Source organism: Thermoclostridium stercorarium subsp. stercorarium DSM 8532 (assembly GCF_000331995.1).
In the GTDB taxonomy this organism is placed as follows: domain Bacteria; phylum Bacillota; class Clostridia; order DSM-8532; family DSM-8532; genus Thermoclostridium; species Thermoclostridium stercorarium.
Genome location: NC_020134.1, coordinates 2,593,348 through 2,708,690, shown reverse-complemented (window position 1 = coordinate 2,708,690; position 115,343 = coordinate 2,593,348). Strand labels below are relative to the sequence as shown.

The following is a 115,343-nucleotide window of genomic DNA, read 5'->3' as shown; positions in this document are numbered from 1 at the left end:
TTATTACTGTCATAGAAACTGTTATTGTATATATTCTGACCGTTGTGTTTTCAGCAACTGTTCACGATGGGGAATTAACGCAGCAGGGCCGTGATATGCGGAAACACACAGGGTATCTCGGAATACTTGTGCTTGGAAGTGCCTTTATCCTTGGCATATCCGGAATTGGTGTGGCATGGTTCCGCATCGACAGGATAATTGCAGGGTTGGGTCTCCTTATGCTCACGAGGCATTTAGGTCCGGGTTTTGGAGCATGTGCGGGATGCATGGCAGGGCTTGCATTGTCGGATTCCAATGATTCTTTCATATCCCTTGCAGGAGCGTATTCGATAGCCGGCATGGCGACGGGGATGTTTCGCGGTTCGAAGTTTACGGCTGGAAGTACGTTTATTCTGCTGCAGTTTATTTTTTTAATTTTGTATCCTGATTTGCCCCTGTATTTTGCCGAGGCGGTGATCCCGGCAGTACTGTTCATGATTGTTCCTGATTTAAGGGTGGGAAAGGTTTTGTCGATAAAAAGCCGGATTGACGAGCCCGAAGGCGAATCTGAAATAACCGGAAGGATACGCCGTTACGCGGCGGAAAAAATATGCAGCATGTCAAAAGCTTTTTACAGGCTTGCCCATACCATGGAACGTCAGTTGCAGGATTATTCGTTCGACGGGGACGACTTTTGCGGTTCCATAATAGATCAACTCACCCAAAAGATATGCAGTTCGTGCAACAAAGCAAGCGTATGCTGGGAAATGAAACTGTATTATACCTACAGGGTAATGTGCGATCTTATAGATTCAATCCAGTCGGAAGGTACCGGTACCGTCGGTGAGGCCGAAAAGGAACTGGCGTTTTTTTGCGTAAAAAGCGGGCCGGTTATTGACGCCCTTTCAAGAATGATTGAAATAAAGCGCGTGGACAGGCTTTGGCAGAAAATATTATATGAAAGCCGCAGTATTATACCCGAACAAATATACTGTGTTTCGGAAATACTTACCGGCATTTCGGCTGAAGTGGTAAACAAAATTAAGTTTTTCAGCGAAGAGGAAAAAAACATCGAGGGGTTGCTTAGAAAAAGTGATTTTCCCGTAATGAAGGCAGAAGTGAAAAGGGATGAAAACGGCAGGTTCCATGCCGAAATCTGGTTTGACCGCTGCAAAGGTCATAAGCTGTGCCGGAAACTGATTGAAGACACGGTGACAAAAGTTTTGGGCGTTAATATGGTGATGGATGAAGGCGACTGTAAAAACTGCGGCAGGGAACTGTGCATTGTATCTTTAAGGGAGAAGGAAGCCCTGGGAGTAATAACCGGAATATCAAGGCTGAAAAAAAGCAAGGCAAATGTTTCGGGGGATTCTTTTTCTTTTCTGAAAACCGACAACGGAAAGTACGTTGTGGCGTTAAGCGACGGGATGGGCAGCGGAAGGGAGGCAAACAAACTCAGTGAAACGGCAATAGGACTGTTTGAACAGCTTTTGAACTGCGGCGTTTCAATACGGCTGTCGCTAAATCTTGTGAACATGCTGATATCTGCCAGGAATTCCGAAAAATATGCGACTATGGATGTGGCATCGATAGATTTATACACCGGAGAAACCGAATTTTTTAAAATGGGCGCCGTGCCCAGCCTGGTGGTAAGCGGAAACAGCATGGACTACATACGGATTGACAACCTTCCCGCGGGGTTTCACCGGGAAGGCTCAGTTCAGTGCGAGAGGAGAAAAATCACCGACGGGGAGTTTATTATAATGATGACCGACGGCGTTTACGAAAAGCTCAGCGAAGGTTTTGGAGAAAAATTCCTGGACAGGGTGATTAGCACGAAAAATATGTTAAATCCACAGGAAATGGCCGACAGTTTGCTAAAAAAAGCCTGCGGGGATGACGAGAACATAGATGACGATATGACCGTACTTGTGGCAAAGGTATGGCGTAAAACGGGATGAAAAGAACCTTACCGGAAACGGTAAGGTTCTATCCCACCGCCCTGATTTTTTTTTCTGCAAGAAACATTTCCCCAACTTTGTATACATCACCGGCTCCCATTGTAAGAACCAGATCGCCGGCGGAAGAATCGTGAATAAGGGAATCAACTATGTCTTCAAAAGAAGAAATATAAACCGCATTGTTCAAATGTTCGTTGATTCTTCTGACAAGCTCGGATGAATGAATAATTCCATTGTCTTTCTCCCTTGCGGCGTAAATATCTGTAACATAAACCTTATCGGCAAGGGTGAAGGCTTTCGAAAATTCGTCTATCAGTTCTTTTGTCCGCGTATAGGTGTGGGGCTGGAACACGCATAAAACCTTACCCCTGGTACAGCTTCGCGCGGATTTCAGGGTGGCTATGACTTCGGTGGGGTGATGGGCATAATCATCCACAACCTTTATTCCGTCGATGGTACCTTTAAGTTCAAAGCGACGGCGCGTTCCTTTGAATTTCCTCAGGCTGTTTTGTACAATGTCCAGCGGGATATTCAGCGCATTGCACGCGGCAATACAGGCCAGACTGTTGCTTACGTTGTGCAGGCCTGGAATGCTCAGTTTCATCCGCATTATGCTTTTCTTTCCGCAGACCACGCGAAAAGACGGAAAACCGTTTTCGTCGAAAGTAATGTTTCTGGCTGTCCAGTAAGCTTTCGGAGAGGTCAGCCCGTAAGTTATGGTTCTGCATTTAAGCTGTCCCAATATCCGAAGAACATGTTCATTGTCTGCGTTCCCTATAACAAAACCGTCAGACGGCACACTGCCTGCAAATTTCGAAAAGGAATTAACTATCTGGTTGATGTCATGAAAATAGTCCAAATGATCGGGTTCGATATTCAGAATGACTGCCATATAAGGATTTAATTTCAGAAAACTGTCCTTATACTCACAGGCCTCGGTAACAAAGAATTCGGATGAACCCACCCTTGTGGTGCCGCCAATGACATCAAAAACTCCCCCTATATGAACGGTGGGGTCTTTTTCGGCTTCCATCAGGCAATAGGAAATCATAGAAGTGGTTGTTGTCTTTCCGTGGGTTCCCGATACGGCAATGCTTTTTTTGTAACTGCGCATGATTTCGCCCAGTAACGTAGCTCTGTCAATAACGGGAATGCCTTTTTTTCTGGCGGCTTCAAGCTCAGGGTGATCGGTGGGCATTGCCGCTGTGTAAACGACAAGATCCTGGTTTGTAATATTGGAAGGTTCCTGTTTTAAAAATACAGGAACGTTTTTAAGTTTTAATCTTTCAACAATAGGTGAATTTTTTACATCCGAACCGGTAACATGAATACCCATGCTTAATAGGATTTCGCTAAGACCGCTCATGCTTATACCGCCTATACCAACCATATGGACGGTTTTGCCGGATAAACTCGTCAAAAGCTCGCTCATAGTAACACCTCAAATATTTATCGGAGGGGATGTTTTCCCAAAAAATTCATATATATAATTATAACCGCTTCAGGTCTCTGTTACACTACAACGAAAAACAGAAACCAACGTCATTATACTATATATACAGATTATTCACAACATAACAATGTTTCACTTTGTCTGTCCCCTTTAATAAAAAACAGCCGGTGGCCAATCCAGCGTTTACCTGATCCATATACATTATATGCAAATCAGTTAATATTTTTACACAAAGCATATTCATAAGGAATATGGTAAATAAAAGAAAAAATTTTTAATAAAATTCTGAAAAAAAGAAGGATTTATTTAATTTGTGGCGAATAATACCTATAACGGGAAATTACATAATTTGTGTGCAATTTCCCAACCACAACACTTGGATACGGAAGGTGGTACGGAAATGGAAATTACTGATATCCGCATCAGGAAAATTGATACGGACGGAAAAATGAAGGCTGTCGTGTCGGTGACATTCGATAATGAGTTTGTGGTTCACGATATTAAAATTATCGAAAGCCAGAATGGAATGTTCATCGCGATGCCCAGCAGAAAAACACCGAGCGGAGAATTCAGAGATATTGCGCATCCCATTCATTCTGAAGCACGCGCAAAAATTCAGTCAGCGATACTTGAAAAATATCAGACAATGCTGGTTGAGGAAGAAGTTGCGAATAAAGCCGCAAAAAGCAGTTCAGAGGCAGAAGACAAAACTGAATAAAACAGGCATAAAGATTTGAACGGTTGTTTTTATAAGTTTCAGTATTTTCGGTTGTGAAAAATTTCGACGCGTCCGCACCTGCCGGAAGAAGGCGGTGCGTTTTTCTTTTCTTAGTGCAATCATTTCATTATTGATCCCGACGGAGCAAAAAATACCGGTACTTTTGTCTATTTTGTATGTTGAAAAAATACAATAAACGTGAGAGAATGAATATGGCCTGATGTACTTTGGGTTCTGCTGTTTTATTATTAATATAGTTATAAATATTGGTTATTTCAAGTTTAGGTCACCGGGGAAGGAGTAAAATCCATATGGAATCGGTTTATGCTGTTATACTGGCTGCAGGAGCAGGAACGCGGATGAAGTCCGCAAAAGCCAAAGTTATTCACGAACTGTGCGGGAAACCAATGGTTAACTGGGTAATAGACGCCGTTAAAGCTTCAGGAATAGAAAACATCATTGTTGTTACAGGGCATCAGGAAGAACAGGTAAGGGCATGTATAGGAGGAAACGTGGAATTTGTCTCGCAGAAAGAACAGCTGGGCACAGGGCATGCGGTTCTTCAGGCAAAGCCTTTGCTTGACGGTAAGAAAGGCACATGTCTGGTCCTGTGCGGTGACACTCCGCTGATTACGCCGGATACCATAAAAGAGCTGATTCATGAGCATACTGAAAATAGAAATGACATGACGGTTTTAACGGCTTTTCCTGAAAAACCGGAAGGCTACGGCAGGATACTTAGAGACGCGTCCGGGCAGGTGGCGGGAATTGTTGAGCACCGCGATGCCACGCCGGAACAGCTGAAAATCAGGGAGATTAATACAGGTATATACTGTTTTAACATTCAGTCTCTTTTAACATCCCTGGGGAAATTGTCAAATCAAAATAATCAGCACGAATACTATCTAACTGATACATTATCAATCATTCTTGCAAACGGCGGAAAGGTCGGTACAAGTTCGGTAAACTGCAGCGATGAAGTCATGGGGATTAACGATCGTGTTCAGCTGGCATGGGCTCAGAAAATTTTGAACAGGCGAATCATTGAGGAGCACATGCGAAACGGTGTTACCTTTCTTGATCCCGACAGCTGTATTATCGGATGTGACGTTGAAATAGGCATGGATACGGTTGTATATCCCACAACAATCCTTGAAGGCAGCACGAAAATAGGTCAGAACTGTGTGATTGGGCCCAATTCGAAAATCACCGATACCGTTATCGGAAATAATGTTACCGTATTGAGTTCTGTTACAGTTGAAAGCACAATCGGGGATAACACCAAGGTCGGGCCTTTTGCTTATCTCAGGCCCGGAAGCAAGATAGGGAAGAATGTAAGAATTGGCGATTTTGTAGAGATAAAGAAGTCTGTTATAGGCGACGATACAAAGATTTCGCATCTGACTTATGTGGGCGATGCGGAAGTAGGCAGGAACGTAAACATTGGCTGTGGCGTTGTTTTTGTCAATTATGACGGCGAGAAGAAGAATAAGACCATCGTGGGTGACAACTGTTTCATCGGATGTAACGTAAACCTTGTTGCGCCTGTGGAAATAAAGCCTGATGCATATATAGCCGCAGGATCAACAATAACCGAGGAAGTCCCCGAATACGCCCTTGCAATTGCCAGATGCCGTCAGACAGTCAAAGAGAACTGGGTAATAAAAAAAGGAAGGTTAAGAGGGAGAAAACCTGAGGAAAAAGCTGAAAAGTAATTTTACGGAGGTTGTTATATAATGAACATACACGGTAAGGACATAAAAATCTTTGCGGGTAATTCAAACCGGGAACTTGCCGAGGAAATTGCGGCGAAGATAGGTTTGCCTCTTGGTGCTTCGAACGTTGGCCGCTTCAGTGACGGGGAAATAGCGATAAGCATTAACGAAGTGGTTAGAGGTTCAGATGTTTTCATTATCCAGTCAACGTGCACACCGGTAAATGATAATCTGGTTGAACTGTTGATTCTTATAGACGCTCTGCGGCGTGCTTCGGCGGGCAGGATTACTGCGGTTATGCCCTATTTCGGTTATGCGCGGCAGGACAGAAAGGCAAAGGCAAGAGATCCCATTTCAGCCAAACTTGTGGCAAATCTGATAACCACCGCAGGAGCCGACAGGGTTCTGACAATGGATTTGCACGCCAGTCAGCTTCAGGGATTTTTCGACATTCCCGTCGATCATCTTTTGGGTGCGCCGATACTTGCCAAGTATATGCAGGAAAAGTTCGGAAACGCCGATGATATAGTTGTTGTTTCTCCCGATGTCGGCAGTGTTTCACGCTCAAGAAAATTTGCCGAGAAACTTGACGCTCCGCTGGCGATTATAGATAAACGCCGTCCGAAGGCAAATGTCTGCGAAATCATGAATATTATAGGGGATGTGCGCGGCAAGAGGGCGATACTGGTGGATGACATAATTGATACCGCCGGTACGATAGTCAGCGCTGCAAATGCTCTGGCCGATATAGGGGCAAAAGAAATATATGCCTGCTGTACTCATGGGGTATTGTCGGGACCTGCGATAGAGCGTATCAAGAATTCGCCGATAAAAGAACTTGTTGCTTTGAATACGATACCCATTCCGAAGGAAAAGCGGATAGACAAAATTACCGTTCTTTCGGTGGCAGATGTTTTTGCCGAGGCTATAGAAAGGATTTACGGAGATATTTCCATATCATCGCTGTTTACCCAGCAGTAAGCAGGGCTATAATAATTTAATGAGGCAGGAATGCAAGTTTTTTCTCATACAGAAACTCATACAGAAGTCAACGGGTTGATTGTGTCCCGTTGATTTTTTTATCGTATTACAAAATCGTAAAGCTATGGTATACTCAAATAGTAAAAAGGAGGATGCCGGATGTTCGTTTTTGCCGGACTCGGAAACCCGGGAAAACAATATGATTGGACAAGGCATAATGTTGGATTTGAATGCATTGATTACCTTTCAGTGCTTTATAATATACCTGTTGCAAAGGCGAAATTCAAAGCCCTGGTTGGGGAAGGTTTTATTGAAGGCGAAAAGGTGATGCTTGTAAAGCCTCAGACTTATATGAACAACAGCGGAGAATCGCTGAGGGAAATTGTGGATTACTTTAATCTGAGTCTTGACAGGCTTGTTGTAATATATGATGATATTGATCTTGATTTGGGCACGATACGAATCCGTTCAAGGGGAAGCGCAGGTACCCATAACGGTATGCGCTCAATTCTGTATCATCTGGAATCCGAAGATTTTCCGAGAATAAGGATAGGTATCGGCAAGCCCGGCCCGCAGCAGGATTTGGTTTCTTATGTTCTGGGTAAATTAAATGACGATGAGCGGGAAATAATGACCGAGGTTATAAAAAGGGTGGCCTTATCGGTCCGGGAAATAATTGTCAGCGGAGTTGATATGGCCATGAGTAAATTCAACGGAAAAATAAACAGGGTTTGAGGTTGTAACTGATGAACAGTATCAGGTTTGATAACTGGGAAAAGTTTCGGAACATAATCTCCGATATTTCCAACGGTTACAGTATTTCACTCAACGGCCTGACCGAGACCCAACGGCATCACTTTATTTATTCGGTTATAGCGAAGGCCGGCAGAAAGGCTTTGTATATTGCCGCCAATGATTTGCAGGCGCGTAATGCCCTGGAGAGTTTCAGCGGTATGGCGGCGGGCAAAGTGCTGTATTTCCCGTTCAGGGAAAAAATGCTGTATGATGTGGAAGCCAAAAGCTATGATCAGGCGTACCAGAGAATTGAAATTCTCGATTGCCTTCTGAGGCAGGACTTTGATATTGCTGTGCTTTCCTGTGAGTCGCTCATCGACATTTTTATGCCCCCTGAAGAGTTTGCGGCTTGCAGATTGTCCTTTAAAACCGGTGATACGGTGGATTTGGAAAAACTTATTTCCGATCTTGCGAGGCTGGGGTATGAACGGGAAAACGAAGTGGAAGGTTCAGGACAGTTCGCGGTCAGAGGCGGTATAATTGACATATTTCCGATACAGATGCGGGAACCGGTAAGAATTGAGCTTTTTGATATTGAAATTGATTCCATACGTGTTTTCGATCCAGAAAGTCAGAGATCGGTTCAGGGCATTGACAGGGTTGAAATACTTCCCGCTAAGGAGTTCATTTTATCGAAAGAACAGGCTTTGAAAGCAGCCGGCAGAATACGGCGTGAACTTCGAGAGGTGGTCTCCCGGACTGATGACAAGGATCTTGTTAATTCTCTTAATAAGAATTTTGAAAACTATATAGAAAAGCTGGAAAATGCCGAATATTTCGCCGGTATTGACAAGTTCATTCCTTATTTTTACGACGAAAATCATAGCCTGCTTGATTATGTCGGCAGGGATTCATTATTGTTCGTTGAAGATGTGGCCAGGTTGAGGCAGAGATTAAAGAATGTGGTTGAAGAATATCACAACCAGTGTGAGGTTCTTTTGGACAAAGGCATGCTTTTGCCCGGTTCCTTTTTAATGTATTCCGATCCCGAAGATTTGCCCGGGCGGTTTGCCCGGTTTCAAACCGTTTACCTGAACAGCTTGGATGAAGGTGAAACCCTTACAGAAGTCAAAAAGCAATATTCGCTTTACGGAAACAATACCGTGTCCTATGCAGGCCGTATAGATGAACTTAAAAAGGACATAAAGGCATGGCTTGAAAAGGGATACCAGATAACGATACAGGCCATGTCGGACCAGAGAAAGGAAGGTCTGAAAAATTTCCTTGAAGAAAACGGCATCAGGGTCTATTCGGAATATCCAAAGGACGACACGCCATGCGTCGTTATAAAAACCGGGCAGCTTAAAAACGGTTTTGTGTATCCTGAAATAAAATGGGCTGTGCTGTGTGAAAGCGACATTGTTGCGGGCAAGAAAAAAAGGGCTGCTCATCAGCACAAAACCGGGAAAAAAATAGACGTGTTCACCGATCTTACGGTGGGGGATTATGTTGTACATCAGGTTCACGGAATAGGAGTTTACAAGGGAATAGAAAGCCTTACCGTTGAAGGGGTTAAAAGCGAATATCTGAAAATTGAATACCGTGACGGGGGATTTCTGTACATTCCCATAACCCAGCTGGATCTGATTCAGAAATACATCGGTACCGAAGGAAAAGCGCCTAAAATAAATAAACTGGGCGGGGCCGAATGGACAAGGCAAAAGAAAAAAGTCAAGGAAGCGCTGAAAGAGCTTGCGGAGGAACTGATACGCCTGGAGGCCGAGCGGGCGTCAATGGAAGGGTATGCCTTTTCGCCCGATACCGTCTGGCAGAAACAGTTTGAAGAGGCTTTTGAGTGGGAAGAAACCGAAGATCAGCTGAGATGCACCGAAGAAATAAAGTCTGATATGGAATCCAAAAAGCCGATGGATCGCCTGCTTTGCGGGGATGTGGGTTATGGAAAGACCGAAGTGGCGCTGCGGGCCGTCTTTAAAGCGGCAATGGACGGAAAACAGTCGGCATTTCTGGTTCCTACAACGGTTTTGGCTGCCCAGCATTATGAGAATTTCAAAAAACGGTTTGCCCAGTTCCCGATAACGGTGGAAATGCTGAGTCGTTTCCGGACCGAAAGCGAGCAGAAAAGGATTATCAGGGACTTAAAAGCCGGAAAAATAGACGTTATAATAGGCACCCATAAACTGTTCAACAAAGAGGTGCGCTTTAAGGACCTGGGACTTTTGGTGATTGACGAGGAACACAGATTTGGCGTTGAACAGAAAGAGAAAATAAAAAGGATGTATCCGAGGGTGGATATCCTTACCCTGTCCGCTACACCAATACCAAGAACATTGCATATGTCGCTTACCGGAATAAGGGATATAAGCATAATAGAACAGCCGCCGGAGCACCGTTATCCTGTTCAGACCTATGTTCTTGAATATAACGAAGATGTGATCGCAGACGCCATAAGAAGGGAAATCGCAAGAGACGGACAGGTATTTTATCTTTATAACAGGGTGAAGGGCATTCAGGCAAAGGCTGTGAGCCTGCAGGAGATGCTCGGCGGGCAGGTACGCGTGGGGTATGCCCACGGGCAGATGAATGAAAGACAACTGGAAAAAATAATAACTTCTTTTATAAACCGGGAGTTTGACGTATTGGTCTGCACTACTATCATTGAATCGGGAATAGATATGCCGAATGTTAATACAATAATAGTGGAAGATGCCGACAGGCTTGGCCTTGCCCAACTTTATCAGCTCAGGGGCAGGGTGGGGCGTTCAAACCGTCTGGCCTACGCATATTTGACGTACAAAAGGGACAAAGTGCTGAACGAAACCGCGGAAAAAAGGCTCAAAGCCATCCGCGAATTCACCGAGTTCGGATCGGGATTTAAAATAGCCATGCGGGATTTGCAGATAAGGGGTGCCGGAAACCTTCTGGGGCCCGAGCAGCACGGGCATATGGAAGCAGTGGGCTATGACACTTATGTAAGGCTTCTGGAAGAGACAATAAAGGAACTGAAGGGCGAAGCAGTTCCTCAAGAGGATATTGAGGTAAACGTCGACCTTAAGATTAGCGCATATCTGGATTCGCAGTATATACCCGACGAGCAGGCAAGGCTGGATATGTATAAAACCATATCTGCAGTGGAAAACGAAGAAGAGGCCATAGATGTCTATGACGAACTCCTTGACAGGTTCGGCGATGTTCCCGAAGAGGCCTCAAACCTTATTAAGATTGTTTTGATAAGAAAACTCGCTGCAAAATGCGGTTTTAACGTTATCAAGCAAAAGGACGATACGGTACTGATGTATTTTAAGGAGCAAAACGCGCTTCCGCTGCCTCTTTTGTCAAGGCTTGTGCATGAAGAAAAAGGAAGGATTATGTTCTCGGCGGGAAAGAACCCCTATCTTTCGTACAAAGTGAAGGGACTGAGCCCTTCGGAGATGCTCGACAATATTAAGATTCTGTTACAGAGGGTTCAAAAATTGCAGTCAGGGTAATAATTGATTATAATTAAAGTGTCCGGCGGAGCTGCGTTTGTTGTCGTCAATTTTATATTCACGCCTCACAAAAAAGGGGATCAATAATGAAAAAGGCATTGATTATTATACTGATTGTTGTTGTTTTTGCAGCGGGTGTTCTTTATTTTATACTGGATTCACGAAGTTATGTAGCCAAAGTCGGCGGGCAGAAAATAATGAATTACGAGTATGTTTTTTTTCTCAACACGCAAAAGCGGGTTACCGAGTCCGAAGCCGGTGTGAATGATGAAGAGGAGAAAAAGGAGCTTTGGACGAACACCGTTGACGGTGAGGATCCCGTCGCAATCGTAATGAACCAGGCTTTGGAGATTGCAAAGGAATTCAAGGTACAGCTGATAAAGGCAAAAGAAGCAAACTTTAAATTATCCGACGCCGAACGAAAGGAAATCAATCAAAATTTAAACAACTGGCTGAAAAATGAAGAAAACAGAGATTATGTAAAAAATAAGCTGGGAATCAGTATTCGCCAGTTTAAGGATGTAATGGTAAAGTCGCAGCTTGTGAGCAGGTTTGCTTATGATTACATGCAGAAACACAGCGATGCCGTAACCGTTACCGATGAAGAGGCTGAACAATACTACAACGAAAACAGAAAAAATCTTGACGATGTAACGGTGACGTATATTTTTGTCTCTGCTGATGAAAATATGGATAGTGGACAGAAAGCCGAAAAACGGAAGCTTGCGGAAGAAATTCTGGAAAAAATCAGACAGGGAACCGATATGGCTTCGCTTGTTAAGGAATATTCCGAGGATCCCGGCGTAAATGAAAGTGACGGAACATATACCTTTAAATATTCTTCCGAATCCCATCCCCAGGAAGTAAAAGACTGGGCGTTCGGCGCCAGAATCGGGGATTTGGGTATTGTTCAGACCGAAACGGGATATTATGTCATAAGGCTTGAAAACAGAAGCGATTTTGAGGATAAAAAGGAACTTGCCAGAAGTGAGCTAAAAGCCAAAAAGCTTAATGAGTATTATCAGAACCAGGTAAAGGATTGGCTGAATGATCCTTACTTTAATCTGATTAAAAATGAAAAAACACTGAACAGCGTGACCAGGAAAGTTTTTGAAAAATGAACCGTATATTCTAACATGTCTTTCAATTCGTGCCTCCTTTTGGATTAAACCTTTTATATTTGGTATGTTTGCATAAAAACTACAGGAACTATTCATAATATGAGTGTAAGATTCTTAAATTGAAAGGAGGCACAGACCTTGAAGGCGACAGGCATCGTGAGAAGAATCGATGATTTAGGACGTGTGGTAATTCCCAAGGAAATCAGACGGACATTAAGAATACGTGAAGGCGATCCATTGGAAATATTTACCGATCGTGAAGGAGAAGTTATCCTGAAGAAATACTCACCTATCGGAGAGTTAGGTGATTTTGCGTCGGATTATGCTGAGTCCCTGCATAATACAAGCGGACATATAATTTGCGTTGCCGACAGGGATTCAATAATTGCCGTATCAGGTGCGCCAAAAAAGGAATTCCTTGAAAAGCAGTTAAGCAGTGAGCTGGAGAAAATAATAGAATCCAAAACCATATTTGTTGCGCCTTCTGCCGACTCAGCCAGGGTTCCGATTTTAAGCGATGACCCGTCTGACAAATATACATCCCAGGTTATTGCCCCTATAATTTCGGAAGGTGATCCTATCGGAGCGGTAATTATTTTATCAACCGATCCCAATGCGAAAATGGGAGATGTGGAAACCAAACTTGCACAGTCAGCTGCAAGTTTTCTGGGGAAGCATATGGAACAGTGAAAAGAGAGCCATTAAGGCTCTCTTTCCGCTCTGAAAACTTTACCACAGAAGTATTCCCAATTCTTTCAGTTTCATAATTGCCTCTATGAAAAAGAAATCACCGTAAATGATACTTTTATGTATTCCGCCGCTGTATGCCTCCGAGCCGTTCTGCAAAATGGAATCGGTCGCATCGGACCAGCTGCAGTGTTCTTTTTCCAGCGCTCTCAGAATTTTCAGCGCTGAGCTAAAATATGTCTTTTTTTCATATTCCGGAACGTGTTTTGAAATTTCAATCATTCCGCTGGCTGCAATGGCTCCTGCGGTAGTATCTATATATACAGGGCTTTCGGGACTTCTGAAATCTATTGCCGGTATGTAATTATTATCCTGAATGCATGAAATGAAATAATGAGCCACACGTTTTGCAATATCGAGATAAAGGTTTTTTCGGGTATGTATATAGGACAGCGCGAATCCATAAATTGCCCAGCTCTGCCCTCTTGACCATGACGAACCTACACCATAACCCTGTCCCCCGTAAGTCCTTATAACTTCCCCCGTATCAATGTCATATTCGATAATATGGACTACAGAACCGTCGGGACGAACAACGTTTTCGGCTGTCTTGTCTGCATGGGCTTCCGCTATGCGGCGGTAACGGCTGTATCCCGTTTCTTCCGAAGCCCAGTACAGGAGGGGAAGGTTCATCATTGTGTCTATTATCGACCATCCTTCCCGATCTTTGCCGTTCCAGGCGGTTATAAACCTGCCGTTTATGTTAAACCTGGACGCAAGATGGTTTGCGGCGATAAGTCCCCTGATCCTGGACTGGGGATTACCTGTGATTCTATAGTTTGCGACGCTTGATATATGCCACATGAAACCTACGTCATGATGCAGCCCTTCAAAACTTCCGTCAAGACCGAAAAGAACCTTATCGAGACGCAGTTCTGCCTTTTCGGCTTTTTCCCTGTATTTTTCGTCCTTTGTCCCCATGTACATAAGCCACATTATGCCCGGCCAGAAACCGTTCGTCCACCATGCGGGGTCTTCTTCAAATTTGTCATCAAACCTGCCGCCGATCGTGGTATAAGGTATTTTGTCCCCGACATTGTCAACAACCTTGCTCATTTTGGAACATATTTTTTTCCATACGGACTCAAGCCATTCCCTGTCCTGTGCGGAAATTTCAATCATACCGTTCACTCCCTGGTTAACTTTTTTTATAACAATTATTGTACCATGATGGATATATTGTGCAACGCCCGGTGCTGTTAAAACGGCGGCATATACTCATGTTTCCGAATTGCCCGAAAAGCCGTTTTGGCTGCTAACGTTCCTGATGCGAAGTTTCGCCCGGTCCGGAAATCGTGATAAATCGCGAAAACAGAACGGACGGGTTTCCCCGTCCGTCTCTGTTTTTGATTTATTGGCGGATTATTTAATTTCTACAGGTATCGGGCCGAATTTGCCGATTTTTGCGCCGGCCATGTCCTCAATGCCGTCGTCATTGTGCAGCGGATCATAGGTAATCGTAACATTTCCGCTCAATTCCGGAACATGATTTCCTACTGTTATTCGTATCTGATTATTGTTTTGAATGGAGTTATTCCATCCGCGCAGCCGGTACTCGGTTCCGTTGACATTAAGGACGTATGCGCAGTTGCAGCTTAGTTTGCTAATTTGCACATCTTCGTCAAATGTCAGAATAATTTCATGTTCTTCTGAATCATAAACTGCTTTTACGTTTGATGTATCTATTACAGGTATATACTGAATCTCGCCCTTGAAGGCAATTGGCCCTGAAACATCGTCAAACGCCAGGTCTTTTGTACCTGTTTCGGGGTTATACACCACTTCGAAATTCAGATTTTCTGTCTCAACAGGAGTAAAGGTGTAGTATAACCTCATATCGTGTATGCTGTAGGTTGGTCCGGCGGATATTATATCTACCGGAACTCCGTTGTTGGTAACGGCAATATGCTCGGTGGGAATGCCCTTTTCAAGAAGATTGATCAGAGGACTGATTTCAACCATCATTATTCCGGCTGCGACATTCACGTAAACATTTGTTATGGACATATCGGCCGATGTTACCGTAAGTTTGAAATCCTTTGCAGCATTGCCGCTTGCATCCTTCAGCCGGTCGGCTTGAGCGGTGTACCAAACCGTTAAATCATCCGGATTTGCTATTTCGCTTACTGTAAGTTCGATCCATGACTCAACATAGTAATGTCCTGCATCGGGAACATTATAAAGAGCTACGCCGGTTACCTTTCCGTTTGGGTTGCCATTCTTGTCAGTGAGGCTGAACGCGTCTGCGTCGGGTGCGCTCTTCAAATCAAGTTTTTCATAGATGCAGTAAATGTAAATTTTCGTCATTGCGTCATTGATAAAGGCTACGCTAAAACTCGGCGGCGTTTCATCCAGCGCTGTTACCGTTTCCATGTCAAAACGGATGGTGGTTACCTTCTCTGACAGGTAATCCCCGTCCCTGACGACAAAGTTGACGTTTACTGCCCTGCCTGAATTCGGTCTGATATTTGTTTTAACTGAATACTCTTTTTGCGGGTCTTCTACTTTTACATAATCAGCCAGGCTTACATATACTGTGCTGGTGTCTTCCCTGGTACTGTCTATGGTTTCTGTTGCGTGCCCGTGAAGCACACCTGTTACCGAAGACTTCCAGTTGTTTGCGTTCACATTGTCTACGGTAATATAAACGTCTGCTTTTTTGTTAAGCCTGAACTTGATGACAATCTGTCCGTCTTCCACTGTAGCCATAGGGTAACCCGAAACAAAATACGGATCAATAAACCCGATTGTTACGTTTTCAATTCCCTGCTTCCTTACAACCAGCTCGAAATCTTTTGTTACCGAATTGCTTCCGTCGGAGATGGTTGCTGTCAGGATCACAATCACGTCATCCTGATCCGGGCCGGGGCGGGTTACTTTTCCGTCGTCGGTTAAGTATGCAGGATTTGAAGATTTCCAGCTGACTGTTATGCCGGGGTATTCGTCCATTGAACTGATCAGGTTCAGATCGGATACAATGGACTGATGGTTTTCATTATTGCCCCTGATTCTGTCAAAGGTAAGCTGTTCCTTGACAACATTCAAATCAAAAACGGCTTTCCATTTTGCATAAAGCGTTACATCATTTTCAATTACTGTATTGTCAAAATCAAACGGGTCTCCCGTTCCTTCCGCATTTTCGTACCAGCCCAGGAATTCATATCCCGAACTTACCGGATCTTTGGGTTTATTCGCTTTGCTTCCGTATTCAACAATCTGAGGCTCAATTTCTTTTTCACCGTGTCCGTTCAGGTTAAAATAAACCTTGAATTTTGCAGAATCGACGGTTACTCCCAGCGCAATGTCAAGGGAGATATTGTCGGGGTTTGTCAGTGTATCAGGTAATACCGCTTTACCCTTTGCAACAAACTCCTGCCTGGTCTTCTTTGCAGGATCATAAATGAAGCTTTCCCGATTCCAGCTAATTTTCACGAAGGATTGCAGATACTCCTGCTGATTCTGGTAAACAGCAACCTGCACGGTTTGGGGCAGTTCGCGCATGATATCGTCACTGCTCGCACCGTTGGGTAATACTACGGGAGACAAATTATCCGAATAAACGGCCTTGAGAATTCCGGAGGGTTTTTCATAAACATAGACTTTAAAAGTTGCAGTCTTACCATTTAACGTGACAGTAATTGTCTGTTCCCCGGGGCTGTTCGGATCATAGCCTGAAATATTGGCCAAGGTGATATTTTCAGCTTCTGCTTCTGAATTATCGGAATAATGGACTTTTACTGCAAGACCGGTGATATCCAGCTCTTCACCGAGATAATAATCAACCTTGTTTGGTTGCCTGTAGATGGTTATTTTTTCGACGGTGGGCTCAACCGTCAGTAGCAGCTGTGCTTTAAGGTTGTTGGGATTTCTGATTCCCGATACCAGAGTTAATGTTCCGGAAAAACTGAAGGTGCCGCATTTTTCAGTTGAAACCGTTGACGCCTCCCACGTGACCGCAAGCAGGGCCGTGTTTCCGTTTGACAGGTTTACGGCTACCTTTTGTGGCAGAGTATAGGGTTGATTATGGTATACCGTTTCGGTTACCGTAGGTACCGATACAATGTACGGGTATGTTTCGGATGAGGAGGAATCGTCACTTGAAGAATCATCGTCCCTTGATGAACTGCTTCCGCTGCCCGCTGAGGAGGAGGGCTTTGACGGAACGGGAGTGGGAGTCGCGGATTTACCTGAAATACTTGCATCGGCCGCCCCTTCACCGGATATATTAACCGGTGAAATGTTCATTGTTGTCTGCTTGCCTGCTTCCTTGCTTATATTTGCGTTCTTGACAACACTGCCTTCGGTGCCTGTTATTGTGGCGCCGGCGTTCAGATTCATATTTTCCACAGTAGCGCGCGTAAGAAGAATTTCCAAACCAGGGAATGAACTGGTTATGGAGCTGAAGTTTCCGATGAATTCAACAGGGCTGCCTCCCAGATAATCTGCGGGAATGATCACTTCTTTAATATTTCCGTCAGCCAAATCCTGTGCAACAAGGATTGCTCCTGACTGCAGCACAACAGCGTTTACATTGGATTTACCCGATACAACGATTCTTACTGCGCCTGCGTCATCCCTGCGGACGACAATTCCACCTTCGACGGTTATATTCGCAAAATAAAGGGAGTTTTTGCCGCCGCCGTTGACAATGAGATCGCCGTGTACGGTAACATTGTTCAGATATGCGTCTCCGTCGCCCACACTCCCGGCAATCTGCAGATTACCGTTAACGATGGTGTTTTTCAGTGAAACCCCGGGTCCTGCGATGATGACATTGTTCACAGTGTCAGTTCCGGTTTCGGGACCGTATTCATTGGCGAAATAATAAACTCTGGTGTCGGTGCGGATACGATCGAGGAGTACTATTGCCTCGCTTCTTGTAATCATGCCTGCAGGATTTATCATCCCGTTGCTTCCGGTTACGAAGCCTTCGTTAATTGCTGCTGCCACGGCGCTCTTTGCCCAGGATGAAACCGCTGCGGAATCCGTTGCCAGCGAAAGTGCTGACATATCAGCAGACTGATCAATTCCTTTTATTCTTGCCACAATGGTAATGGCTTGTTCCCTCGTAATGGGAGCTTCGGGTGAAAGTTCGGTTTCCGAAGTGCCTATTATGTACCCTGCCTCCAACGCAATGGCACAGTCGTTATAATACCACTTGTCAGGCGATATATCGGTGTAGTTTTCAATTGATTCGCCCGGCTGGGTATAATTCATGACACGGTTTACCATAGCCATAAATTCTGCACGGGTAACTGCACGGTCTGGGTAATATTTCCCGTTGCTGTCGCCTTTTAGCAATCCCAGACGAATCCACTCTTCAATTGTGCTCTTTGCCCAGTGACCGTTCAGCTCGCTCAGGGCGTTTGCACCGGCAGAACCATCCGTTCCGGACGGAACTGAATATGTACTGCTCTCATTCAGTTCCTCGCCCAGGGCATTAATACCCATGCCGAGAACAAGTACAATAATGAGTGCAAGAGAGATTAGCCGGTTGACATGTTGTCGCATATTAAATTCCTCCTTAAATAAAAATATTGAATTCCGCTCAAGTGGTGGTTATATGCGAGCGGAATAATTATGTAAACGTATTATGTAAACATATAGTTGGCTAAATTTTACTAAAGTCAATCCCTAAAAGTCAATGGATTAAACGAAAAAATAACGACTTTTTTCAGCGTTTTTAATATTTTTAAAATAAGAGGTTTAATACGGCCAATGATGCCGCATTCACGGGGTGATTTCCGAAAGATGTGTTTGCTCCGGCATTCAGCCTTTTCTGTGAAGGTGGTCTTGTACCATGTTTATCCTATTGCAAGTTGCAGGCCGTTCCTGTATAATAAGTATATCGTGCTAGACGGGGAGGTAGCGGTGCCCTGTACCTGCAACCCGCTATAGCAGGGTCGAATTCCTGCCCGAGGCATATAGCTGTGAAGACAGGGCCATGATTAAAGAGCAATGAAGATTGGGTCTTGCGCAATTCAGGGCTGTGAACCCCGTCAGGTCCGGAAGGAAGCAGCGGTAAGCAGTTTACTGGATGTGCCGCAAGGGTGCCTGATCCGAGCTTTTTATCGTGGTGCCGTTTGTAGTTGTATGTCGACGGCAGGTGCACGATTTATTTTTTTATGAGGAAATTTTTCACGTCGGTTTTAACGGTTTATTTTCGGCTCAAAGCATTTCAAAGAAGGTTTTCCGGTCGTGAATGCCGGTAACGGTGTGGTGTTGCTCAGAAAAAGCTCCCTTATGAATGAAAGCAGAACAAAGGCAGACGAATTAAGGAAATGAATAAGGATTTTTAAAGGGAAAGGCAATTGTTTTTATTGGCAATATTAAATTTGTGTGATATAATCATAAAGGTTTTTTCCGACCCCAGGATTTTTTTTGTAAATTATTGAATCTGCTTTGTTTCCTCTGGTATAGATGTATTAAAATACTTTCAAGGATAAAGACACAACACATTCCAATAAAACATACAATGTTGCGGAAATTAAGCAGATTGTTAAAAATATTAAATAAAACTTAGGAGGCCTACCCTAATGAAATCGAAAGTAGAAACTGTGGAAAAGAATGTTGTAAAACTTACAATTGAAGAAGACGCAGAACGTTTTAATGAGAGCCTTAAAAAAGCGTACCAGAAAACCAAGGGCAGATTTACAGTTCCCGGCTTTAGAAGGGGAAAAGCCCCGATGAGCCTGATTGAAAAATATTACGGAGAAAATGTATTTTTTGAAGAAGCCTTGAATATTATCTGTCCTGAAGCTTATGAAGCGGCGATCAAGGAACACGGGATAATCCCTGTGGACACGCCCGAACTGGATATTGAGCAAATAGGAAAGGATAAAAATCTTATATTTACCGCAAAGGTCACTGTTAAGCCTGAAGTAAAACTTGGGCAATATAAAGGTCTGGATGTGGAAAAAGAGCAGGTGAATATAACCGACGAAGATGTCCAGAAAGAACTTGAAAAAATCAGGGACAGGAATGCAAGGCTTGTTACCGTAGAGGACAGACCTGTTCAGCAAAATGATATTGTAAATATTGACTTTGAAGGGTTCATTGACGGCAAACCCTTTGACGGCGGTTCAGCCAAGGGATATACGCTGGTTATTGGTTCAAATACTTTCATCCCCGGTTTCGAGGAGCAGTTGGTCGGTGCTGCGCTGAATCAGGAAGTGGAGGTAAACGTTACATTCCCCGAAGATTATCACAATGAGAGCTTAAAGGGTAAACAGGCTGTTTTCAAGGTTCGCATCAACGAAATTAAATATAAGGAACTTCCGAACCTGGACGATGAGTTTGCTCAGGATATAAGTGAGTTTAATACTCTTGAGGAATATAAGGCCGATCTCAGGAAGAAGCTTGAGGAAAGGGCACAACAGGAGGCCGAACGTAAATATGAAAATGAGCTTGTAAAAAAAGCTGTGGAAAACGCAGAGGTTGACATACCGGAAGTCATGGTTGAACGCCAGATTAACAATATTCTGCAGAGGATGGACGTTGCTTTGGCTTACCAGGGGCTGAATTTAAAAACCTATATGGAAATTATGGGGATTGACGAGAAGAAAATGCGCGATGATTACAGGGAAAGAGCCCTGGAAGAGGTAAAAACCGAACTGGTGCTGGAGAAGATTGCCCAGACTGAAAATATACAGGCAACTGACGAGGAAGTTGAAAAGGAAATTGCCGAAATGGCCGAAAGGTATAAGCAGAACCCCGAGGATTTTAAGAAACATTTACAGAATGACGATATAGAATATATTAAAGAGACCATCGTCAGGAGAAAAACCATTGAGCTGCTGAAACAGTAGTCAGGCAATAACGGGCTGCTTCTGAGTTGAGAAACAGCAGCCTTTAGTTCATTGGGGTAATTTTGTTTATTTAGACAACAAAAGGGGAAATTTATATTATACTATTGTATGATAAATAATATTGAAGTATTGTTTAACAGACATCGGTGTTCGGGCATAAAAGTGAATAGAGAAAAGGGGGATGTAGTATGCCACTTATACCTTATGTAATAGAGCAGAGTAACAGGGGAGAACGTTCATATGATATATACTCCCGTTTGCTGGAAGATAGAATAATATTTTTAAGCGACGAGGTTAATGATGCGACTGCAAGCCTGATAGTAGCGCAGATGTTGTTTTTGGACGCCAAGGATCCGGACAAGGATATCCAGTTTTACATTAACAGTCCCGGTGGTTCGGTAACTGCAGGCCTGGCAATTTACGACACGATGCAGCATGTGAAGGCTGACGTGTCAACAATATGTGTTGGTATGGCGGCAAGCATGGGCGCTTTTCTGCTGGCTGCAGGAACAAAGGGCAAGCGTTTTGCGCTGCCTAACAGTACCATTATGATACACCAGCCTGCAGGCGGAGCCAAAGGTCCGGCTACAGATATCAAAATTCATGCGGAGTGGATACTGAAAATAAAGGATAACCTTAACCGCATATTGGCAGAAAAAACGGGGCAGCCTTTGGAAAAGATCCAGCGTGACGTAGAAAGAGACTATTTCATGTCTGCATGGGAGGCAAAAGAATACGGAATTGTGGACGAAGTTATGGTTCGCAAATAACGAGGTGAAGTTTGGTGTCACGATATGAGGAAAAAAAACAGCTTAAATGTTCTTTCTGCGGGAAGACACAGGATCAGGTAAAAAGGCTGGTTGCCGGACCCGGTGTGTACATCTGCGATGAATGCATAGAGCTTTGTTCAGAGATAATTGGCGAGGAATTTGAGGATAACGGTGTTGACGTACAGATAGAAGACATCCCGAAACCCGCTGAAATAAAAAGTATTCTTGACCAGTATGTTATCGGTCAGGAAAAAGCGAAAAAAATTCTGTCGGTTGCAGTTTATAACCACTACAAAAGGATAAACTCCGAAGTGTCGTCAAGTGATGTGGAGCTGCAGAAAAGCAATATTCTTATGATAGGCCCGACGGGTTCGGGTAAGACGCTGCTTGCACAGACGCTCGCAAAAATATTAAACGTGCCGTTTGCGATAGCCGATGCCACGACTTTAACCGAAGCAGGTTATGTCGGAGAAGACGTGGAGAATATACTTCTGAAGCTTATTCAGGCTGCAGACTATGACATAGAGCGTGCCGAAAAAGGAATAGTGTATATAGATGAAATAGACAAGATTGCCCGGAAGTCAGAAAATCCTTCAATTACCCGTGATGTAAGCGGCGAAGGTGTTCAGCAGGCTCTTCTGAAAATACTCGAGGGAACAATAGCTTCGGTTCCGCCACAGGGAGGAAGGAAACACCCGCATCAGGAATTCATACAGATAGACACCACCAATATTCTGTTTATTTGCGGAGGGGCATTTGACGGACTTGAAAAAATTATAGAAAGAAGAATAGGCAAAAGAACCATTGGATTTGGTGCAGCCCACGAAAGCGGTACCGAGCGCCTGAAGGAAGTAGGAGAGCTGTTCCAGCTGGTAACCCCGCAGGACCTGCTGAAATATGGAATGATACCGGAATTTGTTGGAAGAGTTCCTATTATCGCTTCCCTGCATTCGCTGGACCGTGAAGCACTGATAGATATTCTTACAAAGCCGCGTAATGCTTTGGTTAAGCAATACAAGAAACTGTTTGAGCTGGACGGCGTTGAGCTTGTTATAGAAGAAGATGCCCTTCACGCAATTGCCGACAAGGCCCTTGAAAGGAAGACCGGAGCAAGAGGGTTGCGCGCGATTATGGAGGAAATACTGATAGACGTTATGTTTGAAATCCCGTCAAAGAAAAATGTAGAAAAGTGCATAATTGACAGGGAAGTTATTCTTTCAGGGCGTGAGCCAACTCTTATTTACAATGAGGCCAAGAAGGCGTTAAACCCCCCAAAAAAAAAGAAACATAAGGAGAATATTGACTCTGCGTCATAAAAGTAAAGGGGTTAAAAAATCCGGCAATGCCGGATTTTTTTATTTTGCGGGTTTATTTTTTCTTGACAGGAGCACTTGCAGGTTCCGTCCGTTCAGGGCCGAAAAGCGCCTCAAACAAGGTTCAGTAATGGGCAAGATTGAAAAAAGCCGTGCAATATTGTATCATAGAACATGAGTTCGAATATCGTAAAATAAATATCAGATTCTTTTCTGATTCTGACGCAACCGGAAATTAATACTTAGAGTGGGGTGTACAAATGAAAAAGAACGAAAAGATTTACGGAAATGAAAGCATTGTGGCTCTTAAAGGTGCCGATCGCGTCAGACTTCGTCCAAGTGTCATTTTTGGTTCAGACGGGCTGGAAGGCTGCGAGCACGCTTTCTTTGAAATTTTGTCAAACTCCATTGATGAAGCCCGTGAAGGCTTTGGTGACGAAATAAAGGTTATCCGTCACCGCGACTGGTCTATTACGGTGGAGGACAAAGGCCGCGGTGTTCCTGTGGATTACAATCCTATAGAAAAACGCTATAACTGGGAACTGATATACTGTGAACTGTACGCAGGCGGAAAATACAACAACAACAGCGGCGAAAACTACGAGTTCAGCCTTGGCCTGAACGGCCTTGGCGCATGTGCGACCCAGTACAGTTCTGAGTATATGTTCGTTACGTCTTTCAGGGACGGATACAAATATTCCCTGGAATTCAGGAAAGGGGAAAATGTCGGTGGCTTAAAGAAGGAAAAGTTCGACTATGAACATACCGGTACTATAACCCACTGGAAACCCGATCTTGAAGTTTTCACCGATATAAAGATTCCCCTTGAATATTACAGGCAAACGTTAAAACGGCAGGCGGTGGTTAACCCCGGAATTAAATTCATATTGATTGATGAGGAATCGGGAAGCACCGAGGTGTTCTGCTATGAAAACGGTATTATGGATTATGTAAAGGAGATATCGGGCGATACGGGCTTTACCACCGTTCAGTTTTTTGAGACCACGGCAAAGGGCCGTGACAGGGAGGACAAGCCAGAGTATAAGGTGAAAATAAGCGTTGCTTTTGTGTTCAACAATGAAGTCAACGCGCTTGAGTATTATCACAATTCCAGTTATCTGGAGTACGGCGGTGCACCGGACAAAGCCGTTAAAAGCGCTTTTGTATATGAAATTGATAAATATCTGAAAAACAACAACAAATATAACAAAAATGAATCCAAAATAACCTTTCAGGATATTCAGGACAGCCTGATATTTGTCAGCAGTTCCTTTTCGACGATAACCAGTTACGAGAACCAGACGAAGAAGGCCATAACAAACAAGTTTATCCAGGAAGCAATGACCGAATTCCTGAAAGAACGGCTTGAGGTTTATCTTATCGAGAACAGGGAAGAAGCCGAGAGAATTGCGAACCAGGTACTGGCGAACAAACGAAGCCGTGAAACGGCGGAAAAGACACGAATAGACGTGCGGAAAAAGTTAAGCGGCAGGGTGGATTTCACAAACCGGGTGAAAAAGTTTGTTGACTGCAGGACAAAGGATGTCTCAAAGCGTGAGCTTTACATTGTTGAGGGTGATTCCGCCCTTGGATCGTGTAAGATGGCCCGTGATGCCGAATTTCAGGCAATAATGCCAGTTCGCGGCAAAATACTGAACTGCCTTAAAGCCGATTACGACGTTATTTTCAAAAGCGAAATAATTGTGGATCTGCTAAAGGTTTTAGGTTGCGGCGTTGAGATAAAAACAAGGCATAACAGAGAGTTAAGTACATTTAACATGGAGAATTTGAAATGGGACAAGATTATTATATGCACCGATGCCGATGTGGACGGGTACCAGATACGTACTTTAATTCTGGCAATGATATACCGGCTTACGCCTACGTTAATCCGTGAGGGAAAGGTTTACATTGCCGAAACACCGTTGTTTGAGATCCGCTGCAGAGATAAAATATGGTTTGCATATAATGAAAAGGAAAAAAATGATATTCTGAAAAATCTTAAAGGCGAGAAAGTCACAATTATGCGTTCAAAGGGTCTTGGCGAAAACGATCCGGATATGATGTGGCATACCACAATGAATCCCGAAACAAGAAGGCTGATAAAAGTTGTACCGGATGACCTGCAGCTTACCGAGGAGTTTTTCGACCTTCTGCTCGGCGACAATCTGCAGGGCAGAAAAGACTATATAAGCGAACATGGTCATGAATATCTGGACATGCTGGATGTAAGCTGATTTGCCCACAGCACCGGAAGAAAAAATTCATGCTTTCAATGAATTTTTCGGACATATGAGAAACGATAAAATTGCAAGCGAGGATAAGGTATGAAGTTCACCGAGCAAAAGATAGTTGAAACACTGAAATTAAACTATATGCCATATGCAATGAGCGTCATTGTTTCCCGTGCCATACCCGAAATAGACGGGTTGAAGCCCTCTCACAGAAAACTTTTATACACCATGTACAAAATGGGGCTTCTTAACGGCGACAAAACCAAATCCGCCAATGTGGTAGGCCAGACAATGAAACTGAATCCCCACGGAGACATGGCCATTTACGAAACAATGGTACGCCTCACAACGGGATACGGTGCTTTATTGCATCCCCTAATAGAATCAAAAGGTAACTTCGGCCGGGTCTATTCAAGGGACATGAAGTATGCGGCGCCGAGGTATACCGAGGTAAAACTTGCGCCTATAAGTGCGGAATTGTTCAGGGACATTGACAAGGACACGGTGGATTTTACAGATAACTACGATGGAACGATGAAAGAACCGGTATTGCTGCCCACCGTTTTCCCGAATATTCTTGTAAACCCGAATCAGGGTATTGCCGTTGGAATGGCCAGCAATATCTGCAGTTTTAATTTGAAAGAGGTATGTGAGGCTACAATTGCATATATAAAAAATGACAATGTGGATCTTCTTCAATATTTGAAGGCTCCGGATTTTCCCACCGGAGGGGAACTGATTTACAACGAGCGGGAACTCAGGAATATTTATGAAACCGGAAGGGGAAGTTTCAGAGTCCGGGCAAGATACAGGTTTGACAAAAAAAACAATTGTATAGAAATATATGAGATTCCGTACACCACTACGGCGGAAACCATTATTGATTCCATAACAGAGCTTGTCAAGAACGGAAAAATAAAAGACATAACGGACGTACGCGATGAAACCGATCTTAGCGGTTTGAAAATAACCATTGACATAAAGCGTTCGGCTGATCCTGACGCCTTGATGAATAAGCTGTTTAAACTTACACCCCTTGAGGACAGTTTCGGGTGCAATTTCAATATTCTTATTAACGGCAGGCCGCAGGTTTTGGGTATAAAGGGCATACTGGACAACTGGATTGAATTCCGGATGAACTGTATCCGGAGGCAGACGGCTTTCGACATAAAAAGGAAGTCCGAAAGACTGCACCTGCTGGAAGGGTTGTCCAGAATCCTTCTTGATATAGACAAAGCAATAAAGATAATCCGTGAAACGGAAAAAGAAGATCAGGTTGTGCCAAACCTGATGAAAGGGTTCGGCATAGATCAGACCCAGGCTGAATTTATTGCCGAGATTAAACTTAGAAACCTGAACAGGGAGTACATATTGAAGCAAACGGCGAACATTGAGGCCTTAAAAGCTGAAATTGCCGAGCTTAAGGATATATATGAAAAAGAATCAAGAATACTGGATATTATATGCAGACAACTGGAAGAGATATCCAAAAAATACGGACAGCCGCGCAGAACAGGGATAATTAGCGAACAGCAGGTTGAAGTGGTTACAGAGGAAGTGATGATTGAAGATTACAATGTCAGGCTGTTCCTTACCGAACAGGGGTACCTTAAGAAGATTCCGCTTACGTCGTTAAGGTCTTCGGGCGAGCAGAAACTTAAAGAGGATGACAGAATAATTCAGGAAATTGAAGCAAGAAACAAAAGCGATCTTATACTTTTTTCCAGCCAGTATGTGGCCTATAAAATCAAGGTCCACGAAATTAATGACTGCAAGACATCAATGCTTGGAGAATATCTTGGAAATGTCTTGGAACTGAACGAAGGTGAGAGAATACTTTATATGGTTGCCACCGAAGACTACTCGGGTTATATGCTGTTTTCCTTTGTGAATGGTAAATGCGCCAAAATTCCGTTATCCAGTTATGCCACCAAAACAAACCGTAAGAAGCTTATAAATGCCTACTCGAATGAATCGCCGCTGTGTGATATCCGTTTCCTCAGGGAGGACAGGGAACTGGTTGCTTTTTCTGATATTAACAAGGTGCTTATTTTCAATACCGCCAATATAAATCCAAAGGCCACAAGAGATTCCGGAGGAGTACAGGTGATGAAGTCCAAAAACGGAAGTATTATGGTGAAAATTAAGGAACTTGACGAAGTAAACTTTACCGACTTTGACTATTACCGGACCAAAAACATCCCTGCCGTCGGATGCTATCTTAAGGACGAGGACAGGGAGGAAAAGCAGGTTAAAATGTTTTAAGGAGGGGAATTGTATAATGGATGTAATTGATGCAATTCTTACAAGGCGCAGCATAAGAAAATTCACCGGACGGGTTATTTCCGACGATGAGTTGAATGTACTGCTGAAGGCCGGATTCCAGGCACCTTCGGCCCATAATCTCCAGCCATGGCATTTTGTTGTGGTTAAGGATAAGGAAAAACTTGAAAAAATGGCGGAAAAACATCCTTATGCCAAGATGCTCCCGCAGTCAGGATGCGGCATTATAGTATGCGGGGACATTAACAGGGAAACAAGAGAGGGGTTCCTGGTTGAGGATTGTTCGGCCGCAATACAGAATATTCTTCTTGCAGCGCACGGGATAGGTCTGGGTGCGGTATGGTGCGGCATTTATCCCGATGCCGACAGAACCAAGGTATTTTCAGAGATTTTAAGCCTTCCTGATAATATAATACCGGTGGGGCTTATAGCCGTGGGATACCCAAATGAGGAAAAATCACCCCAGGACCGTTTCGACAATACAAAAGTTCATTATGAGAAGTGGTGATTTCAAGAAAAAGGAAATGAAAAGATAAAATAAAAACAGCGGGGAGACCATTCCCCGCTGTATATTTTTTTCACAAAGCCGGCGATTTGTCTCAGCCGGCTGAATTCAACAAAGATTTCAGCTTGTTACTGAGCTTTTGGATTTCCTCAATTGACGCATTCAGTTCAAGTATGCGGTTATTCTCGTTTTCCATCGTTGCAAGAACTTCCTGGGTTGCCGCGGAGTTTTCTTCCGAAATGCTTGCGATGTTTTCTAGCTGCTGTTGTACCTTTTCAAGTTCAGACGTTATCAGGCTGTTTTTCTGGTAACCGACTTCAATCGCCCGATTTGTTTTATCCGCAGTGTCTTTTATTTCCCCGAAGTGCGAAGAGATACTGTCGACAAGTTTTTTGCCTTCCATTGTTGCGGTATCACCTTCATTGACCTTAACGAAGGCCTCGTCGGATTTAATAAATATTTCAGCCGTTATTTGATAAATATTTTTGGTCAGTGCCGCGCTTTCCTCGGCCAGTTTTCTTATTTCCTCGGCAACAACGGCGAATCCTTTGCCGTGTTCCCCGGCATGTGCGGCTTCAATGGCGGCGTTTAACGCAAGAAGATTTGTCTGATTTGAGACTTGGGATATAGATTCCAGGAATGAATTGATTTTTTCTATATTGGATTTTAAATCAGAAACCGTGTCAACCGCCGCGCCTATTGCATAGGCAATGATTTCCATTTGCTTGTGAAGTTCGTTAATTATTTGATAGCCTGCATTGACCCGTTCAATCATAAGGCCTGAATTTTCGGCTATGGTTTTGAAAGTGTCATTGGATTCATGCACGTTTTTTATGGTTTCATGCATTGAACCGTTTATCTGGTATATACTTGAAGCTTCCTGCTGGATTGCTTTCGCCATTTCCTGCATTGAAACGGTAATGGTTTTGCTTCCTTCACTTAAATCCCTGATGCTGTCGGTGAAGGTATTTATATTGGAATCAAGGATGTTTGTGCTCTCTTCTATGTTTTCCATCGTGTTTTTCAGATTATCCAGCAGTTCACCGGCCTTTTCGGTTTTCATGTTTGAATCGTTCAGGAGCTGACGTCCCCATTTGGCCAGAAAATAAAGCATAGCCACCGCTGCGTCATATATAATAATGCTTTTGGCGAAAACACTTAATCCATAACCCTGGCCTAAGAAATTTTCGGGTCTTAATATATAGGCAACAGTCATCAGAATATTCATTATTATACCGAAGTATATCAGAATGTTTTTGTTAAAATACATCGCCGCCATTGCCGATGCAGCCATTATTATGTAATGATGAGACAGTGAGAAGGGCTCAAAAATACACATAAAAATTGCTATTACGGCAAGCACGAGTGAAAAAATCAGCCCTTTAAGATATTTATTAATGGGCAGGAAATAGTTGATAATACAAACAACCATTACGATGAGCCCCTGAATGACGGTATCGGTTCCTTTTTCAAAACCAGCGTAAAAAATTTCGTGCAGCACGACCATAACCGCAACTATCAGTATAAAAGACAGGCTTGTTTTGTTAACCTTTTTGATATTGTAGTTTTCGTTCACAAAAATCCCCCCCCCGCTTGGAAGATAAAAAATCAGCAAGAAATAGATCGGTAAAAGTTATTCGTAAGTTAATCATAAAAATGCGATACATGTGCTTTACTGATCAATTTTGTTTTTGTTCATATTTACCCGCCCGACGGTATCATGAGCCACAATTAGCCCGTTTTTATGAAAAAATGCTTCTTCCATCAAAATTATTGACATGGAGTGGGAAAAAAGTTATAATTAACAACAATACTTTAGTTCGATAATGTGATATTAAGGTGAAGCAAATGAGACAATGGAATATTTACACTCCCGAAGGAATGCAGGACCTCCTTTTTGAAAGATGTCATTTTAAAAGAAGTCTGGAGAGCAATATAAGGCGGCTTTTTATGCAGAGCGGATATATGGAGATAGAAACTCCGACGGTCGAGTTTTACGATGTCTTTTCGGGAAATCTTATACCACAGGAAGATATGTTTAAGTTCACTGACCCTCAGGGACGCATTCTGGTGCTTCGGCCCGATATGACAATCCCGGTGGCAAGGGTTGTGGCTACAAAAATCAAGGATGATTTATGGCCTGTCAAAATTTTTTATATAGGTAATACCTTTTCATACAACGAAGTGGGCGGAGGAAAACAAAAGGAATACACGCAGGCGGGGGTTGAAATACTTGGCATAAGCAGCCCTGAAGCCGATGCAGAGCTTATATCCCTTGCAATTCAGGCATTACAGAAAGCAGGCCTGGAAAAGTTTCAGGTTGACATAGGCCAGGTTGATTTTTTCAGAGGTCTTATGGAACAATCGGGGTTATCGGAATTTGAAGCCGAGGAAATCAGGGAGCTGATAGATAAAAAGGACTATGTGGGCGTGGAACAGCTGGTAAACAGCCATGACATTGATCCAGAACTGAAAGAGCTGATACTGAATCTGCCGGGGTATTTCGGCTCAACAGACGTGATTGAAAAACTGGCCACGAAAAAGGTGAGCGGAAAGGCGCTAAGGGCGCTGGAATACCTCAAAAAGGTGCTGGAAATTCTTGAGGACTGGGGTTTTGGCGATTATGTTTCGATAGATTTGGGAATGGTTCAAAGGCTAAATTACTATACCGGAATTGTTTTCAGAGGGTTTACATATGGTGTCGGGTATCCGGTATTGAGCGGCGGAAGGTATGACAATCTTTTGAGGAGATTTGGAAAGGAATGCCCGGCTACAGGCTTTTCGCTGGGAATCAATATGATAATGACGGCGCTTGAGCGGCAAAACAAATTAGCCTGTCCGTTTTCCTGCGATTATTACATTATTTACGATAAGAATGCGAGGAAAAAGGCCTTTTCGGTATTGAATGCACTCAGGCAGAACGGTGAAACGGCGGAACTGGATATTGCGTCAATGGATATTGAGAAAGCCAGAATATACGCCAGAAACAAGGGAATAAGGAAAATAATCAGTATTGACAGGGACGGCAATACGGAAATTATTGAGGTGGGTTAGGACCCGACCTTTGTTTATTCAGTGGACTGTTTTTATTGTGTGATGATTAGAAGATATATTCCGAAAGAAGGGGTTTAATGAGATACCTTACAATGGCTCTTTCAAAGGGGCGTCTGACCGAACTGTCGGTGGAACTGCTGGAAAAGGCGGGCATTGACTGTTCCGAACTGAAACAGGAGAGCAGAAAATTAATATTTGCCGATGAAAAGAACAAAATACGTTTTTTTCTCGCAAAACCGGCTGATGTACCGACATATGTGGAGTACGGCGCCGCCGATATAGGCATTGTGGGAAAGGACACGCTACTTGAAGAGGGCAGAAATTTGTATGAGGTGCTTGATCTTAAGTTTGCGGCCTGCAAAATGTGTGTTGCCGGGCCGAAAGAACTGGAAGGAAAAATGGACAGCCTTACAATAACAAGGGTTGCAACGAAATATCCTGAAATTGCAATGGAATATTTTAGGCATAAGCGGAGAGAGTCGGTAGAAGTCATAAAACTCAACGGTTCTGTGGAGCTGGCTCCGCTGGTGGGACTTTCGGAGGTTATTGTGGACCTCGTTGAAACGGGCAAAACATTAAAAGAAAACGGGCTTGTGATTTTGGACACAATTGCCGATATAAGCGCCCGGCTTATAGTGAACCGTGTCAGCATGAAAATGGAAAGGGAGAGAATTAACAAACTTATAGGTAATCTCAGAAAAATAATTGAAAATAACGGGTAAAAAGGAGCAGAAAAGATGAAAGTTTATTCTTCCGCAGAATGTGATATTAATTTGTTGGTAAAAACATTAAGAACGCGGGAAGGCACCGCACGACCCGATGTGGCCGGGACGGTGGCCGACATAATAAATACGGTGAGGGAAAAGGGAGATAAAGCCCTTTTTGAGTTCACCGAAAGATTTGACGGAGTATCCGTGAAAAGCCTTGAAGTTGGAAGGGAACAAATAAAAAAAGCTTTCGAATCCCTTGAGCCGGAGCTTGCCGCCGCAATAGAAAAAGCATGTGAAAATATAACGGCATTTCATCAAAAACAAAGGGAAAATTCCTGGTTTGAAAGTTTTGACAACGGGATTTTCGTCGGGCAGAAAATAACGCCCCTTGAACGGGTCGGGGTATACGTTCCCGGAGGTACGGCTCCCCTTCCGTCATCGGTTCTTATGAACGTTATTCCGGCGAAAGTGGCAGGGGTAAGTGAGGTAATAATGTGTACTCCTCCCGGGAGGAACGGAATGCCCAGTCCCGTAATACTGGCGTGTGCGTATCTGACTGGCGTCGACAGGGTTTTCAGCGTCGGCGGCGCCCAAGCGGTGGCTGCAATGGCTTACGGGACCGAAACCATACCACGGGTGGACAAGATAACAGGGCCGGGGAACATTTACGTTGCCACTGCGAAAAAAATGGTATACGGTGTATGTGATATAGACATGATTGCAGGACCCAGTGAAATACTTGTAATAGCCGACGAATATGCGAATCCTGCGTATGTCGCGGCAGATTTACTGTCACAGGCAGAGCATGATGTACTGGCGTCGGCAATATTCATTACAAACAGCGAGAATCTAATACGAAATGTCATGACCGAAATGGACAGGCAGCTTCGGAAACTTTCCAGAAAGGAGATCATCACCAAATCCACTGAAAATTACGGTGCGGCCGTTCTTGTTGAATCAATCGAAGAAGCAGTTAAGCTTTCAAACCTTATCGCCCCCGAACACCTTGAGCTGATGGTGAAAGATCCCTTTTCGCTTTTGGGGAGTATAAAAAATGCAGGGGCGATTTTCCTTGGCGAATATGCGCCTGAACCCCTGGGCGATTATATGGCCGGGCCGAATCATATTCTGCCGACAAACGGTACGGCAAGGTTCTCGTCGCCCCTTTCGGTAAATGATTTTGTCAAAAAATCAAGTGTGATTTCGTATTCCGAAAAGGCGCTGAAAAGCATATACAAAGACATCATACGCTTTGCTGAAACCGAAGGGCTTGACGCCCATGCCAATTCGGTACGTATAAGGTTTGAGGGGGAGAATAAATGAGCATGTTCTGGAGCGATACCGCAAGGAATATATCACCCTACATACCCGGGGAACAGCCAAGGGACAGAAAATATATAAAACTTAATACAAATGAAAACCCATATCCGCCGTCTCCGAAAGTACTGGAGGCAATAACACGGGAAACCTGCGGCGATCTGAGGCTGTATCCCGATCCGGAGGCTTCTTCGGTAAAAAACGCTGTCTCGGATTATTACCGTATTCATCCCGACGAAGTTTTTGTCGGCAACGGTTCTGATGAAGTTTTAGCCTTGTGTTTTCCCGCCTTTTTTAATCGCGGGGACATGATCTCATTCCCAGAAATCACTTACAGCTTTTACCCTGTGTTTGCAAACCTGTTTGGGGTTTGTTATCAGGCGGTGCCTTTAAATGAAGATTTCACCGTTAATCTTGACGAATTTCCGGCGCACGCAAAGGGAATTCTGATTGCCAACCCAAATGCACCTACAGGGATAGCGGCCGGGCTCGATGAAATTGAGAATTTTCTTAAAAAAAACCGGGATAAGCTTATAATTATTGATGAAGCCTACGTGGATTTCGGCGCCGAATCGGCCGTGCCTCTTATAGAAGATTATGAGAATCTTCTGATAATCCAGACCTTTTCAAAATCAAGGGCGCTTGCAGGGCTTAGAATAGGGTTCGCATTGGGAAATGTCAATCTGATTGAGGCTTTGAACAGGGTTAAAAATTCCTTTAATTCATATACTGTTGACAGAATAGCGCAAGCGGCTGCGGTCGCCGCAATAAAGGACAAAGACTATTTTAATGAAATTTGCGGAAAAATAATCCGCACCAGGGAGACCACAGCGCATAAATTAGTTTCACTCGGGTTTAAGGTTCTTCCGTCCAGTGCAAATTTTTTGTTTGTATCCCATGATAAAATAAGCGGCGGTGAATTGTTTTTAAAACTTAAAGCCGACGGTATACTTGTCAGGCATTTCGATACCAAAGGCATTGAAAACTTTATCAGGATTTCAGTAGGAACAGACGAAGAAATGGATATACTGGTTGAACGGCTGGCCTGTTACATTAATGGGGGTTAGGATGCAGGCGGCGCGGGATTTTCAGTGACCGGCTATTTTTTTATCCGGAATTACTTGCGTCTGTTCGGCAGATGATTTATTGTAAAAATATAAGCTTGTTCCCTGAAAGGAGGAAACGGGGTGCAGAGAACGGCCGAAGTTTCCAGGAAAACCGCTGAGACCAAAGTGTCTGTAAAACTCAACATAGATGGTTCCGGAATATCAAAAGTTGACACGCAGATAGGATTTTTTGACCATATGCTGACTTTGTTCGCCAGGCATGCTTTAATTGACCTTGAAGTGATTTCAAGGGGCGATCTTAACGTTGATACTCACCATACTATAGAGGACACCGGAATTGTAATAGGCAGGGCAATTTCAGAAGCACTTGGCGATAAGGCATCGATATCCCGCTATGGTACGGCTTTTGTACCGATGGACGAAGCCCTTGCAATGGTATCGCTGGACCTGTCATCAAGGCCTTTTCTTCATTTTGAGGTGGAATTCTCCGGCGAAAAAGCGGGGGACATGGATACCGAAATGTTTGAGGAATTTTTCAGGGCGCTGGCGGTACATGGGGGTATTACGCTTCATATAAAGCTGATACACGGTAAAAACAATCATCATATTGCCGAAGCGATTTTCAAGGCTTTTGGACAGGCCTTCCGAAAAGCCTGTGAAAAAGATCAGAGAATAAAAGGGGTTCTTTCAACGAAAGGAATTCTGTAAAATTTTTCGGGAAAGGATGGGACTATGCTGCTGAAAAATACTGATTTCATTGATCTGCCTGTTTTTGCGAGGGGAAAGGTCAGGGATGTTTTTGAAGTTGACGATGAAACACTGCTAATGGTGGTCACCGACAGGATTTCGGCTTTTGACGTGGTTTTTAACGAACCGATACCCGACAAGGGAAAGGTACTGAACAAAATATCGGAGTTCTGGTTTGAATTTACAAAAGGCATAATAGGCAATCATGTGATTACAACCGACGTATCGAAATATCCGAAAGGCCTTGACAGGTTCAGGGATGAGCTGGAAGGCCGCTCAATGCTGGTAAGAAAGGTAAGGATGGAAAATGTGGAATGCATAGTGAGGGGGTATCTGGAAGGAAGCGGCCTGAAAGAGTACAGGGCCATAGGTTCTGTTTGCGGCATAAAGCTTCCGGAAGGACTGAAACAGGCAGACAGACTGCCTGAACCGATATTTACTCCGTCAACTAAATCAAAGGAAGGCCACGATGTAAATATAACTTTTGAAGACTTGGTGGACATGATAGGTTCGGAAAGGGCAAAAAGGCTTAAGGAGAAATCGCTGGAAATATACACGGCTGCTGCGGAATACGCTGAAAGCAGGGGAATTATTATTGCCGACACAAAATTTGAGTTCGGTTACCTTGACGGAGAACTGGTTATAGCCGATGAAATACTTACACCCGATTCTTCAAGGTTCTGGCCGCTTGACGACTACGAACCCGGCCGTCCGCAGAAGAGTTTTGACAAGCAGTTCTTAAGGGAATATCTTGAAGGCATAGGCTGGGATAAAGAACCTCCTGCTCCACCGCTTCCGGCGGAAATAATAGAAAAAACAAGGGAAAAATACATTGAGGCTTATGAACGTCTCACAGGAAACAAATTCTGCTGAAATGAGCCAAAATACACGGAAAGGTAACCGGAATCAAGCTTATATTTTAAGGAAATGACGCAATAGTTGTTACAAAATACGGTATCAGGTGGGTTAAAGGCATGATTGTTTATCCTGCAATAGACATAAAGAACGGGCGTTGCGTACGCCTGTTGCGGGGCAGGTTCGACAGTGTTACGGTATACGGCGACGATCCGGTGCAAATGGCCTCAAAGTGGGTATCTTTGGGAGCAAAATGGCTGCATGTCGTGGATCTTGACGGTGCCCGCGGCGAGGGGGAAAATAACCGGAAAATAATTCTAAAAATTGTTGAGAGAATCGGGATTCCGGTCCAGACAGGGGGCGGAATCCGGACAATGGAAGACATAGAACAGCTGATTAATGCCGGCGTCGCCCGTGTCGTACTGGGAACCGCCGCGGTTAAAAATCCCGGGCTTGTAAAGGAAGCCCTGGCAAAATATCCTAACAGGATTGCGGTGGGTATTGACGCAAAAGACGGGAATGTGGCCATAGAAGGATGGGAACGGTTAAGCGAGTATACGGCCGTGGATTTTGCAAAACAAATGGAACGCCTTGGCTGTCGTGTTATTGTGTATACCGATATTAATACCGACGGTACGCTGGCCGGACCAAACCTTAAAGCAATGAAGGAAATGATAAGCAGCGTCAGCATGGATGTAATCGCGTCGGGCGGAGTAAGTTCGTTACAGGACCTTAAAAATCTTAAAGAGATTGGTGCAGCAGGGGCGGTTGTCGGCAAAGCAATTTACACCGGCGCAATAGATCTCTCGGAAGCCTTGGAACTGCAGAAAGAAGCGTGAGAGCCGCATTTTCCGTTTTCGCCGGTTCATCGGTTAATCTTCTTCCAGGTATTACATGTTTAAAACACCGTTTTTTTGCATAAAATCAGTTGTGAAACGGCCAAACAAATGTTATAATAACTATCAGAAACGGTTCATGTTCCTGAAATGTCCGACCGACCTCTAATTTTGAACCGGCAAATATGAAAAGGGAGCCCGGAGTCTTTATTAGGAGCACAGGCCCCAATTAATTTGGGCAACGGTGAATAACCGCTGTCCGGCAGGGGAAGTGTGAATAATAAAGCAGGGCACCCACCTGGCGGAATGCTGGGTGTCAAAATATAGAGGAACGGCATTTTGGGGCATGGATGCGGTTACTACCCTTTACAGGGTAGTACCTCATGTCAGATATGCTGACCCCGGATTTGAAATCCGGGGTTTTTCTTTTTTTATCATATTGTCCGGTAAAGGCCATATAATTATTTTAGAACATGCCGTCGGGATGATTAAATTGGCTGATGTACTGAGAACAGGAAGATATGGCAGGAGTATTCCGTATTATTATTCATATACAAGGGTTAAGAGGAATAATAACGGAAGTTCGGTGCTCGCGAGAAAAATAATTATTCAGTCCTTAATATGCATACTCATTGTTTTTTCTTTGGCCTACCTTCAAAACAGCACTGAAAAACTGCCAAGGGACATAGTCTCCGCCGTACGGACTCTGCTGATAGAAAAACATGTGTCCACAGAAGATTTATATCAGACTTTGGCTGACGCATACAGGGAATGTGTTGACTACATAAAAGGATATAATTAATGAGACATTTGCTGATTTACCTTTCGGCAATTATAATTCATGAACTGTTTCACGTTTTTGCGGCAGGAGTTTTGTTCAGGGAAAAACTCAGCGTTACTTTTCTGCCTTCGGGGTTTTCTGCAGAATGGAGGAGTTTTCAGCCTGAACGCCGTGTTCAGTGCATTGTTTACGCTTTCGGACCGTTGGGAAACATTTTTGCTGCCGTTGTATCAAAAGCCCTTTTCAAATCGTCGGATGCCGATTTTGTTACTGCGAATTTACTGATAGGAGTTTTCAATTTAATACCCCTGTATCCTCTGGACGGGGGAAATATATTGTTGGTTCTCCTATACGGCAGGGTAGGTACCGACAGGACTTATGAGATTATGAAAATGGTCGGGCGAGGAATCAGGGGTTTGCTTCTGGCTGCGGGGATTTACATACTGATTTCAGGTAAAAATCCCAGCATGCTTTTAACAATCATATTTTTGCCGGGACTTGGAACGGTAAAAAGGTCGGTGAAGCGTTTGAATTTAAGTTCACTTATACGCAGGAAAGAGAGAATTCTCAAAAAAAGAGCCTATCAGATGCGGGATATTCTTGTGCTCAAAAATGTAAGCCTTGGAGAGGCGCTGCTGCTCCTGGATTATGATAAATACCATGTTATACATATAGCGGATGAAAACCTGAAAATCCTGTGCGAGGTTACCGAGCAGCAGCTCATGGACGCAATCCTGGCGCATAATGCGGGCAAGACTCTTGAAGAAGTTTTTATAGCGGGAAATCAGCCGGGAAACAGCCCCAGGTTCTGAAGTATTGTGCGTGTTGCTTCCACATTATTCATTGTATTTATATGTATTCCGTGCACACCGTTGTCAAGAAGATCCTTAAGCTGGTTTGTCGCATATTCTATACCCGCCTTCTGCATATCGGGAGTATTACCGTATTTGTCAAGCAGCAGCACAAGTTTTGCAGGCATTGACGCCCCGCACATGGATGCTATTCTTTTTATCTGGTCGGCCCGAAATATCGGCATGATACCCGGCAATACGGGACATGTTATGCCGGCTGCAAGCAATTTATCCATAAAATCGTAAAAAATTCTGTTATCAAAGAAAAGCTGGGTTATTAGAAAGTCAACGCCTTCATTCACCTTCTGTTTAAGATAATATATATCCTGCCTGATTCTTGGTGAATCCACATGCCCTTCGGGATAACAGGCGGCGCCTATGCAGAAATTTGCCCGTTTTCTTATATGTCTTATCAGCTCAGATGCATATGAAAAGACATTTTTCGAAAAATCAAAATCGGGCATGTCTTTTGGAGGATCGCCGCGTAATGCCAGAATGTTATCTATTTTTTCATTTTTCAGTTTATTAATCATGTCGTCTATTTCTTCAATGGAATGACCGACGCATGTAAAATGGGCAAGGCTTTCTATACCGTATTCGTTTTTTATTTTTGATGCTATTTCAACGGTACGGCTTTTTTAGAACCTCCCGCTCCATAGGTTACACTGATAAAATCAGGCTTAAGCTGTGCAAAATCGCCAAGTTTGTTCAGAATGGTTTCAATCGGCGTATCAAGTTTCGGGGGAAAGATTTCAAATGAAACGGTCTGCTTCTTTCTTTCAAAAAATTCTGTAATCTTCATTGTAACGGCCCCTTTGAATTGTTTTTCAAACAAGCTTCTGGCTTATACCTTTTTTATTTTTATACGGATATTTTATCTGATATAATACAATATGAATTAAATTCAGTCAAGTTCAGTTATTTTGAATTTAAATTCTTTTAAATTACATATTGGTAATTATACAGTTGCATAAATTTGTAAAAGGTGTATTTATTGCAAAAGGCCTAATAATTATGATAGAATTCATTTAAGACGGACAGGAGGTTAAAAGATGGATGTTTTTATAGAAAAAATAGTGCAAAAGCGTAAGGGTGCAAAGGATTATCTGATTATCATAGGGGTAATCATTGCGACGATTATACTTATGCTGCTGGTAATGGCCTTTATACCCGGAATGAGCCTGTTTTTTCTGGCAGCTCTCGGTTATATCGCATACCTTATTATTACGACAAGGAATATTGAATACGAATATGCGGTTACAAACGGTGATCTGGATATTGACAAAATAATCGCCCAAAGAAAGAGAAAAAGGATATTCAGTGCCAACTGCAAGGATTTTGAGATAGTTGCAAAGGTAAAAAGCCCTCACTTCTCCAATCATTATAAAAATTACAAAAATCAGCTGGATTGTACCAGTTCAATCGATAACGAGAATGTATATTTCATAGCGCTGAATTACAATAACGAACAGACCGTTGTGTATTTTGAACCAAATGAAAAAATGCTGAACAATTTTAAAACATATATACCTCGAAAAGTTTTCATTGACTGAATCTGCCCTTTGGCGGCGGCATGTCTCTTTTTGGGGCTTATATCCGGGGGGTCGTAATGAAGAAGGATATTTTCATATTTATAGTGATACTTATTGTCGTAACTGGTTTAGCAGCCGGCGCGGCGACGTTTTATAACAAATATTTCAAACCTAACGAAGTTTTTGTAAGTTGTTATGACACTGCTGATACCGTACTTGTGATTGAAGGGGATGTAATTTCCGAGAATAACCCTCCTGTGGTAAGGGACGGGCAGATACTTCTTCCTTTTGACACAATAAAAAAATATATAGATCCATATATCTGGTGGGATGAGGCGCTTCAGAAAGTTACCGTAACCACCAGTGACAAAGTTATAAAAATGGAGACCGATAAACTTGACGCTTATATCAACAATGAACCTATAGAACTGAAATTTCCCGCAACGCAGATTGACGGCGTCGTGTATCTCCCCATTGAGTTTTTAGCATCCTTTTACAAAATAAATGTAAGGTATAGCAGCAGTTCAAACGTGGTAATAATCGATCGGCAGGACGTTATACACAGGATAGGTTATCCCGTAAGTACCGGCGCCGTTGTTAGAAAGGGGAGAAATGTAAGGTATCCCATTATAAAGAAATTTGAAGGCATGAATTTGAATTCGGAAGATTCAAAAATATATATTTTCGAGGAATATGACAAGTGGTATAAGGTCAGGACTGCGGAAGGGTATATAGGTTATATCAGAAAAGAGGATATTGTTATAAAGTCTTATGAAATAGGCATAATGCCGGAGAAGATCCGAGAAAGGCCGAAACTTCCGGAAGGTAAGATAAGTCTTGTATGGGATCAGATGTACAGCCCCACTAAGGCATATCTTGAAAGGAAAAGGGAAGAAGGAATAGATGTCATGTCTCCAACCTGGTTCCAGGTTGCAAACAGGGACGGGGAACTTATTAACAGGGCCGATCCCCAGTACGTGGAATGGGCACACCGTAACGGATACCAGGTCTGGGCGCTGGTGGCCAACGACTTTTCCAATATTGATGATACCAGTGAAATACTGAACAACGGATTAAAAAGGGAATATGTCATAAAACAAATCCTTGCGTTTGCGGCTTTATATGAATTGGACGGAATAAATATCGATTTTGAGAATATCTATAAAAGTGACAAAGACGCCTTTACGCAGTTTGTCCGTGAGCTTACCCCCCTTTTGAGGGAACAGGGGCTGGTTGTGTCTGTTGACGTTACAGTTCCCGGAGGAAGCGATACATGGTCACTGTGTTACGACAGAAAAGCGCTGGCCGAAACGGTGGATTATGTGTGCCTTATGACCTATGATCAGACATGGGCCGGAAGCAGGGTTGCGGGGTCTACGGCCCAGATAGGCTGGGTTGAGGAAAATGTGAAAAAAACATTGAAAGAGGTCCCGGCTGAAAAGCTATTGCTTGGTATTCCGCTGTATACGCGGCTGTGGGAGGAAACCGCCGATGAGAACGGCAAGATTACCGCGAAAACGGGAAAGGCTTTGTCAATAAACGCCGCAGAACTGTTAATCCGGGAAAACAATGCGGTGCCGGTGTGGGATTCGGAAAGTGGCCAGTATGTCGTTACATTTGAAAAGGACAACAAGACATATAAAATGTGGCTGGAAAATGAATATTCGGTGAACCTGAAATCTTCACTGGTCCATAAATACAATCTCGCAGGAACCGCCACATGGAGCCATAATTTTGCAAATGACAGCGTATGGGCAGTATATGACCGGAATTTGAAAAAAACCAGCCATTATGAAGAATGGAAAAGTAATTTTGCTTCTCTCGCTGAGACGGGAAAAGTTGAATTATCAGCGGCTCAGTAAAAGTTTTGTTTGTTGCGGGGAAACGACTTAATGTGCTATAATAGGAGTCAATCCTGTTAAGTTTAACTTAAGTATTAAGCCGGAGAATAAAATGGAACAGTTAAAAAGCGGATGGGATTTGTTTCTTTTGCCAAGAACATGGCATAAGCGGCTGAATGATTCGCTGGTGTCTCTTTTGCCCGGGATTTTGTTGGTGGGTTTTTTTGATGTATTGGTATACCGCACAAGATCCATATTTTTGGATTTCATAATAGGCAGCCCTGCGGCTAAAGCGGGAAAGGCGCTGTTATTTATACTTACGGTGGCAGCGGTGGGGTTCCTTGACGTTTTATGCGCAGCATGGCCGATTGCGGACTTATGCAGATTTATTGCCAGAAAAAACAATAAATTTATAATACCGGGCTTCAACATTATTTTGATGAAGTCCTATGCCTATTCACATTTATTGTTTTATCCCGTTCTGCTTATATACAATCCCACCGGGCTTCAGATGGAAAAATTATTGGATCGGAATATAAATCCGGCAACCCGGATTATTATAATTGTACTGTATGTATGGTCTTTACTGCAGATTGCGGTACAGCCGGCTATTCTGCTCCGGACCGTCGGCATAAAAAGCAAACTGGATTTTTCAGAAAAACTTCTTGTTGCCGTTGTAATGTTTATCTGGTTAAACCTTGAAGGACAGGCAATTATGTTTATAATTGAGCTGGCATATAAATTGTTTGCTTCACTGTATGGAATGCCTTAAAAGACTGAAAATGTTACTTCGAATTCTTTGATTCCATTAAGTTCATAAAGCGGATAAGGGAATTTTGCGGTAAACAGTGGATTACCAGATTTCGCACGGCATTTAATATTGCAATTTATAAAACACATGATGTTTTAAAAAAGGTTTGAAAAAACTTTTGATTCGGGGTATAATATTAAGCGAAGACCGATGTGTCCCGATGGTCCAATGGATAGGATAGTAGATTCCGGTTCTACTGGTGTGGGTTCGATTCCTACTCGGGACACCATGTTGAGACACAGGCTGGGTTATCCCGCCTGTGTTTTAATTTATCCAGTTTATTCCGGAGCTGATTTCAGTGCAAATTTTTTGCGGTGTGGATATGATAGAAATAAAACGCATTAGGAATGCCATAGAAAGGCATGGAATGTCTTTTGTTGAGAAGGTATTTACCCCTGAGGAGATAAGCTACTGTGAAAAAAGGCAAAGTCAGAAATTTCAGAGCTACGCCGTAAGATTTTCTGCCAAAGAGGCGGTTTCGAAAGCATTAGGGACGGGCTTTTCAAAAGGAGTTTCGCTGAAGGATATTGAAGTAAGGATTGCCGAAACGGGTAACCCGAAATTGGTGCTATACGGCAAAGCAAAAGAACTGTTTGAAGAAATGGGAGGAATTTCGGCGGATATCAGCCTTACTCATACAAAGGAATACGCAACGGCTTTTGCGGTGCTGCTGTGCAGGGAAGGGGCATAAGTTATGGAAAAACGTGTCTCCTTTATACATTGTGCGGATATTCATCTTGACGCTCCGTTTTCGGTTCTTGGAAAGGAAAATTTGTCAGCCGAACGCCGGAAGGATTTGAAAAGGACATTTGAAAAAATCATTGAACTGGTGCTTGAAAAAAATGCCGATTTCCTTCTTGTAGCCGGCGATCTGTACGAACACAGGTACGTTACAAGAAGCACAATAACATGGGTTAACGAACAGTTTAAAAAACTGGGGCGGAAGCCTGTGATAATAATTCCGGGGAACCATGATCCGTATGTAAGGAATTCATGGTACAGAAGCTACCGGTGGAATGACAATGTACATATACTTACAAGTGAAAACCCGGACTATTTTGACGAAAATTTGAATGTATATTTTTACGGAATCGGCTTTGATGCATTTCACCAGGAAACACTGCCTGTGCAAAAACCGCCGGAGGTATTGCCGGAAAGAATAAACATATGCCTCTTCCACGGGACTTTGAAAATGCAGTTTACAGAAGATCCCTATAATCCGGCAGAGCTGGATTATCTTACAGGTCTGGGGTTTGACTACTATGCCGTCGGGCATTTCCACACAAAAGACGAAGGGCTTTTCGGAAAAGGCATAATAAATCCCGGAAGTCCTGAGCCATTGGGATTTGACGAAAAAGGAGAGCATGGAGTGTATCTGGTGGAACTTACAAAGGGTGACACCTTAAAACGCCAATGCACGTTTATCAGGACGCAGCAAAGGGCCTATTACGAACTTGACATTGATATTGGCGATGTTGAAAGCACGGACATGCTCACCGAGAAAATCAGTAACACATTGTGCCGGTATGACAGCCGGAAAAATATTCTCAGAATTAACCTTACGGGAAGACTTAACCAGGATTTCCACGTTGATGTCGGATTTTTGGAACGCAGGTTTGAAACCGACTGTTTTTCAGTATGGTTTACAGACAATACAAAGCCGGGATATGATCTTGAGGCACTGAGCAAAGAAAAAACCCTTGCCGGTGTTTTTGTAAAAAAAATGAAAGAACGCATAGACAATGCCGATGAGAAGGAAAAACCGGTACTTGAAAAGGCGCTTTATTTTGGACTTGAGGCACTGTTTGAGGGAAGTCTGAACATCTCTGAATAAAAGGCGGTACGGGTTTATGAAAATAAGAAAAATTAATATCAGTGGATTTGGCAAGTTTGAAAACAGGATATTTACGTTAAACCCGGGCATGAACATATTTTACGGCTGTAACGAATCGGGCAAGTCCACGCTTCAGTCTTTTATCAAAGGAATGTTTTACGGGCTTAAGGGAGGCAAGAGAACGAAAGATGGAATCCTTCCCCCGGTAAAGCAGTACAAGCCATGGACTGCAAAAGCTTACGGAGGAAGTCTTGAGTATGAACTGGATGACGGAAGCAGCTATACAATAGTCAGGAATTTCGATAAAAATACGGTTACTGTTTATGATAAATACTCAAACAATATAACCGGCAATTTCCCCGCGGGCAGGGAGGAAGGTGTGAAATTTGCCGAACAGCACATGGGATTGTCTGAAAGCTGTTTTGAGCGTACAGTGTTTATCGGGCAAATGCAAAGCACAATAAACAGTGAAGGCAAAAAGATTATCGCGGAAAGGCTTACAAATATAAAGCATACAGGTGATGAAGAAGTATCGTTCAGAAAGGCGATTGAGACGCTGAAAGAGGCACAGATGACGTACGTGGGAAGCGAAAGGACAACTACCAGACCTCTTAATATTATCAATTCACGTCTGCAGGAAGCCATTGAAGAAGAGCAGGAATATATAAGGCTTCATGAAAGCTGTATGGATATGTTTCTTGAACTGGAGCGTCTGCGTAAAAGGGAAGCCGAACTGAGAAACAGATTGGATGAACTGAGCCTGCTGAGGAAGAAACTGGACAAAAAGATTGAAACCGAAAAACTTGAAAATATATATGGAACTCTTGGAAAATGCCTGGAACGGATTAACGTTATTGAAAATGAAATTGCGGGAAAAAAACAGGAATTGGATGAAACACTTGTCAGGCTGAAAGAATTCGAGGTGTTTAAAGACTATTCACGGAAAGATTACGAAGAGATGGTTTCTGATTATACCAATTACGTGCTTCTGCGGAGGGATTTGGAAAATTGTGAAGCGGAGTGGAGGGAAAACGAGGATAGAATAAAAGAAATAAGGAATGAAATTGAAAGGTACGGTATTTTTTCAGAAGACGCGCTGCCAAAAATGGATGAGGCGATTCAGAATGTGTTGCTGTTCGAACGCGAATCCGTGAATCCGGAAAAAGATGAAATGCATCCCTCTGCTTTGAAAAAATATGTTTCGTTTGCAGCCCTTACGGCAGGAATCATTATTCTGCTGTTGTCATTTTTAATTAAGCCTTACAGCCCGATCGCCACCGCTGCAGGTTTATTAATTTCGGCGGCTGCCGGCGCACTGATGATTATTGCCGCTAAGCAGGTAAATGTTAGCAACGGGGAATATTCACCCGAAAGCATCGGTAAGAAAAAATACATGGAAAATTCAAAACTGTTAAATTCATGGATGGAACAGGTGAATGTAAAAAACATACACGATTTTATCAGGCTTAAAAACATGATTGAGGCGAAAATCGCAAAACTTCACGAATTATCTGAAAAAAGGCAGAAAATAACTGAAAGAAAAAACGACATTTTAAGCAGGATCGAAGAATTTGAAACAAGGATACAGACAAGGCTTTCCCAAACGGGACTGGTGAAAGATGAAAATTTTACCGAGGAAGACATACGGAAATGGCGGGAAGGTTTTGAAATATGCGGTACTCTGACACAAACCGTTAAAGATTTGGAAACGGTGCTCAATTCGCTGAATCAGGAAAGAGAAAGCATCTGCAGGGAGGTTCAGGTTATATCGGGCACGAGGATTGGTGTAATTGCCGATCTGGAAGAGGAAATTAAAAACATATCCGCAAGGCTTGAAAATGCAAAAGCCGAATTGGGCGATTGGGTTCCGCTGCCGGATAACTTAACCCGGGACGACCTGGAGTTGAAAATAAAGCTGCTGGGCGATGAGTTAGCACAGGTTTCGCTGCAGATAAACACGCTTTCAACGCGCCTTGAAAACATACCTGACGGGGAAATGATACAGATGGCCCATGAGAAAGTACGGCTACTGACCTGGGAAAGAGACAGGAAACTGTTTCTCGGAAAAGCGCTGGAAATTGCAATGGAAGTGCTTACCGAAGCCAGTGTGGATATACAGAGAAACTATTCCCCTTATCTGAATGAGTCCATGGGCGAGATATTGGATAAGATCACCGGCGGAAGGTACAAGGAGGTTATGGCGGACGACAGCCTGAAATTAAATATACAGCCGCCCGGCGTTGCCGAGAAAGTGGTTCCGGAGCAGTTGTCTTCGGGTACTGCCGATCAGGTGTATTTTGCCCTTCGTCTTGCCACCGTGAGACTTATGGAAAAAGACGGCGAAACTTTGCCGCTGTTTTTGGACGATCCCTTTGTTCAGTACGATGAGGAGAGGACAAAAAACGCTTTTAAGCTTTTGTGTGAAGAAAGCGGCAGAAGGCAGATAATTCTTTTCACGTGCAGGAAACGGGAACTGGAGCTTGCCAGGGAAGTTTTCGGCGATAAAGGCATTAACATTGTAAACCTTTAATGTTTCCCAAATTCCTTTCTTTAAAATGGATTCAATTTAATTTTATCAGTCCGGATTATATTCCGGATTTTTTTATTTCAGTCTGAATATTATAACGAAAACGAAATTTGTATAAATATGTTGCCTGCTTGAAAAAATAAGACCGATGGACAGTTATCAACAAAGGAGGATAATACGGGAAAAATGAAAAAAAAGAGAATTGTGCTGTTCCTGTCGGTTTTGTCGGTGTTAATGTGCATGTTGGTACCCGAACTTTATTACACGATATCCTACGCCCAGGCTTCAAGGATATCTGATGAACAGCTTATTGCAAGGGCAATAAACGGCGAAGCGCGGGGTGAACCCTACGAGGGTCAGGTGGCTGTCGGCGCGGTAATATTAAACAGAGTTGCTTCCCCTAATTTTCCTAATACCGTTGCGGGCGTTATTTATCAGCCGGGGGCGTTTACCGCCGTAAGCGACGGGCAAATCAATGTGCCGATTGATCCCAATTCCACTGTTGTAAAAGCCGCGCGGGACGCGTTAAACGGCTGGGATCCCACCGGTGGCTCATTGTATTACTGGAATCCTCAGACGGCAACGAGCAAATGGATATGGAGCAGAAAAGTAATAAAAGTAATCGGCAAGCATTATTTCGGAAAATGAACGTAACCCAAATGTCTTAAAGGAGGTTGTTTCTGGTGGCGAAGGTTCGAGAAAAACTGCTGGACTGGAAAAGAAGACTCTCAGACAGGCACATGTATAGTATCTTCGTTGTAGTGGTTGCAGTTGTCGCCTTATGGGGAATATACCAGTATAAAAGAGCGGCCGATTTAAGGCAGGAGCTGGATAATCAGTATAACAGGGCATTTTATGAAATGGTCGGATATGTCCAAAATATTGAAGTGCTGCTTATGAAAAGCATGATATCCGCGACACCGCAAATGGTGTCTGAAACGCTGAAGGAAGCATGGCATCAGGCCAACCTTGCCCAGACCAATCTGGGCCAGCTTCCTGTAACACAGGAAGTACTTGCCAATACATCTAAATTTTTATCGCAGGTGGGGGATTTTGCGTACGCCCTTGACAGGCAGAATCTGAGCGGTAAGGGAATAACTGAGGAACAGTATAAACAGCTGGAACAGCTTTACCAGTATTCGGTATCACTGAATGAGGCGCTGAATAACCTTCAGGCTTCCATTTCAGGAGGAAGAATACAATGGAATGAGCTGGCCAACAAAGGAACCGAGTTGTTTAAAAAACAGTCGCAGAGCATGACCGCTCAGTTATTTTCCGACGTGGACAAAACCTTTCAGGAATTTCCCACCTTGATTTATGACGGCCCTTTTTCTGATCATATGACAAGCCTGAAACCGAAAGGTGTGACGGGTAACGAAGTCAGTGTTGAGGAAGCGAAGGAAAAACTGAAAAAATTTTTCGGGGAGGATAAGGTTGCGTCAATTGAACACGTAGGGGACATCAATGCAGATACGCTGCCTGCGTATAATTTCAAAATAACCTTTAAAGACAGGCCTGAAGATGAGTTTGCGACAGCCGACGTGACAAAAACCGGCGGGCATGTAATCTGGATGCTGTACAGCAGGAACGTGGGGCAGGAAACCCTTGACGTGGATAAAGTAAAGCAGATCGGGAAAGAGTTTCTTGAAAGCCGTGGCTATAAGAACATGAAGGACACATATTATATCAAGGAGGACGGTACCGCAACGGTAAACTATGCTTACGAGCAGAACGGCGTGGTGGTATACCCCGATCTTATAAAAGTGAAAATAGCTCTGGATAACGGGGAAATAGTGGGATTTGAGGCCAAGGGATATTTAATGAACCATACCGAAAGGGATATCCCTGAACCTAAAGTCAGCGAGGCAGAAATAAGGGCGAATTTCATGGCTAAAAAAGAGCTGAAATCTGTAGGTCTTGCAATAATCCCGACCAATTTCGGCACCGAGATATTCTGTTATGAGCTGAAAGGAAGGATGAACGACCGGGATTTTCTCGTCTACATCAATGCCGAAACGGGAAGGGAGGAAAAAGTGCTGATAATAATTGACACACCTGAGGGTATACTTACATTGTAAAAGTTATATATTTCTGGAGACTAAAAAACTCCTTCTATGTCAGAATCCAAGCATAGAAGGAGTTTTTTATAGCCCTTTAGTCCTTCCCGTTGATAGTGTCTTGTCAAGTGGTGTAAAATGATTTCTACTTTATCATTTTTTCACCTCATTTATGTAATAAAGCTACTGGTGTCAATGTAAATTCATTTATCGATGTAATCTTTGACATTGATTCCAGACTGAAATAGCGCCGCCCTACTTTCCATTCATCATTTTGTTCCATGAGCATTGCTCCTACCAATCGGATTACCGCCTCACGATTTGGAAATATGCAAACAACATCCGTTCGACGGCGAATTTCCCGGTTAAGTCTCTCAAGAGGATTGGTGGAGTGTATCTGTGCCCAATGCTCACGGGGAAAAGCCATATATGCCAGGATTTCTTCTTCTGCTTCTTCAAGAATTTTCATTGCTTTTGGAAAACGATTTTTAAGCTCATCTACTACATGCCTTAACTGTTCCCTCGCAGATTCCTGATCATTCTGGGCAAATATTGTCCGTATTATCGATGATACCATTCCCTGATAATGCTTTGGTACCTGGCTTAATACGTTTCTCATAAAATGTACACGGCATCTTTGCCATGCACTTCCCGTTAAAATCTTCTTTATTGCAGCCTTCAGCCCTTCATGTGCATCACTGATTACAAGCCTTACACCTTTTAGACCCCTTGCTACCAGCCTTCTTAAAAACTCCTCCCAAAAAGCCCCGTCTTCACTCATCCCTACATCAAAACCTAATATTTCCCGTTCACCTTGTTGATTAACTCCTACTGCTATAACCAGTGCCATACTGCATACCCTGCCTCCTTCCCGAACCTTGGGGAAAGTGGCATCAAGCCAAAGGTAAGGATATTCTCCTTCCAGTCTACGGTTTTTAAATTCTTCTACAAATTCATCCAGTTGCTTACTGATTCTTGATACTTCGCTTTTATCAATCCCTTTCATTCCAAGAGCTTCTACAAGTTCATCCACCTTCCTGGTACTTACTCCATGAACATAGGCTTCCTGAACTACATTCAATAATGCTTTCTCTGACATTTTCCTCGGTTCTAAAAGACTTGGAAAATAACTTCCGTGACGTAACTTGGGAATGCTTAACTGTAATGTTCCTACTCGAGTATCCCATTCTCTTAGACGATATCCATTGCGATAGTTGTTTCTATTATTATTTCTTTCATACTTTTCAGCACCTATTATTGATGTAACTTCCGCATCCATTAGGGCATTAATGAGTAATGTTAATGCTTCTTTTAAAAAATCTTTATCTTTTTCAACAACATACTTGCTAAGTTGTTCTAAAAGTGCCATTCTATTATTAGTAGCCACGGTATGACCTCCTCTACTTTATTTGTTTTGTTTTGTTTCCCTAATAAAGTAGAAATCATATCGTGGTTACTTTTGTCAATTAGCCTCCACGAAATTTACACCACTACTTGAGACTATAACTTCCCGTTTTTCTATAATAGTATATTGTTTTGTAACATCTTCCAATTTTTTGCTGTATTTTTTGCCATAATAATTCCCTTCCTAATCAATTTTGTTTAGCTATGCTTTATACTTCAAATCCATGCACATAAATATTTTTCACGCACTTGTACTGCTTTATCTGCATTACATTTCATTATTTTTCATTTTTGTATGTAATTTTCTGATAGATATGGACAATATGGATTTGGCATGCCTTTTTCAAAAAAACTGTATATATTATAACAATATATTTAAAAAATAGAAATAATTCTATATAACAGCAAAGAGTACCCAGAGGCAAGTACAGCACTAAGAATGGCATTCAGTGGATACAGGATGCATTCTTTAAATAAATCCTCTTTTTTGATCCGTTTGCTTTGGACTTGCCTTGTAGAATGCTGAAATATGCTATATAATGATAAAAAAGTTTTTCAGGAAAAATTTGAGCGCTGTTAATGAGCGGGGAAGGAAAAAATGGAGCAGGTTAGCCTGAAATTCGGTGAAAATGGCCTAATTCCTGCAATTGTGCAGGACGTGGAAACAAAAGAAGTATTAATGATGGCATACATGAACGAAGAAGCCCTTGCGATGACGTTAAAGACCCGGAAAGCTACATACTGGAGCAGAAGCAGAAAGAAAATATGGGTTAAGGGTGAAACTTCGGGAAATTTTCAGTTGGTTGAAAAAATTTATTATGACTGTGATGCCGATACACTGCTCTTGCTGGTTAGACAGCAAGGAGCGGCATGTCATACGGGTGCCAAATCCTGTTTTTTCAGGGAACTGGATATGGAGGGATTAAATAATGGACGGTAAATTTGATATATTACAGGAACTTTATGATGTGGTTTTGGATAGGAAGCATAATCCTAAGGAAGGTTCATATACAAATTATCTTTTTGACAAGGGGCTGGACAAGATTCTCAAAAAGGTCGGAGAGGAAGCCTCAGAAGTCATAATAGGGGCGAAAAACCAGAATAAGGATGAAATAAGATATGAAATAGCCGATTTAATATATCACCTGACGGTGTTAATGGTACATCAGGGTTTAACGTGGGAAGACATATGCAATGAACTTAAAAGCAGGAGATAAATTGTACCGTATATAAAAAGGAGGGGTTTGGCATGCGTTGTCCCTACTGCGGCAATAATTTACCAGTGGAGGCAGAAATCCGGGACGTGCAGCAGGACAAGGTATACGGCGTCAAGCAGTGGTTCGGTACAATGCTCTTGATGCTTATTCCGGGCGTAAATTTGATTCTTCTGTTCATCTGGGCCTTCAGCGGCAAAGTGAATAAAAACAAAAAGAACTGGGCCATTGCAGCAATTTTTATTTATGCGATAGTGATACTTATACTGGTCGCCCTGTACTTCATGCTGGTTTCAATGGTCAACAGGCTGTTGGGCGGATAAAATAGCCGTAAAAAAATAAAGAGGGGGACAGGAGGGAAGGAGCGCCTGTCACCCTTAATTAATATCCTGAAGAACCTCCGCCAGAACGTTTATTAGTCCATCCATGTCTTCTTTTGTAACAATCAGAGGCGGCAGAATTCTCAGGACATTTTCACCGCTTGTGCCTAAAAGGTATCTCCGTTCAAACAGTTTCATGTTTACCTGTTTTGCAACGGGTTTCGCAAATTCTATGCCTATCATCAGGCCTTTACCGCGTACTTCGCTGATAATGGGGAATTTATTTTTTAGACTGTCCATTTTTTCAAAAAAGTAATTTCCAACTTCAGCGGCGTTGTCGCTCAACTTTTCATTTATGATTGTGGAAAGAACCGCAAGACCGGCACTGCAGGCAAGAGGATTCCCGCCGAAAGTGGAACCGTGCTCACCGGGCTCAAAAGCTGAAGCGACATGTTCTTTTGCACACAGTGCGCCTATCGGAAAACCTCCTGCAAGAGCTTTTGCAAGTGTAAATATATCGGGTTCGACACCATAATGCTGATATGCAAAAAGTTTTCCCGTCCTCCCCAAACCGCATTGAACCTCGTCGAATATTAACAGAATTCCCTTTTCGTCGCAAATTTTACGTACGGCATTCATGTATTCGGCAGTGGCGGGATGAACGCCGCCTTCACCCTGAACTGGTTCGAGCATTACCGCGCATGTGTTTTCATTTATGGCCTTTTCCAAAGCCTGCACATCGTTTATGGGCACATGGGAAAATTTCGGGGTAAGCGGAGCAAAGGGCTTCTGATATTTTTCCTGACCTGTTGCGGCAAGTGTTGCAAGAGTCCTGCCGTGAAATGAATTATACAACGTAACAATTTCATATTTGTCAGGCATGCCCTTTTTCCTGAAATACAGACGGGCAAGCTTAATGGCGCCTTCATTGGCTTCGGCACCGCTGTTGGCAAAGAAAACCCGATCCGCGCATGAATTTTCAACAATCAGTTCTGCAAGCCTGGCCTGTTGCTCTATGTAATACAAATTTGAACAGTGTATAAGTTTTTTAGCCTGATCGCATATTGCATTAACCAGTGCGGGATGTGAATGCCCTAACGCACATACGGCAATTCCTGCAAAAAAGTCACGGTATTCATTGCCGTCGTTATCATAAAGATAGATGCCTTTTCCATGGGTGAAACATACCGGAATTCTGTTTCCAAAAGTATTCATGTAATATTTTTTATCCTTTTGTATGATTTCATCAAGTTCCATGGCGCACCTCTAAAAGGAATTTGTCATAATATCATTAGTACTGAGTATAATTATACACAATATTGCATAAAAATACAAGCGCCTGTTTTAAAATTTTATCTTTTGGCAATACGCACAATCCATAAAGGTTAATAAAAGTTAAATTGGTAACAATTGACCGCCTTGCACTGCTAAAAATGAAGTGCTAAAATATCATTTTACAATGGAGAGGTGAGTTATCGTGAATGAAATTTTCAGACGGATTATCGAGATTGATAACAGAGCAAAGGAACTGTTCAGTGAAGCCGCGAAGGAAAGGGAAAGATTACGGCAGGATACCGTTCGGGAAATTGAGTCCATGAGAAATCAGATAAGACAAATGGCAGATGAAAAGATAGAGCAGCTTGTTTCCCAAAACAGAAAAGACGTGGATGAAAAAGTAAAGGATATCAATTCAGCGGTGGCTGAAAAACTGACTGCAATGGAGGAAAAATATATTCAGAATGCTGATGAATGGGTGGAAAGAATTTTTCTGAGCGTGGTAAGGGAATGATTCAAAGTGGCAATGGGCGACTATGATGCTCTTATGGCAAAAACAAGAGCAATGTATGGGAAGCTTCTGAAGCGGGAAGATTATAATGAGCTTCTGAAGCAAAAAAGTGTGGGTGATGTGGTTTATTATTTAAAACACAACACCTATTACGGGAATATTCTTACCGATGTTAATGAAGGCGAAATCCACAGAGGCCAGTTTGAAAAAATTCTGAGAAAGAGCCTGATGAATGATTACGATAAGCTGTTTTGTTTTACTCATGGAAAAATACGGGATTTTTTAAAGGTAATATATCTCCGGCACGAAATAGACAGCTTGAAGCGGCTGTTGAGGGTTCTCGAAACGAAAGGAACAACCAGCACGGCGGAAGAATCGTTGATTTTTCTGAAAAACTATGATCCGTTGCATATAGCCAAACTGGCTACGGTACAGAATATCAGGGAACTGATAAATGAACTTAAGGGTACCCCTTATTACGACGTTTTGCGCCCGTTCCTGAATGAGAAAGACGGAGATAACCTTTTCATGATTGAAATGTCACTGGATCTGTATTACGTCAATATGGTTTTTTCAAAAAAGAAAACCCTTCTATCCGGACTGGACGCAGAAACGGTCACACGCTCCCTTGGAACAGAAATTGATATATTGAACCTTCTCTGGATATACAGGGGAAGAATTATATATAACATGGACAGAAGCATTGTACTGAGTTACCTTATTCCCCACAGGTACAGATTGCCCATGGATTTAATCTATGAGCTTGTGGATGCAACGGATAAGGACGCGTTTATGCAGATAACAGCCCAATCAAGATATTCAGAATTGTTTCTGTCTGAGGACAGCCGCTTTTATGACCTTAAATTTTCGGAGTATATGTATGATTTTCACCGGAGAATGCTGAGAAATTACGGTTTTTCCATAGCAAGCGCAATTTCGTACCTTTATCTGAAGGAATATGAAATTTCAAACATAGTATCAATAATTGAGGGCATAAGATATGGAATGCCGGTGGAAACCATACGATCATTTATTGTGGGAATGTAATTTTTATTTATTAAACATAAAAGAATGGTGTAAACCGGACATTGTATTTGCCACGGACAGTGAAAACATGCTATACCTATAAGGGGTATTGCCAAATTGTTCACAATATGGTGGGGAAGTGAGTTTATGGCCACAGAACGCATGAAATTTGTCAGTATTGTCGGCCCCATTCAGGGGTTTGATGAGTTTATAGTCAAACACATCATGAATAAGGATATGCAGCCGGTTCATGCTTTGAGTTTTACCGAATCGGTGAAAGGGCTGAAACCTTTTGTCGAGGACAACAGTTATGAGTCGGCTTTTAAAGCCCTTGAAAGCATTAACAGGTTCATGAAGGTGCAGCCATATGAATGCTGTGAAAGTGAAATTATGGATATGGTAAAAGCGCCGGCGGATGTTGAAAAAACCATATCCTACGCAAAAGAGATTGAGGCACGTCTTGCTGAAATCAGGGAAAAGATTGAAAGAAACAAAGCTGAGATTGCTGAAAACCGGCAAATTCTGAGACAGTTGCTGCCGATTAAGGATCTTGAGGTTGAGCTGGAGCAGTTGTTTAATCTTGAATATATCAAGATACGTTTTGGAAAACTTCCCAAGGAAAGTTTCAAAAAACTGGATCTGATTGTTGAAAGCCTTGATGTTATCGTTATACCCTTTTCAAGCGATGAAAACGATGTGTGGATTTGTTATCTCATGCCTGCTGCGGTTGCGGAGCGTATAGATAACGTAATGTCATCCCTATTTTTCGAGCGGATCAGAATTTCGGGAAAAGTAAAAGGACATCCCCGTGACGCAATTGTTAAGATTGAACAGGATATAAAGAGGCTTGAGGAAGAAATTGGCAGGCTGGAGAGTGATTTTCAGAAATTGGTCAGTGAGAACGGGGAGGAATTCCGGAAGCTCTACAGCAGGTTTTTCTACCTGAACCAGGCTGCGAACGTTAAAAAATACGCGGCATATGTGAAGGAAACCTTTCTCCTCACCGGATGGATTACCGAAAATTCTTACCGGGAACTGACAGAAGATCTGAAAGGGCAGAAGGATATTGTAATAACCGTTGAAGAGCCTGAAGAAGTAAAAGGGATAAAACCGCCTACGATTCTGAAAAACAATAAATTTTTCAAGCCGTTTGAAGCTCTTGTGAAAATGTACGGAATACCCGCCCACAACGAGATAGATCCCACTCCCTTTGTTGCGTTAACATATATTCTCATGTTCGGCGCAATGTTTGGAGATGTCGGGCAGGGAGCCATACTTGCACTGGCGGGAATATTCATGTACAGAAAGAAAAAGTCGCCGTTGGGCTGGATCCTTGGATGCGTGGGTGTATCATCGGTGGTTTTCGGGTTCCTGTATGGCAGTGTTTTCGGATATGAGCATTTAATCAGTCCGTTATGGAAACCGCCGATGGAGAATATAAGCCAGCTTCTTGTTGTGGCGATAGGCTTTGGCATTGTCATGGTGATTACCGCTATTATGATTAACATCATAAACAGTATTAAGGCGAAAGATTACGGACGTTTGCTTTTTGACAAGAACGGAGTTGCCGGGCTTGTTTTCTATGGCGGGGTATTGGGGATTGTACTGTCGGCTTTGTTAAAAGGGAATCTTTCACTGTCTTTTCCCGTCATTGCCTTAATTGTGATTGTGCCGTTGCTTCTGATGCTGTTTAAGGAAAAGCTGGAAAGGCTGCTTTTCAGGCATGAAAGCGGCAATAGGGAAGGCGGAAGCCTGGTTGAGAGCTTTTTTGAAGTGTTTGAGGCGGTGCTTGGATTTTTAAGCAATACCGTATCCTTTGTGAGAGTTGGAGCGTTTGCCCTTAGCCATGCCGGGCTTGCGCTGGCGATATGGACGTTGTATGGTATGGTCGGCAGAATTGGCGGCATTGTGGTTTTGATTATTGGAAATATACTGATTATCGGCCTTGAAGGCTTGATAGTTGCAATACAGGGACTGAGGCTTGAATACTACGAGCTTTTCAGCAGATTTTTCTCGGGAACGGGCCGAGAATTCAAGACCATACGTGTCTGTGAAAGATTAAAACTGTATAATAAGCAAATTGCCGGTTAATCCGGTTCTGATATTTTGAGTCATATATTCTGGAAAGGTTTGGAGGAGCTTGTATGATTTATATATTGGCTGTTTCAATCTTGCTTGTTCTTGGAATGATAATACTGGGAATTGTGTGTATTAAAAGAGGGCTGAAGGGGAAGAATGCGAGAAGACTTATGGGTATAAACATTACCGCTCTCTTTGGCCTTCTGATTGTTGCAACAATCCTTTTAATGCCAATTTCCGCCAATGCTGCACCTGAAGACGCGGCGGGCGGCAACGGAGAAGGACTTCGCTATATTGCTGCCGCTCTTTCCACCGGCCTTGCATGTATAGGTGCAGGAATTGCGGTTGCTTCAACCGGATCGGCAGCTTTGGGTGCAATAAGCGAAGATTCCGGTCTTTTGGGTAAGACGCTGATATTTGTAGGTCTTGCCGAAGGTATTGCTATTTACGGACTGATTGTTACAATACTGATTTTGAACAGTTAATGCCGATTTATTCAGCAGGAAGGTAGAAACACCATGAAAATGTTTCTTATAAGCGACAATAATGATACCAAAACCGGCCTGAGACTGGCGGGAATTGAAGGTGTGGTTGCCCATAAACGGGAGGAAGTGATGAGCGCATTGACAAATGCGCTCAATGACAGGGATATCGGCATTATACTGTTGACTGAAAAATTAATGGATTTGGTTTATGAAGAGGTTATGAACATAAAACTCCGCCGGGATTATCCGCTTATTGTTGAAATTCCAGACAGGCATGGAACAATGAGGGACACGGACAAAATAACAAAATATATCCGTGAAGCCATTGGCCTTAAGATTTGAGGTAATAAGTATGGATATGGAAAAAATAAATGAAAAACTGAACGGTTTTACCGAAATGGTGCTTAAGGAAGCTTCAAGCAAATCCGATGCCGTTCTGAAAGACGCCGAGAGGGAAAAGAAAGAAAAACTGCAGGAGCAGGAAATAGAGTTTCTTAAAGAGGCTTACCGGAGAATCCATGAGGCTCTTGCCAAAATAGAAAATGAAAGCAACAGCGTATATTCCGGAAAACTTCTTGAGGCTAAGAAAACATTGTACGGCAAAAGGAATGAAATCACAGACAGGGTTTTTGAACGGGTGATGAAAAAGCTGGAAATTTACCGTAAAACGCAGGATTACTCCGATACGCTGAGGCGGTTCATGGAAAAGGCATTGGCTGAGATAGGAGAAGGAAAGGTACGCCTTATCGTCGATGACGAGGATTTCACAACGGCGTCGGAAATAGCGGCACAATTTAAACGGGAAATTGAAATAACAAAAAGCGATAAAAAGCTTTTGGGCGGATGTATTGCCATTAATGAAAGCAGCGGCCTTTTGGCCGATTATTCCTTCAAAAGCCGCCTGGAAGAACAACGGAAAGCCTTTTTGGAGTTTTCAGGGTTGAATGTCGAGTTGTGAACGCAGTATAAATCAGCTGTATAAACAGGCCGGAAGCCGGAATTTTTATTCCGGCTGCCTGATTTTTTTCATGATGAAGCGGGATTTTTTCTAATTGATAAGTTAGAGTTAACAGGTGATATTAAATGGTCACAGTACAGGGAACAATTTACGGTATCAACGGCCCGGTAATCCGGGTCATGGGAAACAATGGTTTCAAAATGCATGAGACCGTCCTTGTGGGATTTGAGAAACTTATCGGTGAAGTGATCGGCATTAATGAGAATGAAACCATTGTTCAAGTATATGAAAATACAACCGGGCTTAAAACCGGCGAACCCGTAATATCCACGGGCAGACCCCTAAGTGTTATGTTAGGGCCGGGGATAATCGGGAATATTTTTGACGGAATACAAAGACCTTTGGTGGAAGCTGAAAAAGCATCGGGGCCTTTCATTCAGAGAGGAATGTCGGTTTCACAGCTTGACCTGACAAGAAAATGGAAAGCCGAATTTCTTGTTAAAAAAGGCGATTTCGCGGAAGCGGGCACAAAAGTGGCGAAGGTTCAGGAAACCGATGCAGTGGTGCATTTTGTCATGGTTCCTCCCGACATACGGGGGGAAGTTGTTTATGTCGCACCTGACGGTGAGTATACGATTACCGATACAATTATGAAAATAAAAACCGAGGACGGTACCGAAAAAGAGCTTACAATGTTGCAGGAATGGCCGGTGCGTGTCCCAAGGCCGTATAAGAAAAGAAAGGAGCTTAATGAGCCGCTGATAACGGGGCAACGGGTCATTGACACATTGTTCCCCGTGGCAAAGGGCGGTGCTGCGGCGATTCCTGGAGGATTCGGAACGGGAAAAACGATGACCCAGCACCAGCTGGCAAAATGGTCCGATGCGGATATTATTGTTTACATCGGCTGCGGTGAAAGGGGTAACGAAATAACCGAAGTTCTGGAGGATTTCCCGAAACTTGTGGACCCGCGTACAGGAAAGCCACTGATGAACCGCACAGTGTTGATTGCGAATACGTCCAATATGCCGGTTGCGGCACGTGAGGCGTCAATTTACACCGGAATTACTCTGGCAGAATATTACCGTGACATGGGTTATGACGTTGCGGTTATGGCGGATTCCACGTCAAGATGGGCCGAGGCTTTGAGGGAGATTTCAGGAAGACTTGAGGAAATGCCTGCCGAAGAAGGATTCCCGGCATATCTGCCATCAAGATTGTCACAGTTTTATGAACGGGCCGGCAGAGTGGAGAATATGAACGGTACGGTGGGTTCAATTACGATAATAGGTGCTGTATCGCCCCAGGGGAATGATTTTTCCGAGCCGGTTACGCAGAATACGAAAAGGTTTATCAGATGCTTCTGGGCGCTGGACAAACAGCTTGCATATGCAAGGCATTATCCAGCGATTAACTGGGTTAACAGCTACAGTGAATACTATGAAGATATGAAAAAATGGTACCGGGAAAACGCCGACAGCACTTTCGACATAAAGCGTGCCGAGCTTTTGAGGCTGCTGCAGGAGGAAAACAAACTGCTTGAAATTGTAAAATTAATCGGCAGTGATATTCTCCCTGATGAGCAGAAGCTGATTTTGGAAGTATCGAAAGTTATACGCCAGGGCTTTCTGCAGCAGAACGCGTACCATGAGGTTGACACCTATGTGCCCGTCAAAAAACAGTATTACATGATGGACACAATACTGATACTTTACAACGAGTGCAAAAAGCTTGTGGAAAGGAATATTCCCGTTTCGGTCATACGGAAAACGGGCATTTTTGATGAGGTCATAAGGATGAAATATGCGATTGGCAATGATGATTCGGAAGGTTTTGAAAAGCTGGTCGGGAAAATATATGAGGTGCTGAATAAAATCAGCGATGATTATGGGACCCAGGAAAGGAAGAGCCTGTTATGAGTGTGGAATATGTGGGACTTAAGGAAATTAACGGACCCCTTGTGGTTCTGCAGGGGGTTAAGGGTGCTTCCTATGAAGAAGTGGTGGAAATAAAGGTTGGCAATAACAGAAGGCTTGGAAGAATTATTGAGATGTATGGCAACATATGCGTGGTCCAGGTTTTTGAAGGTACCGACGGTCTGTCGCTTACAAACACGGTTACAAAGCTTACCGGCGAACCATTGAAAATACCTCTTTCAAAGGAAATCCTGGGACGGACCCTGAACGGTATCGGTCAGCCGATAGACGGGTTCGGGGAGATATATCCCGAACAGAAAAGGGATGTAAACGGCGCTCCCATCAACCCCGTGTCAAGAAAATACCCGCGAAATTTCATCCAGACCGGGATTTCGGCGATTGACGGACTGGCTACGCTTATACGCGGTCAGAAACTGCCTATTTTTTCCGCAGAGGGAATACCTCATAACCAGCTGGCAGTGCAGATAGTGAAACAGGCCAAAATCACGGACGGAAACAGCGATAATTTTGCAATAGTATTTGTGGCAATGGGTGTTAAGCATGATGTGGCCGAATATTTCAGGCGAAGCTTTGAAAAAAGCGGCGTTATGAACCGGGTGGTTATGTTTCTGAACTTGGCAAACGATCCGGTCGTGGAGAGAATAATTGCTCCGAGGGCAGGGCTGACAGCTGCGGAGTATCTGGCATTTGAGCACAATATGCATGTCCTTGTTATACTTACCGACATGACGTCTTATGCCGAAGCACTTCGTGAAATATCGTCGTCAAAGGGTGAAATTCCGTCCCGAAAGGGTTATCCCGGTTATTTGTACAGTGACCTTGCCTCCATTTATGAACGGGCAGGGATGCTTAAGGACAGGGAAGGTTCCATTACGCAGATACCAATACTTACGATGCCCAATGATGACATAACACATCCCATTCCTGACCTTACCGGATACATTACGGAAGGCCAGATCGTTCTGGACAGAGGCCTGAGCCAGAAAGGCATTTACCCACCTATATCGGTTTTGCCGTCGCTTTCCAGACTGATGAAGGACGGAATAGGTAAGGGATTTACCCGTGAAGACCATCCCGAACTTGCCAACCAGTTGTTTTCGGCATATGCAAAGGTACAGGAGGTAAGGGCGCTGGCTTCGGTAATCGGTGAGGATGAATTGTCGGATATTGACAAAAAGTACATGGAGTTTGGACGCGCCTTTGAGAACGAGTTTATTTCCCAGGATTTCGAGGATGACAGGGATATTACTGAAACACTGGATTTGGGCTGGGTTCTTTTAGGACTGCTGCCCAAAGAGGAACTCGACAGGGTATCCGATGAAATTCTGAAAAAATATTATGTCCCCGCTAAAAGTGACAAGGGGGTTGTAAGACCGTGGACATGACCTTTTTCCCCACAAAAGGAAACCTGATCAGGGCAAAGTCCGTTCTGGCCCTTTCAAAGCAGGGGTATGAGCTCCTTGACAGAAAACAAAACATACTGGTCAGGGAAATGATGGGACTTATAGAACGGGCGGGGACGATCCAGAAAAAGATCCAGGATACTTACCGGGAGGCTTATGAAGCCCTCCGAATAGCCAATATTACTCTGGGGATATCCGAGGTTGAGCAACTGGGGTATTCCGTTCCGGAGGAACAAACGGTAAAAATCAAGCTCAGAAGCGTAATGGGCGTGGAAATACCCACAGTGGACATTGCGCCGTATGAATTAAAGCCAGCCTATGGTTTTTTAAAGACAAATACCGCGCTTGATATAGCAAGAAGGCGTTTTGAAGAAGTGAAGCATTTAACCGTCGAGTATGCAGAGGTGGAAAACGCTATCTACAGGCTTGCGGTTAATATAAAGCGCACAAAAAAAAGAGCCAACGCACTGAAAAATATACTCATTCCAAGGTACGAAAAAATTTCAAAAGACATACAGGACGCTTTGGAAGAGAAAGACAGGGAGGAATTCACCAGACTAAAAGTGATAAAACGAATTACCCGGAACTGAACATTTAAGGCAGGGTTAAAACCCTGCCTTGTATATTTTAATTCTGATTTTCGTCAATTTTATCGATTAATTTTTTATCCACCCATTTCACTATATTGCGTTCGGTCTGAACAAGAACTTCATGATTTCTTTCCAGCAGAAATATGGCCTCACGATCGAGAAGCTTTATTTTCTCTCCCGGCTTCACATTGCATCTCTCCTGTTATTAACGATTTCCATAAATTAAAATTTATATCTCTTTATATCTATATGAACATTTACTAAAAATATAACATAACCCGCAATTGTAAATATTACATAAAAATGACATTATTATTACAACAAAATTACAGGTTATTTACTCAGGCGTTTCGCAATGGCCCGTGCCACATGAACACCACTGGCTGCGGCCTGTGACAGCCCGCGGGTAATTCCCGCCCCGTCACCGATGGCGAAGAAACCTTCCAGTTTGGTTTCAAATTCATTGGTCAATTCAAGGCGGGCGCTGTAGAACTTAACTTCCACGCCATAAAGGAGGGTGTCGTAATTTGCGGTTCCCGGAGCAATGTTGTCAAGTACGTGAATCATTTCAATTATGTTATCCAGGTGCCTTTTTGTGAGAACCAGACTCAAATCGCCCGGGGTTGCCTTTAACGTCGGCCTTGTAAAGCTTTGCCCGAGCCTGTGCTCATTTGTTCTCTTACCCTGGATCAGATCGCCGAAACGCTGAACCAGCACGCCTCCGCCCAGCATGTTTGACAGTGAGGCAATGGCCTTTCCGTACTGGTACGGTTCGTTAAACGGCTGTGTAAAACGGTTGCTTACAAGCAGCGCGAAATTGGTATTCTGACTTCTTAAAGATTTGTCGGTGTAGCTGTGGCCGTTAACGGTTATAATCCCGTCCACGTTTTCGCTTACAACATAGCCGTACGGATTCATGCAGAAAGTTCTTACGACGTCTCCGTACTGCTTTGTTCTGTAAAGGAACTTGGCTTCATAAACAACGTCGGTAATATGTTCAAACACCTTTGCCGGAAGCTCTACTCTGACGCCTATGTCCACCTGGTTGTTTATAAGCTTCAGCCCCAGTTTTCGGCACTGGGATGCAAACCATTCGGCTCCTGAACGTCCCGGGGCCACAATCAGGTATTTGCATGTGACAGTCTGTCCGTTCTTTAAATTCAGTAAATAACCGCCGTCGGTATCTTTTATGGATTCCACGGGCGTATTGCAGACAATTTCAACCCGTCCGGTCAGGTAATCGTATATCCTCTGCAAGATCTGGCGATTGTTCTCTGTACCGAGGTGCTTCACCGAAGCGGAAAGAAGATGGAGATCATAACCAAGAGCAAGTTTTGATATTTTTTTCGCTTCTTCACTTTCGGTGGAATATCTTACAGTGGTTGCACCAAAGCTGACATTAATGTCATCCACGTATTCAATAAGTTCCATTATATAGTCTTCATCAAGGTAATCGGTAAGCCATCCGCCGAACTTGGTGGTAAAGTTGTATTTACCGTCCGAAAATGCCCCGGCTCCGCCGAATCCGTTCATTATATCGCAGCTTTTGCAATGGATGCATGAAGGTACCCTTTTATTTACTATCGGACAATTCCTGTGATATATGTCATTACCCTGTTCAAGCATGAGGATATCTACATCAGGCAGGAGCTTATTAAGCTCATATCCTGCAAAAATACCGGCAGTACCGCAGCCTATCACGACGATATCGTACGAAGTTTTCTTCATTGACTTCATCCTCTCCTGTGAGAAATGTTAAATTAGTTCCGTGCCAAAAGTCAGCAAAAGAAAGTCCTTTTTGCCCATAGCAATTCATTATAACACAGCAGTATTAAAAATCGCAACCTTAAGTCCTGGGTTTGGAGAATATGGTCAACATATATTAAAACATTTGTATTGATTATTTACACTGATAAATTTATCAGTGATTTGTGAGCAGTTTGCCTTTTTAATAGTTATTATTTAATTAAAAATGGAAACTATATATTGACAAAAATAATGTTTTACAGTAAAAGTTAAAACATGTTTTGAGAATCAAAAAGCTGTTCAAAGAGGGATTGATTTATTTAATACCGGAGAGTCGTCAAATCTTTTTTTGATGCTCTAATTACGTCTTCTGTCGTTTCATCATTTGTTATGAATTGAAAAGTTTGATGAAAAAAATGAGATATATTTGAAGAACATACTTAATGGTATTGATAATAAAATATAAATAGTATATACTTAAAGGAAATTATTGTATTTTTTAGGAGGTGTTGTTGTGACCGTAGGCGGGTTTGGATATTTTGTAACTTTGGCAATAGTGGGTGCAGTTTTCATGGCAATTGTTGCAGTCGCCTTTTACGTATTTTTTGCATTTACGCTGTACCGCCTGGCCCAGAAAAGGAATATGGAAATGCCGTGGCTCGCATGGATTCCGATTGCGCAGATGTACGTCATCGGAAAAATGGTAAAGTCAGTTAGAATAAGCAATTTTGAAATTCCGGCTCTTGAAATCGTTTTGCCCGTCGCCATGCTGGCATATCTGTTGTTTAACGGCATTCCTGTTCTGGGACTGATTATTACGCTGGCATATTTCGCCTTAATTCTTTTAAGCCTTTACAACCTTTACAGGCAGTATGTGCCCGAAAATGCCGTTGTATATACGATATTGAGCATATTTGTTGTCCCTGTGCCTTTCCTGTTTATGAAACTGGCGAAAACAGAGCCTGTGAATATTCAGTAGAGGTACATAAAAAAGTTGCCCGCGGACGGGTTGAATTGTTTCCGCGGGTTTTTTTATTGCATTAAGAAAAGGGCGGGCAAAAATATAATAAAATGTGTAAAATTTTAGCAGAATACCGGGGAATACGCGGCAGGGACAGAGAAAAGGACAAGCAAACCGTTAATTGACTAAAAGATTTGATTTTAGGCCATAAAAATGATAATATAAAGCAGAAATTAACCGTTTATTATAAAATTAGGGTTGAAACGTATGAAAAAAGTTTTAATGATAGCTCACCAGTTTCCGCCCATTGGCGGGTCGGGCGTTCAGCGTACCGTAAAATTTGTTAAATACCTGCCCATGTATGGTTGGGAAGGGATTGTGCTGACCCGTGACGCAAAACGGGCACAGCTTAAGGATAATACTTTATTGAACGATATTCCTGCAAATACAAAAATATACCGTACTGCGGCATGGGATTTTTCGGAATGGCCCTTTCCGTTAAACCTTGCAGGCAAATATATTAGGCGGAGGATTCTGATACCCGACGGAGAAAGGCTGTGGGAGGTATTCTCATACAAAAAGGCTATGGAAATAATTAAAGAAGAAAAAGTTGATCTTATTTACTCCACTTCTCAGCCTTTCAGCACACATTTGCTGGCAATGAAACTGAAACAGACCTGCCCTGATATTCCGTGGGTTTCGGATTTCAGGGATGAATGGACGAATAATGCCTTTATTAAAGCGTACAATTACCGGCCATACAGAATAAAGATGGAAAAGCGGCTTGAGAGAAAGGTGTTTGAGCTTTCAGACGCAATTATAATGAATACTCCTGTCATGAGGAATAACTCGGTAAGGGACAATCCCGATCTTGAACATAAATTCCATGTGATACCCAACGGATTTGACCGTGAGGATTTCGAAGGAATTGAGCCTGGAACGGGGAATGATAGGTTCACTTTGACGTATACCGGGCTTATTTACGGAAACACCAGCCCGAAAACGGTTTTCGCGGCCGTGGAAAAACTTGTCCGCGAGAAGCTTGTGGATCTTTCCGAAATCAGGCTGCGTTTTATCGGGCGCCTGAAAACCGATGAGCTGTACAGGCTGGCAAAAGCGCACAATATACACGAGGCGGTTGAGATACTTCCGTATAAGCCGCATAAGGAAAGCGTGGCCAGCCTTATGCAGTCTGATGCCGTGCTGTTACTGCTTGGGAAGGGAACAGAGGCGATATACACAGGAAAACTTATGGAATATATAAACACCGGAAAGCCAATCCTTGCAACGGTGCCTGTCAACGGGGCGGCAGCGCAGCTGATTAATGAAACAAGAACGGGTTTTGTGGCCGACTGTGATGATATTGAAACCACCGCCGGAAATTTTAAAATGTTATATGACTACTGGAAAAATGGGGTTGAGTTTTTCAACCCCGACAGGGAGAAGATAGCCCAGTATGAGAGAAGGAAACTGACAAAAAAACTTGCAGACATATTTGACGGTTTATGTTAAAATTTAAATAAAATACATTTTTTTCACTTTATTATCCGGAATTACAACTATATTTTAAAGGAGCGGGAACTTAAAAATGAAGGTTTTGGACGAAAAAGGAAGGTTATTTGGCATTATCAATATTATTGACCTGTTTGTGCTGGTTGTGCTGGTAGTTATTGTCGCAGGGGGAATTTGGCTTGTCTCAAGGCAGAGTGAAACGGATACGGGTCCCGTTGAATCATATTATGTTACGATAAAGTGTCCTGAACTTGACGGAAGCATTGCCGATTACCTGCATGTCGGTGACAGGCTTTACTATGCCAACGGTTTTACCGATGTGGTTATCACCGATGTCAGCGTTGAACCTGCGAAAATAGATGTTATGCTTGATGACGGAACCATAACGGTTTCCACTCATCCTGAGAAAAAGGACATTTATGTTACCGTCAAGGTAAACAGCAAACCTGACGATCCGATGTTATGGATTGGTCAGTTACATGCAACTGTGGGCAAGGAACTGGTGTTGAAAACTCAGTACGTGGAAATTCCGGGCGTTATTACCAGCGTTGTTAAACAGGAGCAGTAACAATGTGGGTTTTGGAAGGAAGCGTTATATACGGTATACTTAAAAAACTGTTTTCATACTACGGGCACAGCGGGACAAGAAAGTTCTTCGCAGCCTTTGCAATGTGCTGCAGAAACAGCCGCACTGCCGGATTTTTCCGTGCTGTCGGAAGATGCAGGTATTTTTACCGGTATTCGTTTATTGCCCGTTCTGCTGCTTTTATCAGGAAAGGCTTTAACAGGCTGTACAGTTGGCTTGACCGGTTGGTTTTGGGAATGTCCGGGCTGTTGTGTAAATGGTCGGACGGAAGTCTGCTGTGCGGTTTGTTCAGGTTTGTTGCGAGAGCTTCAAAGGAAAGGATTTTTCCGCTTGCAGCACCCGTATTCGGCATGGGATATTTTGTGGGGAGACTGCTTTTTAACAGGCTGCGGATACGGGATGTGGTATTTTTGTCCCTTATGTTTTTCGCTGCAGCGGTTTTATTTGCTGACCGGGAAAAATTAAAGAAATATTTCAGGGAGAGCTGGTTTTACAAATTATATCTACTTGTATTGGAATAAGGTGTAGTTAAATGAAAAGATGGTATTGGACCGTTCTTTTTTCAGTGATATTTGTATTGGGAATTCTGTCATCATATCTGGGAATGTTGCCCGTTACGGCGGTTTTGGTTTGCGGTACTGCCGCAATAATGTTTTTTGCCGATTACGAAAAAGCAACGATAATCGTGGCTTTGTTTACAGTGTTTGAATTTGTACTCAGAACTTTGATAGGTCATCCTTTGATATCAAGCATATGGGATGAGGTTGCTCTGCTTTTATGCTTCGGGATATGGTTCTACAAGTGGTTCGCTTTCAGAGGCCAGACGCCTTACCGCTCAACGCCGCTGGATTTGTCCATTGTACTTTTCATGCTGGTATCGGTTGCGCTGCTGTTTATTGCAGCTCCGGATTTTGCCATCGGTGTTGAAGGTTTGAGGGTTGTAATTCAGTATATGTTTTGGTTTTTCGTTGTAACCCAACTTCTGAAAACCCCGAAGGGTGCAAAAAGAATTATAAATATTGTACTGTTGACGGCTTTGTTTGTTGCTCTGTACGGAATCTATCAGTTTATTGTAGGGGTTGAAATACCGTCAAGCTGGGTGGATCAGGCCGAAGGAAAGGTTCGTACCCGTGCCTTTTCGATATTTACGTCTCCCAATATGCTGGCCGGTTACCTTTCTTTGCTCATACCCGTGTCGGTGGGGATGTTATTTGCAGAAAGGAACAGAACAAGGAAGATATATTACGGAATTGTTACGGCCTGCATGGGCTTTGCCCTTCTGTTCACGCTGTCCAGAAGCGGATGGATTTTCTGTTTCTGCGCCATGCTGTTTTATGTGTGGATGAAAAACAGAAAATTCATTGTTCCGATGCTTTTATGTATGCTGGCGCTGTTTATCCTGTCGGTCATATTCATGCCTTCGGTGGCAAACAGGATATTGTACCTTTTTTCGCCGGCCTATTATGCGAGCAGCAGCAGCGGCGGAAGAATTTACCGGGCGATAAAGGGCTTTGAGCTTTGGAAGCAATATCCGCTGTTTGGAATGGGGCTTGGCCAATTTGGCGGTTCGGTGGCTCTGAGCCATAAACTTAACAATACCTTCTCAATGGACAACTATTACATAAAAACCGCGGTGGAAATGGGACTGGTCGGTCTTATTGCGCTTATTGTGCTGTTATACAATACCTTTATACACTGCTACAGGGCTTTATCGAAAATCGCCGATCAGGAACAGAAAGACTGGGCAATGGGCATTCTGGCAGGGCTTGTATGTGTAATTTTGTATAACCTTACCGAGAATATGCTGGAAATACCCCTTCTGTCGTCGTACTTCTGGATGTTTGCAGGAATAATTATGTTCCTCGCGTACGGACAGAATAATGTAACCAGGAAAGAGGATTTGGCTATTTCGGATCGGCAGGCAGGAAGGAAAGGGTGAGATCCACCGAATCAATTACCATTTTCTCAAGCTGCGGCTTGATTTCCTCCAGCTCCCTTTTTATCCTGTCCGGGTTTTCCCATACGTCGCTTAATTTGGCTAACAACTCGTCCATGCTGAAATTTTCATTCCAGTCTACATACGGCTGATTTATTGATTCCATGAAAGAGCCCACTTTTTGTTCATAGGCAAGGCCGACCATGGGGATGTTCAGGTTCGCGGCATATATCAGCGAATGCAGGCGCATGCCGATAACCAGGCTCATGTTTCCCATTACTGAAAGGGTTTCATCCACCGTATACCTCTGCGAGAGAATATATCCTTTCTGTTTCATCTGTTTAAGGACCTTTTCCGAAAAACGCAAATCGTCAGGGTGCTGCATGGAGATAAATACGGGCGTGGCACCGAAGTCGGTTACTATTCTGTCAGCTACAGATGCGAGAATCTGAACGGCGTTTTTAACTTTCTTCCATTTTCTGACGCACAATGCCACAAGTTTCCTGTCGGCAGGAATGCCTTCTTTTCGCAGAATCCTGGCCCCTGCTGAAAGATCGCATGATGTCAGAATTAAAGCGGGATCTGCGGTGATCTTGATAACAGGCTTTGTTACGTTCAGTGATATCAGTTCATCGTAAGCGTTGGAATCACGCAGCGTGATTGCATCCATCCTGTTAAGTATCCTGGCTGCGACTTTTCTGTTGCCTTTACCCGTGAGCGGCCCCAGCCCGTTTGCAAGCAGCACGGTCCGGGCCCCTTTGCTTTTCGCAAGGTGCAGGACGAAAAGATAATACCACAGCGATCTGCTGCTTGTACCGTCCTGAATAAGCGTTCCGCCGCCGGCAATGAAAAGCCGGGTTTTGGATAAAACGGCCGGGACGCTGAACGGATTAAAACGATGCACGGCCTGGACCTTGTAAAGAGTGCGGGTTTCATGGGGGTCGTTTGACAGAACCACAATGGACAATTCTTCGTTTTTTTGCTTAAGCTGCCCGATTATCGATTTCAGTATTGCATCATCGCCGCTGTTACGGTACCCGTAATAACCCAGTATTGCAATATCATATTTCTTCCGGTCCGACTTCGATTTTTTCACCTGCTTCATTATTCGGCTGTAAATACTCAGTTGGGTTTCGGTCATAGCTTTTAACGAAAACCTCTCGCTGGCCGATTTGTAAATATTTTCCCCAAAACGGCGTCTTTTCTCCTCATCACATATAAGCTCGATAAGGTAATCGGCAAGAGCATCGCTGTCGCCCGGAGTGAAAAGATAGCCGTTTTCGCCCTGCACAAACAAATCTTCAAGGCCGCCGACACGGCTTGAGACAGTTGCTTTTTTCATCCTTGCACCCTCAAGTATAACGTAAGGGAAACTTTCGCTGTAGGACGCCAACACGTTTATATCTATAAGGTTAAAAAACGAGTAGGGCTCGGTTACCTTGCCGAGAAAGAAAACTTTGTCGGAAATTCCAAGCCGGCTTGCCCTTTTTTCAAGGGAAGGCCTCAAATCGTCGCCCGGACCTCCGATTAAAAATCTGGCTTGTGGGCATTTTTTCGCAACTTTGGCCGCTGCGTCAAGAAAAACTGTATGTCCCTTAACAGGGTCGAGTCTTGCAAGAATCCCTATAAAAATGTCTCCGGGCTGTATAGGAAAACCGTATTTTTTCGCAAAATCCTCGGGAGGCATTATGTCTACGGGTTTGTCAAAAGGAATACCGTTATAAACCGTATAAATTCGCTGGGGCGGAAAACCTCTTTTTATCAGCATTTCCCTGAAATTATTCGAAACGGCGACATAATAGTCCAGAAACCTCAGCGATACCGTGTTTATAAGACCGAATGTATACATTTTCCATATACTGTTCAGGTAATCCAGCCGGTAATCACTATGTATTGTGGAAACCACCGGGATTTTGGTCTGTTTTTTCATAAAAACGCCAATCATATTTGCTTTTGCGCCATGGGTATGGAGGATATCATACCTGCCGTTTTCAATGATTTTTCTCACCAGACTGATATCCTTAAAAATATTCCCTGTGTGTATTACTTCCACGTCAATACCCATTTTTTTTGCGTCCTCGGCGAAAGGACCGGGACGCAGGCTTATAAGCTTTACGCTTATATGGTTCCCAAGCTGCTGAACGAGGGACAGAACATGGCTTTTTGCGCCGCCCTCGTCTCCGCCGCCAATTAAATGCAATACTTTCATAGAACAACTCCTCATTCCGTTTTTACGCATTCCAATATCACTGTTTTTTCATGCTCTTTATCCAATTCATCAGATAGCTCATTTCAGTCTTTAATTCACCCGTTACAGTCAGGCATGCAAAATACACAACACACCCTGTTATTACGGATAAAGCAAGGGTTATAACGGAAATTTGCATAAAACGGATTTCGGTCCATACAACCAGCCCCATTATAACGCAACTAAGGACAATGCGTGCCATACTTGACGGGTTGAATGTGATTTTCAATATTTTTCTGCTTCTGGAGAGGGAAAGGGCCAAATATACAAGGTAAGCCAGCGCGGTATTCACTGCCGCAGCCCTGTAACCGTATATTTTAACAAAAACAATATTAAGGACCACATTTAATACAGCACTTATTACCGTATTGTAGAAAAGGGGTTTTGTGTTTGAAGTAAGTTCCCAGGCTTTGTTGCTGTATTCGGCAAGGCCGTACAGGAACATTCCTATTGCAACCCATATTATTACAAAACCGTTTTCAAAATATGCGGCATCAAGAAAAAGTTTTGAAACGGTGCTCGATAAAATACACAGTCCGGTAAGGGCGGGTGTGGATACCAGCAAATAATACCTCACTGCCTGAGAAAGAAAATATTCGGTCTGTTCCTTGTTGTTCTGACGCCAGTTTTTCAGTATTGACGGGTAAACACCGCGCATTACGGCAACAAGGATGAGATTGAAAACCGTTGAGGAAATGGTGTAGTTGGCATGGTATATTCCCATCTGTTCGGTGCCCAGTAACGGTGTAATTACATATCTGTCCGAGAGGTTCAGAATACTCATTGTAATATTTACCCCAACAAGGGGAAGACTGTATGCCATAAATTTTTTCAGGATTCTTTTGGAAAAATATTTAAGGGTAAAATATTTGTATATTTTTATTCTGAACACGATTACCGCTATTACTATAAAATCCACAGCTATATTGCTTATAACGGCGGAAGCGGGAGTATAGTCATTGTTCTGATACGTATGAACCAGGAAAACGGTGAGCAGAAGCTTCATTGAAACCGAAAAAATGGAAAGAAAAAGAAGAAGCTTGGTTTTCCGGGTTGCCGACAAAACAGATATAAGGACCTGACTGGTATTGTATGTGACAAACATGAAAAGGCTGAGGAGAAGTAATTCATTAATATAATCTTCCCTTGTCCTCCCGGTAAGAAGTAAGCCAATGCCCACCACAACCACAACCAGTACGTTTGCGGACAACCACAGCGTAAAGGACGTGGAATAAAAAAGAGTACGCCTTTTGTCGGTGTCGTAGGAGTTTACATACCGGTAAACCGACTGGATCAGCCATCCCAGCAGCAAAAAAGAGGAAATATTTATTGTAGTGGTTATAAGGCCGTAATAACCGTATACCTCAGGTGCGAAGAAACTGGTATATAGCGTTATCGTAATAAGGCCGATTAAGCCTTCTATTATTCTTGCCGGAAGATACAGCAGTGTATCTTTAACCATTGTTTTTTTTACTTCATGCGTATTCAAGCGATCACCTGTTGCTTTCTAAATTTAATTTTTCTCAAGACAGTATGGCAAAAAGCTTATAAATAAAAACAATTCAGTGATTATGATTATGATGCAAATAAAAAATTATGTCAAACGCTAATGGGGAATTCCCGTTTTGAATATCTGATCTTGCCTGATGCGGTAGGTTCAATAATATCGGTATATTCAACCTTGATGTTAACGGGACCCATTATTTTATGTATTTCATTAATATAAGACTGAATTTCGCTTTCGTTGAAATTATCGCTTTTAATTATTTTCAGCAGTATGTCGCTTCTGGTCTTTTGTATGACCTGGAACTGCCTTATGCTTGAATAATTGCGTGCAAGATTGCAAAAATAAACACCATGAACATAATTTCCGTTTAAGGATATAAATATATCATCTTCGCGGCCCTCGATTTTTTCAATAACAGGAAGAGACCTTCCGCAGTTACAGTCCTCTTCCGACAGCGCCGCAACGTCACCGAGAAGATATCTTATCCTTGGCATTGAATAGTTGTTCAGGTCTGTTACAACAACAAGGCCGGTTTGTCCGGAGCCAACCCTTTTTTTGGTTTCAATGTCCAATATCTCAACAATCATGTTTTCAGCTGAAAGATGCATTTTTCCGCAGGGGCATTCATATGCTATTATACCTGCGTCTCTCGCACCGTATTCATTAATCACCGGGCAGTCAAACACCTTTTCAATGGTCTCGCGCTGAAAATCATAAAGTGTTTCGGACGTGGAAACTATGCCCGTGAGTTTGTATTTTAACTTTATATTTTTTTTCATCATTAACTGTGCCAAAAGGTATAATGCCGAAGCATAACCGTAAAAATACCTCGGTTTTTGCAAATTTATCATTTTTGAATATTTCTCAATGGATTGGGGATTAAGGCTGAAGGCCGAAATAAAAATTATGTTTTTCAAAAACCTTTCTTTCATATTATATATGAGATTTTCCCTTTTGTTTAATTCCAGAGGATTTCCCCACACCATAAGGCACTTGTCGCCGATGTTTATGTCCCACCACGAAAGTCCGCGCCACCTTGCGGCTTCGGAATATTCCGAAGTGGGCCTGTCAATAAAAAACCTTACAGGTTCTCCTGTGGAACCGCCTGTTCTGTTGGGAATCAGCCTGCTTCTGTCAGCATTGATGTAAATCAGATCGTTCATGTGTTTGTTTACCTGTTGTTTTGTAAGTATGGGAAACTCGGATAACGCACCAAATGGATCTTCGTTTATTAAGGGAATTAAATATTTATACGGCTCATATGCGGGCACATATTTAACACAATGAAGCAACAGCTTTTTCAGTTTTTCTTTCTGAAGGTTATGAAGCTCTTCTTTTGAAAAATACTGGCTCTGCTGCAAGGATACTAAGTATTCCGCAATGTTGTTACCTTTTACAATGTGCATAAGGGGGAAAACTATCCTTCGTATTACAGCAGCATTTAAATCCATCATAAATCTCCTTTCAGGCTTCATATAACTCTATTTATATTATAGCAATCAGAATAATTTCGCAAGTAATTCCATTTCCGCTCAAATAAGTAAAAATAGTTTTATATTTTTTATGGCTGATGTTTTGAAATAAAAGAATTGCAGGTAAAGATGTCAAAATAAATTTTAATTTAAAATATGCACTGCATTCAAAAAACTCCAGGAAATAATACAACTTTGGTTTTATATATAATTCTGTTTCAACAGTTGTATTTGGTTGGTATTAATGCTGTACATAAAAAGAGCTATCTCAACCTTAGATAGCCCTTTTCTGACATTAGATAAATTGATATATGGGTTTTCAATTCTTGCTTCCACTTACTCATAAGATTATTCTACGTATTGAATCTTCACTTCTCCGCCGTTTCCTCCAGGTAAAATGAACCAGAATGTTGTCCCACCCGTTAAAGTAAGGGTTGCAGGCGAAAGTTGTGTTGCGGTTACTTTTTTCCATATACCATTTTCCTTAACTACATATACCGCCGGTAACTTTTTACCAAGCGGAGTTAATTTAACTTTTTTAGCATTGGGATTTGTGCCGTAAAATGTGTACACAATACCCCAGTTAGCCATATTTCCTTTTCTTTCAAATGGTAGCGTATATTCTGGTTCCTCAAATTCATCGGTATTGTATTTATCCGTTACTACTTTTCCTGCGCCATTACCCAATGCAAATATTTGGGGCTCTGTTCCTATCGGGCCATATCTTTGAATGTATTTATAAAGCCCGGTAGAACCGCCTTGTTCATAATAAGTTTTTGGAACCTCGAAAGCTTCATCATAGAGATTTAAATCATTAATGCTAATTAGACTTGTCAAACCGGCTCTTTTTTCCCAGTCAGAGCCATCTTCTACAAAAAATATTTTACATTTAAGCAAATTTCCTGAATTTACTCTAAATCTTACACGCCCATTTATAACTTTGCAACCGGATACAGCTTGTGATATTAAAGCCTTAAAACCTTGAGTTGGGTTTCCGGAAGTTCCGACAGGTATTGTAACATTAGTTGATAATGAGCTTTGCATAAAGGAAAGACACATGTCTGCTCCGATATACTGGCTTGGATTAGATTCATTTACATATCCGGACATTATTGCTGATTTTAAAATGGTAACTGAGCCCTGCTGTGTTGTGGAGTCGTTTTTAATGCCAATACCGATGCGGATTGTTTTACTGGAATAATTCCATTTATAAAACTCTGCTTCATAGGTTTTTCCACTCTGAAGAGGAATTGCAACATAGCATTTACCCTTTGCGTCTGTGTTTATTAAGTTGTTGCATATATTCTCCGGTCCATTTGCATAGATGAAACCTCCGTCGATAATTGTGCCGTCATAACTTTGTCCCTTACTAAAATCAATTCCACCCATAATAACACCCCTTTAAATTTTTTGGATTTGCATTTCAATTAATAATGAGAAAAAAGCGACTTGAGTGTAAACATGAGGTGAAAAAGTACAGTAAGGTTTAAAGTTGTTCCAGACACAAACCTGAAAAGAAGACAATCAAGCATAAACATCTGTCGGTAAATTTATATGAACTCATTTTACTTAAATTAGGCCAGGCAATAGCCGGAGAACCATAAAAAAGAGCTGCCTCAGCAATAGCTGAGACAGCTCTCCGGAGGGAAGAATCCGCGGCCGCTTATTGATTAAGCAACTCGTCAATTCTTTCCCTGTCAAAACCGATTACTATATTTCCGTTGATATCTATAACCGGCACACCCCTTTGGCCTGATTTCTTTATCATTTCCATTGCTTTCGCAGGATCAGCGGATACATCGATATCTTCAAAAGGTATATTTCTTTCCGCAAGATAATTTTTTGCCATTACGCAGTACGGACATGTGGGCGTGGAATAAACAGTAACTTTCATTTATCAACACTCCTTTCAGTTTATATTGGCCAAAATTCTGTATATTTATGTCAATTACCATTCGCAGCCAGATAACGTCCGGCCATTATGGCGGCAACCGTACCGTCTCCGACCGCGGTTGTAATCTGACGAACTTCCTTTTTCCTGACGTCACCGGCGGCAAAAACCCCTTTAACCGATGTTTGCATGTTCTCGTCGGTCATAATGTAGCCGCGCTCATCGGTCTCGAGCAGGCCTTTAAACATCTGGCTTTTCGGTTCATTGCCGATATATATGAAAATTCCGTCAATCGGCATCTCATAACTGCTGTTGGTTTTATTGTTAAACAATGTAACCCCGGTAACAAAATCGGTTCCATGTATAGCCTTTACTTCGGTATTGAACAACACCTCAATGGCAGGATTTTTAAAAAGCTCATCCTGTGCCGATTTTACAGCGGTAAAGTGATCCCTTCTGTGTACGACAGTCACCTTTTTGGCAAACCGCGTAAGGAATACCGCTTCCTCGACGGCCGCATCCCCGCCGCCTACGACTATCACATTGGCATCATAATAAAGGGCGCCGTCACAGGTTGCACAGTAGTGTACACCTTTCCCGGTAAATTTTTCTTCGCCCTCAATTCCCAATTTACGCGGTGTCGCTCCTGTGGCTATTATAACAGCGCGGGCGTAATAATCCGTCTTTTTGGTTTTAAGTTTTTTTATTTCCCCTGTAAGGTCGATTTTTAATATATCCTGCAAGTCATCAATCCGGGCTCCGAAATCCAGTGCCTGTTTTTTCATATTGTTAACCAGGTCAATGCCGCTGATAACCCCGTTTGTTCCCGGATAGTTGGCAACCTGGTAAGTGGTGGCGACCTGGCCGCCGACCGTGTTTTCATCAACAATGACGGTGTAAAGTCTGGCACGGGCTGCGTATATTGCCGCGGTAAGCCCTGCGGGGCCTCCGCCCAGAATCAAGACATCGCAGGAGGTTTTATCACGTTCAAGGTATTCGCATTTATTGGACAGGACGTCTTCGATAGCGCGTTTTAATTCAGTTTCATCGGTGTAGCCTGAAATGGTTTTGCCGAAATTTTTCCCGTCTCTGAAAAACACTATTGTTGAACCGTGCTCTGCATTATATTTTCTTGCAAGTCCGGGATTTGCATCCTTATTGACCTTGACAAACCGCATTTTATCGGAAAACATGGCGGATATATTTTCAAAAACAGGCATTACCGAACTGATTGCGGGACAACCGTCGCTGTAAAAAATAGCCGCTGCGGGCAGATTACAGCTCAGTACTGCAGTTTCAAACTCTTTTTCGGTAATTTCCATAACGCTGTTTATAATAATCCCCCCTTTGTACCGGTAATCATTTACACTCGGGATTGTTAATATTTATATACCCTGTTTGCGGAAAAAATTAACCTGCAATTTTGCCTTCTCAGTATAAGGAGCTGGCGGTAAACACGCAGGACTGAAAGTTTTTATCTCAACGCCCATCAAAAACAACATCCTCTTATTTGCTTAAGGTGCAATTCCTCTTTTGTTTGTTAGTATTTCAATTAAGCGGTGAAATATAAATTACGCAGAAAATGACCGGGAATGCGGTGTGAGAAAACAGACAGCCCTTAGACGGATAAAACAATATTGTAGAAAAAATTTGGGATTATGTCCTATTTTGGAATAAAGGGGTAAAATCCAAGCGGCAGCGGGAGTATCATAAATGCCGGAAAAAGGAAAAAAAACAGGAGCTTAAGCTCCGTTCGCCAAAAAATGTTTTATATATATAGTCATAAAAGAAAGGAGGTAAAAGTATGTTAAAAGTATCAGTGTACGCTATTAATTATAGTGATTTTATTTCGGCGCGAACAAGTGACAAATTCAACTAATTTAAAAAAATTACCGACAAAATGTTTGTTCAATTTTTAGATTTATTAAAAAAGTCCGCTTATTTGGCGCGTTAATCGGTTGTTGATAGATTATACGCATTACTGTAGAATTGTATTGTAAATTTGCGGAGTTGTCAGGGATGGCATAATCTGATTTAATTCCACAATTTAACGGGGTCTGAATTGTGTTTTATTTTTTATGGATATAATAAAGAACGAGGGTTGATTTTATGAAAACTGAAAAACCTGATATACAGTATGTTAACCGGCTTTCGCCGCTTGTTCTGGCATTTGTCGGAGATGCGGTGTTTAACCTTTTTATAAGAAGCCGCCTTGTAATGAAAAAAAATGAATCGGCGCACATGATGCATGTCAAAGCCATAAATTACGTCAAAGCCTCGGCGCAGAGCAAAATTGTGAGCAAACTGCAGGACAAGCTTAATGATGAAGAAAAAAACATATTAAGAAGGGGGAGAAATACCAAATCGGCCACAATACCCAAGCACGCGGACGTTTTGGATTACCGCAGGGCCACCGCCTTTGAAGCGGTTCTGGGATATTTGTATCTCCTTGGTATGAATGAACGCCTTGAAGAGATTCTGAATATGGCCGCTGAAATAATTGAAAATGAGCAGGAAGGAGAAAAACACAATGGGGAAAAGGAAGAATGAGGACGGGAAATATTACCGCGAAAACACCGGTGAGCAGCATGAAGAGACCGGAAAAATCGAAGGGAAAAACCCGGTGCTTGAGGCGCTTAAGGCAGATCGCACGATAAACAGGATTTATATCGAAAAAGGTTCAAAGGATCCCGTTCTGGAAAAGATTTATGCCGTTGCAAGAGGTAAGGGGATTGTTGTATCATACGTGGAAAAATCCAGGCTGGATCAGTTATCGGAAACCAGAAACCACCAGGGAGTAATTGCCGATGTGGCTCCCTATTCGTATGCCGACGTTGAGGATATACTGGAAAAAGCCAGAAACCTTAATCAGCCCCCGCTGATATTAATACTTGACGGAATAACCGATCCGAATAATCTTGGTTCCATTGTCAGAACCGCGGAGTGCGCGGGAGTGCACGGGATTATTCTGCCCAAAAGAAGAGCGGCTGCGCTTACCCCCGTTGTGGCAAAAGTTGCGGCCGGCGCCGCGGAATATATCCCTATTGCAAGGGTTACAAATCTTACAAGAACAATACAGGATTTAAAAGAAGCAGGGCTCTGGATTGCCGGAGCCGATATGCACGGTGAAACCGATTATAGCGAATATGATTATAAAAGTCCTCTGGCGATTGTAATCGGCAGTGAAGGGGAAGGAATAAGCCGACTGGTACGGGAAAACTGTGATGTGCTTATCAGAATCCCGATGTTCGGGAAAATTAACTCGCTTAACGCCGCTATTGCCGCCGCACTGATAGTTTTCAAGGCAGCCGAGAAAAGAGCCGAAGCAGGTATTATTTCCTATGATAAATAGTCCTTGTGGAATTATACAAAAATTAATATACTAATTAAAGATAAATTATGCTGGAGGACAAGTTATGGATTTACTGGTGCTGTGTCCGGTTATTGTGCCGCTGATTATGTTTTTCGTTACAATTTTTTTGGAAAGGGAAAAAAGCATATATCTGGTAACGGCAATATCGGGTCTTCTGTTTTTGCTGTGTGCCATTTTAACATTAGCGGTTCCCGGTTCGGTAAACTTCACAGTACCCGCGGTCATATGGAGAATTATTTCGGTTGCCACCGTTATTGTTATTTTTTTACGCTCAATAAAGGACAGGCAGTTTATTATATCGGTGTTTGCCGCTGTTCAGGCGTTAATCCTCATTTTATTCGAAGTTATTTTACTGCCTGATGAGCCTGCAAGTTTTTTATACCTGAATATAAAAGAGAAATATTTGTTACTTTTTGGTGCTGTTATTGTTTTGTTTTTTATTCCATTTATAATTTATTTACTGAAAAAGCATTATAAAGGTTTACCCGATAAACTCAGATATTTTACCATGGGATTTGCCCTTCTGCTTTCTTCTTTTGCAGGGCTTATTTCATCCAGCAGCATGACAGGCTTGTTTCTGTTCTGGCAATGGCAGTTTATATCGGCGTATATATTTTTAAAAGGCTTTCGCGATTCCCGGAATGAAAACAACATTCCGCGTACGGTTATTTATTTTCAGCAGGCGGCACTTACGCTTTTTCTGGCCGCTGGCGTGACAGCCTATAAATTAACGGGTTCACTGGCAATGGCGGATTTTATAGACGGTTTTGGAAAAGTTTCCGAACTTTTGGCGTTGATCATTTTCACATCCGCAATTTTAATGGGGATGCTGATTCCCGAAAATTGCGTACACTGGTTTGACACACTGAAAATTGTTCCCGGGACGGGTCTTTATTTAATTATTTTTTCGTTATTTGCGCCCTACGGTGTACTGTTGAAATTCCGGCAGCTGTTTAATAACCTTGACGGCAATGTTATTTCCCTTATGATGATATACGGAGGAATTCTGGTATTTTCAGGGGCATATTTTGCCCTTTTGTTTTACAGGAACAGGCACAGTATTTTAAGTTTAATCATGAGCATATCGGGCCTTGCGGTGGCTACTGCCTTTAAGAACATTCCGTCCCATGTGAGATTTCTTTCAGACAATCCGATACCACTGCTGCTGGTTATTGCCGGAATTGTTCTGACCGTGGCATATATAATTCTGTGGATTTCTACGATATTCACACATACGGGTAATACAACCGACACAAACGATGAACATCCCGTTAATTACATTCTCCCGTTCAACATAAATTTCCGCCTTATAATTAAAATAGGTTATATTACCACGGCGGCCATTACTCTGGGGGTGAGTCTGTCATGCTTAAAATAGCGTGGTTCATTGCCATAATCCTGTCAGTTCCGGTGATATATATTGCATACAATTATATAAATTCGCTGATGCCAGGACAGAGCAAAACTTACGCACTTCAGCCTGTCTACAGGCTGTTGAAGTTTTTTGGAAAGAAGGACGACGGCAGCAATTTTCCTTCGTATTTTTTTCGGCCGGAGCATGTTTATTTTCATTAATTGCGCTTTATATGGCCGTTTCCGGATATAATTTCCTTTTTGTGGTTTCGGTGCTGTCAATGATGGATTTGCTTGTTATAACGGGCGCTTTCAGCAGTAACGACTTTTCGGGCAGGGTATCGGCCAAAAGGGGACTTTCAAGGTTTATAATCTGGCTGTTTGCTTCAATTGTTTCTTCGGCGACGATTTATAAAGTTTGTAGAACTCTTAAACTCAGTGAAATATCCCGGCTTTCGGAAAGCAACTGTATTATTATAGACCTTCCGTTTACTTTTGTTTCGTTGTTTATAATTCTGCTTATGAAGGGTAATCTGATGCATTTTGATTTCGGACTGTCGGGTACCGAAATGTCTGTTTTCGGTGATGCCCTTTATTCGCCGTACAGCGGATGGAGTCTGGCGGTAATTCAGATGGCCCAGTGGATTGAAATGGGTGTATGGATTAAAATACTTTCATATTTCCTTCCGGTTGTAAAATCTGTATCCTATTTAATCATTTCGGTGTTATACCTTGCTTTTATGCTTCTGGACAGGTTTATTTCAACGGTGGAGTGGAAAAAGGCCGCAAGGCTGTCCTGGGGTTGGGCTGCCGGTATGTCCCTTATAAACTTTATATACGTTTTTTATTTTTGATTCAGAAGTTTAATAAGAAAAAAGGAGTGCTTACAGGTGAAATGGTTTAAAAAATTCAGGACACGTTCGATATCGGTTTTTATTGTACAGGCCGGTGGCTGTAGAGACTGTAACTTCCAGTTTTCGATGGCTTTGTGCGGAAACGGTGAAATCAGGGGTATAACCGTTACCGATAATCCCAAGCATGCCGACTGCATGCTCATTTGCGGCTGTATTAACGAAAAGTCAAGGAAAAAGATTCTTGAAGTGTATGAAAAGATCCCGTCTCCAAAGGCCGTTATAGCAGTAGGTGCATGTACATGTTCAGGAGGACTGTTCCGTAAGGAAAATAACGGGCTTTATACCGCAGAGGAAGTGTTGCCTGTTAATTCGTGGATAAGGGGATGTACTCCCGGGGCAAACGAAATGCTCGAAGCGGTTGTACGTGCGCTGGAAAATGCCGGTGAGGCTGATTATCATTGGGGAAAAGGCAGGAATGCAGTATGAAACGTTCTTGGAATGAAAAACAGGGAAGGGCATTTATGGGCAAGATGTTTGGATATAAATTGATGGGGTACAGGCTGGTTTTCATTAAAAGCGCCTGTGATGACGGGTATGTTAAACTGCAATATATGCTTGAAAAGGACGGGTATATTGAAACGGTGGAAACAGATTTACCGGAAAACGGTACTTTCCCGTCAATAACCGGAGTTTTTCCCGAAGGGGCACAAATGGAGAGGGAAATAGCCGGAACTTATCCTGTAATGTTCGTATCACATAATAAAGAACATGAAAAAAATGACGGTTTGTCCTTTGAATGGGGGCCATTTCACCCTTTGCTTCAGGAACCTGTTTTATTCAGATTTTCCCTTAAGGATGACGTGATAGATAAAGTTTGTATTGAAACAGGGTATAATTACCGAGGGATAGAAAGATTATGCATTGGTGAAAAAATTCCGAATGTATTGGACATGCTGGAAAGAATATCGTCGGTAAACGGATTTTCGATAGGGCTGGCTTTTTTACACGCAGTTGAAGCAATAAACGAAATTGCGGTTCCTCCCAAGGCAAATTTACTCAGGCTTATTTTAAACGAAATGAGTTTTTTGCGTGCCAATCTGTACAGCCTTAGCCATATTACCAAATGCCTCGGACTTTTATCGGACAGCTCGGAAATTTTTAAATTAATCAGTCTGTATAATGAAGCGGCATTATTAATAACCAATGATCCACAGCTTAAAGGCATACTTGTTCCCGGAGGCCTGAGCATTGACACAGGAATCGAGACGCTGGTGCGGGTTAATGTAATTCTTCAGGAAATGGTGGGCGTTTTATCGGCTATGCGGGACAGGTGGAACAATACCCAGTCCATTACAGAAAGAATGAAAGCCACCGGAAAAATAGACAAAAATACCGCCGCGAGAATGACTGGACGTGCCGCACGCGCGGCAGGTTTAAGGGAGGATGTACGTAAACTGTCCAGACTCCCTTATCATGTATTGTCATATAAAATTCCAACAGCCGGCGAAAGCAATAGTTTTACCCGCACGATGCTTATATTTGAAGACATATTATTGTCCCTGTCACTTATTGATCAGACAGTGGAAATAATGCATGAGGGAGATATAAGGACATCTGACAGGCCAAGGCTGAAAAGCAATGGGGAAATACTTGTCCGCGAACCCGAGGCTTTTGGCGAGCTGGTTATTCATGTCAGCCTTGACGAAGAGCTTGTTACCAATATAAAAATACGAAATTCATCCACAATAAACTTCCCATTTCTGGACGGCATTTTAAAAGGCACCGAATTAAATGACGTGCCTCTGGTCATAGCAAGTCTGGATCTTGATTTTTCCGCTATGGAAAAATAGAGGAAATCAGCATTATACAAGGTTTTTTGACGCTTTTGTCTTGTATACAAAAAACATAATCCATATTCACAATTTACTGGCCGTATGATATTATTAACTTGTAGATTTTTTACGTCAAAATGAAACGAGGTGAGTCTATGCCATTAAAATGGGTGTTTCATGGCGGTGTATCTGCACCACATCGCAAAAATACCGCCGAGTCGGAGACCTCTGTTCTCGACATCCCGGAGAAAGTGGTAATACCGATGGTCCAGCATATAGGTGCCCCATGTACGCCCACTGTCAAGCCGGGTGACACAGTGAAAGTGGGACAGAAGATTGGCGACAGTGAAGCGTATGTGTCTGCTCCGATTCATTCCAGTGTTTCGGGCACGGTAACGAGAGTTGAACCGATGCTTTTTGCAGGCGGCAATCTTGTCATGTCCGTCGAAATTAAAACCGACGGCAAGCAGGAAGTATATGAAGGCATTTCACCGCCTGAAATAAAAAACCGGGAAGACTTTCTTAAAGCCGTAAGGAGTTCCGGTCTCGTCGGCCTGGGCGGCGCGGGCTTTCCAACCCATGTAAAACTTAATCCTCCGAAGGATAAAGTAATTGATTGTCTTATCGTTAACGGCGCGGAATGTGAGCCTTATATTACGTCGGACTACAGGGAAATGCTTGAGAATCCCGATGGAATAATTGAAGGGATTAAGCTTGTACTGGATTATCTTAGCATTCCCAAAGCCATTATGGGTATTGAAGACAACAAACCGAAGGCATATAAACTGTTAAAGGAAAAGGCTCAAAACGATAATCGGATTTCGGTGCAAAGCCTAAGATCCCGTTACCCCCAGGGGGCGGAAAAAACACTGGTTTACGCGCTTACCGGCAGGAAGATTCCTTCGGGGAAACTGCCTGCTGACGTGGGCTGTGTGGTTCTTAACGTTAACACGGTTGCGTTCATAGCTTCTTATGTCAAAACAGGCATGCCTCTTGTACAAAGACGTGTAACCGTGGACGGGCCTGTGGTAAACCAGCCTAAAAATGTTTTGGCGCCGATCGGAACATCTTTACAGACACTTTTTGATTTTTGCGGGGGTTTTAAGTCAACTCCGTACAAAGTACTGATGGGCGGGCCTATGATGGGAATTGCCCAATATTCCCTTGAGACTTCGGTTATTAAAAATACTAACGCAATACTTGCATTTGACAAAAAAGAGGGAGATCTTCCTTCCGAGTGGCCATGCATCCGCTGCGGAAGATGTGTCGAAGCCTGCCCGATGAATTTACTGCCTCTGGAAATAAATCGTCTTGTACTGGCCAATAAAATTGACGAACTGGAAAGATACCATATTCTCGATTGCATAGAATGTGGAAGCTGTTCTTATTCATGCCCGTCAAAGAGGCATCTTGTGCAGTCCATCCGCATTGGTAAAGATGCAGTCAGAAGGCTGAAAGTGAACAGAAATTGAGGTGAGGGCATTGGAAAACAGGCTGTTTGTATGTTCGTCTCCACATTTAAGGGATAATGTGACCACGCAGAGATTAATGTTGGATGTAATTATCGCATTAATTCCTTCAACGGTCGCGGGTATTCTGTTTTTTGGGTTACGTGCGGCATTGGTAATTGCTGTAACCGTCTCGGCATCGGTACTGACCGAATACCTTATGAGAAAGGGTTTGAAAAGGGAACAGACAATTTCGGATTTAAGTGCCGTTGTTACAGGTCTTCTTTTGGCTCTGAATCTTCCTCCGTCAATACCTTTATGGATAGCGGTTGTGGGAGCGGTCATTGCAACCGGGCTTATTAAGCAGTTATTTGGCGGTCTTGGACAGAATTTTATGAATCCCGCACTGGGCGCAAGGGTTATTCTTGTTGTTGCCTGGGCAAAACATATGACTACATGGACAGAACCCTTTGTTGATGCCGTTGCTTCCGCAACGCCCCTGAGCCTGCTGGATGCTACCACGACAGCCACTCCCGTTGAAGGAAGTGTGTGGTATTCATATCTGGATATGTTCCTCGGCAGGGTACCCGGTTGTATCGGTGAAACTTCAGCACTGGCAATTTTGCTGGGATTTGTGTACTTACTGATAAGAAGGGTAATTACATGGCATATACCTGTTATATATACCGGTACAGTGGCGCTTTTAACATGGATTCTGGGAACCGACGGTCTTTTCACCGGTGATCCTCTGTACCATGTACTGGCAGGTGGGTTGCTGCTGGGGGCGGTGTTCATGGCAACCGATTACGTGACATGCCCGGTGACACGGAAAGGACAGATTATATACGCATTGGGCTGCGGAATTCTTACCGTTCTGTTCAGACTCTACGGGAATATGCCCGAAGGCGTTTCCTTTGCAATAATTTTAATGAACATTGTTACGCCGCTTATTGACAGGCATACGATACCCGTTGCTTTCGGAGGTGAAAAACGTGTGGGATAGTATTATTAAGCCGACATTGGTCCTTTTTATTGTTTGTGCGGTAGTGACAGGTGCTTTGGCTTATGTTAACGGGATGACGAAAGATATTATACTGGCAAGAACAGAAGAGGAACAGGAGCAGTACAGAATACAGGTAATGAACGGGGCCGACAGGTTTGTGAAACTGGAAGAAGAAGGTTTATTGTCGGATAAAGTGGCCGGAGTTTACGAAGCCTACAGCCAGGATAATCTGATAGGTTATGTTGTGGATGTTACAACAAAAGGTTATGGCGGCACGATAAATTTAACTGTCGGAGTGAATACCGATGGGCATGTTACGGGAGTCATTGTGGGAGATAACAGTGAAACGCCCGGTCTGGGTTCAAAGGCGAAGGAACCTGATTTTATAAATCAGTTCGGGGAAGTAACGGTGAATGATACCCTAAGTGTAGTAAAACAGGGCAAAAAATCGGCAAATGAAATCCAGGCCATTAGCGGCGCAACAATTACATCACGTGCGGTCACCGATGGGGTTCAGGCTGCTTTGGATGCCGTTAAATTAATCATGAATGGGGTGAATTGATATGGCAAAGTCTGACAAGAAAGCGCTTTCAGTTCTTACAAACGGTATTATGAAGGAAAACCCGGTTTTGAAACTGGTGCTTGGTACATGCCCCACTCTTGCCGTTACAACAATGGCCAGAAACGCCATTGGCATGGGAATAGCCGCAACGTTTGTGTTATTGGGTTCCAATATAGTTATTTCGCTGATTCGCAAAATTGTTCCGGATAAGGTCAGAATACCGGTGTTTATTACCGTAATTGCCGGGTTTACAACCATTGTGGATATGCTGCTTCATGCTTATCTTCCCGATGTGTACAAGGAGTTGGGAATATATATCCCCCTTATTGTGGTTAACTGCATCATCTTTGCAAGGGCCGAAATGTTTGCCAGCAAGAACGGTGTCGTGGCGTCCATCCTGGATGCATTGGGAATGGGTGCCGGATTTACGATGGCCCTGCTGATAATGGGCTCGGTACGTGAAATTATCGGTGCGGGCACATGGATGGGTATACCTGTAACGAAGAATTTGTTTGATCCTGCTGTTATAATGATTCTTCCTCCGGGAGGTTTTCTGGCTTTTGGATTTGTAGTTGCGGTTATTCAGAAATTATCGGTGCTTAAGGTCAGAAACAAGGAAATAGCGTCAGGTGAAACTGTTTCAGGATGTGACATGAACTGTGCCGGTTGTGCGGCCGCTCACAACGGAGGTGACAAATAATGAGGGAAATAGTGCTCATTGCCATAACTGCGATTTTTGTTGAGAATTTTGTTTTGTCAAAGTTTTTGGGCATTTGTCCTTTCCTGGGTGTTTCCAAAAAAACGTCCACCGCTGTTGGTATGGGAGGAGCTATAATATTTGTAATCACCATTTCTTCAACTGTTACATGGGTTATAAATGAATATCTGCTTATACCGAACGATCTTACCTATTTGCAGACGATAGTTTTTATTCTCGTCATTGCCGCACTTGTACAGTTGGTGGAAACGGTTATGAAAAAGTTCATGCCGCCGCTGTACAGAGCGCTTGGAATTTATTTGCCGCTTATCACGACAAACTGCGCTGTTTTAGGTTCCGCGCTGTTAATTGCCGAAAGAAAATATACCTTTTTGCAGGCAGTGGTTTTCGGTTTTTCAGCTGCGGTTGGTTTTACACTGGCACTTGTGCTGTTTTCGGGTGTAAGGGAGCGAATTGAGACAAATGACATACCTGTGGCATTCCGCGGTCTTCCGATTACGCTGGTTGCGGCTGCATTGGTATCCGTAGCGTTTTTTGGCTTCCAGGGATTGTTTGGCATATGATAAATACATTTTAATCTAATATTTAGTAAAAGCAGAAATGTTGTTTTTAGTAAAAGCAGAAAAGTTTTATTTGAAGTAAAAGCGGAAATGTGAACTTTTAACGGAAAGAGTGGTGGTATTATGGAAACGGTTTTGTTCCCCGTTGCGCTTGTATCGGGTTTGGGGCTGATATTTGGACTGATTCTTTCCTATGCCTCGGTGAAGTTTGAAGTGAAGGTTGATGACAGAATAGCCAAAGTACGTGAAGCCCTTCCGGGTGCAAATTGCGGTGCCTGCGGTTTTTCAGGCTGTGATAATTATGCCGAGGCCATTGTGAACGGAGCCGAAATTAATCGGTGCCCTGTCGGCGGGCCTGAACTTGTGGCAAAACTCAGCGATATTATGGGAGTTGAGAACCAGGCCGGTGAGAAGATGGTAGCCCGCGTTATGTGCCAGGGTTCATGGGATAAAGTTAATATTAAATTTGACTATGACGGTATTATGGACTGCCGTTCGGCTGCGTCGATGTCAGGCGGTCCTTCGTCCTGCGTTTACGGATGCGTCGGAATGGGAAGCTGTAAAAAGGCATGCGCCTTTGGTGCCATTACGGTGGAAAACGGGCTTGCGAGAATTGATGAGACAAAATGCACCGGTTGCGGAAAATGCATAGCCGAATGTCCCAAACTGATTATTAAACTGGTTCCTGCGAGATCAGGGTATTCGGTGGCGTGCAGCAATGAAGAAAAAGGTGCCGTGGCGCGCAAAAACTGCAAGGTAGCCTGCATTGCATGCGGAAAGTGCGTGAAGACATGCCCGAAAGAAGCCATTACTATTGTGAATTTTAAAGCTGTAATAGACACAGCCAAATGTGAAAACTGCGGTGAATGCATTAAGGTTTGCCCAACGGGCGCAATTGCGAAATATACCGTTCTGATGTAATGTAAATGTTTTCTTGAATAAGAAATTTGCTTTTAAAACCGAACGGCATAACCATTTCGGTTATGCCGTTCGGTTTATATTTTGCGTGCCGTTTATTGAGAGATTGCTTATGCGGCCTTAATTGATTTTGAACATGGATACTGCCGTCTGCAGTTCCTTTGCCATTCTGTCCAGTTCCTTTGCAAGATTGGTAAGAACTTCGGCGCTTGCCATCTGTTCCTGCGTGCTTGCCGATACTTCCTCGGATGTAGCTGCAGCTTCCTGCGATACCGCCGAAATATTTTCCATTGCCGAAAGGGTTTTCTGCCTGAGTGTAAGCATGTCGCCTACGGCTTTTTCCACTTCGTTCATAAACTCGTTAATTTCCTTCATTGAGGCTGAAATTGTGTTAAACGCCTCATTGGTCTGTTCAACGGCAACCATTTGCTCATTAACGATATTACTGGTGTTGGTTGCTTCAAATACGGCGTGTTCGGTTTTGCTGTTTATTTCGTTTATGATGTTGTTTATCATAATCGAAGCTTCCTTGGTCTGCTCCGCGAGTTTTCTGACTTCGTCGGCGACTACGGCGAAACCGCGGCCGGCCTCACCCGCACGTGCTGCTTCGATTGCGGCATTCAGAGACAACAGATTTGTCTGATCTGAAATGCCGACAATGAGTTTGGTAATTTTACGGATTTGCTTCATGTCATTATTGAGGCTGTTTATTTCATCAACTATTTTCTGGGAAGCCTCTTTCGTCTGATTTGCCCTGTCATTCAGGATCTTAACCTTGTTTATTGCTTCTGCGCTTGTTTCTTCGGTGGTTGATATCAGTTTGGACATGTTTGAAAGTTTTCCTGTCATTTTGTTAATGCCGTCAGAAAGATCATTCATATATTCAACGGTCTTGGATACTTCCTGAGCCTGTTCGGAAGAACCTTTAGCCACTTCCTGAAGGGTCAGGGCAATCTGCTCGGACGCGGCAAGGGTATGTTCGGATGATCCGGCTATTCTCTCCGCACTGGTCGAAACGTCGTTGACGGAAATCTGCACCTTTTCAATGAGCTTTTTAATGTTCTGAATCATATTATCGTAGTTTTTTATCACTTCACCGATTTCATCATTTGCCGTATCGGCTACGGTTTCGGTGAAATCTCCCGAACTGGCCCTTCTCATCAGGTTAACCAGCTTTGCAAGGGGAGTGGAAATACTGTTCGAAATTACGAAGGAAAGCACGACCGACAAGACAATAACTATACCCAGTGTGATAATGATACTTGCGCCAATGGCATTTGCGGCACTGTTTAAAAATGAATACGGGGTTATGATTACTATATAGAAAGGTGTGGAGGGAATACTGTAATAACTGCAGTAAGATTTTTCCTTCAGGCTGATTTCAAAACTGCCGTAATTCTCACCACTGCCGGTTAACGACAGAATGTTTCCGATTAAGTAGCTGTACGGGTATTCCGTCCCGGGGGCTTTGGATTCATCGCTTGAGTAAATCACCGTTCCGTCTTCGGCAAGCAGCAACAATTCGACTTTTTTACCGAATTCGAGGGAATCAAACAGTTGGTTTAATCTTGAACTGTTAAGGGTGACAAAAAAATTTCCCATCCATTTGTTTGTTGTAATATAAACCACTTTTCTTGCATATACAATTTCATTCCCGAAAACATACCACTTGAATACCTGCCCGCTTTCGCTGAAATTGCTGTTTAAATTGTCATAATCTATTGAATTCGAACTGACTCCTACATATATGACTGAATTGGCGGGAGAAACCAGCCTCAATTCTGAAATGCTTTTATTCTGGGAAGATATCACATTCATTTCTTTCAGAAGGTCGTTGAATGCAACTCCCCTGTCGTAAATTTCAAGTTCGTCATAATTAAAAAAGGTTTTCTGTACATAATTAGAAAAAAGAAATGAATTTGTGGTTTCAGTTATTTTGTTTAATTCGGCTGAAATATTGTTTCCGAACTGCATTACCACCTGTTCGGTATACTGTTTGATAACGCCTGATAAAAGTGTCCTGGCACTGCTAAATGATATAAGACCCAAAACAATCAGCGGAAGAATGGACAGGATTAAAAAAGAAATGATCAGTCTTTGCCGTATTTTTATTTTTCGCAGGAATTTAATTCTTTCGCTGATGGCCAGGTTTTTGATGTCGATTTTCTGAAGGTCGGATGCTTTCTTAAGAATATCCTTACCAGAAATAAGTTTTTGCTTAAATTTTTCGAACATAGTAGACCCCCACACTTTTAAAGGTTAAAATGAAATTAATCGGAAAAATAAAAAACTGAAGTCCTTCTGTCATTATTTTTTATCGGCAAGTGTGTTATATTGTTAAATATTTAATGAAAGGCCGGTTTGGATTAAAACCTCATCCGTTGTCCAGGGGCTGGCAACGCAATAGTAAACCTGCGGATTTCAGACTTTCGGTATGAGACAATCGTACATATTTTATTGAAAGCTGATATTACCGAATGAAAAGGTTCTAATGCAAGTTGCATTAAGATATGAGTTCCTGGAAAGTTATTGGTTGCTGAAGGGAAAGTTCATGGAAGACAGGATGATTGTGGAAAGATGCTTAAACGGCGATACTGACTCTTTTGAATATCTGGTTACGAAGTATAAAAAGCTTGTATATTCCATAGCTCTTCGTTTTTTTAACGATCCGCATCTTGCCGAGGATGTTACGCAGGAAGTGTTTTTTAAGGCGTACAGAAAACTTTATATGTATGACACCAATATGAAGTTCTCGGCGTGGATCAGCAGGATAGCTCATAATACATGTATTGACACATTGAGGAAAAATAAAAACTATTCGGTTTCCGCAGAAGAAAATCCGGTTGTGGAGGATACGGCGGAGGCAGCTGATGAGATACTGGTCAGAAAGGAAAAAAAACACTGGCTGGAAGAGCAGATAAGGGCGCTTAAACCGGATTACAAAACCCCGCTTCTTCTTTTTCACCAGGCAGGGCTGAGTTATGAAGAAATTGCAAAAACCATGAATGTACCTTTAAGCATTGTTAAAAACAGGATTTACAGAGCCAGAAAAATGCTGAAGGAAAAAATGGCCGAATATTACAGGGAGGCGTAAATATGCATATACGGGAAAGAGATATATCTTTATATCTTGACAACCGGCTTGATTCCGAAAAACAGAGAAAACTGGAAGAACACTTTTCTGTATGCCGGAAATGCAGTGAGAGACTGGCAGAGTGGAAGGAACTGTATGCTTATCTCGAAGGGCTGGAGTATGATTTTGAGCTTGACGGGCTGGAGAATAAAATCATGCAGAAAATAAAAAACGTACCGGTAAATGTTGTCTGGCATGACGAATTCAGAATATCGGTACCTGTGCTTCTGTATGTTTTATCAGTGGTTTTAAGCCTTAACCTGCTGTTTGAGCCGGTAATAAATTTTCTGCGCAGATTTTACAATAACACCATGGCATTTATGCTTAATGAAAGCCTTGAATTTATAAATTCGGCCAAATGGGAAGCAGTGGACGTAATTGCCCTGTTTAAATCAATGGAAATAACGGGAATGGCTACAGGCATTGTTTTGATTGCGGGCGGCATTTATTTTACGGTAAACAGAAAATCCCTGCGCAAGGTTTAAATACACTGCTGCGCATTTTATTGCCCCGGATAAATAATTTATTTGAAAACCCTGCCCCGTCATTGTATAATAGGTAATGGCGGAAATTTTTAAACAGAGCTACCTGGTAAAAAAGAAAAAAATTGGCAGGGGGAACTGAAATGATAAGCAAAGAAATTACAATAAAGAATGAATCCGGGTTGGAATCAAAGGTTGCAGCACGGCTGATACAAAAAGTCTCCGGTTTTGAGTCCAACATATGGATTCAAAAAAATGATCGAAGGGCAAATGCAAAGAGTTTGCTGGGAATATTGTCCCTCAGTATCAGCAGAGGGGAAAAGGTACTGCTAATAGCCGACGGCCCGGATGAGCAACTGGCGATAAGTGAGCTTGAGAAGTTTGTGGAAAGGGGTATGACCGATCAGCAAAAATAGAAAGAGTTTAAATTATGGACAGAATCAGGGAATTGCTTGAGAATATTCCGGAATCACCTGGTGTATATCTGATGAAGGATAAGTCGGGCAGGATTATATATGTCGGGAAGGCTAAAGTTTTGAAAAATCGTGTCCGGCAATATTTTCAGAGTCCTGAGGAAAAAGATCCGAAAACAAAGACCCTTGTGTCGAAAATAAACACGATTGAAACAATCGTAACCGAAACCGAAGCCGAAGCGCTTATACTTGAAAATACCCTTATCAAGCTGCATAAGCCAAGATATAATATTCTTCTTAAAGATGACAAAACATATCCTTATATACGTATTACCACCCAGGAGTTATTTCCTAAAATTGAACTCACAAGGACGATAAAAAGGGACGGTTCAAGATATTTTGGTGCTTATACGAAAGTTTCCGATGCCAGAAAGTCTTTGGAAGCGCTGAGAAAAATATTTCCTCTCAGAACGTGCAACAGGCAGATCAAAGAGGGGGATAACCAGCGTCCCTGCCTTTTTTATCATATAAAGCTTTGCTCTGCGCCTTGTGCCGGATTGATAAGCAGCAAGGATTATAATGAAATTGTAAAAGAAACCTACAGATTCCTTGAAGGCAGGCAGGACGAGGTATTAAACGAGATGCGGAAGCGTATGGAGGCATACGCCGAGAATCTGGAGTTTGAGAAAGCCGCATCCATTCGGGATAAGATAAAAAGCATAACGAAAATAACCGAAAAACAGCTTGTTTTATCAACAAAATTTGAAGACAGGGATTTGTGCGCGCTGGTCAGGGATGAAATCAATAGCCTGGTCATTGTGCTTTTTGTGCGCAACGGAAAACTGATGGGCAAAAACGTAAATTTTATGGAAAAGACGTATAATATGTCCGATGAGGAGGTTATGGAGGTTTTCCTAACCCAGTTCTACGGAAACGGAAGGGAGATACCTCCTGAAATTCTTCTGACTCACTACCCGGCCAGCGGTGAGCTTATTGAGCAGTGGCTGAAATCAGTCCGCGGGAAATCGGTTAATCTGAGTGTGCCTGTACGCGGCGACAGAAAAAAACAAATAGACTTGGCAGTCAAAAACGCTGAGGAGGAATTCCAGAAATACCGGATAAATTATGTCAGTAAGCAGGAAGATATAGAAACGGCGCTTGATAAGCTGAAAGAGATTCTGGAATTGCCTGACATACCTCACAGGATTGAGGCTTATGATATTTCTAATACCGGAAATAAGGGTATGGTTGCCGGCATGGTGGTTTTTGAAGACGGTATTAAGAAGACATCCCACTACAGGAAGTATGAAATAAAAAGCATCAATGAGCAGAATGATTATGCGTGTATGCAGGAGGTTTTATACAGAAGGCTAAAACGGCTGAAGGAAGGGGATGAAGACGCGAGCTTTTCCGAACGCCCCGATCTTATACTGATAGACGGGGGTATAGGCCATGTACATGCAGCGGAGGAAGTCTTTGCAGAACTGGGAATGAGTATTCCCGTGGCAGGCATGGCGAAGAATGACAAGCACCGGACCCAGAGGCTTGTCAATGACAAAATTGACATTGAGCTGAAGGAAGAACCTGAATTACATTTTCTTATTGCTGCCATACAGGAAGAAGTCCACAGGTATTCGCTGAGCTTCCACAAGCTGAAGAGAAAGAAGCTGCAAAAGGAATCAATCCTTGATGAAATAGAGGGGATTGGCCCGAAAAGGAAAAAAGCCCTGCTGAAAAAGTTCGGATCGGTTAAGAGAATTCGTGAGGCAACGGTGGAGGAGCTTTGCAGTGTTAAAGGCATAAGCAGGAAACTGGCAGAGGAAATCAAGGAGTCTTTAAGCTGATGCTTTTTGGGCTTGGTTTCCTGACGGCTTTCGGAGTTTGATTTTTCCGGAAGCCTTTTTATTTGTAATATTCCTGTGGTATAAGCCATAATAATAAAATACATGGAGCATATGTTCGGGCGCCGGGGTCTGTTATGGCGTATGCACTGGTTGTTGCATCTGAGAAGGAAGAAACTGAAAAGGGTTTTTCGCCGTTTAGTAAAATTAAAGATATGATTACGGCTTTTCTTCCTGCCAGGATTCATGTAAGTTTCAGGGAAATTGACGAAAATTTGCTTTTATATATTATTACAATGCCTCTGCCGGAAATGTTTTTTCTCAAAAACAGGAGGGGAAGGAAACGGACGCTTAAAAAATGGGCGGCGGTTGTGAAAAACAATAATATTGAGCATTATTTGCTTGAACAGCCGTTAAAGGAATATTTAAACCGGGAATGGACAATGAAACCGAACGGATATCTTGATGAAAGCATACGGCGGAATGTGCACCTGCTTTTTTCGATGGAACCGTTAAAGGGGCTTGAAATGCGGAATATGACCATTACCCTGTCAGGAATTGAGAAAGGGTTCATTAACCCTAAGCTTTTGAACGTCCTCGGAAATTTCAAAATGGTCAATGTAACGGCTTCTTATAATGAAATGGATGGAATATGGGATGAATTTATGGCAGAGACAGGTGTGCCTGTCTGTATCACCGAAGATTTCGGAGTACTTTCAAGAAGTGATGTTTGGATTTCATATGAGGAAAAGGAGGTTGATTATCCTTTTGACGGAATAAAGGTAGCTCTTTCTTCAAAAAAAATAACCGGCTGCGGGCTGGATAAGCGCTACCGGATAGGGTATTCCCTGCAGCGGAAATTGCTGAAAAGGATAGGAGCCGCGGTGGTCCAAAAGTTTAATCCTCAGATACTGGCTGAATTTTTAATGTTTATGGTAATAAACAGGAAAGAAATCACAATATCAGAAGCTGAGGAATTATTAGGTGTAAAGATTTCCATTTTCCCGGATGAAATACAGAAATATGCGTTCTTGACATAACCGAGTGTCTGCTTTATAATGTTAGCAATGTAATGGGGGAAGTATTTCTCCCATTATAAACTTTTGAACAGAAAATGCCGATAAACGTATTTTATAAATAAGGACAATTTGAAATTACCTCTGAATCTCCCGTCAGAATAAAAGCATTTATGCACCAGGAATAAAAGTATTGTTACGGGATAAATTAATATAACTCTTTATTGAAAATCTTTAATGGGGGATTAGAAGGAGAAAACTGAAAAGGAGCATCATTTATGAGTGGCAAGGAAATTTATTTAACATATGAGGGACTTAAAAAACTGGAAGAAGAACTTGAACGTCTGAAAGGTGAAAAAAGAAAGGAAATTGCCGAAAGAATAAAGCAGGCTCTTGCTTTTGGAGATATTTCCGAAAATTCAGAATATGATGAAGCCAAAAGTGAACAGGCAAAAAATGAAATGCGCATTGCGCAGCTGGAAAATATGCTTAAGAATGCCGTTGTAATAGATGAGGATGAGGTGGATACCAACTCGGTCAGACTGGGAACCAGAGTGAAAGTATACGACATGGATTTGGATGAAGAGATGGATTATTATATAGTGGGTTCAACTGAGGCTGATCCGCTGGAACAGAAGATTTCAAATGATTCACCTGTTGGGCGTGCTCTTATGGGCAAAAAACCGGGCGACATTGTAACCGTTCAAGTTCCCGACGGAGTTGTAAGGCTTAAGGTGCTTGAAATCTATAAGTAGTAAGGTCGGTATTGTTAATACGGTGTGCATGGGTTATAATATTGTTTATAACAAAACAGTTTACATTAACGTGTAAGCTGTTTTTGTGTATGTTTTTGTATTTTTGGAGATTTTCTCCTTCTTAAGCGCAATACAAGTAATCTGGTTTCAGGAGGACTATAAATGTCAGAAAATATTAATCATAGCCAAAATACCGAAGAAGTTCAGAATTTAAATGAAATACTGAAGGTGAGAAGACAGAAGCTCGGCGATCTGCAAAGCAAGGGAAAGGACCCGTTTAAAATAGTAAAATACGATGTAACTCAAAAAACAAAAGAAATAACCGATAATTTTGACGAATTTGAAGGAAAAGAAGTTTCCATAGCCGGAAGACTGATGGCAAAACGGGGAATGGGGAAGACCAGTTTCTGCGATATTCAGGACAGGGACGGAAAAATTCAGCTTTTCGTACGCATAAACGAGCTCGGGGAAGAAGCGTATGAAGAGTTCAAGAAACTGGACATAGGCGATATCATAGGTGTCAGAGGAACGGTTTTTAAAACCAAGATGGGTGAAATAAGCATACGGGTTCATGAATATACGCTGTTGGCAAAGTCTTTAAGACCGTTGCCAGAAAAGTTTCATGGTCTGAAAGATACCGATACCCGTTATCGTCAGAGATATCTTGATCTTATTGTGAATCCCGAAGTAAAGAAAACATTTATTATGCGCAGCAGGATTATCTCTGCAATAAGGAGCTTTTTGGACAGCAGGGGATTTCTTGAAGTTGAAACCCCAATTCTGAACCTGATTCCCGGAGGGGCTAATGCAAGGCCGTTTATAACTCATCATAACACACTGGATCTGGATATGTATTTAAGAATCGCGCCCGAATTATATTTAAAAAGGCTTATAGTCGGCGGAATGGAAAAGGTATACGAGTTAGGGCGGATGTTCAGGAATGAAGGCATGTCAGTAAAGCATAACCCGGAATTCACGTTACTGGAAGTGTATGAAGCATATACTGACTATCACGGAATGATGAAATTAACCGAAGATTTGTATCTGCATGTCGCCGACACGGTACTGGGAACGAGAAAGTTTGAGTATCAGGGGTATGAGATTGATTTATCATTGCCATGGGCGCGCATGACAATGACAGAAGCTGTAAAGAAATACACCGGAATTGACTTTGACACGATTGCGTCAGATGACGAAGCTGTTGCGCTGGCAAAGGAAAAAGGGCTTGATGTGACGGGTAAGACAAAAAAAGGGGAAATACTTAACCTGTTTTTTGAAGAATTTGTGGAAGAGCATCTTATCCAACCCACATTTATAATGGATTATCCTGTTGAAGTATCGCCGCTGACGAAGAGAAAACCCGACAAGCCTGAACTTACCGAAAGGTTTGAACTGTTTATTGTGGGACGGGAAATGGCAAATGCCTATTCTGAATTAAATGATCCCATTGATCAGAAGGAAAGATTTCTGGCTCAGTTGAGAAAACGGGAACAGGGCGATGAGGAAGCAAATATGATGGATGAAGACTTTATAATTGCGCTGGAGCACGGCATGCCGCCCACAGGTGGTCTTGGCGTGGGCATTGACAGGCTTGTAATGTTGTTCACAAATTCATATTCCATACGCGATGTGCTGCTGTTCCCGACTATGAAGCCAAGAGAATAACGGTGCGGTTTTGAAGGAGGGTTCTTCTATGAATCAGCTTACAAGGGAAAAAGCGCTGGAGATTCTGGAACTTAGCCCGGATGCGACAAAGGATGAGGTATCTAAAAGGTACAGTATCCTGACAAGAAAGTTCAAAACCTTGGAAAAGGATGAAAGGGGCTATACCCTTAACGACATAACCGATGCGTACAATCTTCTGATGGGAATAACATATGTGGATAAGGAAGAAGAAGAACGGCAGAAGAGACTGCGGGAAAACCCTCCTTTACTTGCCCGGATCCTCAGAGTGGATCCGATAAAACTGGAGAATTTCTTTCACTATTATAAAATACATATGCTCGTCGGCCTTGCGGTAATCGTTATTCTGTTCTTTTCGATTCGAAGCTGCATCAACCGGGTGGATCCTGATTTTACGATAGTCTGCTACGGAAATATCTTTGCTGCAGATCAGACCGCTGTTGAGGAAAATGTAAAGGAGAGAGTGCCGGGAATTACAACTCCGTCGGTCCAGTTTTTAGCAACCGTTTCCGACGATCCCCAGTATGTATATGCTTCGCAGATGAAATTTGTTGCGATGATAGCCGCAAAGGAAATAGACATTATTATAATGGACAGGGAAAACTTTGATATAAACGCTTCCCAGGGGATATTCCTTTCACTGGATGAATTGGCTGACGAACTGGGGTTCCCGGAGGAGAGTTATATACGAGGCAGCGAAATAATCGATGAGACCGAAGACGGCAATGTCATAAAAGGGCCGGAGCAGATTTACGGTATTGATATTACCGGCAGTGAATTCATTAAAAACAACAATATCCATGCAGAAAGTGCAATAGTAGCCATAGCACGTAATACCCAAAGGATGGACAGCGCTTTGGAATTCATCAGAAGCCTGGGGAACTGAAGATAAGCGTTTAGGAAAGGAGGCTCGGCGATGTTCGAGATGAAGGTGGACAACCATAACGACAATGGAAAGGTTAGGATTATTCTGAGCGGAGAAATCGACATAGCAACGGCACCTGAGTTTAAAACCAGATTATACGATTTAATCGGAGACGGGACAAAAGACATTGAGCTTGTTTGCGACGGACTGTCTTACATAGACAGTACCGGACTGGGTATACTGGTTGGCGCTCTGAAGAGGGTTAAAAATCATCAGAATAATGTTTATATATATCATCTGCGGGACAATATAAAGAAACTCTTCAAAATAACCGGTCTTGACAAAGTATTTATCCTGGAGGAAGCCGTATGAGCGGGAACTTTGATGAAATTACGATAAATCTCCCCAAAAAAGCCGAATATCTGAGTTTTGTAAGACTTACTGTATCAGGTCTTGTGTCAAAAATCGGATTTGACATTGATACCGTTGAGGACATAAAGGTCGTAGTTTCGGAGATTTGTTCGAGGATTGTTTCGTCGGACTGTGATCCTAACCAGTATTACGACATAAAATTTAAACTGTACAAAGACGGATTTCAGGCTGTCTTTAAAGTGCCGCATTGCTTGGCCCAATGCCTGTTTGAAGGGGATTCGGGAGAGTTTGCAAAAGCAATTATATCATCACTTACCGATGAATTCAGCATTACATGCAGCGATAACTGTATAATCACTATTGGGAAAAATTTGGGGGATTCCGTTAATGGATAAAAATAAGGAAAACCGGCACGAAGTTTCGGATAAGGAGTTGTTTGAGCAGTATAGAAAAACCAAGGACGTAAACATACGTAATGAGATTGTTTCCCGGTATCTGTATCTTGCTGAAATTCTTGCGAAAAAATTTATCAACCGGGGTGTGGAATACGATGATTTGTATCAGGTTGCCTGCATGGCGCTTATTAATGCCGTTGAACGTTTTGACGTGAATGCCAATGTTAAGTTCGTAAGCTTTGCAACGCCTACAATTATAGGCGAAATTAAGCGTTATTTCCGTGACAAGGCTTCGGTAATAAGGGTACCGAGAAGAATATATGAGATATACCAGAAAGTTAACCAGACCAGGGAACTGCTTATGCAGAAAAACGGAAGGGCGCCGAGGGTGGACGAGATTGCGGAATATCTGAACCTCAGCGAAGAGACAATTCTGGAAATAATTGAATCATGGAATGTATATAAAATTCAGTCCTTTGATCAGACGATTTATGATGATGACGATGTGGAGCTTCATGAGGCCATAGGCGAGGATGACGAGACATTTGAAAAAATTAACAACAGGGATTTCCTTGAAAAATCGCTGAAACATTTCAATGAGACCGAAAAGAAATTTATCAGGCTAAGATACTTTGAAAACAAGACCCAAAAGGAAATTGCCGAAAATTTTAACGTATCTCAGATGTATATTTCAAGGCTGGAACGAAAAACTTTGGAGAAATTCAGAAGAATTCTGAAAAAATAACCGAAATGGTGGTATATAATAAGCAGGATTTTTGTGGTTTCATTTTACGCAGGTGAGACTGTTGGAGCTGATCGGATGAAAGTAAGGAAAATCTACAGAGGGTTTATTTTGAATGATGTGAATGCCGTATGTGAAACAGTGAGGAATATTATTTCCTATTTGGAAAACTCGTTGGGAATAGACAGCGATCAGTGCTTCGACATCAAGATAATATTAAACGAGCTGCTTCAGAATGCTATAGAGCACGGCAACCTTCTGGACTGCAATAAGAAGGTTTATATGGATGTGTGTATACGCGAAAGTGATGTCCTGAATATTACTATAAAGGATCAGGGACAGGGGTTTGATGTGAGGAAGGTGCTGGATATGAAAAACAACCAGACCGAGTGCGATATTCTGGATTTGCCTGAATGCGGCAGGGGACTTCAGATAGTGAAGAGTTTATGCGATGATATAACCTTTAATCAGAGAGGCAACTGTATACGGGTGACAAAACGGTTGATTTGAAGGGTTTTTCCATTTTATGCCATAAAGGTTAGGGAAGGACAAACTTTTTTCTGGTCAAAGAAGCAATAATGTGGTAAAATTTAATTGCGGGAATGAAAATAAGGTTTTTTAATATAGACGGGAATTTAACGGGATATGTGGCACCAAGGTTCTGGATCGGAAAACATCCAAACATGAATGGAGATGATATATATGATTAAGTGTTCAATATGCAAGAAAAATATTGCAGTGATTTTTATAACCAAGGTAGTTAACGGAAAACAGGAACCGATAGGTTTATGCATGCAGTGCGCACAAAAACAGGGGATTGCCCCGCTAAATCATATACTCCAGCAGACTGGGTTGACGCCACAGGATTTTGAGAATTTAAGCAATCAGATGATGAGTTTGTTTGAGAATATGGATATGGAAGGCTTTGAAGACGCTTTTTCCGATAATGAAGAGGGAAGAAGCAACCAGTTGCTGCGGCCATTTGGCAATATGGTATCCGATGACAGAGCTTCCGATGATGACAAAAAAAACGGAGGTTACGACAATGTCAGGATTAAGACCAAAAAAGGAAGACGTAAATATCTTGACATGTATGGGATAAATTTGACCGAGAAGGCCGCAAAAGGTGAAATTGACAGGATTATCGGCCGCGAGTGCGAGATAGATCGCGTTATCCAGATTCTCAACAGGCGTACCAAGAACAATCCCGTGCTTATCGGTGAGCCCGGTGTAGGTAAAACCGCGATTGCCGAGGGGCTGGCGGTGCGGATTGTTAACAAGCAGGTACCGGCAAGGTTCTTTTCCACTGAGATTTATTTGCTGGATCTGGCCGCAGTTGTGGCAGGAACACAGTTCAGGGGCCAGTTTGAGGCAAGGATGAAATCCATATTGAAGGAGGCAAAGGAAAACGGAAACATTATCCTTGTAATAGACGAATTGCACAATATAATAGGTGCGGGAGATGCCGAAGGCGGAGCAATGAATGCGGCCAATATTCTGAAACCCGCCCTTGCCCGTGGGGAAGTGCAGGTAATAGGTGCAACCACACTGGATGAATACAGAAAATACATTGAAAAGGATGCGGCACTGGAAAGACGGTTCCAGCCCGTTATGGTAGATGAGCCTACCGTTGCGGAGACAATAGAAATTCTTAAGGGTATTAAGGGATACTATGAGGAATACCACCATGTCAGAATACCCGATGATGTTATTGAATACGCGGTAATGCTGTCGGACAGATATATCCATGACAGATTTCTGCCCGACAAGGCGATTGACGTGATTGACGAGGCAGGCTCAAGGGTAAATCTGATGAATCAGGGACTTGTGGAACTGGAGGCTTTAAAGCAGGAGCTGCAGAGAGTCCAGGAAGCCAAGGAACAGGCGGCGCTGCATGATGATTACAAGAAAGCGGCCGACTATAAAGTGGAGGAATGCAGGCTGCAGGAAAAAATCAATGAACTTACCGCGAAATACGGGACGATGGATGTCACAAAGGACGATGTTGCTTATGTTATTGAGTCATGGACAAAGATACCGGTAAGCAGAATAACGGAAGCCGAAGCCCAGAAACTGATCTCGCTGGAGGAACGCCTTCACAGAAGGGTTGTAGGACAGAACAGGGCTGTTGAAAGTGTGGCTAAAGCCATAAGAAGGAACAGATCTGATTTCAGAAGGAAGCGTAAGCCCAGTTCGTTCATTTTCGTCGGGCCCACCGGTGTCGGAAAAACTGAGCTTGCCCGTGCTGTCGCCGAGGAACTGTTTGGCAGCGAGGATGCAATGATACGTCTTGATATGTCGGAATATATGGAAAAACATACAGTTTCGAAATTGATAGGCGCACCTCCGGGATACGTAGGATTTGATCAGGGAGGGCAGTTAACCGAGAAAGTACGCAGAAAGCCTTATTCGGTTATCCTGCTGGACGAGATTGAAAAAGCCCATCCCGATGTGTTCAATATCCTGCTGCAGATTATGGAAGACGGAAGGCTTACCGACAGTCAGGGAAGAACGGTCAGCTTTGAAAACACAATCATTATCATGACGTCTAATGCCGGAACCAGTAACAGGGCCTACAGCATAGGTTATAATAATGAGAACGTCGTTAACATGGAAAAGCAGATTATGGATGCGGTAAAAAGCACTTTCAGGCCCGAATTCCTGAACAGGGTGGATGAAATTATTGTATTTGAGGAATTGACGAAAGAGCAGCTCAATGCCATTGTCAACATGATGATAGAAGAAGTGCGGAGAAACGCTGCGGAAAAAGGTATAGACATTGTGGTCAGTCAGAAGGCAAAGGACGCCCTGGTGGAAAAGGGCTACAGCCCGAAATACGGAGCAAGGCCGCTCAGGAAGAAGATTCAGCAGTATATAGAAGACGAGCTTGCCGAAAAGTATTTAAAGGGCGAAATTTCAAACGGTTCTGTTGTTTCGGTTGACTATGACGGGAACAAATTCACCTTTGAAATACGGAATTTAACACCTGCAAACAATTGAAAATTTTACCATGAACTTAAAAGATCCGGTTTCAGGCCGGATCTTTTTTTTTGCCTTTTTATTTTGCCTTGTTCTTTTTTATGCTTTCCGAATATTTTAACAGCAAGCATCAAAAAATAATCATGATTTTCTGATGAAATTCCGGGAGGAATGACGATGACGGGAAGAATTTTAAACAGGACAAAATACCTGTGGATAGCTGTTATCCTGTCTGTTCTGGCGGTTGCAGCAGCTATTGCGTTTTTCCTCTACTCAACACGGGCAAAGGATCATATTCCGCAAAAGGGAGTGTTTGTTTTTAACGAAACTTACAGTCTGACGGAATAATTTCCGAAAATGAGGCATTTACAGGGGAGGAACGGCTTATGGAACAGAAAAGGACGAAGGAAGAGTACAAAAAATGGGCACAGGAACAGGCTCCAAAAAGTCCAAAGGTTAAAAACTCGGTTATGGCTTTCCTGGTGGGAGGAATAATCTGCACAATAGGCCAGGTAATTTTAAGAGCGCTGTTAAACACCGGAATGCCGAAAAACGATGCCAGTTCATTAACCACGCTTTTCATGATATTTTTGGGCGCATTTCTGACCGGTCTTAATGTATACGACGAAATCGGAAGAATAGGCGGTGCAGGGGCTGCAATTCCCGTAACAGGTTTTGCAAACTCCATTGTATCTCCGGCCATGGAGTATAAAAGGGAAGGATACGTGATGGGAGTGGGGGCGAGAATGTTCCTCATAGCAGGTCCTGTTCTTGTTTACGGAATTATATCCTCAATAATAGCAGGAATTATTTATTATCTTATAACCTGAAAAATTTTTAACATTCCATTGCTTGAATACGGGGAAGGTGGTAATTATGGGCACAAGGCTTGGAAAACAGACAATAAGGCTTGACAGCAAACCCGTAATACAGTCGTGGGCCTCAATTGTAGGCGCGAAGGAAGGGCATGGTCCGTTGGGCAGGTTTTTTGATGAAATTGTGGAGGACGAGTATTTTGGCGAGGAAAGTTTTGAGAAGGCCGAAAGCAAATTTTTAAGGGAGACATTGTCGAAAATACTGATGAAAGGTAAAGTATCAACCGGCGACATACAGTATATATTTGCGGGAGACCTTCTTAACCAGTGCATAGCTGCGAATTTTGGCCTGCGGGAAAGCGAAATACCTTTTTTTGGGCTGTATGGTGCCTGCTCCACGATGGCCGAATCTCTGACGCTTGGAAGCCTGATGGTGGAGGGTGGCTTTGCGGAACGATGTGTCTGCATAACATCCAGTCATTTCTGTTCGGCGGAAAAACAGTTCAGGTTTCCGCTGGAATTCGGAAATCAGCGGCCGCCCACGGCACAATGGACGGTTACCGGGGCGGGCGGTGTAATGGTCGGAAAAGCCGGCGACGGCCCGAGAGTGGTTCATGTTACAACGGGCAAAATAGTGGACATGGGAATAACCGATGCAAACGACATGGGATCGGCAATGGCACCCGCCGCGTGCGATACAATAACCGCCCATTTCAGGGAAACCGGCCTCCCGCTGAATTACTATGAATTAATAGTAACGGGAGACCTGGGGATACACGGCAAAAATCTGTGTCTGCGGCTGCTGGAGGAAAACGGGATAACTGTTAAGGATTTTTTTGATGACTGCGGGGTTATGATTTACGATCAGCAGAAACAGAAAACCGACTGTGGCGGGAGCGGGTGCGCATGTTCGGCGGTGGTGCTGGCGGGATACATCCTTGAGAAGTTGTCCAGGCGGGAACTGAACAGGGTGCTTTTTGTCGGAACGGGGGCACTTCACAGCCCGATAAGCGTTCAGCAGGGGGAAAGCATACCGGCCATAGCCCATGCGGTCGGTATTGAAATGGTATGAAGTCGGGGGTGAAAACAAATGGAATTTGTACGGGCTTTTCTACTCGGAGGAATAATCTGTGTAATAGGGCAGTTGCTTATTGACCTGACAAAACTTACACCGGCAAGGATAATGGTTATATTTGTTGTGGCGGGTGTTATTCTCGGAATGCTTGGAATATATCCCATGCTTGTTGAATGGGGCGGCGCAGGGGCGACCGTACCGATTATAGGTTTCGGGAATGTGCTTGCCAAAGGTGTTATTGAGGATGTTGAGCAAAAAGGACTGATCGGCGCGTTCAGCGGCGGAGTAAGGGCAGGAGCTGTAGGAATAGCGGCAGCCGTGTTTTTCGGATACATTATGGCGGTGGTATCAAAACCAAAAACAAAAAATAAGGCGTAAATTAACCGGAAATCTAATCAAGTGTATGTTGCACAGGAAAAGGGTTTTCATTATAATCAGATTATGACCTTGCTGAATTATATTTCCTGTAAGGTTTTTCCTTTTCAGGTGGAGTAAAACTCCACCTGACTTGTTGAAACAAAAGAAAAAGAGCAATGGGGTGCCCGTTTTATGAGACGCAGACGCTTAAATCTGATTATTGGCATAATTGTTATAATTGTGGCGGGATGCAGTATTGGTATTATGTTAAGTCTGCTGATTAGCGACAACGGCCGGAACGGCGACATACATATAACACCGTCCCCCGCCGATGTGGCTTATGACGATAAACCTGAAATTTCACCCGCTGTAACACCAGAACCTACAATTACCCCCACTCCGACGCCCGAACCCACTCCGACACCGTCGGCACTTGCTTCGGTTGAAGTCAAAGGTTTGTATCTGACCGCAAATACCGCGGGAAACCCTTCAAGACTTCAGCATTTTATTGACTTGGCGAACAGAACCGAGATAAATGCGTTTGTTATAGACGTAAAGGACGATCACGGCAAGGTATGTTATGAAACTCAGGTGCCGCTTGCGGTGAAACATGGTGCGTGGGAGAAGAAATACGACGTAAAGGAAGTTATACGGAAACTTCATGAAAACAATATTAAAGTAATAGGCAGGGTGGTTTGTTTCAACGATCCTTATATGCCGCTGAAAGAGCCTTCATTGAGCCTCAAAAACACCAACGGGGAAGTTTTTACGGCTCCTGTGGGCAATTCCCGCCTTGCCTGGCTGGATCCCACAAATGAAAAGGCGTGGCAATACATTATCGATATAGCCAAGGAAGCGGTTTCCTATGGATTTGATGAAATCCAGTTTGACTATATCCGTTTTCCCGAAACCACAAACTATAAATACGATATGAGTTATTTTCAGAAGGAAAAAAGCGAATATATCGACAATTTTATAAAAACTGCAATTGAACAGATGCCCAATGTTACACTTTCAGCCGATATTTTCGGAAGCATCTGCCTGCAGACAAAGGATGTGGGAGGAATAGGCCAGACCCTTGAAACCATCAGTGAAAGAATTCATTATATTTCACCGATGATTTACCCGTCGCATTTCGCCAATAACAGCAACCATTATACAGGAAACGGCGTAGGAACGAAAATCAACGGTATCCTTTTTGAAAAACCCGACCTGGAACCCTATAAAGTAATCTACAATACGCTGATTATTACAAAAAAGAGGCTTGAGGAAGCCGGTATTGACGTGAAGGTGAGGCCGTATCTTCAGGGTTTTACTGCTTCGTATATGCCGCAGGGATATTATATAAATTATGGGGTGGAACAGTACAAAGCGCAGATTAAGGCGGTTTACGACGCGGGATTCTCAGAATGGATATTCTGGAATTCAGGGAACAACTATGTGGAGGATGCGTTTCTGCCTGAACAGTAAGGTTAATTTAAATAAATATGGACAAGGGGGAGCCCTTCAATGGAAAACAAAAAACAAATGATAAATGTAGAAACGGGAAAACAAAAGAAAAAAACAGTTTCAATTGTTGTTCTGACCGTGCTGGTTTTATTATCGTTGTCATTACTTGCCCTGTACATACGGCACAGCTCATCAGACAGCCGTGACGGAAACGGCGCAGATCGGTCAGGAGCATTAAACACAATAACACCCACCGTGACGCCGGAACCTACGGGAGCGCCGTATCCAACCGAAATTCCCGCCGAAGAACCCTCTGTTACGCCCGAACCCTCGCCAACGGCAACGCCTGCACCAAAGCCTGAATTTCAGCCGGTCAGGGCATTGTATCTGAAGCCTGAATCCTTTCAAAATCCAACCACGCTTGATCATTATATTGATTTGGCAAACAGGACAGAAATAAATGCCTACGTTATTGACATAAAAAGTGACTGGGGCACGATTACATACAGGTCCGAAATTGAAGATGTCAGGGCTGCGAAGGCATGCCGTGATGACATAGATATTCGTGAAATCATTAAAAAATTTCACGATAACAATATCAGGGTAATAGGACGGGTGGTTACCTTCAAGGACAGCGTTATAACGAAATACAAACCCGAGCTGGCAATTCATCACGACGGGAAACTCTTTGACCAGAGCGGAAACGGCAGCGGCGTTTACTGGCTTGACGCAACAAGGAAGGAAAGCTGGGATTATATTCTGGCGATAGTCAGGGAGGCGATAGATTTCGGTTTTGACGAAATCCAGTTTGACTATGTCCGTTTTCCCGAAACATCCCTTTATAAATATGAACTTGCTAACCTTGAAGAGGGAAAGGAGAGGCATGAATATATAGAGGAATTCCTCGCGTATATAAGGAAAAACGTGCCTGAAGGAACCATTCTTTCCGCCGATATTTTTGGGATGCCTCTTATATCGTCCAAGGATTACGGTGAAATTGGTCAGACTCTTGAGTCGATAGGATGGAATCTGGATTATATCTCTCCGATGATCTATCCTTCCCATTTTGCAAACAGTGCGCCCAGGGGTTCAATGGCCAACGGAGTGGGGCAGGTGATAAACGGCATTAAATTCACCCATCCGGATCTTTATCCCTATGAAGTGGTTTATAACACGCTTATGGTCGGAAAGAGGAGAATTGAATCGGTTGATGGTTATAATGTAAAGTGCAGGCCGTATATTCAGGGGTTTACGGCCGACTACCTGCCGGAGGGGTACTGGAAGAAATACGGTGTTGAGGAATACCGCGCACAGATACAGGCGGTATATGATGCAGGATATGAGGAATGGATTTTCTGGAATGCGCGTAATAATTATGTGGAGGAAGCCTTTTTGCCGGAAGGGCAGTAAGCTTATAAAATACATAAGGAAAGGAAGTATCAGACATGTCGATAATTGAAGCCATTATTCTGGGAATTGTGCAGGGACTGACAGAATTCCTGCCTGTTAGCAGTTCGGGGCATCTCGTTCTGCTTCAGAAAGTTTTTAATATAGAAGAAGGCGCCCTTACTTTTGACATAGCCCTGCATTTTGCCACACTCCTTGCGGTCGTTGTGGTTTACAGGAAGAAAATATTTGAGATGCTCAGAAATCCTTTTTCAAAGCTGCCGTTGTACATAATTGTCGGTACAATACCCATAGCCGTTCTTGGACTGCTTTTGAATGATCTTGTGGAATCTATCTTTGAAACAGGCTCCACCCTCGGAACGGGGTTTATTTTTACCGGACTGGTTTTGATGTATGCCGAAAGTACGGGAGAGAAAAGTAAAAACATTGAACAGATGGGCATAAAAGATCCCCTTCTGATTGGCACATCGCAGGCAATTGCAATGCTTCCCGCCGTTTCCAGATCGGGTATGACCATATCCACGGCACTGGCCCTGGGAATAGAAAGAAAGACTGCTGCCGATTTTTCGTTCCTTTTGTCAATTCCCGCGATTCTGGGAGCGGTTGTGGTTGATTTGTACAAAGTTGTCAAGACAGGCGGAAGTGGCCTGGCTGCAATAGGTACGGCTCAGTTTGCGGCAGGTATGATTTTTGCCGCGGTATCGGGTTTTATTGCCGTAAAATTTATGATTAGCCTGATACAGAAAAAGAAACTTAAATATTTCTCATATTACCTGTGGATAATAGGTGCCTTGGTTTTGGCAGATCAGTTATTTCTTCACATCTTTTTCTGATTACGTAAATTGATAGGACTAAAGTACTATTTTGCCCTCCTATAGAACTATAGAATATTTTGTTGAAATTTGTTAATTTTATATCGAACATTAGCATTTCTCCTGTTTTTATAAGAGCTTTAATTAAAGCTCTCTTTTTTTTTATCCCCGTTATTCCCTTGAATAAAAAATGTTTTTAACATACAATTTACCTTATAAAGCCTGTTTTTTGTCAGGCATGAACTATTTACTTGATTTTGGAGGTTTTTCGTGAAAGATATAATAATCCTTGGAATTGAAACAAGCTGTGATGAGACATCAGCCGCAGTGGTCGTTAACGGCAGGAGGGTTTTGTCGAATATTATTGCCACCCAGGTTAATTTACACGCCGAATATGGCGGGGTGGTTCCCGAACTGGCATCGAGAAAACATGTGGAAGCCATTATTCCGGTTATTGATAAGGCGTGCAGGGAAGCGGGCGTGGAACTGAAAGAGCTGGATGCGGTCGGAGTAACTTATGGCCCCGGCCTGGTGGGAGCTTTGCTTGTCGGCCTCTCGGCTGCAAAAGCCATCGCTTTTGCCCTTGGAAAGCCTCTTATAGGAGTGAACCACATAGACGGGCACATCTGCGCCAATTATATAGCCCATGAGGAACTTGAACCGCCTTTTATTTGCCTTGTGGCTTCGGGCGGCCACAGTCATATTGTTAATGTTGTCGATTACAAAAAAACCGTTGTTCTCGGGCGCACGCGGGATGATGCCGCAGGCGAGGCGTTTGACAAGATAGCGAGGGTTTTGGGTCTGGGCTATCCCGGAGGTCCCAAGGTAGAAAAAAAAGCGCTTGAAGGAAACCCGGAGGCTTTTAATTTTCCGAGGGTAAAATTTAAGGATTCGCCCTATGACTTCAGTTTCAGCGGATTAAAGACTGCGGTGATTAATACAGTTCACCAGCTGGAACAGAAAAACGAGAAAATTCCTGTGGAGGATATCTGTGCATCATTTCAGAAAGCGGTGGTTGACGTTCTTGTGGAAAATACCGTTGAGGCTGCGGTGAACGCAAAATCCCAGAAGGTATGTATTGCCGGCGGTGTTTCCGCGAATACTTTCCTGCGTCAGAGTCTTGAAAAAGCATGTTCAGAGGCAGGCATAGAGCTTTTTTATCCGCCGCTTGGATTGTGTACCGACAACGCTGCGATGATTGCTTCTGCGGCATATTTTTCATATGTGGAGAAGGATTTTGCGCCCGAATGCCTGAACGCAATACCCGGCCTTGATCTGGGAGAGCGGTAACGCGGATAGCTATTAACGTTTGTTTTTTTTTTTTGCAATTTTAGACCGGGCGGCTGCATTTGTTCAACATGATTATCCCAAATAACTCCGTGTGAATTCTGTGGATAAGTTATTTTTTCCGGGAATATTACGACAATTCTCTGTGGAAAAGTCTGTGGATAATGTGGATGGTTAACTGTTGATAATGTGACAAAATAAAAGCCAAAGTATAAAAAGTTGCAAAAGATTTGTCGAAGCCGGATGCCAAAATACCCATTTCAGAAAAGATATATCAGGTGTTCTATTTCCCGAATGTATTAAAAATTATTTTATCAATGTATTGTTTTTAGAATTTATGTCAATACTTATATCAAAAGTGATATATCCGTAAATTTTTACTGCGTTAAGTTATTTTTGAATTTATTTTATTGTATTACGGGAGTGATGGAGATATGCATGCCGTTTTGCATAAAGATAAAAGTATGTTTAAGAAAATTGCCGCTGCAATAATATATACTGTTTTATTTGTGTTTCTGTTATTAAACTGTTATGCTGAGAAAGTAAACCGGGATTTGTCCGACAGCATGATACGCCTTCATATTGTAGCGAACAGCAACAGTACAGGCGATCAGGCGTTAAAATACAGGGTAAGGGATGCAGTTGTGGGCTATATGTCGGAGAAGGCAAAAGAGCTGAAAAATAAAGGTAATGCGATATCCTTCATCAGAAACAACATACGTGAGATTGAGCAGGTGGCCAATAGTGTATTGGTGAAGGAAGGAATAAATGAGTATGCGACGGTTTCGTTCGGTAAATATCCTTTTCCTTCCAAAAGGTACGGAAATATAATTCTTCCGGCAGGATTTTATGATGCGCTTAAAATTGAAATAGGAGAGGCAAAAGGTGAAAACTGGTGGTGCGTTATGTTCCCTCCGCTGTGTTTTACCGAAGACGCAAAAGGCGAACTGGACGAAGAATATTTAAACATCCTTAAAGAAGAATTGTCCGATGAGGAAATGAAAATCATTATAAACGACGGGGAAAAGGAAATTCCCGTTGAAATTAAGTTCAAAATCGTGGAAATATTTCAGGAATCAAAAATAAAGCTTACAGGTCTTTTCAGGGGACTGCTTGCGGTGGAATAACGGCTTTTGTTGACGGTTGATCTTGGTATTAATATTTGCTACACTTCCGGAATGAAGAAAGGTTTTCGGAAGTTAAAAACTTAACAATTTACGGCTAATGCCTTCTGGTTTTCAGGAGCGTTAGCTTTTTATTTTGAAAAAGAAGGGAAAACAGAATGTCATGGGTGAAAATGCTGCTGAATCGTTACCGGAATGAAATTTTGCTGGGGGTCGCGGCTGTCTTTTTGGGAATTCTGATTGGAGCTGTGGAAACTCTTTTTGGCCGGGTTTTAACGGAAGTAGGGGAAATAAGACAAAGACATTTTTTTCAACTGACGCCTTTTCTGCCGATAGCAGGGATGCTCATAATGTATACATATTCCACCATAGGCGCAAACAGCGTAAAAGGAATGTCGCTTATTTTCTCTGCGGCATTCGGTGAAGAAGAAAGCATACCGAAAAGGCTGGTTCCATTGCTCATGGGCAGTACATGGCTGACACATCTGTTTGGAGGCAGCGCCGGACGGGAAGGGGCTGCCGTTCAGATTGGAGGAACTATTGCTTACTCCGTGGGGAAAAAGTTAAATATTGAAAACCGGTCCAAAGTTCTGCTTATCACCGGAATGGCCGCGGGGTTTGCAGGAATGTTCCAGACACCTATGGCTGCCGCTTTCTTTGCAATGGAGGTTTTCACCGCCGGCGTGATGGAGTACTGTGCCATGTTTCCCTCAATAATTGCGTCTTTCGCAGCGTATTATACTTCACGGTTGCTGGGGCTTGAAAAGCTTACCGTAGGGTTAAATTGTACCTTTAGTCTCAGTATATTCCTTATTCTTAAAATTATCCTTCTGGGTGTTATTTTCGGGATCACCGGCGGACTGTTTGCTTATGTTTTCAGTTTTTCCAGAAGTTTTTTGAATAAACGCATTAACAACCCGATATTAAGAATTTTTATAATGGGCTGCATATTAAGTGTTCTGGTTATGGTTTTACACGGAGGAAGATATTCAGGATCGGGGGAAAATTTAATAGAAGCCGCTTTTTTTCATGAAAAAGTATATCCGTATGACTGGCTGTTCAAATTTATGCTTACAATTCTGACTATGAGCGCCGGATTTCAGGGAGGCGAAGTCACCCCGCTTTTTTCGATAGGTGCAAGCCTGGGAGTTGTGTTGGCACCTGTTTTCGGACTGCCTGGCGAATTTGTTTCGGCTCTTGGTTTTGTCGCTGTATTCGGCAGCGCTACAAATACCGTTCTCGCTCCTGTTTTTGTCGGAGCGGAGATTTTCGGGTATGATTATCTGCCGTATTTTTTCATAATATCAACAGTTGCGTATGTTTTCAGCGGAAATAAGTCTATTTATCCGGCTCAAAGGGTTTATATGAGTTTAAACGGTTAATTCCGGTAAAAGTTACGTCTGTTGTACGGATAACGCGCTCTGATTTATGACTTGACGCAGTATGAAAATACGGATATTATATAAATTGCGTATGAAATATACAAATTTTGGTTATTTTGTTTTTTTACATATAACTACGGCGGATAAGACCTGCGTCTGCATGTGCATGTATGACTGTAATTTGGCGGAGTTGAAATAGATGGATGTCAGAAACAATATCAGCGTGTTATATGAAGACAATCACCTGCTGGTGGTGGAAAAGCCGCCTAATATACCCGTACAGGCCGATATCAGCGGGGATCCCGATCTGTTGTCAATGTTAAAGAATTATATAAAGGAAAAATACAGTAAACCCGGCAATGTGTTTTTAGGGCTGGTTCACCGGCTTGACAGGCCGGTAGGCGGAGTGATGGTCTTTGCAAGGACCTCCAAGGCGGCGTCAAGGCTGTCTGAACAAATTCGCAGCCGTAAAATGCAGAAGACCTATCTTGTCGTGACCGAAGGTTCTTTTGAAACCGAAAGCGGAACTTTGCACAATTATTTGATCAAAAACCGGAATGAAAACAGAGTAAGTGTTGTGCCCGAGGGTACGCCGAACTCATATGAAGCCGTTCTGCATTTCGATGTTATTGACAGGTTTGACGGCATGACACTTTTAAAAATAAATTTAATAACCGGAAGGCCTCACCAGATACGCGTACAGCTGTCGCATAACGGTCATCCGGTAATTGGTGATGCCAAATATGGCAAGACCGGTAAAAACGGTTTTACCGATAACCTGGCCCTTTGGTCGTATCAGTTGTCATTTAAGCATCCCGTTAAAGATGAAATTCTCAGTTTTACATCACTGCCGCCTACCTGTTATCCGTGGACTCTGTTTAAACTGAGTTAAATGGGGTGTTTTATGGGCAAATAAACATTATGTATTGGAGAGGTCAGCGATGGCTGAGAATTTGCATTCAGGTCACAGGGAAAAACTGAAACAACGTTTTATTGAAGAAGGCCTTGAGGCCTTTGAAGATCATCAGGTGCTGGAGCTGCTGCTGTTTTATGCCATACCCAGAAAGGATACCAATGAAATTGCCCACAGGCTTATAAAAAAATTTGGCACCCTTGAAGCAATTTTTGATTCCACGCCCGAGCAACTTATGTCGTTGGGGAAGGTGTCCAAAAATACAGCCGTTTTACTGACAATGGTTCCCGAACTGGCCAGAAAGTACATGCTATTAAAGCAGGGAAGAAAACCGGTGCTTGACAGCTCTTCCAAAGCAGGCGAGTATATAACCAAACTTTTCATCGGCAGGAATTACGAAGCATTCTATGTATGCTGCCTTAACTCCCAGAACCAGTTGAACTATGCCGCGCTTGTACATGAAGGAACAATTAACGAAGCACCTGTCTACCCGCGGATTATTGTGGAAACCGCCCTGAGATACCAGGCCAACAGTGTGATACTGGCGCATAATCACCCTGGCGGAAGTCTGAAACCCTCTTCCGCCGATATAGAAGTAACGAGGAGGATATCAGAGGCCTTACGGGCAATATCAATCAGGGTGGTGGATCATATAATCGTGTCGGGAAACCATTACTACAGTTTTGCGGAAAACGGGCTTATATAAAATATGCATGGAAAGGAGAGAAAATTACGTTTTTTACGTAATTAAACTGCCATGAAACTGCCAAATTTCGGAGAAAACCCTTCTTATGACTGCTGGCTGTCTTATCGTACTATAAAAAACGCCGAAGTTTTGAAGGAATATACCGAGGCTTTTTCCGGAATATCTGTGCTTGAGGAATCGCTGGTTTTTAAAACCGCATTAAATGAGCTTAAATTTGGCCTTGAAAAAATATTGGGCAAAGCTCCGGCAGATACGGCGGATTCTGACGGAGGAATTGTCCTGGGCTTTTGCGAAAACATAAAAAGTCTTCCGGAAGAATTGGCATCAGGTGTTGAAAAAGAGGGATACATTGTCCGGTACCGGGACGGAAAAACCATAATAGCCGGGAAAACCGACAGGGGGGTTTTATACGGAGTTTTCGCGTTCCTGAGGCTTTTACAGCTGGAGACTCCGCTTGAGAAAATAAACCTTGTTAACAATCCGGCGAACATGCTTCGCATGATCAACCACTGGGACAATATGGACGGCACGATAGAGAGGGGTTATGCGGGAAATTCCATCTTTTACGCCAATAATGGCTTTATAGACGACAAAACAAGGGTGAGAGATTACGCAAGACTCCTTGCGTCCATCGGTATAAACGGTATTGTGATTAACAATGTCAATGTTCATTACCATGAAACCCGCCTGATAACAAAACTTTACCTTCCTGAAGTGGCCAAACTCGCTGATATATTCAGGGAATACGGCATAACCGTATTCCTGTCGGTGAATTTCGCAAGCCCGGTTGAACTGGGAGAGCTGCCCACTGCCGACCCGCTGGATGTAAGGGTTCAGAACTGGTGGCGTGAAAAGGCGGAAGAAATATACAGTTACATACCTGATTTCGGAGGTTTTCTCGTAAAAGCCGATTCGGAATACAGGCCAGGCCCGTTTACGTATGGCAGGGATCACGCCGAAGGAGCCAATATGCTTGCAAAGGCTCTGGAACCTTTCGGGGGTGTTGTAA

The 115,343-nt window shown here is 42.9% G+C and carries 101 protein-coding genes, 1 tRNA gene, 2 other RNA genes and 2 pseudogenes (2 of these 106 only partly in view); 90 read left to right on the top strand and 16 right to left on the bottom strand.

Features of this window, described 5'->3' with window-relative positions; translation table 11 throughout:
* Positions 1–1,940: the 3' portion of a SpoIIE family protein phosphatase gene (locus CST_RS11710; protein WP_015360139.1), read on the top strand. Its footprint begins 430 nt before the window's first position; the window shows 1,940 of its 2,370 coding nt (coding positions 431–2,370); its start codon lies off the left edge, out of view; the stop codon is at positions 1,938–1,940.
* Between the two features lie 28 nt (positions 1,941–1,968).
* On the opposite strand, the gene murC is transcribed toward CST_RS11710, so the two are convergent.
* Positions 1,969–3,372: a UDP-N-acetylmuramate--L-alanine ligase gene (murC, locus tag CST_RS11705; RefSeq protein ID WP_015360138.1), complete on the bottom strand. Its 1,404-nt coding sequence runs from the start codon at positions 3,370–3,372 to the stop codon at positions 1,969–1,971.
* Between the two features lie 421 nt (positions 3,373–3,793).
* On the opposite strand from murC, the gene spoVG reads away from it, so the two are divergent.
* The 7 genes from spoVG to spoVT all read left to right on the top strand — a co-directional run bounded on the left by spoVG (position 3,794) and on the right by spoVT (position 12,859).
* Positions 3,794–4,111, top strand: coding sequence for a septation regulator SpoVG (spoVG, locus tag CST_RS11700; protein WP_015360136.1), 318 nt, complete (start codon positions 3,794–3,796; stop codon positions 4,109–4,111).
* 311 nt (positions 4,112–4,422) lie between these two features.
* Positions 4,423–5,826, top strand: coding sequence for a bifunctional UDP-N-acetylglucosamine diphosphorylase/glucosamine-1-phosphate N-acetyltransferase GlmU (gene glmU, locus CST_RS11695; RefSeq protein ID WP_015360135.1), 1,404 nt, complete (start codon positions 4,423–4,425; stop codon positions 5,824–5,826).
* A gap of 21 nt (positions 5,827–5,847) precedes the next feature.
* The gene (locus tag CST_RS11690) at positions 5,848–6,807 is read left to right on the top strand and encodes a ribose-phosphate diphosphokinase (protein ID WP_015360134.1); all 960 of its coding nucleotides are present in this window, start codon (positions 5,848–5,850) and stop codon (positions 6,805–6,807) included.
* A gap of 159 nt (positions 6,808–6,966) precedes the next feature.
* Positions 6,967–7,542: an aminoacyl-tRNA hydrolase gene (gene pth, locus CST_RS11685; RefSeq protein WP_015360133.1), complete on the top strand. Its 576-nt coding sequence runs from the start codon at positions 6,967–6,969 to the stop codon at positions 7,540–7,542.
* Positions 7,543–7,553: 11 nt separating this feature from the next.
* Entirely contained in the window at positions 7,554–11,048 is a 3,495-nt protein-coding gene (gene mfd, locus CST_RS11680; RefSeq protein ID WP_015360132.1) for a transcription-repair coupling factor, read from the top strand.
* 86 nt (positions 11,049–11,134) lie between these two features.
* Complete coding sequence (locus CST_RS11675) at positions 11,135–12,169, top strand: peptidylprolyl isomerase (RefSeq protein ID WP_015360131.1); 1,035 nt, start codon at positions 11,135–11,137, stop codon at positions 12,167–12,169.
* 138 nt (positions 12,170–12,307) lie between these two features.
* Positions 12,308–12,859, top strand: coding sequence for a stage V sporulation protein T (spoVT, locus tag CST_RS11670; protein ID WP_015360130.1), 552 nt, complete (start codon positions 12,308–12,310; stop codon positions 12,857–12,859).
* A 39-nt stretch (positions 12,860–12,898) separates the two neighbouring features.
* Here spoVT and CST_RS11665 read toward each other — a convergent pair whose 3' ends face one another.
* Positions 12,899–14,038 carry a glycoside hydrolase family 88 protein gene (locus tag CST_RS11665; RefSeq protein WP_015360129.1) on the bottom strand — a complete coding sequence of 380 codons (1,140 nt, stop codon included), beginning with the start codon at positions 14,036–14,038 and terminating at the stop codon, positions 12,899–12,901.
* A gap of 240 nt (positions 14,039–14,278) precedes the next feature.
* On the bottom strand, positions 14,279–18,427 hold the full coding sequence (locus CST_RS11660) for an S-layer homology domain-containing protein (protein ID WP_015360128.1): 4,149 nt from the start codon (positions 18,425–18,427) through the stop codon (positions 14,279–14,281).
* Positions 18,428–18,764: 337 nt separating this feature from the next.
* Here CST_RS11660 and ffs point away from each other — a divergent pair.
* The 7 genes from ffs (at position 18,765) to CST_RS11625 (ending at position 27,832) form a co-directional block, all read left to right on the top strand.
* Positions 18,765–19,030, top strand: an RNA gene (gene ffs / locus CST_RS13285) — signal recognition particle sRNA large type.
* A 422-nt stretch (positions 19,031–19,452) separates the two neighbouring features.
* Positions 19,453–20,724, top strand: coding sequence for a trigger factor (tig, locus tag CST_RS11655; protein WP_015360126.1), 1,272 nt, complete (start codon positions 19,453–19,455; stop codon positions 20,722–20,724).
* Between the two features lie 188 nt (positions 20,725–20,912).
* Positions 20,913–21,494: an ATP-dependent Clp endopeptidase proteolytic subunit ClpP gene (gene clpP, locus CST_RS11650; protein ID WP_015360125.1), complete on the top strand. Its 582-nt coding sequence runs from the start codon at positions 20,913–20,915 to the stop codon at positions 21,492–21,494.
* 14 nt (positions 21,495–21,508) lie between these two features.
* A complete protein-coding gene (gene clpX, locus CST_RS11645; protein ID WP_015360124.1) occupies positions 21,509–22,810 on the top strand; it encodes an ATP-dependent Clp protease ATP-binding subunit ClpX in 1,302 nt (433 codons plus the stop codon).
* 257 nt (positions 22,811–23,067) lie between these two features.
* On the top strand, positions 23,068–25,044 hold the full coding sequence (locus tag CST_RS11635) for a DNA gyrase/topoisomerase IV subunit B (protein ID WP_015360122.1): 1,977 nt from the start codon (positions 23,068–23,070) through the stop codon (positions 25,042–25,044).
* A gap of 90 nt (positions 25,045–25,134) precedes the next feature.
* On the top strand, positions 25,135–27,306 hold the full coding sequence (locus CST_RS11630) for a DNA gyrase subunit A (protein ID WP_015360121.1): 2,172 nt from the start codon (positions 25,135–25,137) through the stop codon (positions 27,304–27,306).
* Positions 27,307–27,322: 16 nt separating this feature from the next.
* The gene (locus tag CST_RS11625; protein ID WP_015360120.1) at positions 27,323–27,832 is read left to right on the top strand and encodes a nitroreductase family protein; all 510 of its coding nucleotides are present in this window, start codon (positions 27,323–27,325) and stop codon (positions 27,830–27,832) included.
* A 91-nt stretch (positions 27,833–27,923) separates the two neighbouring features.
* Here CST_RS11625 and CST_RS11620 read toward each other — a convergent pair whose 3' ends face one another.
* A complete protein-coding gene (locus CST_RS11620; RefSeq protein ID WP_015360119.1) occupies positions 27,924–29,405 on the bottom strand; it encodes a methyl-accepting chemotaxis protein in 1,482 nt (493 codons plus the stop codon).
* Positions 29,406–29,677: 272 nt separating this feature from the next.
* On the opposite strand from CST_RS11620, the gene hisZ reads away from it, so the two are divergent.
* From hisZ to CST_RS11575, 10 genes are all read left to right on the top strand, one after another.
* Positions 29,678–30,883, top strand: coding sequence for an ATP phosphoribosyltransferase regulatory subunit (hisZ, locus tag CST_RS11615; RefSeq protein ID WP_015360118.1), 1,206 nt, complete (start codon positions 29,678–29,680; stop codon positions 30,881–30,883).
* Between the two features lie 77 nt (positions 30,884–30,960).
* The gene (hisG, locus tag CST_RS11610; RefSeq protein ID WP_015360117.1) at positions 30,961–31,605 is read left to right on the top strand and encodes an ATP phosphoribosyltransferase; all 645 of its coding nucleotides are present in this window, start codon (positions 30,961–30,963) and stop codon (positions 31,603–31,605) included.
* Positions 31,606–31,620: 15 nt separating this feature from the next.
* Positions 31,621–32,916 (top strand): histidinol dehydrogenase, encoded by a 1,296-nt coding sequence (hisD, locus tag CST_RS11605; protein WP_015360116.1) that lies wholly within the window; start codon positions 31,621–31,623, stop codon positions 32,914–32,916.
* A complete protein-coding gene (hisC, locus tag CST_RS11600) occupies positions 32,913–33,977 on the top strand; it encodes a histidinol-phosphate transaminase (RefSeq protein ID WP_015360115.1) in 1,065 nt (354 codons plus the stop codon). Before hisD ends, hisC begins: the two co-directional genes overlap by 4 nt.
* Positions 33,978–34,097: 120 nt before the next feature.
* Positions 34,098–34,685, top strand: a complete 588-nt coding sequence (gene hisB, locus CST_RS11595; protein ID WP_015360114.1) for an imidazoleglycerol-phosphate dehydratase HisB — start codon at positions 34,098–34,100, stop codon at positions 34,683–34,685.
* 24 nt (positions 34,686–34,709) lie between these two features.
* Positions 34,710–35,597 (top strand): phosphoribosylaminoimidazolesuccinocarboxamide synthase, encoded by an 888-nt coding sequence (locus tag CST_RS11590; RefSeq protein WP_015360113.1) that lies wholly within the window; start codon positions 34,710–34,712, stop codon positions 35,595–35,597.
* Between the two features lie 101 nt (positions 35,598–35,698).
* Positions 35,699–36,418 carry a 1-(5-phosphoribosyl)-5-[(5-phosphoribosylamino)methylideneamino]imidazole-4-carboxamide isomerase gene (hisA, locus tag CST_RS11585; RefSeq protein WP_015360112.1) on the top strand — a complete coding sequence of 240 codons (720 nt, stop codon included), beginning with the start codon at positions 35,699–35,701 and terminating at the stop codon, positions 36,416–36,418.
* A 136-nt stretch (positions 36,419–36,554) separates the two neighbouring features.
* Positions 36,555–36,765: non-coding RNA, 6S RNA (ssrS, locus tag CST_RS13280), on the top strand.
* 143 nt (positions 36,766–36,908) lie between these two features.
* Entirely contained in the window at positions 36,909–37,217 is a 309-nt protein-coding gene (locus CST_RS11580) for a hypothetical protein (RefSeq protein ID WP_144050609.1), read from the top strand.
* The gene (locus CST_RS11575) at positions 37,217–38,008 is read left to right on the top strand and encodes a site-2 protease family protein (RefSeq protein ID WP_015360110.1); all 792 of its coding nucleotides are present in this window, start codon (positions 37,217–37,219) and stop codon (positions 38,006–38,008) included. The genes CST_RS11580 and CST_RS11575 overlap by 1 nt, the downstream gene beginning before the upstream one ends.
* On the opposite strand, the pseudogene metF reads toward CST_RS11575, so the two are convergent.
* Positions 37,981–38,849 (bottom strand): annotated as a pseudogene (gene metF / locus CST_RS11570) (methylenetetrahydrofolate reductase [NAD(P)H]). The gene CST_RS11575 and the pseudogene metF overlap by 28 nt on opposite strands.
* Positions 38,850–39,099: 250 nt before the next feature.
* On the opposite strand from metF, the gene CST_RS11565 reads away from it, so the two are divergent.
* From CST_RS11565 to ypeB, 9 genes and pseudogenes are all read left to right on the top strand, one after another.
* The gene (locus tag CST_RS11565; protein ID WP_015360109.1) at positions 39,100–39,600 is read left to right on the top strand and encodes a DUF6106 family protein; all 501 of its coding nucleotides are present in this window, start codon (positions 39,100–39,102) and stop codon (positions 39,598–39,600) included.
* Between the two features lie 56 nt (positions 39,601–39,656).
* A complete protein-coding gene (locus tag CST_RS11560) occupies positions 39,657–41,441 on the top strand; it encodes a glycosyl hydrolase family 18 protein (RefSeq protein ID WP_015360108.1) in 1,785 nt (594 codons plus the stop codon).
* A 91-nt stretch (positions 41,442–41,532) separates the two neighbouring features.
* On the top strand, positions 41,533–42,192 hold the full coding sequence (locus CST_RS11555; protein WP_015485147.1) for a hypothetical protein: 660 nt from the start codon (positions 41,533–41,535) through the stop codon (positions 42,190–42,192).
* Positions 42,193–42,385: 193 nt separating this feature from the next.
* Positions 42,386–42,460, top strand: a tRNA-Arg gene (locus tag CST_RS11550).
* 93 nt (positions 42,461–42,553) lie between these two features.
* Entirely contained in the window at positions 42,554–42,922 is a 369-nt protein-coding gene (gene acpS / locus CST_RS11545; protein WP_201763978.1) for a holo-ACP synthase, read from the top strand.
* Positions 42,923–42,925: 3 nt separating this feature from the next.
* Positions 42,926–44,065, top strand: a complete 1,140-nt coding sequence (locus tag CST_RS11540; RefSeq protein ID WP_015360106.1) for a metallophosphoesterase family protein — start codon at positions 42,926–42,928, stop codon at positions 44,063–44,065.
* A gap of 16 nt (positions 44,066–44,081) precedes the next feature.
* Positions 44,082–46,595 carry an ATP-binding protein gene (locus tag CST_RS11535; RefSeq protein WP_015360105.1) on the top strand — a complete coding sequence of 838 codons (2,514 nt, stop codon included), beginning with the start codon at positions 44,082–44,084 and terminating at the stop codon, positions 46,593–46,595.
* Positions 46,596–46,886: 291 nt separating this feature from the next.
* Positions 46,887–47,240: pseudogene (locus CST_RS11530) on the top strand (cell wall hydrolase); the annotation flags it as partial.
* 35 nt (positions 47,241–47,275) lie between these two features.
* Positions 47,276–48,670 carry a germination protein YpeB gene (ypeB, locus tag CST_RS11525; protein ID WP_015360103.1) on the top strand — a complete coding sequence of 465 codons (1,395 nt, stop codon included), beginning with the start codon at positions 47,276–47,278 and terminating at the stop codon, positions 48,668–48,670.
* 145 nt (positions 48,671–48,815) lie between these two features.
* Here ypeB and CST_RS11520 read toward each other — a convergent pair whose 3' ends face one another.
* A complete protein-coding gene (locus tag CST_RS11520; RefSeq protein ID WP_003512473.1) occupies positions 48,816–50,036 on the bottom strand; it encodes an IS256-like element ISCth5 family transposase in 1,221 nt (406 codons plus the stop codon).
* A gap of 615 nt (positions 50,037–50,651) precedes the next feature.
* On the opposite strand from CST_RS11520, the gene hisI reads away from it, so the two are divergent.
* Genes hisI through CST_RS11505 form a run of 3 tightly spaced genes read left to right on the top strand, consistent with a single transcriptional unit; the run spans position 50,652 to position 51,590 of the window.
* Entirely contained in the window at positions 50,652–50,993 is a 342-nt protein-coding gene (gene hisI / locus CST_RS13965) for a phosphoribosyl-AMP cyclohydrolase (protein WP_015360101.1), read from the top strand.
* Complete coding sequence (gene hisE / locus CST_RS13960; RefSeq protein WP_015360100.1) at positions 50,983–51,270, top strand: phosphoribosyl-ATP diphosphatase; 288 nt, start codon at positions 50,983–50,985, stop codon at positions 51,268–51,270. Before hisI ends, hisE begins: the two co-directional genes overlap by 11 nt.
* Before the next feature lie 32 nt (positions 51,271–51,302).
* Positions 51,303–51,590: a hypothetical protein gene (locus CST_RS11505; protein ID WP_015360099.1), complete on the top strand. Its 288-nt coding sequence runs from the start codon at positions 51,303–51,305 to the stop codon at positions 51,588–51,590.
* A gap of 54 nt (positions 51,591–51,644) precedes the next feature.
* Here the strand turns inward: CST_RS11505 and CST_RS11500 are convergent, their stop codons facing one another.
* Positions 51,645–52,844 (bottom strand): acetylornithine transaminase, encoded by a 1,200-nt coding sequence (locus CST_RS11500; protein WP_015360098.1) that lies wholly within the window; start codon positions 52,842–52,844, stop codon positions 51,645–51,647.
* Between the two features lie 220 nt (positions 52,845–53,064).
* Here CST_RS11500 and CST_RS11495 point away from each other — a divergent pair, with 220 nt between their 5' ends.
* The 9 genes from CST_RS11495 (at position 53,065) to CST_RS11455 (ending at position 61,851) form a co-directional block, all read left to right on the top strand.
* Positions 53,065–53,376: a hypothetical protein gene (locus CST_RS11495; protein ID WP_015360097.1), complete on the top strand. Its 312-nt coding sequence runs from the start codon at positions 53,065–53,067 to the stop codon at positions 53,374–53,376.
* Between the two features lie 12 nt (positions 53,377–53,388).
* A complete protein-coding gene (locus tag CST_RS11490; protein ID WP_237266400.1) occupies positions 53,389–54,420 on the top strand; it encodes a V-type ATPase subunit in 1,032 nt (343 codons plus the stop codon).
* Positions 54,421–54,516: 96 nt separating this feature from the next.
* Positions 54,517–56,490, top strand: coding sequence for a V-type ATP synthase subunit I (locus CST_RS11485; protein WP_015360095.1), 1,974 nt, complete (start codon positions 54,517–54,519; stop codon positions 56,488–56,490).
* Between the two features lie 53 nt (positions 56,491–56,543).
* A complete protein-coding gene (locus tag CST_RS11480; RefSeq protein WP_015360094.1) occupies positions 56,544–56,963 on the top strand; it encodes an ATP synthase subunit C in 420 nt (139 codons plus the stop codon).
* 33 nt (positions 56,964–56,996) lie between these two features.
* The gene (locus CST_RS11475) at positions 56,997–57,305 is read left to right on the top strand and encodes a V-type ATP synthase subunit F (protein WP_015360093.1); all 309 of its coding nucleotides are present in this window, start codon (positions 56,997–56,999) and stop codon (positions 57,303–57,305) included.
* A gap of 10 nt (positions 57,306–57,315) precedes the next feature.
* Positions 57,316–57,921 carry a V-type ATP synthase subunit E gene (locus CST_RS11470; protein ID WP_015360092.1) on the top strand — a complete coding sequence of 202 codons (606 nt, stop codon included), beginning with the start codon at positions 57,316–57,318 and terminating at the stop codon, positions 57,919–57,921.
* A gap of 125 nt (positions 57,922–58,046) precedes the next feature.
* Entirely contained in the window at positions 58,047–59,840 is a 1,794-nt protein-coding gene (locus CST_RS11465; RefSeq protein ID WP_015360091.1) for a V-type ATP synthase subunit A, read from the top strand.
* A complete protein-coding gene (locus CST_RS11460; protein WP_015360090.1) occupies positions 59,837–61,243 on the top strand; it encodes a V-type ATP synthase subunit B in 1,407 nt (468 codons plus the stop codon). Before CST_RS11465 ends, CST_RS11460 begins: the two co-directional genes overlap by 4 nt.
* Complete coding sequence (locus CST_RS11455; RefSeq protein WP_015360089.1) at positions 61,234–61,851, top strand: V-type ATP synthase subunit D; 618 nt, start codon at positions 61,234–61,236, stop codon at positions 61,849–61,851. The genes CST_RS11460 and CST_RS11455 overlap by 10 nt, the downstream gene beginning before the upstream one ends.
* A gap of 37 nt (positions 61,852–61,888) precedes the next feature.
* Here the strand turns inward: CST_RS11455 and CST_RS13590 are convergent, their stop codons facing one another.
* Positions 61,889–62,038, bottom strand: a complete 150-nt coding sequence (locus CST_RS13590; RefSeq protein WP_015360088.1) for a hypothetical protein — start codon at positions 62,036–62,038, stop codon at positions 61,889–61,891.
* A 146-nt stretch (positions 62,039–62,184) separates the two neighbouring features.
* On the bottom strand, positions 62,185–63,579 hold the full coding sequence (locus CST_RS11450) for an NAD(P)/FAD-dependent oxidoreductase (protein ID WP_015360087.1): 1,395 nt from the start codon (positions 63,577–63,579) through the stop codon (positions 62,185–62,187).
* 532 nt (positions 63,580–64,111) lie between these two features.
* On the opposite strand from CST_RS11450, the gene CST_RS11445 reads away from it, so the two are divergent.
* The 5 genes from CST_RS11445 (at position 64,112) to CST_RS11425 (ending at position 68,595) form a co-directional block, all read left to right on the top strand.
* Entirely contained in the window at positions 64,112–64,576 is a 465-nt protein-coding gene (locus CST_RS11445) for a hypothetical protein (protein ID WP_015485143.1), read from the top strand.
* 249 nt (positions 64,577–64,825) lie between these two features.
* A complete protein-coding gene (locus CST_RS11440; protein ID WP_015360085.1) occupies positions 64,826–66,070 on the top strand; it encodes a glycosyltransferase family 4 protein in 1,245 nt (414 codons plus the stop codon).
* Positions 66,071–66,146: 76 nt separating this feature from the next.
* Positions 66,147–66,638 carry a DUF4330 domain-containing protein gene (locus tag CST_RS11435; protein WP_015360084.1) on the top strand — a complete coding sequence of 164 codons (492 nt, stop codon included), beginning with the start codon at positions 66,147–66,149 and terminating at the stop codon, positions 66,636–66,638.
* A gap of 2 nt (positions 66,639–66,640) precedes the next feature.
* Positions 66,641–67,177, top strand: coding sequence for a hypothetical protein (locus CST_RS11430; protein ID WP_015360083.1), 537 nt, complete (start codon positions 66,641–66,643; stop codon positions 67,175–67,177).
* Positions 67,178–67,188: 11 nt separating this feature from the next.
* Positions 67,189–68,595, top strand: a complete 1,407-nt coding sequence (locus CST_RS11425; protein ID WP_015360082.1) for an O-antigen ligase family protein — start codon at positions 67,189–67,191, stop codon at positions 68,593–68,595.
* Here CST_RS11425 and csaB read toward each other — a convergent pair.
* From csaB to trxB, 6 genes are all read right to left on the bottom strand, one after another.
* Entirely contained in the window at positions 68,561–70,801 is a 2,241-nt protein-coding gene (csaB, locus tag CST_RS11420) for a polysaccharide pyruvyl transferase CsaB (protein ID WP_015360081.1), read from the bottom strand. The two genes, CST_RS11425 and csaB, sit on opposite strands and share 35 nt — an antisense overlap.
* Before the next feature lie 37 nt (positions 70,802–70,838).
* Positions 70,839–72,302, bottom strand: a complete 1,464-nt coding sequence (locus CST_RS11415) for a lipopolysaccharide biosynthesis protein (RefSeq protein ID WP_242823555.1) — start codon at positions 72,300–72,302, stop codon at positions 70,839–70,841.
* 137 nt (positions 72,303–72,439) lie between these two features.
* Positions 72,440–73,822, bottom strand: coding sequence for a phenylacetate--CoA ligase family protein (locus CST_RS11410; RefSeq protein WP_201763977.1), 1,383 nt, complete (start codon positions 73,820–73,822; stop codon positions 72,440–72,442).
* A gap of 345 nt (positions 73,823–74,167) precedes the next feature.
* Positions 74,168–75,208 (bottom strand): hypothetical protein, encoded by a 1,041-nt coding sequence (locus CST_RS11405; protein WP_015360078.1) that lies wholly within the window; start codon positions 75,206–75,208, stop codon positions 74,168–74,170.
* A 274-nt stretch (positions 75,209–75,482) separates the two neighbouring features.
* A complete protein-coding gene (locus CST_RS11400; RefSeq protein ID WP_015360077.1) occupies positions 75,483–75,713 on the bottom strand; it encodes a glutaredoxin family protein in 231 nt (76 codons plus the stop codon).
* 50 nt (positions 75,714–75,763) lie between these two features.
* A complete protein-coding gene (gene trxB, locus CST_RS11395) occupies positions 75,764–77,032 on the bottom strand; it encodes a thioredoxin-disulfide reductase (RefSeq protein WP_015360076.1) in 1,269 nt (422 codons plus the stop codon).
* A gap of 787 nt (positions 77,033–77,819) precedes the next feature.
* Here trxB and CST_RS11390 point away from each other — a divergent pair.
* From CST_RS11390 to CST_RS11330, 13 genes are all read left to right on the top strand, one after another.
* Entirely contained in the window at positions 77,820–78,260 is a 441-nt protein-coding gene (locus CST_RS11390; RefSeq protein WP_015360074.1) for a Mini-ribonuclease 3, read from the top strand.
* Positions 78,241–79,062 carry a 23S rRNA (guanosine(2251)-2'-O)-methyltransferase RlmB gene (rlmB, locus tag CST_RS11385; RefSeq protein ID WP_015360073.1) on the top strand — a complete coding sequence of 274 codons (822 nt, stop codon included), beginning with the start codon at positions 78,241–78,243 and terminating at the stop codon, positions 79,060–79,062. The genes CST_RS11390 and rlmB overlap by 20 nt, the downstream gene beginning before the upstream one ends.
* Positions 79,063–79,126: 64 nt before the next feature.
* A complete protein-coding gene (locus CST_RS11380; protein WP_015360072.1) occupies positions 79,127–80,461 on the top strand; it encodes a hypothetical protein in 1,335 nt (444 codons plus the stop codon).
* Complete coding sequence (locus CST_RS11375) at positions 80,449–80,658, top strand: hypothetical protein (RefSeq protein ID WP_015485141.1); 210 nt, start codon at positions 80,449–80,451, stop codon at positions 80,656–80,658. Before CST_RS11380 ends, CST_RS11375 begins: the two co-directional genes overlap by 13 nt.
* A gap of 11 nt (positions 80,659–80,669) precedes the next feature.
* Positions 80,670–81,290, top strand: a complete 621-nt coding sequence (locus CST_RS11370) for an NADH-quinone oxidoreductase subunit H (protein WP_015360070.1) — start codon at positions 80,670–80,672, stop codon at positions 81,288–81,290.
* A gap of 36 nt (positions 81,291–81,326) precedes the next feature.
* Positions 81,327–81,776, top strand: a complete 450-nt coding sequence (locus tag CST_RS11365) for an NADH-quinone oxidoreductase subunit B family protein (RefSeq protein WP_015360069.1) — start codon at positions 81,327–81,329, stop codon at positions 81,774–81,776.
* Positions 81,773–83,140: a hydrogenase large subunit gene (locus tag CST_RS11360; protein ID WP_015360068.1), complete on the top strand. Its 1,368-nt coding sequence runs from the start codon at positions 81,773–81,775 to the stop codon at positions 83,138–83,140. Before CST_RS11365 ends, CST_RS11360 begins: the two co-directional genes overlap by 4 nt.
* Positions 83,141–83,277: 137 nt before the next feature.
* Positions 83,278–84,594: an electron transport complex subunit RsxC gene (gene rsxC, locus CST_RS11355; protein ID WP_015360067.1), complete on the top strand. Its 1,317-nt coding sequence runs from the start codon at positions 83,278–83,280 to the stop codon at positions 84,592–84,594.
* 10 nt (positions 84,595–84,604) lie between these two features.
* Complete coding sequence (locus CST_RS11350; protein WP_015360066.1) at positions 84,605–85,573, top strand: RnfABCDGE type electron transport complex subunit D; 969 nt, start codon at positions 84,605–84,607, stop codon at positions 85,571–85,573.
* Complete coding sequence (locus CST_RS11345) at positions 85,563–86,135, top strand: RnfABCDGE type electron transport complex subunit G (protein ID WP_015360065.1); 573 nt, start codon at positions 85,563–85,565, stop codon at positions 86,133–86,135. The genes CST_RS11350 and CST_RS11345 overlap by 11 nt, the downstream gene beginning before the upstream one ends.
* A 1-nt stretch (position 86,136) precedes the next feature.
* Positions 86,137–86,835 carry an electron transport complex subunit RsxE gene (gene rsxE, locus CST_RS11340; protein ID WP_015360064.1) on the top strand — a complete coding sequence of 233 codons (699 nt, stop codon included), beginning with the start codon at positions 86,137–86,139 and terminating at the stop codon, positions 86,833–86,835.
* On the top strand, positions 86,835–87,416 hold the full coding sequence (gene rsxA, locus CST_RS11335; RefSeq protein WP_015360063.1) for an electron transport complex subunit RsxA: 582 nt from the start codon (positions 86,835–86,837) through the stop codon (positions 87,414–87,416). The genes rsxE and rsxA overlap by 1 nt, the downstream gene beginning before the upstream one ends.
* A 120-nt stretch (positions 87,417–87,536) precedes the next feature.
* Complete coding sequence (locus tag CST_RS11330; protein WP_015360062.1) at positions 87,537–88,334, top strand: RnfABCDGE type electron transport complex subunit B; 798 nt, start codon at positions 87,537–87,539, stop codon at positions 88,332–88,334.
* 117 nt (positions 88,335–88,451) lie between these two features.
* On the opposite strand, the gene CST_RS11325 is transcribed toward CST_RS11330, so the two are convergent.
* A complete protein-coding gene (locus CST_RS11325; protein WP_015360061.1) occupies positions 88,452–90,566 on the bottom strand; it encodes a methyl-accepting chemotaxis protein in 2,115 nt (704 codons plus the stop codon).
* Positions 90,567–90,822: 256 nt separating this feature from the next.
* On the opposite strand from CST_RS11325, the gene CST_RS11320 reads away from it, so the two are divergent.
* From CST_RS11320 to CST_RS11200, 26 genes are all read left to right on the top strand, one after another.
* Entirely contained in the window at positions 90,823–91,425 is a 603-nt protein-coding gene (locus tag CST_RS11320) for an RNA polymerase sigma factor (protein WP_015360059.1), read from the top strand.
* 2 nt (positions 91,426–91,427) lie between these two features.
* On the top strand, positions 91,428–91,949 hold the full coding sequence (locus tag CST_RS11315) for an anti-sigma factor family protein (RefSeq protein ID WP_015360058.1): 522 nt from the start codon (positions 91,428–91,430) through the stop codon (positions 91,947–91,949).
* A 140-nt stretch (positions 91,950–92,089) separates the two neighbouring features.
* Positions 92,090–92,362 carry an HPr family phosphocarrier protein gene (locus CST_RS11310; protein ID WP_015360057.1) on the top strand — a complete coding sequence of 91 codons (273 nt, stop codon included), beginning with the start codon at positions 92,090–92,092 and terminating at the stop codon, positions 92,360–92,362.
* A gap of 14 nt (positions 92,363–92,376) precedes the next feature.
* Positions 92,377–94,203 carry an excinuclease ABC subunit UvrC gene (gene uvrC / locus CST_RS11305; RefSeq protein ID WP_015360056.1) on the top strand — a complete coding sequence of 609 codons (1,827 nt, stop codon included), beginning with the start codon at positions 92,377–92,379 and terminating at the stop codon, positions 94,201–94,203.
* A gap of 134 nt (positions 94,204–94,337) precedes the next feature.
* Positions 94,338–95,240 carry a hypothetical protein gene (locus CST_RS11300; protein WP_015360055.1) on the top strand — a complete coding sequence of 301 codons (903 nt, stop codon included), beginning with the start codon at positions 94,338–94,340 and terminating at the stop codon, positions 95,238–95,240.
* 254 nt (positions 95,241–95,494) lie between these two features.
* On the top strand, positions 95,495–95,971 hold the full coding sequence (greA, locus tag CST_RS11295; protein WP_015360054.1) for a transcription elongation factor GreA: 477 nt from the start codon (positions 95,495–95,497) through the stop codon (positions 95,969–95,971).
* A 162-nt stretch (positions 95,972–96,133) separates the two neighbouring features.
* Positions 96,134–97,636 (top strand): lysine--tRNA ligase, encoded by a 1,503-nt coding sequence (gene lysS, locus CST_RS11290; RefSeq protein ID WP_015360053.1) that lies wholly within the window; start codon positions 96,134–96,136, stop codon positions 97,634–97,636.
* A gap of 28 nt (positions 97,637–97,664) precedes the next feature.
* The gene (locus tag CST_RS11285) at positions 97,665–98,540 is read left to right on the top strand and encodes a hypothetical protein (protein WP_015360052.1); all 876 of its coding nucleotides are present in this window, start codon (positions 97,665–97,667) and stop codon (positions 98,538–98,540) included.
* 30 nt (positions 98,541–98,570) lie between these two features.
* Complete coding sequence (locus tag CST_RS11280; protein ID WP_015360051.1) at positions 98,571–98,891, top strand: STAS domain-containing protein; 321 nt, start codon at positions 98,571–98,573, stop codon at positions 98,889–98,891.
* Positions 98,888–99,286: an ATP-binding protein gene (locus CST_RS11275; RefSeq protein ID WP_015360050.1), complete on the top strand. Its 399-nt coding sequence runs from the start codon at positions 98,888–98,890 to the stop codon at positions 99,284–99,286. The genes CST_RS11280 and CST_RS11275 overlap by 4 nt, the downstream gene beginning before the upstream one ends.
* Positions 99,279–100,031: a SigB/SigF/SigG family RNA polymerase sigma factor gene (locus CST_RS11270; protein ID WP_015360049.1), complete on the top strand. Its 753-nt coding sequence runs from the start codon at positions 99,279–99,281 to the stop codon at positions 100,029–100,031. Before CST_RS11275 ends, CST_RS11270 begins: the two co-directional genes overlap by 8 nt.
* A gap of 75 nt (positions 100,032–100,106) precedes the next feature.
* The gene (locus tag CST_RS11265; protein ID WP_015360048.1) at positions 100,107–100,538 is read left to right on the top strand and encodes an ATP-binding protein; all 432 of its coding nucleotides are present in this window, start codon (positions 100,107–100,109) and stop codon (positions 100,536–100,538) included.
* A gap of 192 nt (positions 100,539–100,730) precedes the next feature.
* Positions 100,731–103,028, top strand: a complete 2,298-nt coding sequence (locus tag CST_RS11260; protein ID WP_015360046.1) for an ATP-dependent Clp protease ATP-binding subunit — start codon at positions 100,731–100,733, stop codon at positions 103,026–103,028.
* Between the two features lie 156 nt (positions 103,029–103,184).
* Positions 103,185–103,355, top strand: a complete 171-nt coding sequence (locus tag CST_RS13585) for a hypothetical protein (protein ID WP_015485139.1) — start codon at positions 103,185–103,187, stop codon at positions 103,353–103,355.
* 38 nt (positions 103,356–103,393) lie between these two features.
* Entirely contained in the window at positions 103,394–103,837 is a 444-nt protein-coding gene (spoVAC, locus tag CST_RS11255; RefSeq protein ID WP_015360044.1) for a stage V sporulation protein AC, read from the top strand.
* Positions 103,838–103,883: 46 nt separating this feature from the next.
* The gene (spoVAD, locus tag CST_RS11250) at positions 103,884–104,894 is read left to right on the top strand and encodes a stage V sporulation protein AD (protein WP_015360043.1); all 1,011 of its coding nucleotides are present in this window, start codon (positions 103,884–103,886) and stop codon (positions 104,892–104,894) included.
* 18 nt (positions 104,895–104,912) lie between these two features.
* The gene (gene spoVAE, locus CST_RS11245) at positions 104,913–105,275 is read left to right on the top strand and encodes a stage V sporulation protein AE (RefSeq protein WP_015360042.1); all 363 of its coding nucleotides are present in this window, start codon (positions 104,913–104,915) and stop codon (positions 105,273–105,275) included.
* A gap of 171 nt (positions 105,276–105,446) precedes the next feature.
* The gene (locus CST_RS11240; RefSeq protein ID WP_015360041.1) at positions 105,447–106,724 is read left to right on the top strand and encodes a putative glycoside hydrolase; all 1,278 of its coding nucleotides are present in this window, start codon (positions 105,447–105,449) and stop codon (positions 106,722–106,724) included.
* A 39-nt stretch (positions 106,725–106,763) separates the two neighbouring features.
* Positions 106,764–108,113: a putative glycoside hydrolase gene (locus CST_RS11235; protein ID WP_015360040.1), complete on the top strand. Its 1,350-nt coding sequence runs from the start codon at positions 106,764–106,766 to the stop codon at positions 108,111–108,113.
* Positions 108,114–108,148: 35 nt separating this feature from the next.
* Positions 108,149–108,943: an undecaprenyl-diphosphatase UppP gene (uppP, locus tag CST_RS11230; protein WP_015360039.1), complete on the top strand. Its 795-nt coding sequence runs from the start codon at positions 108,149–108,151 to the stop codon at positions 108,941–108,943.
* Between the two features lie 249 nt (positions 108,944–109,192).
* Positions 109,193–110,212, top strand: coding sequence for a tRNA (adenosine(37)-N6)-threonylcarbamoyltransferase complex transferase subunit TsaD (gene tsaD / locus CST_RS11225; RefSeq protein ID WP_015360038.1), 1,020 nt, complete (start codon positions 109,193–109,195; stop codon positions 110,210–110,212).
* A gap of 461 nt (positions 110,213–110,673) precedes the next feature.
* A complete protein-coding gene (gene spoIIR, locus CST_RS11220; RefSeq protein ID WP_242823554.1) occupies positions 110,674–111,336 on the top strand; it encodes a stage II sporulation protein R in 663 nt (220 codons plus the stop codon).
* 155 nt (positions 111,337–111,491) lie between these two features.
* Positions 111,492–112,715 (top strand): chloride channel protein, encoded by a 1,224-nt coding sequence (locus tag CST_RS11215; protein WP_015360036.1) that lies wholly within the window; start codon positions 111,492–111,494, stop codon positions 112,713–112,715.
* A 199-nt stretch (positions 112,716–112,914) separates the two neighbouring features.
* Positions 112,915–113,607 carry an RluA family pseudouridine synthase gene (locus CST_RS11210; RefSeq protein WP_015360035.1) on the top strand — a complete coding sequence of 231 codons (693 nt, stop codon included), beginning with the start codon at positions 112,915–112,917 and terminating at the stop codon, positions 113,605–113,607.
* A gap of 49 nt (positions 113,608–113,656) precedes the next feature.
* Entirely contained in the window at positions 113,657–114,334 is a 678-nt protein-coding gene (gene radC, locus CST_RS11205) for a RadC family protein (RefSeq protein ID WP_015360034.1), read from the top strand.
* Between the two features lie 51 nt (positions 114,335–114,385).
* On the top strand, positions 114,386–115,343 hold the beginning of the coding sequence (locus CST_RS11200) for an alpha-glucuronidase family glycosyl hydrolase (RefSeq protein WP_015360033.1). Its footprint extends 1,091 nt past the window's final position; 958 of the gene's 2,049 nt are visible here — the first part of the coding sequence; its start codon is at positions 114,386–114,388; its stop codon lies off the right edge, out of view.

Coding starts and splice junctions, on each gene's coding strand:
- pth (WP_015360133.1), top strand. CDS start 6,967: ATGTTCGTTTTTGCCGGACTCGGAAACCCGGGAAAACAATATGATTGG.
- lysS (WP_015360053.1), top strand. CDS start 96,134: ATGTCAGAAAATATTAATCATAGCCAAAATACCGAAGAAGTTCAGAAT.
- CST_RS11440 (WP_015360085.1), top strand. CDS start 64,826: ATGAAAAAAGTTTTAATGATAGCTCACCAGTTTCCGCCCATTGGCGGG.
- CST_RS11240 (WP_015360041.1), top strand. CDS start 105,447: ATGAGACGCAGACGCTTAAATCTGATTATTGGCATAATTGTTATAATT.
- CST_RS11630 (WP_015360121.1), top strand. CDS start 25,135: ATGAAGTTCACCGAGCAAAAGATAGTTGAAACACTGAAATTAAACTAT.
- rlmB (WP_015360073.1), top strand. CDS start 78,241: ATGGGGAAAAGGAAGAATGAGGACGGGAAATATTACCGCGAAAACACC.
- hisD (WP_015360116.1), top strand. CDS start 31,621: ATGAAAGTTTATTCTTCCGCAGAATGTGATATTAATTTGTTGGTAAAA.
- CST_RS11235 (WP_015360040.1), top strand. CDS start 106,764: ATGGAAAACAAAAAACAAATGATAAATGTAGAAACGGGAAAACAAAAG.
- acpS (WP_201763978.1), top strand. CDS start 42,554: ATGATAGAAATAAAACGCATTAGGAATGCCATAGAAAGGCATGGAATG.
- CST_RS11505 (WP_015360099.1), top strand. CDS start 51,303: ATGCGTTGTCCCTACTGCGGCAATAATTTACCAGTGGAGGCAGAAATC.
- csaB (WP_015360081.1), bottom strand. CDS start 70,801: ATGAAAGTATTGCATTTAATTGGCGGCGGAGACGAGGGCGGCGCAAAA.
- spoVAC (WP_015360044.1), top strand. CDS start 103,394: ATGGAACAGAAAAGGACGAAGGAAGAGTACAAAAAATGGGCACAGGAA.
- greA (WP_015360054.1), top strand. CDS start 95,495: ATGAGTGGCAAGGAAATTTATTTAACATATGAGGGACTTAAAAAACTG.
- mfd (WP_015360132.1), top strand. CDS start 7,554: ATGAACAGTATCAGGTTTGATAACTGGGAAAAGTTTCGGAACATAATC.
- hisA (WP_015360112.1), top strand. CDS start 35,699: ATGATTGTTTATCCTGCAATAGACATAAAGAACGGGCGTTGCGTACGC.
- CST_RS11435 (WP_015360084.1), top strand. CDS start 66,147: ATGAAGGTTTTGGACGAAAAAGGAAGGTTATTTGGCATTATCAATATT.
- CST_RS11390 (WP_015360074.1), top strand. CDS start 77,820: ATGAAAACTGAAAAACCTGATATACAGTATGTTAACCGGCTTTCGCCG.
- hisI (WP_015360101.1), top strand. CDS start 50,652: ATGGAGCAGGTTAGCCTGAAATTCGGTGAAAATGGCCTAATTCCTGCA.
- CST_RS11300 (WP_015360055.1), top strand. CDS start 94,338: ATGGCGTATGCACTGGTTGTTGCATCTGAGAAGGAAGAAACTGAAAAG.
- CST_RS11690 (WP_015360134.1), top strand. CDS start 5,848: ATGAACATACACGGTAAGGACATAAAAATCTTTGCGGGTAATTCAAAC.
- CST_RS11360 (WP_015360068.1), top strand. CDS start 81,773: ATGAAACGTTCTTGGAATGAAAAACAGGGAAGGGCATTTATGGGCAAG.
- CST_RS11375 (WP_015485141.1), top strand. CDS start 80,449: ATGCTTAAAATAGCGTGGTTCATTGCCATAATCCTGTCAGTTCCGGTG.
- CST_RS11380 (WP_015360072.1), top strand. CDS start 79,127: ATGGATTTACTGGTGCTGTGTCCGGTTATTGTGCCGCTGATTATGTTT.
- CST_RS11675 (WP_015360131.1), top strand. CDS start 11,135: ATGAAAAAGGCATTGATTATTATACTGATTGTTGTTGTTTTTGCAGCG.
- CST_RS11215 (WP_015360036.1), top strand. CDS start 111,492: ATGTCATGGGTGAAAATGCTGCTGAATCGTTACCGGAATGAAATTTTG.
- CST_RS11425 (WP_015360082.1), top strand. CDS start 67,189: ATGAAAAGATGGTATTGGACCGTTCTTTTTTCAGTGATATTTGTATTG.
- CST_RS11565 (WP_015360109.1), top strand. CDS start 39,100: ATGGATGTTTTTATAGAAAAAATAGTGCAAAAGCGTAAGGGTGCAAAG.
- uppP (WP_015360039.1), top strand. CDS start 108,149: ATGTCGATAATTGAAGCCATTATTCTGGGAATTGTGCAGGGACTGACA.
- CST_RS11280 (WP_015360051.1), top strand. CDS start 98,571: ATGTTCGAGATGAAGGTGGACAACCATAACGACAATGGAAAGGTTAGG.
- CST_RS11330 (WP_015360062.1), top strand. CDS start 87,537: ATGGAAACGGTTTTGTTCCCCGTTGCGCTTGTATCGGGTTTGGGGCTG.
- glmU (WP_015360135.1), top strand. CDS start 4,423: ATGGAATCGGTTTATGCTGTTATACTGGCTGCAGGAGCAGGAACGCGG.
- CST_RS11590 (WP_015360113.1), top strand. CDS start 34,710: ATGCTGCTGAAAAATACTGATTTCATTGATCTGCCTGTTTTTGCGAGG.
- spoVG (WP_015360136.1), top strand. CDS start 3,794: ATGGAAATTACTGATATCCGCATCAGGAAAATTGATACGGACGGAAAA.
- CST_RS11635 (WP_015360122.1), top strand. CDS start 23,068: ATGAAAAAGAACGAAAAGATTTACGGAAATGAAAGCATTGTGGCTCTT.
- CST_RS11410 (WP_201763977.1), bottom strand. CDS start 73,822: ATGAAGCCTGAAAGGAGATTTATGATGGATTTAAATGCTGCTGTAATA.
- uvrC (WP_015360056.1), top strand. CDS start 92,377: ATGGACAGAATCAGGGAATTGCTTGAGAATATTCCGGAATCACCTGGT.
- hisG (WP_015360117.1), top strand. CDS start 30,961: ATGAGATACCTTACAATGGCTCTTTCAAAGGGGCGTCTGACCGAACTG.
- CST_RS11480 (WP_015360094.1), top strand. CDS start 56,544: ATGATTTATATATTGGCTGTTTCAATCTTGCTTGTTCTTGGAATGATA.
- hisC (WP_015360115.1), top strand. CDS start 32,913: ATGAGCATGTTCTGGAGCGATACCGCAAGGAATATATCACCCTACATA.
- CST_RS11575 (WP_015360110.1), top strand. CDS start 37,217: ATGAGACATTTGCTGATTTACCTTTCGGCAATTATAATTCATGAACTG.
- CST_RS11405 (WP_015360078.1), bottom strand. CDS start 75,208: ATGGGTGGAATTGATTTTAGTAAGGGACAAAGTTATGACGGCACAATT.
- CST_RS11320 (WP_015360059.1), top strand. CDS start 90,823: ATGCAAGTTGCATTAAGATATGAGTTCCTGGAAAGTTATTGGTTGCTG.
- murC (WP_015360138.1), bottom strand. CDS start 3,372: ATGAGCGAGCTTTTGACGAGTTTATCCGGCAAAACCGTCCATATGGTT.
- rsxA (WP_015360063.1), top strand. CDS start 86,835: ATGAGGGAAATAGTGCTCATTGCCATAACTGCGATTTTTGTTGAGAAT.
- CST_RS11265 (WP_015360048.1), top strand. CDS start 100,107: ATGAAAGTAAGGAAAATCTACAGAGGGTTTATTTTGAATGATGTGAAT.
- CST_RS11470 (WP_015360092.1), top strand. CDS start 57,316: ATGGATATGGAAAAAATAAATGAAAAACTGAACGGTTTTACCGAAATG.
- CST_RS11285 (WP_015360052.1), top strand. CDS start 97,665: ATGAATCAGCTTACAAGGGAAAAAGCGCTGGAGATTCTGGAACTTAGC.
- clpP (WP_015360125.1), top strand. CDS start 20,913: ATGCCACTTATACCTTATGTAATAGAGCAGAGTAACAGGGGAGAACGT.
- CST_RS11540 (WP_015360106.1), top strand. CDS start 42,926: ATGGAAAAACGTGTCTCCTTTATACATTGTGCGGATATTCATCTTGAC.
- hisZ (WP_015360118.1), top strand. CDS start 29,678: ATGAGACAATGGAATATTTACACTCCCGAAGGAATGCAGGACCTCCTT.
- CST_RS11475 (WP_015360093.1), top strand. CDS start 56,997: ATGAAAATGTTTCTTATAAGCGACAATAATGATACCAAAACCGGCCTG.
- CST_RS11660 (WP_015360128.1), bottom strand. CDS start 18,427: ATGCGACAACATGTCAACCGGCTAATCTCTCTTGCACTCATTATTGTA.
- CST_RS11275 (WP_015360050.1), top strand. CDS start 98,888: ATGAGCGGGAACTTTGATGAAATTACGATAAATCTCCCCAAAAAAGCC.
- CST_RS11460 (WP_015360090.1), top strand. CDS start 59,837: ATGAGTGTGGAATATGTGGGACTTAAGGAAATTAACGGACCCCTTGTG.
- spoVAE (WP_015360042.1), top strand. CDS start 104,913: ATGGAATTTGTACGGGCTTTTCTACTCGGAGGAATAATCTGTGTAATA.
- rsxE (WP_015360064.1), top strand. CDS start 86,137: ATGGCAAAGTCTGACAAGAAAGCGCTTTCAGTTCTTACAAACGGTATT.
- CST_RS11450 (WP_015360087.1), bottom strand. CDS start 63,579: ATGAAGAAAACTTCGTACGATATCGTCGTGATAGGCTGCGGTACTGCC.
- CST_RS11535 (WP_015360105.1), top strand. CDS start 44,082: ATGAAAATAAGAAAAATTAATATCAGTGGATTTGGCAAGTTTGAAAAC.
- CST_RS11310 (WP_015360057.1), top strand. CDS start 92,090: ATGATAAGCAAAGAAATTACAATAAAGAATGAATCCGGGTTGGAATCA.
- CST_RS11490 (WP_237266400.1), top strand. CDS start 53,389: ATGGGCGACTATGATGCTCTTATGGCAAAAACAAGAGCAATGTATGGG.
- CST_RS11560 (WP_015360108.1), top strand. CDS start 39,657: ATGAAGAAGGATATTTTCATATTTATAGTGATACTTATTGTCGTAACT.
- tig (WP_015360126.1), top strand. CDS start 19,453: ATGAAATCGAAAGTAGAAACTGTGGAAAAGAATGTTGTAAAACTTACA.
- CST_RS13585 (WP_015485139.1), top strand. CDS start 103,185: ATGACGGGAAGAATTTTAAACAGGACAAAATACCTGTGGATAGCTGTT.
- spoVAD (WP_015360043.1), top strand. CDS start 103,884: ATGGGCACAAGGCTTGGAAAACAGACAATAAGGCTTGACAGCAAACCC.
- spoIIR (WP_242823554.1), top strand. CDS start 110,674: ATGTTTAAGAAAATTGCCGCTGCAATAATATATACTGTTTTATTTGTG.
- CST_RS11430 (WP_015360083.1), top strand. CDS start 66,641: ATGTGGGTTTTGGAAGGAAGCGTTATATACGGTATACTTAAAAAACTG.
- CST_RS11465 (WP_015360091.1), top strand. CDS start 58,047: ATGGTCACAGTACAGGGAACAATTTACGGTATCAACGGCCCGGTAATC.
- hisE (WP_015360100.1), top strand. CDS start 50,983: ATGGACGGTAAATTTGATATATTACAGGAACTTTATGATGTGGTTTTG.
- CST_RS11415 (WP_242823555.1), bottom strand. CDS start 72,302: ATGGTTAAAGATACACTGCTGTATCTTCCGGCAAGAATAATAGAAGGC.
- CST_RS11325 (WP_015360061.1), bottom strand. CDS start 90,566: ATGTTCGAAAAATTTAAGCAAAAACTTATTTCTGGTAAGGATATTCTT.
- CST_RS11400 (WP_015360077.1), bottom strand. CDS start 75,713: ATGAAAGTTACTGTTTATTCCACGCCCACATGTCCGTACTGCGTAATG.
- CST_RS11270 (WP_015360049.1), top strand. CDS start 99,279: ATGGATAAAAATAAGGAAAACCGGCACGAAGTTTCGGATAAGGAGTTG.
- trxB (WP_015360076.1), bottom strand. CDS start 77,032: ATGGAAATTACCGAAAAAGAGTTTGAAACTGCAGTACTGAGCTGTAAT.
- CST_RS11260 (WP_015360046.1), top strand. CDS start 100,731: ATGATTAAGTGTTCAATATGCAAGAAAAATATTGCAGTGATTTTTATA.
- radC (WP_015360034.1), top strand. CDS start 113,657: ATGGCTGAGAATTTGCATTCAGGTCACAGGGAAAAACTGAAACAACGT.
- CST_RS11555 (WP_015485147.1), top strand. CDS start 41,533: ATGGAACAGTTAAAAAGCGGATGGGATTTGTTTCTTTTGCCAAGAACA.
- CST_RS11315 (WP_015360058.1), top strand. CDS start 91,428: ATGCATATACGGGAAAGAGATATATCTTTATATCTTGACAACCGGCTT.
- CST_RS11370 (WP_015360070.1), top strand. CDS start 80,670: ATGGCCGTTTCCGGATATAATTTCCTTTTTGTGGTTTCGGTGCTGTCA.
- CST_RS11500 (WP_015360098.1), bottom strand. CDS start 52,844: ATGGAACTTGATGAAATCATACAAAAGGATAAAAAATATTACATGAAT.
- CST_RS11625 (WP_015360120.1), top strand. CDS start 27,323: ATGGATGTAATTGATGCAATTCTTACAAGGCGCAGCATAAGAAAATTC.
- CST_RS11665 (WP_015360129.1), bottom strand. CDS start 14,038: ATGATTGAAATTTCCGCACAGGACAGGGAATGGCTTGAGTCCGTATGG.
- CST_RS11210 (WP_015360035.1), top strand. CDS start 112,915: ATGGATGTCAGAAACAATATCAGCGTGTTATATGAAGACAATCACCTG.
- rsxC (WP_015360067.1), top strand. CDS start 83,278: ATGCCATTAAAATGGGTGTTTCATGGCGGTGTATCTGCACCACATCGC.